This window comes from Sphingomonas sp., from assembly GCF_019746665.1.
Classification (GTDB): Bacteria; Pseudomonadota; Alphaproteobacteria; order Sphingomonadales; family Sphingomonadaceae; genus Sphingomonas.
In genome coordinates, this window is the sequence record NZ_JAIERS010000008.1 from 1 (window position 1) to 92,558 (window position 92,558).

The 92,558-nt window shown below is 68.2% G+C and carries 101 protein-coding genes and 3 tRNA genes; 55 read left to right on the forward strand and 49 right to left on the reverse strand.

Going from position 1 to position 92,558, the window contains the following annotated elements; translation table 11 throughout:
- The 11 genes from infB to K2X73_RS07160 form a co-directional block, all read left to right on the forward strand.
- The coding region (gene infB, locus K2X73_RS07110) for a translation initiation factor IF-2 (protein ID WP_294109480.1) at window positions 1-2,006 on the forward strand (2,006 nt) is incomplete at its 5' end.
- Between the two features lie 2 nt (window positions 2,007-2,008).
- Window positions 2,009-2,389: a glyoxalase superfamily protein gene (locus tag K2X73_RS07115; protein ID WP_294109624.1), complete on the forward strand. Its 381-nt coding sequence runs from the start codon at window positions 2,009-2,011 to the stop codon at window positions 2,387-2,389.
- A gap of 2 nt (window positions 2,390-2,391) precedes the next feature.
- The gene (gene rbfA, locus K2X73_RS07120) at window positions 2,392-2,772 is read left to right on the forward strand and encodes a 30S ribosome-binding factor RbfA (protein ID WP_294109481.1); all 381 of its coding nucleotides are present in this window, start codon (window positions 2,392-2,394) and stop codon (window positions 2,770-2,772) included.
- A 15-nt stretch (window positions 2,773-2,787) separates the two neighbouring features.
- Complete coding sequence (locus tag K2X73_RS07125) at window positions 2,788-3,375, forward strand: thymidine kinase (protein ID WP_294109482.1); 588 nt, start codon at window positions 2,788-2,790, stop codon at window positions 3,373-3,375.
- A 31-nt stretch (window positions 3,376-3,406) separates the two neighbouring features.
- Entirely contained in the window at window positions 3,407-3,688 is a 282-nt protein-coding gene (locus K2X73_RS07130; protein WP_294109483.1) for an AbrB/MazE/SpoVT family DNA-binding domain-containing protein, read from the forward strand.
- Window positions 3,685-4,071 (forward strand): type II toxin-antitoxin system VapC family toxin, encoded by a 387-nt coding sequence (locus K2X73_RS07135; protein ID WP_294109485.1) that lies wholly within the window; start codon window positions 3,685-3,687, stop codon window positions 4,069-4,071. The genes K2X73_RS07130 and K2X73_RS07135 overlap by 4 nt, the downstream gene beginning before the upstream one ends.
- Window positions 4,072-4,077: 6 nt before the next feature.
- Window positions 4,078-4,968 (forward strand): tRNA pseudouridine(55) synthase TruB, encoded by an 891-nt coding sequence (gene truB, locus K2X73_RS07140; RefSeq protein WP_294109486.1) that lies wholly within the window; start codon window positions 4,078-4,080, stop codon window positions 4,966-4,968.
- 16 nt (window positions 4,969-4,984) lie between these two features.
- Complete coding sequence (rpsO, locus tag K2X73_RS07145; protein ID WP_294109487.1) at window positions 4,985-5,254, forward strand: 30S ribosomal protein S15; 270 nt, start codon at window positions 4,985-4,987, stop codon at window positions 5,252-5,254.
- 229 nt (window positions 5,255-5,483) lie between these two features.
- Window positions 5,484-7,799 (forward strand): polyribonucleotide nucleotidyltransferase, encoded by a 2,316-nt coding sequence (pnp, locus tag K2X73_RS07150; RefSeq protein WP_294109488.1) that lies wholly within the window; start codon window positions 5,484-5,486, stop codon window positions 7,797-7,799.
- 230 nt (window positions 7,800-8,029) lie between these two features.
- Window positions 8,030-8,392 carry a metalloregulator ArsR/SmtB family transcription factor gene (locus K2X73_RS07155; protein WP_294109489.1) on the forward strand — a complete coding sequence of 121 codons (363 nt, stop codon included), beginning with the start codon at window positions 8,030-8,032 and terminating at the stop codon, window positions 8,390-8,392.
- A complete protein-coding gene (locus K2X73_RS07160) occupies window positions 8,370-8,858 on the forward strand; it encodes an SRPBCC domain-containing protein (RefSeq protein ID WP_294109490.1) in 489 nt (162 codons plus the stop codon). Before K2X73_RS07155 ends, K2X73_RS07160 begins: the two co-directional genes overlap by 23 nt.
- A gap of 23 nt (window positions 8,859-8,881) precedes the next feature.
- On the opposite strand, the gene K2X73_RS07165 is transcribed toward K2X73_RS07160, so the two are convergent.
- The 11 genes from K2X73_RS07165 to K2X73_RS07215 form a co-directional block, all read right to left on the reverse strand.
- Window positions 8,882-10,831: a TonB-dependent receptor gene (locus tag K2X73_RS07165; protein ID WP_294109491.1), complete on the reverse strand. Its 1,950-nt coding sequence runs from the start codon at window positions 10,829-10,831 to the stop codon at window positions 8,882-8,884.
- 36 nt (window positions 10,832-10,867) lie between these two features.
- Window positions 10,868-12,394, reverse strand: coding sequence for a peptide chain release factor 3 (locus K2X73_RS07170; RefSeq protein ID WP_294109493.1), 1,527 nt, complete (start codon window positions 12,392-12,394; stop codon window positions 10,868-10,870).
- A 157-nt stretch (window positions 12,395-12,551) separates the two neighbouring features.
- Window positions 12,552-13,424 (reverse strand): aldose 1-epimerase family protein, encoded by an 873-nt coding sequence (locus K2X73_RS07175; RefSeq protein WP_294109494.1) that lies wholly within the window; start codon window positions 13,422-13,424, stop codon window positions 12,552-12,554.
- Between the two features lie 139 nt (window positions 13,425-13,563).
- Window positions 13,564-15,933: a phenylalanine--tRNA ligase subunit beta gene (gene pheT, locus K2X73_RS07180; RefSeq protein WP_294109497.1), complete on the reverse strand. Its 2,370-nt coding sequence runs from the start codon at window positions 15,931-15,933 to the stop codon at window positions 13,564-13,566.
- Window positions 15,930-17,018, reverse strand: coding sequence for a phenylalanine--tRNA ligase subunit alpha (gene pheS / locus K2X73_RS07185; protein WP_294109499.1), 1,089 nt, complete (start codon window positions 17,016-17,018; stop codon window positions 15,930-15,932). The genes pheT and pheS overlap by 4 nt, the downstream gene beginning before the upstream one ends.
- 125 nt (window positions 17,019-17,143) lie before the next feature.
- The gene (rplT, locus tag K2X73_RS07190) at window positions 17,144-17,509 is read right to left on the reverse strand and encodes a 50S ribosomal protein L20 (RefSeq protein ID WP_294109501.1); all 366 of its coding nucleotides are present in this window, start codon (window positions 17,507-17,509) and stop codon (window positions 17,144-17,146) included.
- A 14-nt stretch (window positions 17,510-17,523) separates the two neighbouring features.
- Entirely contained in the window at window positions 17,524-17,727 is a 204-nt protein-coding gene (gene rpmI, locus K2X73_RS07195) for a 50S ribosomal protein L35 (protein WP_294109502.1), read from the reverse strand.
- A 133-nt stretch (window positions 17,728-17,860) separates the two neighbouring features.
- Complete coding sequence (gene hisN / locus K2X73_RS07200) at window positions 17,861-18,643, reverse strand: histidinol-phosphatase (RefSeq protein ID WP_294109503.1); 783 nt, start codon at window positions 18,641-18,643, stop codon at window positions 17,861-17,863.
- A gap of 54 nt (window positions 18,644-18,697) precedes the next feature.
- On the reverse strand, window positions 18,698-19,573 hold the full coding sequence (gene nudC, locus K2X73_RS07205; RefSeq protein ID WP_294109504.1) for an NAD(+) diphosphatase: 876 nt from the start codon (window positions 19,571-19,573) through the stop codon (window positions 18,698-18,700).
- Complete coding sequence (locus tag K2X73_RS07210; RefSeq protein WP_294109505.1) at window positions 19,570-20,889, reverse strand: serine hydrolase domain-containing protein; 1,320 nt, start codon at window positions 20,887-20,889, stop codon at window positions 19,570-19,572. Before K2X73_RS07210 ends, nudC begins: the two co-directional genes overlap by 4 nt.
- Complete coding sequence (locus K2X73_RS07215) at window positions 20,886-21,893, reverse strand: A/G-specific adenine glycosylase (protein ID WP_294109625.1); 1,008 nt, start codon at window positions 21,891-21,893, stop codon at window positions 20,886-20,888. The genes K2X73_RS07210 and K2X73_RS07215 overlap by 4 nt, the downstream gene beginning before the upstream one ends.
- 69 nt (window positions 21,894-21,962) lie before the next feature.
- Between K2X73_RS07215 and K2X73_RS07220 the strand changes: the two genes are divergently transcribed.
- The 7 genes from K2X73_RS07220 (at window position 21,963) to K2X73_RS07250 (ending at window position 29,647) form a co-directional block, all read left to right on the forward strand.
- On the forward strand, window positions 21,963-22,502 hold the full coding sequence (locus K2X73_RS07220) for a DciA family protein (RefSeq protein ID WP_294109506.1): 540 nt from the start codon (window positions 21,963-21,965) through the stop codon (window positions 22,500-22,502).
- Window positions 22,499-23,203, forward strand: a complete 705-nt coding sequence (locus K2X73_RS07225; RefSeq protein WP_294109507.1) for a thioredoxin domain-containing protein — start codon at window positions 22,499-22,501, stop codon at window positions 23,201-23,203. Before K2X73_RS07220 ends, K2X73_RS07225 begins: the two co-directional genes overlap by 4 nt.
- 9 nt (window positions 23,204-23,212) lie before the next feature.
- Complete coding sequence (locus K2X73_RS07230) at window positions 23,213-23,941, forward strand: thioredoxin domain-containing protein (protein WP_294109508.1); 729 nt, start codon at window positions 23,213-23,215, stop codon at window positions 23,939-23,941.
- Window positions 23,942-23,981: 40 nt separating this feature from the next.
- On the forward strand, window positions 23,982-24,740 hold the full coding sequence (locus K2X73_RS07235) for a hypothetical protein (protein WP_294109509.1): 759 nt from the start codon (window positions 23,982-23,984) through the stop codon (window positions 24,738-24,740).
- Window positions 24,741-24,857: 117 nt separating this feature from the next.
- Entirely contained in the window at window positions 24,858-28,256 is a 3,399-nt protein-coding gene (locus K2X73_RS07240; protein WP_294109510.1) for an AAA family ATPase, read from the forward strand.
- 115 nt (window positions 28,257-28,371) lie between these two features.
- A complete protein-coding gene (locus tag K2X73_RS07245) occupies window positions 28,372-28,686 on the forward strand; it encodes a hypothetical protein (RefSeq protein ID WP_294109511.1) in 315 nt (104 codons plus the stop codon).
- 28 nt (window positions 28,687-28,714) lie between these two features.
- Complete coding sequence (locus K2X73_RS07250) at window positions 28,715-29,647, forward strand: DUF808 domain-containing protein (RefSeq protein ID WP_294109512.1); 933 nt, start codon at window positions 28,715-28,717, stop codon at window positions 29,645-29,647.
- On the opposite strand, the gene K2X73_RS07255 is transcribed toward K2X73_RS07250, so the two are convergent.
- From K2X73_RS07255 to K2X73_RS07265, 3 genes are all read right to left on the reverse strand, one after another.
- Entirely contained in the window at window positions 29,624-30,349 is a 726-nt protein-coding gene (locus K2X73_RS07255; protein ID WP_294109513.1) for a Crp/Fnr family transcriptional regulator, read from the reverse strand. The genes K2X73_RS07250 and K2X73_RS07255 overlap by 24 nt on opposite strands.
- A gap of 122 nt (window positions 30,350-30,471) precedes the next feature.
- Complete coding sequence (locus K2X73_RS07260; protein ID WP_294109514.1) at window positions 30,472-31,113, reverse strand: fasciclin domain-containing protein; 642 nt, start codon at window positions 31,111-31,113, stop codon at window positions 30,472-30,474.
- A 138-nt stretch (window positions 31,114-31,251) separates the two neighbouring features.
- Window positions 31,252-32,157 carry a hydrogen peroxide-inducible genes activator gene (locus tag K2X73_RS07265; protein ID WP_294109515.1) on the reverse strand — a complete coding sequence of 302 codons (906 nt, stop codon included), beginning with the start codon at window positions 32,155-32,157 and terminating at the stop codon, window positions 31,252-31,254.
- A gap of 144 nt (window positions 32,158-32,301) precedes the next feature.
- On the opposite strand from K2X73_RS07265, the gene K2X73_RS07270 reads away from it, so the two are divergent.
- Both K2X73_RS07270 and K2X73_RS07275 read left to right on the forward strand, forming a co-directional pair.
- Complete coding sequence (locus K2X73_RS07270) at window positions 32,302-32,847, forward strand: peroxiredoxin (RefSeq protein ID WP_294109517.1); 546 nt, start codon at window positions 32,302-32,304, stop codon at window positions 32,845-32,847.
- A gap of 144 nt (window positions 32,848-32,991) precedes the next feature.
- The gene (locus K2X73_RS07275; protein ID WP_294109518.1) at window positions 32,992-33,513 is read left to right on the forward strand and encodes a carboxymuconolactone decarboxylase family protein; all 522 of its coding nucleotides are present in this window, start codon (window positions 32,992-32,994) and stop codon (window positions 33,511-33,513) included.
- A 42-nt stretch (window positions 33,514-33,555) separates the two neighbouring features.
- Here K2X73_RS07275 and msrB read toward each other — a convergent pair whose 3' ends face one another.
- The 4 genes from msrB to K2X73_RS07295 form a co-directional block, all read right to left on the reverse strand.
- Window positions 33,556-34,047 (reverse strand): peptide-methionine (R)-S-oxide reductase MsrB, encoded by a 492-nt coding sequence (gene msrB / locus K2X73_RS07280; protein WP_294109519.1) that lies wholly within the window; start codon window positions 34,045-34,047, stop codon window positions 33,556-33,558.
- A gap of 89 nt (window positions 34,048-34,136) precedes the next feature.
- Window positions 34,137-35,375, reverse strand: a complete 1,239-nt coding sequence (locus K2X73_RS07285) for a cytochrome P450 (protein ID WP_294109520.1) — start codon at window positions 35,373-35,375, stop codon at window positions 34,137-34,139.
- A 29-nt stretch (window positions 35,376-35,404) separates the two neighbouring features.
- The gene (locus K2X73_RS07290) at window positions 35,405-36,658 is read right to left on the reverse strand and encodes an ABC transporter permease (protein WP_294109521.1); all 1,254 of its coding nucleotides are present in this window, start codon (window positions 36,656-36,658) and stop codon (window positions 35,405-35,407) included.
- Window positions 36,655-37,572 carry an ATP-binding cassette domain-containing protein gene (locus K2X73_RS07295; protein ID WP_294109522.1) on the reverse strand — a complete coding sequence of 306 codons (918 nt, stop codon included), beginning with the start codon at window positions 37,570-37,572 and terminating at the stop codon, window positions 36,655-36,657. The genes K2X73_RS07290 and K2X73_RS07295 overlap by 4 nt, the downstream gene beginning before the upstream one ends.
- Before the next feature lie 41 nt (window positions 37,573-37,613).
- On the opposite strand from K2X73_RS07295, the gene queG reads away from it, so the two are divergent.
- Complete coding sequence (queG, locus tag K2X73_RS07300) at window positions 37,614-38,669, forward strand: tRNA epoxyqueuosine(34) reductase QueG (protein ID WP_294109523.1); 1,056 nt, start codon at window positions 37,614-37,616, stop codon at window positions 38,667-38,669.
- A gap of 58 nt (window positions 38,670-38,727) precedes the next feature.
- On the forward strand, window positions 38,728-39,207 hold the full coding sequence (locus K2X73_RS07305) for a DUF4142 domain-containing protein (protein WP_294109524.1): 480 nt from the start codon (window positions 38,728-38,730) through the stop codon (window positions 39,205-39,207).
- A gap of 11 nt (window positions 39,208-39,218) precedes the next feature.
- On the opposite strand, the gene K2X73_RS07310 is transcribed toward K2X73_RS07305, so the two are convergent.
- The 3 genes from K2X73_RS07310 to K2X73_RS07320 form a co-directional block, all read right to left on the reverse strand.
- Window positions 39,219-40,118, reverse strand: a complete 900-nt coding sequence (locus K2X73_RS07310; RefSeq protein WP_294109526.1) for a c-type cytochrome — start codon at window positions 40,116-40,118, stop codon at window positions 39,219-39,221.
- A 4-nt stretch (window positions 40,119-40,122) separates the two neighbouring features.
- On the reverse strand, window positions 40,123-40,836 hold the full coding sequence (locus K2X73_RS07315) for a hypothetical protein (protein ID WP_294109527.1): 714 nt from the start codon (window positions 40,834-40,836) through the stop codon (window positions 40,123-40,125).
- Between the two features lie 61 nt (window positions 40,837-40,897).
- Complete coding sequence (locus tag K2X73_RS07320; protein ID WP_294109626.1) at window positions 40,898-41,671, reverse strand: sulfite exporter TauE/SafE family protein; 774 nt, start codon at window positions 41,669-41,671, stop codon at window positions 40,898-40,900.
- Window positions 41,672-41,853: 182 nt separating this feature from the next.
- Between K2X73_RS07320 and nusB the strand changes: the two genes are divergently transcribed.
- From nusB to tatC, 14 genes are all read left to right on the forward strand, one after another.
- Window positions 41,854-42,300: a transcription antitermination factor NusB gene (nusB, locus tag K2X73_RS07325; protein WP_294109528.1), complete on the forward strand. Its 447-nt coding sequence runs from the start codon at window positions 41,854-41,856 to the stop codon at window positions 42,298-42,300.
- Window positions 42,297-43,193, forward strand: a complete 897-nt coding sequence (thiL, locus tag K2X73_RS07330) for a thiamine-phosphate kinase (protein ID WP_294109529.1) — start codon at window positions 42,297-42,299, stop codon at window positions 43,191-43,193. Before nusB ends, thiL begins: the two co-directional genes overlap by 4 nt.
- A 254-nt stretch (window positions 43,194-43,447) precedes the next feature.
- Window positions 43,448-45,592: a sodium-translocating pyrophosphatase gene (locus K2X73_RS07335; protein ID WP_294109530.1), complete on the forward strand. Its 2,145-nt coding sequence runs from the start codon at window positions 43,448-43,450 to the stop codon at window positions 45,590-45,592.
- A gap of 166 nt (window positions 45,593-45,758) precedes the next feature.
- Window positions 45,759-46,619, forward strand: a complete 861-nt coding sequence (locus tag K2X73_RS07340; protein ID WP_294109531.1) for a restriction endonuclease — start codon at window positions 45,759-45,761, stop codon at window positions 46,617-46,619.
- Window positions 46,620-46,707: 88 nt separating this feature from the next.
- Window positions 46,708-46,926, forward strand: a complete 219-nt coding sequence (infA, locus tag K2X73_RS07345) for a translation initiation factor IF-1 (RefSeq protein WP_294109533.1) — start codon at window positions 46,708-46,710, stop codon at window positions 46,924-46,926.
- Window positions 46,927-47,496 (forward strand): nucleoside triphosphate pyrophosphatase, encoded by a 570-nt coding sequence (locus tag K2X73_RS07350; protein WP_294109534.1) that lies wholly within the window; start codon window positions 46,927-46,929, stop codon window positions 47,494-47,496.
- On the forward strand, window positions 47,489-48,520 hold the full coding sequence (locus K2X73_RS07355) for a ribonuclease E/G (RefSeq protein ID WP_294109535.1): 1,032 nt from the start codon (window positions 47,489-47,491) through the stop codon (window positions 48,518-48,520). The genes K2X73_RS07350 and K2X73_RS07355 overlap by 8 nt, the downstream gene beginning before the upstream one ends.
- Window positions 48,513-48,695 carry a DNA gyrase inhibitor YacG gene (gene yacG, locus K2X73_RS07360; protein WP_294109536.1) on the forward strand — a complete coding sequence of 61 codons (183 nt, stop codon included), beginning with the start codon at window positions 48,513-48,515 and terminating at the stop codon, window positions 48,693-48,695. The genes K2X73_RS07355 and yacG overlap by 8 nt, the downstream gene beginning before the upstream one ends.
- Window positions 48,696-48,724: 29 nt before the next feature.
- Window positions 48,725-48,800, forward strand: a tRNA-Phe gene (locus K2X73_RS07365).
- Window positions 48,801-48,842: 42 nt separating this feature from the next.
- Window positions 48,843-49,565 (forward strand): ScpA family protein, encoded by a 723-nt coding sequence (locus K2X73_RS07370; protein ID WP_294109537.1) that lies wholly within the window; start codon window positions 48,843-48,845, stop codon window positions 49,563-49,565.
- The gene (gene scpB / locus K2X73_RS07375; RefSeq protein WP_294109539.1) at window positions 49,562-50,131 is read left to right on the forward strand and encodes an SMC-Scp complex subunit ScpB; all 570 of its coding nucleotides are present in this window, start codon (window positions 49,562-49,564) and stop codon (window positions 50,129-50,131) included. The genes K2X73_RS07370 and scpB overlap by 4 nt, the downstream gene beginning before the upstream one ends.
- A 32-nt stretch (window positions 50,132-50,163) precedes the next feature.
- Window positions 50,164-50,358 carry a Sec-independent protein translocase TatA gene (locus K2X73_RS07380; RefSeq protein WP_294109540.1) on the forward strand — a complete coding sequence of 65 codons (195 nt, stop codon included), beginning with the start codon at window positions 50,164-50,166 and terminating at the stop codon, window positions 50,356-50,358.
- A gap of 2 nt (window positions 50,359-50,360) precedes the next feature.
- Entirely contained in the window at window positions 50,361-50,756 is a 396-nt protein-coding gene (tatB, locus tag K2X73_RS07385; protein ID WP_294109541.1) for a Sec-independent protein translocase protein TatB, read from the forward strand.
- The gene (tatC, locus tag K2X73_RS07390) at window positions 50,753-51,526 is read left to right on the forward strand and encodes a twin-arginine translocase subunit TatC (RefSeq protein WP_294109542.1); all 774 of its coding nucleotides are present in this window, start codon (window positions 50,753-50,755) and stop codon (window positions 51,524-51,526) included. The genes tatB and tatC overlap by 4 nt, the downstream gene beginning before the upstream one ends.
- Before the next feature lie 335 nt (window positions 51,527-51,861).
- On the opposite strand, the gene K2X73_RS07395 is transcribed toward tatC, so the two are convergent.
- The 3 genes from K2X73_RS07395 to K2X73_RS07405 all read right to left on the reverse strand — a co-directional run bounded on the left by K2X73_RS07395 (window position 51,862) and on the right by K2X73_RS07405 (window position 53,993).
- Entirely contained in the window at window positions 51,862-51,996 is a 135-nt protein-coding gene (locus K2X73_RS07395; protein WP_294109543.1) for an entericidin A/B family lipoprotein, read from the reverse strand.
- Window positions 51,997-52,274: 278 nt separating this feature from the next.
- Window positions 52,275-53,852 carry a histidine kinase dimerization/phosphoacceptor domain -containing protein gene (locus K2X73_RS07400; protein WP_294109544.1) on the reverse strand — a complete coding sequence of 526 codons (1,578 nt, stop codon included), beginning with the start codon at window positions 53,850-53,852 and terminating at the stop codon, window positions 52,275-52,277.
- A gap of 9 nt (window positions 53,853-53,861) precedes the next feature.
- Complete coding sequence (locus K2X73_RS07405; protein ID WP_294109545.1) at window positions 53,862-53,993, reverse strand: NepR family anti-sigma factor; 132 nt, start codon at window positions 53,991-53,993, stop codon at window positions 53,862-53,864.
- Window positions 53,994-54,279: 286 nt separating this feature from the next.
- Here K2X73_RS07405 and K2X73_RS07410 point away from each other — a divergent pair, with 286 nt between their 5' ends.
- The 3 genes from K2X73_RS07410 to K2X73_RS07420 all read left to right on the forward strand — a co-directional run bounded on the left by K2X73_RS07410 (window position 54,280) and on the right by K2X73_RS07420 (window position 55,997).
- Entirely contained in the window at window positions 54,280-55,077 is a 798-nt protein-coding gene (locus tag K2X73_RS07410; protein ID WP_294109547.1) for a response regulator, read from the forward strand.
- A gap of 81 nt (window positions 55,078-55,158) precedes the next feature.
- Window positions 55,159-55,305 carry a hypothetical protein gene (locus tag K2X73_RS07415; protein WP_294109548.1) on the forward strand — a complete coding sequence of 49 codons (147 nt, stop codon included), beginning with the start codon at window positions 55,159-55,161 and terminating at the stop codon, window positions 55,303-55,305.
- Window positions 55,306-55,310: 5 nt separating this feature from the next.
- Window positions 55,311-55,997 carry a sigma-70 family RNA polymerase sigma factor gene (locus K2X73_RS07420; RefSeq protein WP_294109627.1) on the forward strand — a complete coding sequence of 229 codons (687 nt, stop codon included), beginning with the start codon at window positions 55,311-55,313 and terminating at the stop codon, window positions 55,995-55,997.
- 326 nt (window positions 55,998-56,323) lie between these two features.
- On the opposite strand, the gene K2X73_RS07425 is transcribed toward K2X73_RS07420, so the two are convergent.
- Window positions 56,324-56,500, reverse strand: coding sequence for a hypothetical protein (locus K2X73_RS07425; RefSeq protein WP_294109550.1), 177 nt, complete (start codon window positions 56,498-56,500; stop codon window positions 56,324-56,326).
- 92 nt (window positions 56,501-56,592) lie between these two features.
- On the opposite strand from K2X73_RS07425, the gene K2X73_RS07430 reads away from it, so the two are divergent.
- The 7 genes from K2X73_RS07430 (at window position 56,593) to K2X73_RS07460 (ending at window position 63,095) form a co-directional block, all read left to right on the forward strand.
- Entirely contained in the window at window positions 56,593-59,292 is a 2,700-nt protein-coding gene (locus K2X73_RS07430; RefSeq protein WP_294109552.1) for a glutamine-synthetase adenylyltransferase, read from the forward strand.
- Window positions 59,279-59,746, forward strand: a complete 468-nt coding sequence (locus K2X73_RS07435) for a peroxiredoxin (RefSeq protein WP_294109555.1) — start codon at window positions 59,279-59,281, stop codon at window positions 59,744-59,746. The genes K2X73_RS07430 and K2X73_RS07435 overlap by 14 nt, the downstream gene beginning before the upstream one ends.
- Before the next feature lie 236 nt (window positions 59,747-59,982).
- The gene (locus tag K2X73_RS07440) at window positions 59,983-61,161 is read left to right on the forward strand and encodes a M23 family metallopeptidase (RefSeq protein WP_294109557.1); all 1,179 of its coding nucleotides are present in this window, start codon (window positions 59,983-59,985) and stop codon (window positions 61,159-61,161) included.
- A 37-nt stretch (window positions 61,162-61,198) separates the two neighbouring features.
- Entirely contained in the window at window positions 61,199-61,525 is a 327-nt protein-coding gene (locus tag K2X73_RS07445) for an iron-sulfur cluster assembly accessory protein (RefSeq protein ID WP_294109560.1), read from the forward strand.
- Between the two features lie 7 nt (window positions 61,526-61,532).
- Entirely contained in the window at window positions 61,533-62,306 is a 774-nt protein-coding gene (gene xth / locus K2X73_RS07450) for an exodeoxyribonuclease III (protein ID WP_294109562.1), read from the forward strand.
- 169 nt (window positions 62,307-62,475) lie between these two features.
- Window positions 62,476-62,730: a hypothetical protein gene (locus K2X73_RS07455; protein WP_294109564.1), complete on the forward strand. Its 255-nt coding sequence runs from the start codon at window positions 62,476-62,478 to the stop codon at window positions 62,728-62,730.
- A 95-nt stretch (window positions 62,731-62,825) separates the two neighbouring features.
- Entirely contained in the window at window positions 62,826-63,095 is a 270-nt protein-coding gene (locus K2X73_RS07460; protein ID WP_294109566.1) for a hypothetical protein, read from the forward strand.
- Between the two features lie 37 nt (window positions 63,096-63,132).
- Here the strand turns inward: K2X73_RS07460 and K2X73_RS07465 are convergent, their stop codons facing one another.
- Window positions 63,133-64,287, reverse strand: a complete 1,155-nt coding sequence (locus K2X73_RS07465) for an N-acetyltransferase (protein WP_294109568.1) — start codon at window positions 64,285-64,287, stop codon at window positions 63,133-63,135.
- 109 nt (window positions 64,288-64,396) lie between these two features.
- On the opposite strand from K2X73_RS07465, the gene K2X73_RS07470 reads away from it, so the two are divergent.
- Window positions 64,397-65,476, forward strand: coding sequence for a fatty acid desaturase (locus tag K2X73_RS07470; protein ID WP_294109569.1), 1,080 nt, complete (start codon window positions 64,397-64,399; stop codon window positions 65,474-65,476).
- A 12-nt stretch (window positions 65,477-65,488) separates the two neighbouring features.
- Here K2X73_RS07470 and lptG read toward each other — a convergent pair whose 3' ends face one another.
- The 12 genes from lptG to hspQ all read right to left on the reverse strand — a co-directional run bounded on the left by lptG (window position 65,489) and on the right by hspQ (window position 75,028).
- Complete coding sequence (lptG, locus tag K2X73_RS07475; RefSeq protein ID WP_294109571.1) at window positions 65,489-66,583, reverse strand: LPS export ABC transporter permease LptG; 1,095 nt, start codon at window positions 66,581-66,583, stop codon at window positions 65,489-65,491.
- Entirely contained in the window at window positions 66,583-67,779 is a 1,197-nt protein-coding gene (gene lptF, locus K2X73_RS07480; protein ID WP_294109573.1) for an LPS export ABC transporter permease LptF, read from the reverse strand. Before lptF ends, lptG begins: the two co-directional genes overlap by 1 nt.
- Before the next feature lie 108 nt (window positions 67,780-67,887).
- On the reverse strand, window positions 67,888-69,117 hold the full coding sequence (locus K2X73_RS07485) for an aminotransferase class I/II-fold pyridoxal phosphate-dependent enzyme (protein ID WP_294109576.1): 1,230 nt from the start codon (window positions 69,115-69,117) through the stop codon (window positions 67,888-67,890).
- Between the two features lie 2 nt (window positions 69,118-69,119).
- Window positions 69,120-69,368: an acyl carrier protein gene (locus K2X73_RS07490; protein ID WP_294109577.1), complete on the reverse strand. Its 249-nt coding sequence runs from the start codon at window positions 69,366-69,368 to the stop codon at window positions 69,120-69,122.
- 61 nt (window positions 69,369-69,429) lie between these two features.
- Window positions 69,430-70,332, reverse strand: coding sequence for an NAD(P)H-binding protein (locus K2X73_RS07495; protein WP_294109579.1), 903 nt, complete (start codon window positions 70,330-70,332; stop codon window positions 69,430-69,432).
- Entirely contained in the window at window positions 70,329-71,426 is a 1,098-nt protein-coding gene (proB, locus tag K2X73_RS07500; protein ID WP_294109581.1) for a glutamate 5-kinase, read from the reverse strand. The genes K2X73_RS07495 and proB overlap by 4 nt, the downstream gene beginning before the upstream one ends.
- A gap of 10 nt (window positions 71,427-71,436) precedes the next feature.
- A complete protein-coding gene (obgE, locus tag K2X73_RS07505; protein WP_294109583.1) occupies window positions 71,437-72,477 on the reverse strand; it encodes a GTPase ObgE in 1,041 nt (346 codons plus the stop codon).
- A gap of 41 nt (window positions 72,478-72,518) precedes the next feature.
- On the reverse strand, window positions 72,519-73,115 hold the full coding sequence (locus tag K2X73_RS07510; RefSeq protein ID WP_294109585.1) for a TetR/AcrR family transcriptional regulator: 597 nt from the start codon (window positions 73,113-73,115) through the stop codon (window positions 72,519-72,521).
- 89 nt (window positions 73,116-73,204) lie between these two features.
- The gene (locus K2X73_RS07515; protein WP_294109587.1) at window positions 73,205-73,753 is read right to left on the reverse strand and encodes a GNAT family N-acetyltransferase; all 549 of its coding nucleotides are present in this window, start codon (window positions 73,751-73,753) and stop codon (window positions 73,205-73,207) included.
- Between the two features lie 177 nt (window positions 73,754-73,930).
- Window positions 73,931-74,203 (reverse strand): 50S ribosomal protein L27, encoded by a 273-nt coding sequence (gene rpmA / locus K2X73_RS07520; protein WP_294109589.1) that lies wholly within the window; start codon window positions 74,201-74,203, stop codon window positions 73,931-73,933.
- Window positions 74,204-74,216: 13 nt separating this feature from the next.
- Window positions 74,217-74,531: a 50S ribosomal protein L21 gene (gene rplU / locus K2X73_RS07525; protein ID WP_294109591.1), complete on the reverse strand. Its 315-nt coding sequence runs from the start codon at window positions 74,529-74,531 to the stop codon at window positions 74,217-74,219.
- Between the two features lie 119 nt (window positions 74,532-74,650).
- On the reverse strand, window positions 74,651-75,028 hold the full coding sequence (gene hspQ / locus K2X73_RS07530; protein WP_294109593.1) for a heat shock protein HspQ: 378 nt from the start codon (window positions 75,026-75,028) through the stop codon (window positions 74,651-74,653).
- 146 nt (window positions 75,029-75,174) lie between these two features.
- Here hspQ and K2X73_RS07535 point away from each other — a divergent pair.
- Window positions 75,175-75,264, forward strand: a tRNA-Ser gene (locus tag K2X73_RS07535).
- Window positions 75,265-75,322: 58 nt separating this feature from the next.
- Window positions 75,323-75,976, forward strand: a complete 654-nt coding sequence (locus tag K2X73_RS07540; RefSeq protein ID WP_294109594.1) for an HXXEE domain-containing protein — start codon at window positions 75,323-75,325, stop codon at window positions 75,974-75,976.
- Here the strand turns inward: K2X73_RS07540 and K2X73_RS07545 are convergent.
- Both K2X73_RS07545 and K2X73_RS07550 read right to left on the reverse strand, forming a co-directional pair.
- Window positions 75,960-76,907 (reverse strand): NADP-dependent oxidoreductase, encoded by a 948-nt coding sequence (locus K2X73_RS07545; protein ID WP_294109596.1) that lies wholly within the window; start codon window positions 76,905-76,907, stop codon window positions 75,960-75,962. The two genes, K2X73_RS07540 and K2X73_RS07545, sit on opposite strands and share 17 nt — an antisense overlap.
- Window positions 76,904-77,410 carry a hypothetical protein gene (locus K2X73_RS07550; protein ID WP_294109598.1) on the reverse strand — a complete coding sequence of 169 codons (507 nt, stop codon included), beginning with the start codon at window positions 77,408-77,410 and terminating at the stop codon, window positions 76,904-76,906. Before K2X73_RS07550 ends, K2X73_RS07545 begins: the two co-directional genes overlap by 4 nt.
- 98 nt (window positions 77,411-77,508) lie before the next feature.
- Here K2X73_RS07550 and K2X73_RS07555 point away from each other — a divergent pair, with 98 nt between their 5' ends.
- Window positions 77,509-78,417, forward strand: coding sequence for a LysR family transcriptional regulator (locus K2X73_RS07555; RefSeq protein WP_294109600.1), 909 nt, complete (start codon window positions 77,509-77,511; stop codon window positions 78,415-78,417).
- A gap of 37 nt (window positions 78,418-78,454) precedes the next feature.
- Here the strand turns inward: K2X73_RS07555 and K2X73_RS07560 are convergent.
- From K2X73_RS07560 to K2X73_RS07590, 7 genes are all read right to left on the reverse strand, one after another.
- A tRNA-Glu gene (locus K2X73_RS07560) sits at window positions 78,455-78,530 on the reverse strand.
- Between the two features lie 62 nt (window positions 78,531-78,592).
- Window positions 78,593-80,341 carry a single-stranded-DNA-specific exonuclease RecJ gene (gene recJ / locus K2X73_RS07565; protein WP_294109601.1) on the reverse strand — a complete coding sequence of 583 codons (1,749 nt, stop codon included), beginning with the start codon at window positions 80,339-80,341 and terminating at the stop codon, window positions 78,593-78,595.
- Window positions 80,342-80,558: 217 nt separating this feature from the next.
- A complete protein-coding gene (locus tag K2X73_RS07570) occupies window positions 80,559-81,455 on the reverse strand; it encodes a hypothetical protein (RefSeq protein ID WP_294109603.1) in 897 nt (298 codons plus the stop codon).
- 23 nt (window positions 81,456-81,478) lie between these two features.
- The gene (locus K2X73_RS07575) at window positions 81,479-82,171 is read right to left on the reverse strand and encodes a 2OG-Fe(II) oxygenase (protein ID WP_294109605.1); all 693 of its coding nucleotides are present in this window, start codon (window positions 82,169-82,171) and stop codon (window positions 81,479-81,481) included.
- Between the two features lie 176 nt (window positions 82,172-82,347).
- Window positions 82,348-83,538: an RcnB family protein gene (locus tag K2X73_RS07580; protein WP_294109607.1), complete on the reverse strand. Its 1,191-nt coding sequence runs from the start codon at window positions 83,536-83,538 to the stop codon at window positions 82,348-82,350.
- Window positions 83,539-83,634: 96 nt separating this feature from the next.
- Window positions 83,635-84,177: a (2Fe-2S)-binding protein gene (locus tag K2X73_RS07585; protein WP_294109609.1), complete on the reverse strand. Its 543-nt coding sequence runs from the start codon at window positions 84,175-84,177 to the stop codon at window positions 83,635-83,637.
- Window positions 84,174-85,283, reverse strand: coding sequence for a CaiB/BaiF CoA-transferase family protein (locus tag K2X73_RS07590; RefSeq protein WP_294109612.1), 1,110 nt, complete (start codon window positions 85,281-85,283; stop codon window positions 84,174-84,176). Before K2X73_RS07590 ends, K2X73_RS07585 begins: the two co-directional genes overlap by 4 nt.
- A 230-nt stretch (window positions 85,284-85,513) precedes the next feature.
- Here K2X73_RS07590 and K2X73_RS07595 point away from each other — a divergent pair, with 230 nt between their 5' ends.
- The gene (locus tag K2X73_RS07595) at window positions 85,514-85,882 is read left to right on the forward strand and encodes a DUF559 domain-containing protein (RefSeq protein WP_294109614.1); all 369 of its coding nucleotides are present in this window, start codon (window positions 85,514-85,516) and stop codon (window positions 85,880-85,882) included.
- Between the two features lie 76 nt (window positions 85,883-85,958).
- Here the strand turns inward: K2X73_RS07595 and K2X73_RS07600 are convergent, their stop codons facing one another.
- Window positions 85,959-87,143 (reverse strand): acyl-CoA dehydrogenase, encoded by a 1,185-nt coding sequence (locus K2X73_RS07600; protein ID WP_294109616.1) that lies wholly within the window; start codon window positions 87,141-87,143, stop codon window positions 85,959-85,961.
- A 299-nt stretch (window positions 87,144-87,442) separates the two neighbouring features.
- On the opposite strand from K2X73_RS07600, the gene K2X73_RS07605 reads away from it, so the two are divergent.
- Both K2X73_RS07605 and K2X73_RS07610 read left to right on the forward strand, forming a co-directional pair.
- On the forward strand, window positions 87,443-88,264 hold the full coding sequence (locus K2X73_RS07605; RefSeq protein ID WP_294109618.1) for a CoA ester lyase: 822 nt from the start codon (window positions 87,443-87,445) through the stop codon (window positions 88,262-88,264).
- Window positions 88,265-88,625: 361 nt separating this feature from the next.
- The gene (locus K2X73_RS07610; protein ID WP_294109620.1) at window positions 88,626-89,402 is read left to right on the forward strand and encodes a class II aldolase/adducin family protein; all 777 of its coding nucleotides are present in this window, start codon (window positions 88,626-88,628) and stop codon (window positions 89,400-89,402) included.
- A 78-nt stretch (window positions 89,403-89,480) separates the two neighbouring features.
- Here K2X73_RS07610 and K2X73_RS07615 read toward each other — a convergent pair whose 3' ends face one another.
- Complete coding sequence (locus K2X73_RS07615) at window positions 89,481-91,031, reverse strand: hypothetical protein (RefSeq protein ID WP_294109621.1); 1,551 nt, start codon at window positions 91,029-91,031, stop codon at window positions 89,481-89,483.
- Window positions 91,032-91,252: 221 nt separating this feature from the next.
- Between K2X73_RS07615 and nadC the strand changes: the two genes are divergently transcribed.
- Window positions 91,253-92,086: a carboxylating nicotinate-nucleotide diphosphorylase gene (gene nadC, locus K2X73_RS07620; protein ID WP_294109622.1), complete on the forward strand. Its 834-nt coding sequence runs from the start codon at window positions 91,253-91,255 to the stop codon at window positions 92,084-92,086.
- Between the two features lie 51 nt (window positions 92,087-92,137).
- On the forward strand, window positions 92,138-92,558 hold a 421-nt coding region (locus K2X73_RS07625), incomplete at its 3' end, for a hypothetical protein (protein ID WP_294109623.1).

The following is a 92,558-nucleotide window of genomic DNA, read 5'->3' on the forward strand; positions in this document are numbered from 1 at the left end:
CCCCGGCGGCGACGCCCAGCGCCCCCGCGCGCCCGGCTGGCGTCGGTCCCGCGCCGCGCCGCGCGCCCGAACCCGCGCGTCCGCAGCGCGACCGCAAGAGCCAGGACGATCGCCGCCAATCGGGCAAGCTCACCGTCAACCGCGCGCTCGACGACGATGGCGGCGCGCGCGCCCGCTCGCTCGCCGCGCTGAAGCGTGCGCGCGAAAAGGAAAAGCGTCACCTCGGCCCGCGCGAGGCGCAGCCCAAGCAGGTGCGCGACGTGGTGGTGCCCGAGGCGATCACCGTCCAGGAACTCGCCAACCGCATGGCCGAAAAGGGCGCCGATCTGGTGAAGGCGCTGTTCAAGATGGGCATGATGGTGACGGTCAATCAAACGATCGACCAGGACACCGCTGAACTGCTCGTCACCGATTTCGGCCATAACGTGAAGCGCGTTTCGGAGTCCGACATCGACATCCAGCTCGACGCGAGCGAGGAAGCCGACGATCTGCTCCAGCCGCGCCCCCCGGTCGTCACGATCATGGGGCATGTCGATCACGGCAAGACCAGCCTGCTCGACGCGCTGCGCGGCACCGACGTGGTGAAGGGCGAAGCCGGCGGCATCACCCAGCATATCGGCGCCTATCAGGTGACGCTGAAGGACAAGTCGCGGATCACTTTCCTCGACACGCCGGGCCACGAAGCGTTCAGCGAGATGCGCGCGCGCGGCGCCAACGTCACCGATATCGTGGTGATCGTGGTCGCGGCGAACGACGGGCTGATGCCGCAGACGATCGAGGCGATCAACCATACCAAGGCGGCGGGCGTGCCGATGATCGTGGCGATCAACAAGATCGACCTCGACAGCGCCAACCCGCAGCGCGTGCGCGAGCGCCTGCTCGAGCATGAGGTGGTCGTCGAGGAAATGGGCGGCGACGTGCAGAATGTCGAGGTTTCGGCGCTGAAGAAGATCGGGCTCGACGATCTGATCGAGAAGATTCAGCTTCAGGCCGAACTGCTCGAACTGCGCGCCAACCCCGATCGCGCCGCCGAGGGCACGGTGATCGAGGCCAAGCTCGACAAGGGCCGGGGTCCGGTCGCGACGATCCTCGTCAATCGCGGCACGCTGAAGGTGGGCGACACCTTCGTCGTCGGCGCCGAAAGCGGCAAGGTGCGCGCGCTGGTGGACGACAAGGGCCGCCAGGTGAAGGAAGCCGGCCCCGCGGTGCCGGTCGAGGTGCTCGGCCTTTCGGGCGTGCCGATGGCGGGCGATCCACTGCAGGTGGTCGAGAGCGAGGCGCGCGCGCGCGAAGTGGCGGAATATCGCAAGGGCGTGATCAACGCCAAGCGCACCGCCCAGGCGCCGGCGAGCCTGGAATCGATGTTCTCGGCGCTGAAGGAGAAGCAGGCCAAGGAATATCCGGTGGTCGTGAAGGCCGACACCCAAGGCTCGGTCGAGGCGATCGTCGGGTCGATCAACAAGATCGGCAGCGAGGATATTCGCGCCCGCGTGCTCCATTCGGGCGTCGGCGGCATTACCGAGAGCGACGTGACGCTGGCGGCGGCTTCGGGCGCGCCGATCATCGGCTTCAACGTCCGCCCCAACGCCAAGGCGCGCGAGATCGCCGAGCGGCAGAAGGTCGCGTTCAAATATTATGACGTGATCTATGATCTGATCGACGAAATCCGCGCCGGCATGGCAGGCGAGCTTGGGCCGGAAGCGTTCGAAACCGTGGTCGGCCGCGCCGAGATTCGCCAGGTGTTCCCGGCGGGCAAGCATGGCAAGGCGGCGGGTCTGCTGGTGGTGGAAGGCGTTATCCGCAAGGCGCTGAAGGCGCGCATCACCCGCGACGACGTGATCATCTACCAGGGCGAGATCGCCTCGCTGCGCCGCTTCAAGGACGACGTGGCGGAGGTGCGCGCGGGCCTCGAATGCGGTGTGACGTTCAGCCAGAACTTCACCGACATCAAGGCCGGTGATTATCTGGAGACGTTCGAGGTCGAACTGCGCGCGCGGACGCTGTAGTGATGGGGTTCGGTGCGCCGATCCCCATCCTGCGCAGCTTCGATGAGCGGCGGACCAAGGCCTTCTACCTCGATTTCCTGGGGTTCGAGGTCGGCTTCGAGCACCGCTTCGCCCCCGATATGCCGCTCTACATGGAGGTGCGTCGGGGCGGGTGCGCGCTGCATCTGTCCGAACATTATGGCGATGGCGCGCCCGGCATGGCGGTGCGGATCGCGGTGGACGATGTGTTCGCTTATGCCGCCGAGCTGCAATCGCGCGCGTTCGAGAACGCCAGGCCCGGTGCGCCGGTGACGCAAGACTGGGGAATGATCGAACTCGGCGTCCACGATCCCTCGCACAACCGGCTGGTGTTCTACACCCCGGTAGCCGCGGCGGAGGCGTGAGCATGGGCGGTGAAGCGCGCTCGCACCGCACCTTGCGCGTCGGCGAGCAGGTGCGCCACGCCCTGTCGGAAATCCTGATGCGCGGCGAGGTGCATGATCCGGTCTTGAGCGGCGCAACCGTGACCGTCACCGAGGTTCGCATGGCGCCCGATCTGCGCACCGCGACCGCGTTCGTGAAGCCGCTGCTCGGGCGCGATGAAGCGGTGGTGCTGAAGGCGCTGCGCACCAACACCGCCTATCTCCAGAGCGAGGTCGCGCGGCGGGTGCAGCTGAAATATGCCGCCAAGCTGCGCTTCCTGCTCGATGAAAGCTTCGACGAAGGCGGCAAGATCGACGCGCTGCTGCGCGCGCCGGCAGTCGCCCGCGACTTGGGCGGGGATTGAGGGCGCTAACCCGCGGTGGCCAAGCTCTATTTCTATTATGCCAGTATGAACGCCGGCAAATCGACCACGCTGCTCCAAGCCGATTTCAACTATCGCGAGCGCGGAATGCGCACGATGTTGTTCACCGCCGCGATCGATACGCGCGCGGGGCCGGGAGTGATCGGCTCGCGGATCGGCCTGAGCGCGCCGGCGATCATGTTCGACGCGGCGACCGATCTTTACGCCTGCGTTACCGCCGACGCCGCTCCGCTCGCTTGTGTGCTGGTGGACGAAGCGCAGTTCCTGAGCGCGGCGCAGGTCGATCAGCTCGCCCGGCTGGTCGATGAGCGCCGGGTGCCGGTGCTCTGCTATGGCCTGCGCACCGATTTTTTGGGCGCGCTTTTCCCCGGCTCGGCGCGGCTACTCGCGATCGCCGATGTGCTGGAGGAGATCAAATCGGTTTGCGCCTGCGGCGCCAAGGCCACGATGAACCTGCGCGTCGACGATCAGGGCCGCGCGCTGGCGAAAGGGGCGCAGACGCAGATCGGCGGGAATGAGCGCTACGTCGCGCTGTGCCGCAAGCATTTCAACGCGGCACTGGCGGGATCGGGCGGCGGCGATTGACAGCTGCCATGGTAAGACGCATCTTACCGAGATGAACGCCCGGACGACGCTTTCGGCCAAAGGACAGGTAGTCATCCCCAAGGATGTGCGAGAGCGGCTGAACCTCGCGGTCGGCGATCGGCTGGAGATTGTCGAGCGGCCCGATGGGGTGCTGCTGCGTAAGCAGGCGCGCAAATCGGGCGAAAGTTTCGAAGCGATCGCGGCGCGAATCCGGGGGCGCGTGGCCTATCAGGGGCCGGCGGTGTCGATCGAGGAGATGGACGAGGCCCTCGCCGAAATGTGGGTGCGCGGTGGACCGCGCTGGGACGGATGAAATCAGTCGATACAAACGTGCTCGCGCGCTTCGTCGTGGGCGACGATCCGGCGCAGAGCGCCCGCGCGGCGCAGCTGCTGCAGGCGTCTTGCTTTATCGCCGACACGGTCTTGCTCGAAACCGCCTGGCTGCTCGGCTCGCGCTATGCGATGGACCGGGCGAGCGTGGCCGCGACCTTACGCGATCTGATCGACCTGCCCTCGGTCAGTGTCGGCGATGCCGATGGACTGTGCTGGGCGATCGAGCGCTTCGCGGCAGGGGCTGATTTCGCCGATATGCTCCATCTCCATGGCTCGCGCAGTGCCGATGCCTTCGTAACATTCGACCAGAAGGTCGCTCGCGTGGCAGCTGCGGCCAGCCCGCTGCCGATCGAAACGCTTTAGTCCCCGATGCACGGCTGGCTGATCCTCGATAAGCCGCTCGGGCTGGGCTCGACGCAGGCCGTCTCTGCGGTGAAGCGCGCGCTGCGATCGGGCGGCTATCCCAAGCTGAAGGTCGGGCATGGCGGCACGCTCGATCCGCTTGCGTCGGGCGTGCTGCCGGTCGCGCTGGGGGAGGCGACCAAGCTTGCCGGGCGGCTGCTCGATAGCGACAAGGTCTATGATTTCACCATCGCCTTCGGGGTCGAGACCGATACCCTCGATGCCGAAGGGCGCGCGATCGCGACGAGCGACAATCGGCCGACCCGCGCCGAGGTGGAAGCGGTGTTGCCCCATTTCACCGGCACGATCGAGCAGGTGCCGCCGGCTTATTCGGCGCTGAAGGTGGATGGCGCGCGGGCCTATGATCGGGCGCGGGCGGGGGAGACGGTGGAACTGGCGCGGCGTGCGGTGACGGTACACGCCCTCAAAATCCTCCCCGTGAACGGGGAGGATTTGGGCGCGATCACCCTCACCGCCCATGTCTCCAAGGGCACCTATATCCGCAGCCTCGCGCGTGACATCGCCCGCGCGCTTGGCACGGTCGGCCATGTCAGCTATCTGCGCCGCACCCAGGCGGGGCCGTTCGACCTGTCCCACGCGATTTCGCTGGACAAGCTCGCCGAATTCGGGCAGGCGGCGCGCCTTCAAGATTCACTCCTGCCATTGGGGGCGGGGCTGGACGGTATCCCGGCTCTTTCCCTCATGCCCGATCAGGCAGGGGCGCTCCGCCAGGGGCGGGAAGTGATCGGGCTCGCCGCCGCCGATGGCCAATATCTCGCGCTGCTGGGCGATACGCCCGTCGCGCTGATCGCGGTCACCGCCCGTGCTGGGCGCGTGCTGCGCGGCTTCAACCTGTGATGCCGAAGGAAAGACGATGTCGATTACCGCTGAGCGCAAGGAAGCGCTGATCAAGGAACATGCTCGTATCGAGGGCGACACCGGCAGCCCCGAGGTGCAGATCGCGATCCTGACCGAGCGCATCCAGAACCTGACCCAGCATTTCAAGACGCACGCCAAGGACAATCACTCGCGTCGCGGCCTGCTGATGCTGGTCAACAAGCGCCGGGCGCTGCTCGATTACCTCCGCAAGAAGGACGGGCCGCGTTATACCGACATCATCGCGAAGCTCGGGCTTCGCAAGTAACCCCAAGGGGCGGCTCCGGCCGCCCCTTTTGCATTGGCCGGGCTTCAAGCCGGGCCTTGGCTGTTTTAAGGAATTGCCGTCCGCGCGACATGGTGTCGGCGGGCAGGCGTGAGGTGGCGCAATCCGGCGCCGCCCATCGGGGACATTATCCCGCAACCGCGACGGGCCGGCTAGCCCGTCACTTGAGAGGCCCCGGCCGGCATAGGGCCGCCGGGTGGAAGGAAATCAGATGTTTGATGCAAAGAAGGTATCGATCGAGTGGGGCGGCAAGACGCTGACACTCGAAACGGGGAAGGTTGCCCGTCAGGCTGACGGCGCGGTGATCGCGACGCTCGGCGAAACGGTGGTGCTCTGCGCCGTCACCGCCGCCAAGAGCGTGAAGGAAGGCCAGGACTTCTTCCCGCTGACCGTCCATTATCAGGAAAAATTCTCGGCCGCCGGGCGCATCCCGGGCGGCTTCTTCAAGCGTGAGCGCGGCGCCACCGAGCGCGAGACGCTGATCAGCCGCTTGATCGATCGCCCCGTGCGGCCGCTGTTCCCCGAAGGTTTCTACAACGAGATCAACGTCATCGCTCAGGTGCTGAGCTATGATGGCGAGAACGAGCCCGATATTCTGGCGATGATCGCCGCCTCCGCCGCGCTCACCCTGTCGGGCGTGCCCTTCATGGGACCGATCGGCGCCGCGCGCGTCGGTTATGACGGCACCGACTATCTGCTCAACCCCACCGACACGCAGGTCGCCGCCGGCCAGCTCGATCTGGTCGTCGCCGCGACGCAGGACGCGGTGATGATGGTCGAATCCGAAGCCAAGGAGCTGTCGGAAGAGGTGATGCTCGGCGCCGTCATGTTCGCGCACAAGGCGAGCCAGCAGGTGATCAACGCGATCATCGATCTCGCCGAACAGGCCGCCAAGGATCCGTGGGAGCTGAAGCTCGCCGACGATACCGCGAGCGTGAAGGCCGAATTGAACGCGCTGATCGGCGACGATATCGCCGCTGCCTACAAGACCACGCTCAAGTCCGATCGCGCCGAAATGCTCAACGCGGCCCGCGCGAAAGCCAAGGCGGCGATGGCGGACAAGACCCCGCAGGAGCAGATGGCGGCGATCAAGCTCGTCAAGAAGCTCGAGGCGGAAATCGTGCGCGGCGCGATCCTGAAGGACGGTCGCCGCATCGACGGTCGTACCACCACGCAGATCCGCCCGATCGAGTGCGAGGTGCATTTCCTGCCCCGCGCGCACGGCTCGGCGCTGTTCACCCGGGGCGAGACGCAGACCATCGCCACCACCACGCTCGGCACCAAGGACGCCGAGCAGATGATCGATGGGCTGAACGGCATCAGCTATGAACATTTCATGCTGCACTATAACTTCCCGCCCTATTCGGTCGGCGAAGTCGGCCGCTTCGGCGCGCCCTCGCGGCGTGACATCGGCCATGGCAAGCTCGCCTGGCGCGCGCTGCACGCGGTGCTGCCGTCGAAGGAAGAGTTCCCCTACACGATCCGCGTCACCAGCGACATCACCGAGTCGAACGGCTCGTCCTCGATGGCGACGGTGTGCGGTGGCTCGCTATCGCTGATGGACGCCGGCGTGCCGATCAAGCGCCCGGTATCGGGCATCGCGATGGGCCTGATCCTGGAGGGCAAGGACTTCGCCGTCCTGTCGGACATCCTGGGTGACGAGGATCACCTTGGCGACATGGACTTCAAGGTCGCCGGCACCAGCGAGGGCATCACCTCGCTCCAGATGGACATCAAGATCGCCGGCATCACCGAAGAGATCATGCGCCAGGCCCTCGCCCAGGCGAAGGACGGTCGCGCGCATATCCTTGGCGAAATGGCCAAGGCGCTGGGCGAAGTCCGCACCGAGCTGAGCGCGCACGCGCCGCGCATCGAGACGATCACCATCGACAAGTCGAAGATCCGCGACGTGATCGGCACCGGCGGCAAGGTGATCCGCGAGATCGTCGCGACCACCGGCGCCAAGGTCGATATCGACGACGAGGGCGTGATCAAGGTCTCGTCGTCCGACGCCGCGCAGATCGAGGCGGCGATCGCCTGGATCAAGGGCATCGTCGAGGAGCCCGAGGTCGGCAAGATCTACACCGGCAAGGTCGTCAACCTCGTCGATTTCGGCGCTTTCGTGAACTTCATGGGCGGGCGCGACGGGCTGGTCCACGTCTCCGAAATCCGCAACGAGCGGGTGGAGAAGGTGAGCGACGTGCTGAGCGAAGGCCAGCAGGTGAAGGTGAAGGTGCTGGAGATCGACCAGCGCGGCAAGGTGCGCCTGTCGATGCGCGTCGTCGATCAGGAGACCGGCGCCGAGCTGGAAGACTCGCGCCCGGCGCGCGCGCCGCGCGAGGGTGGCGATCGCGGTGACCGGGGCGGTCGCGGTGATCGGGGTGATCGTGGCGGTCGTGACCGTGGCGAGCGCGGCGAGGGCGGTGGCCGTCGTCGCGAGGGCCGTGGCCCCCGTCGCGAGCGTGACGGCGACGACGCGCCGGCCCCCGAATTCGCCCCCGCCTTCCTGACGGGCGACCGCGACTAGAGCGGTTTTCGATCCGATCAAATCGGATCGCCGCTCCAGGCTTTTGTTTATCCGCGATTTCCGAGCCGGCAGGTGATTCCACCTGCCTCGAAATCGCTCTAAGCGCTTCGGCTTCGGCTGAAAAAGGAGGGGGGCTCGGGCGACCGGGCCCCTTTTCTTTGGCGCCCGCTTCCCAGCCAGCCGCTCGGTGCGCTTGCATCACCGGGCAGTCGGTTTTAATAGTGAACCATATGGTTCAGTCTTTGCCCTTGCCACTGGATGCCGCCTTCGCCGCGCTGGCCGATGCCACGCGGCGGGGCGTGCTCGAGCGCCTGGCACGCGCGGACGCTTCGATCACCGCGCTCGCGGCGCAGTTCGGGCTGACGCTGACGGGGATGCGCAAGCATGTCCGCGTGCTCGAGGCGGCGGGGCTCGTCGTCAGCGAGAAGCGCGGGCGGGTGCGCACCTGCCGGGTGAGCGGGCAGGGACTCGAAGCCGCGGCCGCGTGGATCGAGGCGCAGCGCCAGATCTGGGAAGCGCGTTTCGGGCAACTCGATGCCTTGGTCGGGGAACTCAAAAAGGAGCAGGACAATGGACACAAGCGAGACGAATGAAACGCATGTCGAGCGCCAGGGGGCGCGGGAGCTGGTCGTCACGCGGCTGGTCAACGGCCCGCTGCCGCTGGTGTTCAAGGCGTGGACCACGCCCGAGCTGTTTCGGCGCTGGTGGATACCGGCGTCGTTCGGCATCACCATTCTGGGCTTCGAAATGGATATCCGCACGGGCGGCAGCTACCGGCTGGAGATGCACCATCAGGCCTCCGGCCAGACGATGACCTTTTTCGGCACCTATCAGGAGGTGGTTCCGCTCGAACGGATCGTCTGGACCAATGACGAGAGCGAGACCGGGCCGGTCACCACCGCCAGTTTCGAGGCGCGCGGCGACCAGACATTGGTCACGGTGCGTGACCTCTACCCGAGCGAGGCAGCGCTGGACGAAGCCATCGCCTCGGGCAGCACCGGCGGCTGGAGCGAACAGCTGGCGCAGCTGGAAGAGCTGTTGCCGGCAATGGCCGGGTAGGGCGGTCGCGCGCCGGGCGCGCATCAGCGCCCGACGCGCACCCCCAGCCAGAGCACGCGCGGGGTGCCCAGATCGATGCTCCCGCCCGAATTGCGGGTGACGACGCGGGCATCTGCGAGGTTCTCGCCGCGCAGCACCAGCGAAACCCCCCGCGTGATCGGCACGTGCGCCACCGCGTCGATCGTGTTCGCGGGCGGCAGCCGGTCGGATTCCAGATCGTCTTCGAACTGCGCGCCAAGATGGCGCAGCGTGGTGCTCAGCCCCCATCCGGCGCGCGCCCAGCCGAGCGTCGCGCTCGCGGCGTGGACCGGGCTTTGCGCCGGGCGGCGGCGGTCGAGCGCGGTGCCCGGCGCCTCTACCCGCGCATCGCTATAGGCATAGCTCGCGGTGAGCGACCAGGGACCGCGCACGACGCTGAAGTTTGCCTCGATCCCGCGCGTCGCGATTGCCGGCAGGTTGCGCCGCTCGCGCAAGGTGGGGGAGAGGGTGACGTTGCCGATCGCTCCCTCCAGCCGGTTATAGAAGCCGGTGAGCCCCGCGCGCAGTGGACCGGCGGTCAGCTCCAGTCCCAGCTCGCCGCCACGCAGCCGTTCTGGCGCGAGATCGGGATTGGCACGGGTCGTCACCGGGAAGACGACGAAAGGGCGGTAAAGCTCGTTGAGCGTCGGCAGGCGGAAGCCGGTATAGCCCGCCGCGCGCACGGCGAGCGGCGACGCCACGCGCCACAACAGCCCCGCGCGCCCGGTAAGCTCGGTGCCCTCGCGCGCGGGAAAACGGGTGTCGGTGATGCCTTGCTCGCGGAAATAGCCGCCGCTGATCGTCCAGCGATCGAGCCGTACCCCGCCGGTGAGCACAAGCGCGCCCAGCGTCCAATCATCCTCCGCATAGCCGCCAAGGGTGAGTGTGCCCCCGCCCGCGGTGCGCCGGGCAGTGACCGCGCCGCTCGCCGCATAGGCATCCTCGTAAAGCTGCCCCTCGGCACCGCGCAGATCGAATCCGATGCGCAGCAGATGGTCGCGTCCGACGGGAGGGCGCAGCTCCAGCTTGCCGCCATAGCCGGTTGCCGGGGTATGGCGCTGGTCGAGCGTCAGGCGAAAGCTGGTCGCGGAGATCACCCGATTGCCGAAGTCGCGCGCCTGGAGATAGGCGATCGCATCCACCTGCCACCGCCCGCGATGGAGCACGCGCACGCTCGCATCCTGCCCCTCGGCGAAACTCGTCGCGCCCTGGAAGCGGAGCGTGCGATCATCGCGAAACAGGGTGAGCCGGCCTTGCAATTCGGTTCGGGGGCCGAGCGGGGTGACGGCGCGCGCGCTCGCGCTCCAATCCTCATAAGCAGCGCGGGCGGTGGCGGGCGCGCGCTGCTCGGGCGGCGTGGTGAAGAAACCGTCCGAGCGCTCCCATCGCCCGCCCAGCACCGCGAAGCCACGCCCAAGGCCGGGGGCGGTGGTGGCGGTGAGACGCAGGCTGTTGGAACTGCCGCCCTCCGCCGCACCGCTTACGCTGTCGAGATCGGCGCGGCCGGCGCTTTCGAGTTCGATCACGCCTGCGACCGCGCCGGCCCCGAACGGTCCGGTCCCCGCGCCGCGCGTGATCCGGACTTGGGCGAGGCTGTCCGGCACCAGTGCGCTGAACGGGATGTAACCAAAGAACGGATCGGCGATCGGCACGCCGTCGAGCAGCACCAGCGCGCGGCTGGTCGCGTTGCCGCCGAGCGCGCGCAGCGTCACCCCTTGCGCGCTGGGGTTGGCCGAGCGGCTGTCGCTGCGGCGGAATTGCTGGAACCCCGCGACATCGCGCAGCGCGTTCTCGACCCGGCCCGAGGCTTCGTCGCGGAGCCGCTCGCGCGCGATGGTGACCGCGCCATAGGCCGGGCTGCCCGGTGGCGCCCGCAGCGGCGTGCCGAGCACCACGACTTCCTCCTGCGCCAGTGCGGGGGCGGGGAGGAGCAGCAGGGCGAGGGGCGCGCGCATGATGCGCTTCTAACGATCGGGGGATGCTAAAGGCGATCAGCGTTCGCGCGTCGCCGCGAACATCACCTTGGGATAGCGATCCTGCACATAGCCCACTTCCCACGCCGATTTCGCCAGGAAGACCGGATTGCCGTCGCGGTCCTTCGCCATCGCCCCGCGGTTGAGGCTCGCGAAATGCTCCAGATCGGCCGGGCTTTCGGCGGAGACCCAACGCGCGGTATCGAACGGCGCGGGCTCCAGCCCGGCGGCGACCTTATACTCCGCCTCCAGACGCGAGATCAGCACGTCCAATTGCAGCTGCCCGACCACGCCGATGATCCAGTTGGAGCCGATTTCCGGGTAGAAAACCTGCGTCACGCCTTCCTCGGCCATGTCGTCGAGCGCCTTGCGCAGCTGCTTGGTCTTGGTTGGGTCTTTCAGGGCGACGCGGCGCAGGATTTCGGGGGCGAAATTGGGAAGCCCGGTGAAGCGCACATCGGCGCGTTCGGACAAGGTATCCCCAACGCGCAATGTGCCGTGATTGGGGATGCCGATGATGTCGCCGGGATAGGCCTCGTCGGCTAGCTCGCGATTCTGCGCGAAGAACAGGATCGGCGAGTGGATCGCGATCGGCTTGCCATGGCCGGTGGGGGTTAGCTTCATCCCCCGGCGGAAGGTGCCCGAACAGAGCCGCATGAAGGCGATGCGGTCGCGGTGCTGCGGGTCCATGTTCGCCTGCACCTTGAAGACGAAGCCGGTTACCTGGGGCGACTCGGGTGCGACGGGTGCGGGTTCGGCTGGTTGCGGGCGCGGCCCTGGTGCATGGGTGGCGAGCGCCTCGATCAGTTCGGCGACGCCGAAATCCTTGAGCGCCGAGCCGAAATAAACCGGCGTCAGGTCGCCATGCCGATAAGCCTGGGCGTCGAATTCCGGATAGCCAGCCTGTGCCAGCTCGACCGCTTCGGCGACATCCTCGGGCAGCGCGGCGCCGGCCTCCACCTTGCCCTGGAAGTTGCGGCTGTCGCCCTCGGGTCGGGCGATGGCGCCGGTCGCGAAGTTGAGGATGCCCTGGAAGGTGCCGCCCATGCCCACCGGCCAGCTCATCGGGCAGACGTCGAGCGCGAGCATGTCGGCGATCTCGTCGAGCAGCGCGAAGGGATCGCGCCCTTCGCGATCGACCTTGTTGACGAAAGTGATGATCGGCACCGAGCGCAGCCGGCATACTTCGAACAGCTTGCGCGTCTGCGGCTCGATCCCTTTGGCCGCGTCGATCACCATCACGGCGGAATCGACGGCGGTGAGGGTGCGATAGGTGTCTTCGCTGAAATCCTCGTGGCCCGGCGTATCGAGCAGGTTGAAGGTGATGCCGTCACGCTCGAAGGTCATCACCGAGCTGGTGACCGAGATGCCGCGCTGTTGCTCGATCTTCATCCAATCGGAACGGGCGCGGCGGTTTTGCCCGCGCGCTTTCACCTCGCCCGCCAGATGGATCGCGCCGCCGAAATAGAGCAGCTTTTCGGTGAGCGTCGTCTTGCCGGCGTCGGGGTGGGAGATGATCGCGAAGGTGCGGCGGGGGGAGGTCATGGCGCGTTGCGATAGCGGATTTGTGGGGCCGCGCTAGGGGGAGGACGGAGGTGCCCTCACCCAACCCTCTCCCGTAAACGGGAGAGGGCTAGAAAGAAGAGCTACCTTAAGGCCCTCTCCCGCGTGCGGGAGAGGGTTGGGTGAGGGCCTTGTTCTGCTACGCGACCAACTCCACCCGCATCGCGCACCGCCAAGTCTTGCCCGTCGCCACCTCGAACACGCCCGGCTTCTCGCGAAACTCGCCGCCAAACCCTTCCGGGTCCGCGAGCCCATGCCAAGGCTCGACGCAGACGAAGCGGGCGCCCGGCTTGGTCCACACCCCCAGCCGGGGCGCATCCCAGGCGATGTCGAGCCACGGCCCTTGCGGCGGGCCATAGCGCAGGCCGCGCGATGCGACCGGGTTCCACACCAGCGCGTCGTCCTCGAACAGGGTGTCGGCAAGCGGCAGCGTGTCGCCTTCGACCGGGCTGGGGCGAACCGGCGTGGTGCTGTAGCCCTCTGGCGTGATCCGGGTGAGCAGGCCGGGCTCGTGCGCGTCGAATACCATGCTGTGCGCCTCCCGCGCAGCGCCATAGGGCAGCGGCCAGGCGAAGGCGGGGTGGAAGCCGAAGCCCGCGGGCAGCGGGCGGTCGCCGGGATTGTGCAGGCTGATCGTCGTGGTGAGCGTCGCGTCCTCGATGGCAAAGCTCGCGTCGAGCCGGAAGGCGAAGGGGTAGGCGGCGCGCGTCTCGGCGCTGTCCTCCAGCCGAAATAGCGCTCGGTCGGCGCCGTGCTCGATCAGCGCGAAGGCGCTGCGGCGAGCGAAGCCGTGTTTGGGCATCGGATAGGCCCGACCGTCTATTACGATGCGATCATCATGGCAGCGCCCGATGACCGGGAAGAGCAACGGCGCGCGGCCCGTCCAGAAGGCGGGGTCGGCGTCGGTCATCAGCTCGCGGCCGTCCGCGTCGCGAAGCGACGACAGCTCGGCACCCAGCGGGTTGATCGCGGCGGTGAGCGCGCCGGAGGTGATCGTGATCCAGTCGGTCATCATGTTCCTCGCGCCCCCGAACCTCAGTTTGCCGTCACCCCGGCCCCCGAGCCGGAGTCCTGCTGTCTCGCGACCGAAGAAGAAGCGGGACTCCGGGTCAAGCCCTGGGTGACGGGGAAGTGGGGGCACGCGGTGGCCTCTACCCCCGCAGCACCGCCCCCAGCTTCGCCGCCGCCGTCACCACCTTGTCGGCGATCGCTTTCAGCTCGGCATCGGTGAAGCTCTTCTCGCCCGGTTGCAGCGTTACTTCGACGGCGAGGCTTTTCTGCCCTTCGGGAACGCCCGCGCCGGCGAACATGTCGAACAGCCGCGCCGCGGTGATCGCTGCCTTGTCGGCGCCCTTCACCGCGCGCACCAGCGCGTCGGCGGTAAGCTCGGCGGGCACCAGGAAGGCGAAGTCGCGCGTCACCGCCTGCAAGGCGGGCGGGGCATAGGCCGGCCGCATGAAACCGCCCGCGCCACGCTTGGCGGGGATCGCATCCAGATAGAGCTCGGCCGCCGCGACCGGCCCGCTCAGGTCGAACGCCTTCAGCGTCAGCGGGTGCAGCATCCCGAAGCGCGCGAGCACGGTCTTCGGCCCCAGCCGCAAGGTGCCCGATTGCCCCGGGTGCCAGGCCTCGCCCGCCTCGCCGAACACTTGGCAGTTGTCGACCGGCGCCCCGGCCTCGCCCAGCAGCGCGAGCGCGAGCGCCTTGGCGTCGAACGCGTCGAAGCCGCGCGCCTTGCCCTGGCGCCAGCCGCGCGGCATGGCCTCGCCCGCCAGCACCAGGCCGAGCGTCGGATGCTCGCCCTCGGCCAGATAGCGCCGGCCCAGCTCGAACAGCCGCACGCCCGTCGCGCCGCGTTTCAGGTTGCGCGCGGCGGCGCTCAACAGGCCGGGGAGCAGCGAGGGGCGCATCGCCTTCAGATCCTCGCTGATCGGGTTGGCGAGTACCCAGGCGCTGCCGCCGAACACCGCCGCTTCGCGCTCGGGGAGAAAGCTCCACGTCACCGCCTCGTTCAGCCCGCGCGCGGCGGCGGCGCGGCGGACGCGACGTTCGAGCTTCTGCTCGGGCGTCGCGGTCGGCTTGGCGACGCCGGGCACGCGGGGCAGGGGAGTCGAGGGAACAAGGTCGATCCCCTGGATGCGGACCACTTCCTCGACCAGATCGGCGGGGCCGTCGACGTCGCGGCGCCAGGTCGGCACCGTCACCTGCCAATCAGGCGCCACCGAGAAGCCGAGCGACTCCAATATCTCGCGCTGGCGATCCTCCGCCACCGCCAACCCGCCCAGCTTTTCCGCGAGCGCGGGATCATAGCCGATCGTTCGCGCGAGCGCGGGCGGCTGGCCGGCATGGGTAACGCCGCTCGCCGTACCGCCGCACAGATCGAGCACCAGCCGCGTCGCGATCGCCAGCCCGTCCTCCAGAAAGGCAGGGTCGACTCCGCGCTCAAAGCGCTGGCGTGCATCGCTGGTGAGCCCGAGCTTTTGCCCCGTGCGCGCGATCGTCTCGGGGTCGAAATAGGCGCATTCGATGAGGACATCGGCGGTGCCCTCGCTCACCCCCGAATGCTCGCCGCCCATGATGCCGCCAATGTCGTGAACCGCCGCGTCGTCGGCGATCACCGTCATCGTCGTGTCGAGCGCATAGCTCTTGCCGTTCAGCGCGACGAGGCTCTCCCCCTCGCGCGCCTTGCGCGCGACGAGCGGGCCGCTGAGCTTAGCCATGTCGTACACGTGCAGCGGGCGGCCGAGATCGAGCATCACATAGTTGGTGATGTCGACCAGCGCCGATTTGGGGTTCAGCCCCACCGCCTTCAGCCGCCGCGCCATCCAATCGGGCGCCGGGCGGTTGCTGACGCCCCGCACGGCCTGCGCGAAGAAGGCGGGGCAGCCGTCTGGATCATCGGTGCGCACATCCGGCCCCGCACCGCTCCCCTCGACCGGGCTGACCGCCAGCGGCTTCAGTGTCCCGAGCCCTGCCGCCGCCAGATCGCGGGCGATGCCGCGCACGCCCATGCAATCCTGCTTGTTAGGGGTGACCGACACGTCGATCACCGGATCGGCCAAACCCGCATAATCCGCGAACGCGGTGCCGACGGGCGCATTGGCGGGAAGCTCGATGATCCCGTCATGATCCTCGCCCAGCTGCAATTCGCGCGCGCTGCACATCATGCCATTGGATTCGACCCCGCGCACGGCGGCGACCTTCAGCACCATACCGTTCGCCGGCACCACCGCGCCCGGCGTCCCCAGCACGCCGACCAGTCCGGCACGGGCATTGGGCGCGCCGCACACGACTTGCAACGGCGCCCCCTCGCCGGTCTCGACCATCAGCACTTGCAGCTTGTCCGCCTGTGGATGGCGCTCGGCGGAGAGCACGCGCGCGATCCGGAAGCCCGCGAGCGCGGCCGCCGGGTCTTCCATCCCCTCCACCTCCAGCCCGACACGGGTCAGCGCTTCCACGATCGCCGCCAGCGGCGCCGCGGTCTCCAGATGCTCCTTCAGCCAGGAAAGCGTGAACTTCATGCGCCAACCCCTCCCGAAAGCGTCGGCACGTCGAGCACGCCAAAGCCATAATGTTTCAACCAGCGCAGATCGCCGTCGAAAAAGGCGCGCAGATCGTCCATGCCATATTTCAGCATCGCCAGCCGATCGATGCCGCAGCCGAAGGCGAAACCCTGCCACTCATCGGGATCGAGCCCGCAGGCGGCGATCACCTTGGGGTGGACCATGCCGCTGCCGAGCACTTCCATGAAGCCGCCGCCATTGCCGCCGCCGCCGATCACGCGCTTGCCGTTGACCAGGCTGTAGCTCACGTCGACCTCCGCCGAGGGCTCGGTGAACGGGAAATAGCTGGGGCGCAGGCGGAGCTGCACGTCGTCGCGCTCGAAAAAGGCGCGCAGGAAGGTCTCCAGCGTCCATTTCAGATGGCCAAGGGTGATGCCCTTGTCGATCACCAGCCCCTCCACCTGATGGAACATCGGCGTGTGGGTCGCGTCCGAATCCGAACGATAGGTGCGGCCCGGCGCGATGATGCGGATGGGCGGCTTCTGGTTGAGCATGGTGCGGATCTGCACCGGGCTCGTGTGGGTGCGCAGCAGCCAACGGCGCTCGTCGCCGGCGCGATCGGGGAAATAGAAGGTGTCGTGCATCGCCCGCGCGGGGTGCGTCTCGGGGATGTTGAGCGCGGTGAAATTGTGCCAGTCGTCCTCGATCTCCGGACCGGTCGCGACCGCGAATCCCAAATCGGCGAAGATTTCGGCGAGCTCGTCCATCACCTGGCTCACCGGGTGGATGCTGCCCATCGGCTGCGGCTCGGCCGGCAGCGTCATGTCGAGCGTTTCCGCCGCGAGCCGGGCGTCGAGCGCGGCACGATCGAGCACGTCCTTCTTGGCGGCGAGCGCGGCGGTGACGCCCTCGCGCAAGGCATGGATGCGCGGGGCGACGCTCTGGCGCTCCTCGGGGGAGAGGGCGCCCAGCGTCTTGAGCAGCGCGGTGACGCTGCCCGATTTGCCGAGCGCCTCCACCCGCACCGCCTCGATCGCCTCGGGGCTTTGGGCGGCGTCGATCCGGGCGAGCAGCGCGGCGTGCAGGGCTTCGGTGTCGGTCATGCGGGTGGTCCTGTTGCTGTGCGGCTCGAACCCCAGTTCGGGGGGCGGGGTCAAGCCTTCGGCCCAAGAAAAAGGCGCCGGTGGTTGCCCACCGACGCCTCAAATCCGTGTCGCGTGGCTGTGGCTCAGGCGGCCTGAGGCAGCGCCGCCTTCGCCTGCGCGACCAGGGCGCTAAACGCCTCGCCCTCGTGCATCGCGATGTCGGCGAGCACCTTCCGGTCGAGTTCGACGCCCGCGAGCTTCAGCCCGTGCATGAACTGCGAGTAGGTGAGGCCTTCGGCGCGCACGCCGGCGTTGATGCGCTGGATCCACAGCGCCCGGAACGAGCGCTTCTTAACCTTGCGGTCGCGATAGGCATACTGCCCGGCTTTCTCCACCGCCTGGCGGGCGATGCGAATCGTGTTCTTGCGGCGGCCATAATAGCCCTTGGCCTGATCCAGGATCCGCTTGTGCTTGGCGTGGGTGGTAACACCCCGTTTCACGCGTGCCATTTACTGCGTCTCCCTCAATTCAGGCCGTAAGGCGCCCAGGCCTTCACGGTCTTGGTGTCCGCGTCCGACAGCACGCTGGTACCGCGATTCTGGCGGATATACTTGGCGTTGTGGCTGATCAGCCGGTGGCGCTTGCCGGCGACGCCGTGCTTGATCTTGCCGGTGGCAGTGATCTTGAAGCGTTTCTTCACACCGCTCTTGGTCTTGAGCTTGGGCATTTTCGTCTCCTGTACTGTCGCGACGATTACGAACGGCCACGGCAGCCCAGATTCGCCGGTCCGTTCCTCGAATATCGCGGGAAGCGTGCGCCGTTAGTCGAAACGCGCGGGAAAGGCAAGGGTAGGGGTAGCGTCAATGGCCCCGGCAGGCGAGGCTTTCGACGATTTCCTCGATCCGCGCCGGGTCACCCGCCGCGATCACCTCGCCGCGGCTATTCTCGGTCAGCGGATCGCCCGACCAGTCGCACATCCGCCCGCCCGCGCCCTCGACCACCGGGACGAGCGCCGCGAAATCATGGAGCTTCAGCCCGGCTTCGACGACGATGTCGCACCAGCCGCTGGCGACCGTGCCGTAATTATAGCAATCGCCCCCCAGGATCGTCGAATAGACCTTCGCATCAAGATGCTCGAAGGCGTGGAGCTGATCGTCGTTGAACAGGGCGGGCGAGGTGGTCGCGAGCAGCGCCTCGCCGAGCGCCGCGCAGGGCCGGGTTTCGGTGGGCTTGCCGTTGAACAGAGTCGGTCGGCCTGTCACCCCTAGCCAGCGCTCGCCGAGGATCGGCTGGTCGATCACGCCGAGCAGCGGCCAGCCTTCCACCACCAACGCGATCAACGTGCCGAAGATCGGTCGCCCGGCGATGAAGGCGCGGGTGCCGTCGATCGGATCGAGCACCCAGGCGCGCCCCGACGAGCCCGGCTTGGTGCCATATTCCTCGCCGATGATCGCGTCATCCGGGAAGCGTGCCTCGATCAGCCGGCGGATCGCGGCCTCGGCCTCGCGATCGGCGAGCGTGACGGGGGATTGATCGCCCTTTACCTCCAGCCCATGGGCGGCGCGGAAATAGGGGCGGATAACGCTGCGCGCCGCCTCGGCGCAGCGCTCGGCAAGCTCGATCTCGGCGTCGGTGATGCGCATGGCGCGGGCTTTAGGCGGCGCGCGGCGGCGAGGCAATGCAGGTGGCGATCCGGCTTAGCCGGCTTCCGCCCAGGCGGTCAGCAGCGTGTGGGCGATGGCATAAGGCGGCGGCGCCAGGAAGCGCGCGCCCGGATCGCCGGCGAGCGCCGCGCGCACTTCGTCCCGCGTCGCCCAGAAGGCATCCTCCAATTCCTGCGTGTCGAGGGTGATCGCGTCGTCCTCGGCCGCGCCGACGCACGCAATCATCAGCGAACTGGGGAACGGCCAGGGCTGGCTGGCGATGTAGCGCACGCCCGAGACACGTACGCCCGCCTCCTCGAACAGCTCACGCGCCACCGCTTCCTCGATCGACTCGCCCACTTCCAGAAACCCGGCGAGCGCCGAATAGCGCCCCTTGGGCCAGGCGGGTTGACGACCGAGCAGGCAGCGGCCCTGATGCTCGGCGAGCATGATCACCACCGGATCGACGCGCGGGAAATGCTCGGTCCCGCAGCCATCGCAGCGCCGCGCCCAGCCGGCGCGGAACATCGCGGTCGGCTGACCGCAATTGGCGCAAAAGCCGTGGCGGCCGTGCCAATCGAGCAGGCTGCGCGCGGCGGCATAGGTCGCCGCTTCGCCCGGCGCCATCGCCCCCAGCATCGCGAACAGCCGCAACGATCGACCCGGCGGCACGCGCGCGCCGGGCACCAACGCCGCGAAATGCGGCCGCTCGCGCTCGCCGAGGCCGAGCAGCACCAGCTCGGCGCCGTCGGGCGCATCGGCGAGGCTCGTCCAGCTCAGCCGGCCCTCGCCGTCGAGCACGGGATCGAACGCATCGAGCACCAGCAGCCGCGCGCGCCAATCGCTCTGCGCCGCCGCGAGCGCCTCGGCATCGTGGCGCAACCGGTCGGCACGATCGAGCGTGCCGCCGGTAAAGCCGGGCGCGATCACCGCGCGATATCGGCGTAGAACGCCTTGCTGAAATCGCTGCGCAGCGGCCAGCGCTCGCCGGGGATGTAGTTCACCATCACCGTCACCCGCAGCTGCCGCGCGCGATCGACCCAGGCGATGGTACCGGCGGCACCACCCCAGCCATAAGTGCCCTTGCTCGGGCCGCCGGGAATATCGACCAGATAGACCGAGCCGCCCGCGCCAAAGCCCTGCGACGGGCCGGGCGCGCCGCCAGTGTTGGGCACCGCGCCGGGATAAGTGACACCCGCCGGCAGCAGGTTCGATAGCGCCAGCGCGACCGTCTGCGGCTTCATTACCCGCGCGCCATCCAGTTCGCCGCCATTCTGGAGCATGTGGAGAAAGCGGTCATAATCCGCCGCCGACATCACCAGCCCTGCGCCGCCATAGGGGAAGCTCGGCGGCTGGAGATAGGCGCTCTGTGCGCCGGGATCGATCGGAATCGGGTTCTCGCCGAAGAAAGCATAGCCGGTGATCAGCCGGCTCGCGTCAGCCGCCGGCACCTGGAAATAGGTGCTGTTCATCTTCAGCGGGGTGAAGATGCGGGTTTGCAGGAAGCTGTCGAACGGCATCCCGCTCGCCTTCTCGATCACCGCGCCCAGCACGTCGAGCCCGATCGAGTAGCTCCATTTGGTGCCGGGCTCGGCGATCAGCGGCAGTGTCGCGACGCGCTCGGCGAAGGCTCGCAGACTCGGCGGGCGGACCTTGCGCGCCTGAACCTCGGCGCCGACGGTGCTGGTGAAGGGGGTGATACCGTTCTTCTCATACTCCGCCAGCAGCGGCCCCTTGGTGACGATGGTATAGCCGAGGCCCGCCGTGTGCGTCATCAGATGGCGCACCGTGATCTGGTTCTTGGCGGGCACCGACTCGAGGCTTTTGTCGGGATCGGTCAGCACGCGCATATTCTTGTAAGCAGGGAAGAAATCGCTGATCGGCTGATCGAGCTTGAGCTTGCCTTCCTCGATCAGGATCATCGCCGCCATCGCGGTGATCGGCTTGGTCATCGAATAGACGCGCCACAGCGTGTTCTCGTCGGCGGTCGGGGCGGCGCCCTCGAAGCTTAGTTTGCCGGCCTTGAGGATCGTGGTCGTCTGCCCCAGTCCGATGGCGGCGACGACGCCCGGCGCGCGGTTCTGGCGGACATAGCTGTCGACGACGCCCCGCGACTGCGTGAGCGCCGCGGGGGCGGGTACCGGCGCGCTCTGGCGCAGCGCCTGGCGCGCCTCGACCGCCACCAGGGGCAAAGCGACCAGCGGCAGGGCGAGGGCGAGCGTGCGGACGGTGAAACGGCGGGTCATTCTTGTCTCCTCAGCGCGGCGGCCTTGGCGAAGACCGTCGGCAGCCCGGCCGAGTCGAGCGCGTCGATCGGCCACCACTCGGCGGTTGATGGCAAATCGGGCGGCCTCTCCGCAAGCGTCGCGACGGCGAGCGACAGATCGAGCCGGAAATGGGTGAAGACATGGCGCGCCGGGGAGGGGCGCACCGCCCAGGTGACCGGCACCGGCGCGGCAGCAAGGCCGGGCGGCGCGGCCTCCCACGGCCCGGTCGGCAGCGCCCGCATCCCCCCGAGCAGCCCCTTGGGCGGGCGTCGTACCAGCAGCACCCGGCCGGCATGTTCCAGCCAGAAGGCGGTGCCGTAACGCTGCGGCTTGGCGGCCTTGGGCTGCTTCACCGGATAGCGCTCGGGCGCTCCTTCGGCGCGGGCGGCACAGGCGAAAGCGAGGGGGCACAGCGCGCAGGCCGGCGCGCGCGGCGTGCAGAGCATCGCGCCCAAGTCCATCATCGCCTGTGCGAAATCGCCCGCGCGCTCGTTCGGCGTGGTCCGGTCGGTGAGCGCGCGGATCGTGGGCTTGGCGGCGGGGAGCGGCTCGGCGCAAGCGAACAGGCGGGTGACGACCCGCTCGACATTGCCATCGACCACCACCGCGCGCTCGCCGAAGGCGATCGCGGCGATCGCGGCGGCGGTATAGTCACCGATCCCCGGCAACTCGCGCAGCCCTGCCTCGTCGCTTGGGAAACCGCCCCGCGCCGCCACCGCCCGCGCGCACGCCAACAGGTTTCGCGCGCGGGCATAATAGCCGAGCCCTGCCCAGGCGGACATCAGTTCGGCATCCTCCGCCCCGGCGAGCGACTCCACGCTCGGCCAGCGCGCGACGAATTCGGCGAAGCGCGGGCGGACGGTCGCCACCGTCGTTTGCTGGAGCATCACCTCGCTCAGCCAAACCCGGTACGGATCGGGCCGCGCGCCACCGCGCACCCGCCACGGCAGGTCGCGCGCATGGATATCGTACCAGGCGAGCAGGGCGGGGGCGATGCTGGCGGGATCAAGCGGCTTGGCGGGCACGGGGGCGCTATGGCATGAGGCAGGGCGATGAGCAAAAGCGGCGGCAATCTTAAGGCGATCGATCCCGCCCGGGGCGGGCCGGCGCGCGCGCTCGCCGATCTGCTGCCGCAGGTGGGGGGGGCCGCCTTCCGCAAGTTCGGCTTCGTGCAAAGCTCCGTTGTCAGTCGCTGGGGCGAGATCGTGGGGCCACGCTTCGCCGCTGTCTCGGTGCCCGAATCGATCCGCTTTCCGCGCGGGGCAAAGCAGGGTGGGACGCTGCATCTGCTGGTGCGCGGAGCGCATGCGCCGATGATGCAGCATATCGTGCCCGAGATCATGGAGCGGGTGAACCGCTTCTTCGGATACGAGGCGGTCGCCAAGGTCGCGATCCGTAGCGGGGAGCTGCCGGCCAAGCCCGCGCCGACCCCCGCGCGACAGCTCCGGCCGGTGCCGCTCGAAATGGGAAACAGTCTGCGCGCGATCGCCGACCCCGAGCTGCGCGCGGTGCTCTCGGCGCTTGCGGCGGGCGTCGCGACCAGCCAAGGCGCCCCGGTGATCGAGTCGAGCAAGCGGGAAATCCAGGAATGATCTTTCGGTTCGGGGTGCTGGCGGTGCTCGCCGGCGGGATGGCGCTCGCGGCGCCGGCGGCGAAGAAGCCGGTCGCTAAATCGGCGGCCGCCAAGTCCGCCACGACGACGGTGGCGACCACGCGCACTCCCGAGGGCTATTTCGTGCGCGGCGACCCGGCGGCGAAGCTGAAGCTGGTTGAATATGCGAGCTTCACCTGCCCGCACTGCGCCGCTTTCTCGCGCGAGGCGAAGGACGCGCTCGCGCCGCTGATCGCTTCGGGCAAGGTCAGCCTTGAGCTGCGCCCCGCGCTGCGCGATCAGCTCGATCTCGCCGCCGCGATCGTCGCGCGCTGTGTCGGACCGCGCCGTTATTTCGAGGCGGTCGACACGATCTTCGCCGAACAGTCGAGCTGGTTCGACAAGGGCGCCACCTTCGCCCAGGGCGAGGGCACGAAGCTGAAGGGCTCGCTCGGAGAGCGGCTGCAGAAGCTCGCCGATGCCGCCGGCCTCAGCGCGATCGGCGGCCGTTATGGCGCGACCCCGGCCAAGCTCACCGCCTGCTTCACCGATCGCGAGGCGAACCAGAAGCTCGCCGATCAGGCGCAGGCCGCGTGGCAGAAGATTTCGGGCACGCCGAGCTTCTTCATCGGTGACGACAAGCTGAAGGCGGGCGATTGGGCCACGCTCGAGCCGCTGCTCAAGGCAAAACTCAAGGGTTAAGGAGGCAAGATGCGCAAGGGGCTGATACTGAGCGGGGCGATCCTGCTCGCGGCATGTGGCCAGCAGGGCACCACCGGCGGCACCACCGCGACCGCTGCCGCGCCCGTTGCCGGCAAGGCGCCGCCCGCGGGCAAGCAGTGGACCGAAGTGGTGAGCGCGACCCCCGAGGGCGGCTATCGCATGGGCAACCCCGACGCGCCGCTGAAGCTGATCGAATATGGCTCGCGCGCCTGCCCCTATTGCGCGAAGTTCGACGCGGAAGGTTACCCCGCGCTCAAGGACGGGCTGATCAAGCAGGGCAAATTGTCATACGAGTTCCGCGACTATCCGATCCACGGCGCGCTCGATCTGGCGCCGACCCTGCTCGGCCACTGCGTCGACCCCGACGCCTTCTTCCCGATGCTCGACCAGATGATGAGCAACCAGCAGACACTGCTCGCCAATGCCGAGCAAGTGGCGCGCGGCCTGCAGGGCCAGCCCGCGCCGCAGACCGCGCTCGGCTTCGCGCAAGGGCTCGGCTATCTCGATTTCGTCAAGCAGCGCGGCCTGCCCGAGGCCAAGGCGCGCGCCTGCCTCGCCGACCAGAAGGCGATCCAAGCGATCGCCGATCGTTATCAGGCGGCGAACCAGCAATATAATGTAAGCGGCACCCCGACCTTCATCCTCAACGGCCGCAAGCTGGAGAATGTGGGCGATTGGGCGCAGCTGCAGCCGGCGCTGAAGGCGGCGGGAGGTTGAGGGGGGGGGCGACTTTGCGGGAGAGGTCGGAGCGCTCGCGGTGCTGACTGTCGCACTTTTCTCGGTAGCGAGCGGGTCGGTCGCTGCCACCCCTGCTAATTTCGCCGCAATCGTTCGGGAGGAGACTGCCCGTGTGGTCGTGGCTGACTTGCCGAGTGAGCCACGCCGCTTCCGCTTCAAATGCCGCACTGCCGTCTTTAAGGCGAATCCACGGTTCTACGCGCCGCCGCTCTGTGTACCCGATGCAGCCGACAAGGTTAACGACCCGGCTCAGCTAGACGCTGTCGCGGCAGCGGAGTTGGCGCGCCCGTTGGTCACTGCGGAAGACCGGCTTCGCCGAACCGCTTGGCTTCGCGTCGCCGTGTTGAATGACACGTCCGACCTTCCGACCGCCAAGGCGCGGCTGTTCACGGTAGAAGAAAGCATCAGTGTGGCGGACATTCCTGCCCGATTAGAACCGCGCGCCACGGTCAAGATGTCCGACGTGACGTTAACAGCACCGCTGCGCATCACGCTTTCGCCTCGGACGTTGCGGCATGGCGACGGGGCGCATTTTCGGTTCGCCTGCCGCGTGGGGAGCGACGTCCTCGACTGCCGATCCGTCGATCCGCTTGATCTGTCGAACCCGCAGGATGTTGACGGCGACCTCTCCAGTCGCGTGCGCGGTTTGTTCTTCACCCTGCGCGACGCGCAGGAGGGGCTTGCGGCTGCTCGGGTGGCGCCCCGCCTGACAAACGGTGAATCGGCGGAGGGCGTCGACGTGATGCTCGGCGTAAACTTAACAATTGGCGAGCAGTGACGTGGCCAAATCCTTTGCCTCGTGCAACCGCTCAGACCGCGACAATCATCCTACAGCGGGCTAAAGGACTCGACATCGGCGCTCCGCCTCAAGCAATATCCCCCAAAGGGGGCATAAGTGCAGATCAAGCGGCTGCGGCTGAGCGGCTTCAAGAGTTTCGTCGATCCGGCCGATCTGCGCATCGAGCCCGGCCTCACCGGCATCGTCGGCCCCAATGGTTGCGGCAAATCGAATCTGCTCGAAGCGCTGCGTTGGACGATGGGTGAGTCCTCCGCCAAGTCGCTGCGCGGGGCGGGGATGGAGGACGTGATCTTCGCCGGCACCACCCGCCGCCCGGCGCGCGATTTCGCCGAAGTGGCGATGCTGATCGAGGGCGCCGAGGGTGAGACCGAGGTCGTCCGCCGGATCGAGCGCGGCGCGGGCTCGGCCTATCGCATCAACGGGCGCGACGTGCGCGCGAAGGACGTGGCGCTGCTGTTCGCCGATGCCGCGACCGGCGCGCATAGCCCGGCGCTCGTCAGCCAGGGCCGGATCGGGGCGGTGATCAATGCCAAACCCGCGGAGCGCCGCGCGATGCTGGAGGAGGCGGCGGGGATCGCGGGCCTCCATGTCCGCCGGCGCGATGCCGAGCAGCGGCTGCGGGCGACCGAAGCCAATCTCACCCGGCTGGGCGAGATCATGGCCGAGCAGGAGGCGCGGATCGGCGCGCTCAAGCGCCAGGCGCGCCAGGCCGAGCGCTACCGCGCGCTCTCCGACCAGATCCGCGTCGCAGAGGCGCGGCTGATCTTCACTCGCTGGCAGGATGCCGCCGCCGCCGCCGATGCCGCCCGCGCCGAGGCGGAAGGAGCCGAGGCGCGCGTCGCCGAAGCAGCCGAGGCGCAGCGCGCGGCCGCCGCGCACCAGACCGCCGCGACCGGGGCGCTGGCGGAAGCCCGGGCAACCGCGCTCGCCGCGCGCGACCGGGCGAGCGAGCTTGGCCATCAGCTGAGCGGCCTGCGCCAGGAAAGCGAGAGTGTCGCCCGGCGGCTGGCGGAAGCACAGGAAGCCCAGGGCCGGCTCGCCGCCGATCGCGCGCGCGAGGGCGAACTCGCCGAGGATGCCGCGGCGGCGCTCGCCCGGCTGACGGCGGAAGCCAAGGAGATCGACGCGCGCCTCGCCGAAGCGGTCAAGCGCGTGCCCGAGGCCGACGCCGCGCTGGTGGACGCCGAACGCGGCGCGCGCGATGCCGAAGTCGCGCTTGCCCAGGCGATGGCGGCGCAGGCTGCGGAAGCGGCGGAGGCGCGGGTGGCGGCCGCCGCGCTCCAGGCCGCGCGGGCACGGGCGCAGCGCGCGGAAGCCGATGCCGCGCGACTGGCGACGGAGGCGCGCGCGCTCGCCGATGCCGGCCCGATCGATGCCGAGCGTGCCCGCGCCGCCGCCGAGCGCGCCCAGGCGCTCGCTCATGCCGAACAGGCGCGCGCGGCGCTGAGCGAGGCGGAAGGGGCCGAACGCACCGCGCGGGCGAGCCGCGATCACGCGCAGGCCGAACGATCGCGCGCCCATGCCGAACTCACCGCGCTCGACAGCGAAAGCGCGGCGCTCGCCAAGGCGACGCGCCCCTCTGGCAAGGCGCGGGTGCTCGATGAATTGCGCCCGGCGGCGGGCTATGAGCGTGCGCTCGCCGCCGCGCTGGGCGACGATCTGGAGGCGGGGCTCGATCGCGAGGCTGAACGCCATTGGGCGGGAGCCGCGCCGCTGCCGAGCGATCCGCCACCCCCGGCGGGGGCGGTGCCGCTCGCCGATCGGGTCGCGGCGCCGGCGGCGCTCGCGCGGCGGCTGGCGCAGGTGTTCGTGGTGGAGGCTGACGGCGGGCAGCCACTCGCGGTGGGGCAGCGGCTGGTGACGCTTGGGGGGCAGTTGCGCCGCTGGGACGGGTTCGTCGCGCGATCGGGCGGGGCGGCGGCGGCCGAGCGGCTCGAACGGCTCGGCCGGCTGCGCGCGCTGGAGGCGGCACGGCCGGCGGCGGTGCGTGCGGTCGAAGGCGCGGAGGCCGAACTGGCGCGGATCGACGCAGCGGTCACCGAGGCGCGCCAGCGCGGGATCGAGGCACGTCGGCTGATCGATGCGGCCGAGGCGCGCGCGCGCGACGCCGCCCGCGCCGAGGACCGGGCGAGCGCCGCGCTCGAACGGCTCGAGGCGCAGCGCCGCGATCTCGCCGCGCGCCAGGCGCGGGTGGCGAGCGAAGCCGGCGAGGCCGCTGCTGATCTCGCCCGTGCCGAGGCTGCGCATGCCACGCTCCCCGATGGCCGCGCGGCACAGGCGCAGGTCGGCGCGCTCCAGCAAGCCGCGGAGGCGGCGCGGGCGCGGGTCGCGGAGGCGCGCAGCGCGCGGCTCGCGCTCGACCGGGCGCTGGAGAATGACCGGGGCCTGCGCGGTCGGGCCGATGCCGAGGCCAAGAGCTGGCGCCAGCGTGCCGGCGACGCCGCCCGTCGCATCGCCGACATGGCGAAGCGCGCCGAGGCGCTCGGCGAGGAAATCGCGGTGCTCGCCGCCAAACCCGCCGGGATCGAGGCGCGGCTGGTCGCGCTCGCCGCCGAGCATGAAGCCGCGCGCGCCGCCGCCGACGTCGCGATGGCCGAGGAGCGCGCCGCCGAAGGCCGCCTGCGCGAGACCGAACGCCTCGCCGCCGCCGCCGCCGAAACGCTCGCCACCGCGCGCGAGACCCGCGCCGCCGCCGCCGCCCGCGCCGAGAATCAGGCGCTGCGCCGGGTCGAGATGGCGCGGCTGGCGGGCGAGCGCTTCGAATGCCCGCCACCCCTGCTCCCTGAGCGCGCGGGCTTCCGCGCCGACGAGGTGCGTGGCGCGACCGAGGAAAGCGCGCGCCACGACCGGCTGATAGCCGAGCGCGAACGGCTGGGCGCGGTCAACCTCGTCGCCGAAAGCGAGCTCGCCGAAATCGAGGCGGCGCTCGGCACCAGCGAGGGCGAGCGCGACGAACTGGTGCAGGCGGTCAACCGGCTGCGCGGCTCGATCGGCACGCTGAACCGCGAAGGGCGACAACGATTGCTGGCGGCGTTCGAAGCGGTGAACGGCCATTTCCAGCGACTGTTCACCACCCTGTTCAACGGCGGCCAGGCGCATTTGGCGCTGGTCGATTCGGATGATCCGCTCGAGGCTGGCCTCGAAATCATGGCGCAGCCGCCGGGCAAGAAGCTGCAGTCGCTCACCTTGCTCTCCGGCGGCGAGCAGGCGCTGACCGCGGTTGCGCTAATCTTTGGGCTATTCCTCACCAATCCCGCGCCGATCTGCGTGCTCGACGAGGTCGACGCCCCGCTCGATGACGCCAATATCGAGCGTTTCTGCGACCTGCTCGAAGTGATGACCCGCGAAACCGCGACGCGCTATCTGATCGTCACCCACAATGCGGTGACGATGAGCCGGATGCACCGGCTGTTCGGGGTGACGATGGTCGAGCAGGGGGTCAGCCGGCTCGTCTCGGTCGATCTGAGCGGGGCGGAGGCATTGCTCGCCGCCTAACCGCCGCCGCGATACTTCCTGCTTCGGCGCAGGGCGGAGCCCATTATCGCCGTGCCTATGGCGCGCTCTGCGCTCTGCCGCTACCGCACCGCGACATTCCCCACGAAAGCCCGTCATGGACCTGCCCGCGCTCTACCATCGTTTCATCGACTGGATCGGCGACGGCACCGGCTTGCCCGATACGATCCTGCACATCCACGCCGGGATGATCGTGCTGATGCTCGCCCGGTTGATAACAAGACGCTCGCTCGGGACGTTCGTACCGCTGTCGTGCGTGGTGGCGGCGGAGGCGTTCAACGAGGTGATGGACAGATTGCATTTTGGCTCGTGGCGCTGGCCCGATACGCTTTCGGATGTGGCGAACACGCTGTTCTGGCCGCTCGTCATTTGCCTCGCGGTGCGCTTGCGCCCGCTCTTGCCGCTGCGCTAACCCGCCAGCGAGAATTTGGGGGAAAGCAATGCCCGGCGGTCTGGTTGCCCTGCTCGACGACGTGGCGGCGATCGCCAAGCTCGCCGCCGCCTCGCTCGACGATGTCGCGGGCGCGGCGGGCAAGGCCGGCGCCAAGGCGGCGGGGGTGGTGATCGACGATACCGCCGTCACCCCGGGCTATGTCGTCGGGCTGGCGCCGGCGCGCGAGTTGCCGATCATCGGCAAGATCGCGCTCGGTTCGCTCCGCAACAAGCTGTTGTTCCTGCTTCCCGCCGCGCTGCTGCTGAGCGCGTTCGCGCCGTGGGGAATCATGCCGCTGCTGCTGGTGGGCGGCAGCTATCTCTGCTTCGAGGGCGCGGAGAAGCTTTGGGAGAAGATATCCGGCCACGGCCATGCCGAGGATGCGGTCGCTGAAATCACCGATCCCACCGAGCTTGAACAGCGCCAGGTTTCGGGCGCGATCCGCACCGATTTCATTCTGTCGGGCGAGATCATGGCCATCGCGCTGGAGGCGGTGGCCGGCCAAGGCATTGTCGCTCAGGCCGTCTCGCTGGTGCTGGTCGCGATCGCGATCACCGCCGGGGTTTATGGCGTCGTCGCGCTGATCGTGAAGATGGACGATATCGGTCTCGCGCTCGCCGCGCGGGGATCATCGGCGCGGCAGGCGCTGGGGCGGGGCCTGGTCAAGACGATGCCGGTGCTGCTGCGCTGGCTTGCCGGCATCGGCACCGCGGCGATGCTGTGGGTCGGCGGCGGGATCGTGATCCACGCCCTCGAAAGCTTTGGCGTGGCCGAGCCCGGACACAGCCTGCACCATTGGGCCGGACAGGCCGAGTACGCGCTGCCGCTCGGCGGCGCGGTCAACTGGGCGGTCTATGCGGCGGGATCGGCGGTGGTTGGGCTCACGATCGGCGCGGTGATCGTCGCCCTGCTTCACCTATTGCCGCGTCGCGAACATTAACGGTAACCGCACCGGCGCCATTGGCGGCGGCGCGGGGAGCGGTTCGCCCGCCGCCCAGGCGCGCAGCACCGCGCCGTCGCGCACCGTGATCCGCCCGCGCGTGCAGCGCAAGGCGCGCTCGCCCTCGAGTAAATGCAGCGCCTCGGTAACGCTCGACCGACGCAGGCAGAGCATCTCGCTCAGCTCCTGATGGGTTATGGCGAGCGTATCGCCCTCGATCCGGTCGTGCAGCATCACCAACCACCGCGCGAGCCGCTGCGCGGCGCTGTCGCGCAGGCCCGAGGCGAGCAGTGCGCCGGTCTGCGCCAGGAAGCGCTGGCTGTGCGCGATCAGGCTGGCGAACAGGCTGGGGCTGGCGAGCGTCGCTGCCTCGAGCCGCGCCGCCGAAATGCTGAGAACGCTGCCGCCGCTCAACCGCACCGTCAGCCGCACCGGCTGCTCGGCGCCGAACAACGGCCAGCCGGCGAGGCCTTCGCGCCCGATCAGCGCGGTCTCCGCCTTGCCGCCGATCGCCGCGCCGATCACCGCGCTTTCGGGAAACAGCACCCGCGCGCGGCCATCCTCGACCAGATCGAGCGGTCCCGGCGGCAGGGTGCGTCGGCGCAGATGCGGCGCGATCAGCAGCGCGTCTTGCGGGGCGAGACCGGCGAGCAGGTGGTTGGCGCGCAGCGCCTGCCAGGGTTCACCATTTCGGCCCAACATCATCGTCTCCTCGGCACTTTCGTGCCGTAGCTACGGTCGCCAGCAGGGCGTGGATGCACGCGTGAACAAAAAAAGGCGCGGGGACCATCCGCCCCCGCGCCCTCGACAATGAACCCGCGCGGTTATTGCAGCTTGGGAATGAGCACGCCGTTCACCACATGCACGACGCCGTTCGACTGCTTGACGTCGGCGAGCTGCAAATAGCTGACATTGCCGCTCGCTGCGGTCAGCTTGATGCCCGGGCCTTCCTTCTCGGCGGTGATGGGCTGGCCTTCCACCGTGGTGAGCGTCGCCTTGCCGCCGCCCGCGTCGATCTGCTTGAGCAGGTCGGCGAGCAGGATAGTGCCGCTGACCACGTGATATTTCAGCAGCTTTTCGAGCGTCGCCTTGTTCTCCGGCTTCAGCAGCGTGTCGAGCGTACCTGGGGCGAGGCGGGTGAACGCGTCGTTATCGGGCGCGAACACGGTGAACGGGCCGGGGCCGGCGAGCACCGTGTCGAGCCCTGCGGCCTTCACCGCGCTGACGAGCGTCGTCAGGTTCGAAGCGGCGGCGGCGTTCTCCACGATCGTCCGGCTCGGCAGCATCGGCGCGCCGCCGACGATCGGGGCGTTGGCGTCGGCGGCCGGCGCCTGGCCCGCCGTCGCTTGGCCCTGGCCGGCGGGGGCCGGCTGAGCGGTGCCGGCGGGGGCCGTTTGCGCGAGCAGCGCGGCCGGCATCAGCGCCGCACCCGCGACACCCAACGTCAACGACTTCAATAAATTCATCTTCCACTCCTTCGTAGCGGGCGTCCTTGTCAGCCCTTCAAGGGTAATACGAACAAACCCCAATCCCGGTTGCGGCGAAGCGTGCCGGGAGGCAAGCGCCTTTCAGGACGAAGCGTGGCGCGGTCGGGGTGACGCGGCTCATGCCGCCGCCGCCAGCACCTGCGCCAATAGCTGAAAATCGCGCTCGCGCGGCGAGGCACGGCGCCAGACCAGCGCGATCGTGCGCGTCGGGTTGTCAGCGGCGAGCGGCCGCGCCGCGACCGAGGTGTGCTGCAGGATGCCCGCCTTGATCGCCATTTCCGGCAAAATCGTTACCCCCAGCCCGTTATCGACCATCTGGACGATGGTGTGGAGCGAGGTGCCGAGCATCGTCGCCTCGGCGCGCAGTTCCGGCCGGTTGCACGCGGCGAGCGCATGTTCCTTCAGGCAATGCCCGTCCTCCAGCAGCAGCAGCCGGTTCTCGTCGATGTCGCTCGCGGCGACCATCTCGCCCGGTGGCGCGGGATCGCTTTGAGGATAGGCGACGAACATCGCATCCTCGAACAACGGCGCGCTCGCCACTTCACCGCAAGCATAGGGCAGGGCAAGCAGCACGCAGTCGCTGCGGCCATTGTGCAGCCCTTCGCACGCCGCGCCACTCGGTTCCTCGCGCAGATAGAGCTTCAGGTCGGGATAATCGGCGCGCAGCCGGGGCAGGATGCGCGGCAGCATGAATGGCGCGATCGTTGGGATCACGCTCATCCGCATCTCGCCCGACAAGGGCCGGCCGGCGGCGCGGGCGAGATCGCCCAGTTCATCGGCCTCGCGCAGCACGCGGCGCGCCTTGTCGGCGATGCGTTCGCCAAGCGGGGTGAAGCGCACGACGCGGCGGGTGCGCTCGACGAGCGTCACGCCGATCAGCGTCTCCAGCTCGCGCAGCCCGGCGGAAAGCGTTGATTGGGTGACGAAGCACGCCTCTGCCGCGCGGCCGAAATGGCCGTGATCGCGCAGGGCGACAAGATATTGCAGCTGCTTCAGCGTAGGGAGGTAAATGCTCACTTTCATTGAGATATTCGATCAATCCGCGACAGACAAACGATTTGTTCGCAGGCGCAGCAGTCCCTATGTGCACTGCAGCAACGGGGTGTGATGGCACACGCTCCGCGCGGGGAGAGGAGCCGCAGGGCTCGATTTTTATAGGAGGCACAGATGCTGACCGTTGGCGACAAGTTTCCCGATATCACCGTTCCCGTCCAGCAGGGCACCAACGCGCTGCCTGCCGGCGAGACGCTGAACCTGACCACCGCTTTCCCCGGCAAGTGGAAGGTGCTGTTCTACTGGCCCAAGGATTTCACCTTCGTCTGCCCGACCGAGATCGTCGGCTACAGCCAGCTGAAGGGCGATTTCGAGGACCGCGATGCGGTGCTGATCGGCGCCTCGACCGATACCGCCCATGTCCATCTGGCGTGGCGCAAGTCGGACCCCGATCTGGCGGCCGCTGATTTCCCCTGGCTCGCCGACAATGGCGCGATCCTCGCCTCGGCGCTCGGTATTCTCGATAAGAACGAGCATGTCGCCTATCGCGCTACCTTCACGATCGATCCCGATGGCGTGATCCAGGCGGTGCAGGTGAACGGCCTGAACGTTGGCCGCAACCCGCAAGAAACGCTGCGCGTGCTCGACGCGCTGCAGACCGACGAGCTCTGCCCGTGCAACTGGAACAAGGGCGACGAGGTGCTGCAGGTCGCGGCCTGAATACGTCAATGTAGCCCCTCCCCCTGCGGGGGAGGGGTTGGGGTGGGGGCTTCCGGGGCGGAACGTCGCGCCAGGACCGACCCCACCCCTATCCCCTCCCCGGAAGGGGAGGGGTTTTTGTTGTTGAAGAAACAGGAGCTTCCCATGTCGCTCAAGGATTTCGCGGCGGCCCTGCCCGATTTCGCCAAGGACATTCGCCTGAATGTCGGCTCGATGCTCACCGAGCCGTCGCTCACCGATCAGCGCAAATACGGCCTGATCCTCGCCTGCGCGCACGGCACCGGCCACAAGCCGCTGGTCGCGGCGGCCGAGGCGGAGTGCGCGCCGAAACTGAGTCCCGAGGCAGCCAATGCGGCGCGCGCGGCGGCGGCGGTGATGGCGATGAACAACGTCTATTACCGCTTCACCCACCTCGCCTCGAACCCCGAATATGGCAAGATGCCCGCCAAGCTGCGGATGAATGTGATCGGCGCGCCGGGGATCGACAAGGCCGATTTCGAGCTGTTCAGCCTTGCCGTCTCGGCGATGAATGGCTGCGGCATGTGCATTGACAGCCATGAGAAAGTGCTGAAGGCCGCTGGCGTCACCGCCGAGGTGATCCAGCACGGTGCGCGGTTCGCCGCGATCCTGAAGGCGGTCGCGACGATCCACGCCGCCACCGCTTGAGGGGCGAGCGGCCGCGCCCAGGCGCCGCCGCTCGACCTGTCCCTACGCCTTGCCGGGCGCGAAGTGCAGCGCGACGCCGTTCATGCAGTAACGCTTGCCAGTCGGCGGCGGGCCGTCATCGAACACATGGCCGAGATGCCCGCCGCAGCGGCGGCAATGGACCTCGGTGCGCGGCACGCCGATCGCCCAATCGGTCTTGCTACCGACCGCGTTGGCGAGCGGCTGATAGAAGCTTGGCCAGCCGGTGCCGCTGTCGAACTTGGTCTTGGACGAGAAGAGCGGCAGCGCACAGCCCGCGCAGCTGAAGGTTCCGGTGCGATGTTCGGCGTTGAGCGGGCTCGAATAGGGATATTCGGTCGCCTCGTGCCGCAGCGTGCTATAGGCAGCCGGCGACAGCTTCTTGCGCCACTGCGCGTCGCTCAGCTGATATTCGAATTGTTCCTTGGCCTCGGCGGGCTGGCTGCGCCAGCCGAGAAATGCCGCCACGCCAGCGCCCAGCGCGGCGAGCGACAGAAATTGACGTCGATCGGTCATGCTCCACTCCTTTGCCCTAAGATACGGAGCAAAGGCGGCAAAGGGTTACGCGGGGAGGCAAAAAATCCTCCCCGTGAACGCGACGGACCTTAATATTTGCTCAGTTGCACCGGCAGCGCCCGGTAGCCGTGGACGAAGCAGGCGGCGACGCGAGTCGGCTCGCCCACCACATTCACGCGCATCCGCCGCTTGGCCATTTCTTCGAGCAGCACGCCGATCTGCAATTCGGCGAGCCGCGCGCCGACGCAGCGGTGGATACCATGGCCAAACGCCAGATGGCGGCGGGCATTAGGCCGATCGACCACGATCTGGTCGGCGTCCGGCCCGAATACGCTCTCGTCGCGATTGGCCGAGATGTACCACATCACCAGCTTGTCGCCGGCCTTGATCTGGTGACCCTCCAGCACCGTGTCCTGGGTCGCGGTGCGGCGCATATGCGCAAGTGGCGTCTGCCAGCGGATGATTTCCTGCACCGCGTTCGGGATCAGGCTCGGGTCCGCCTCAAGCTTGGCGCGCTGTTCGGGGAACAGGTCCAGGCCATAGGCCGCGGCGGTCATCGAATTGCGCGTCGTGTCGTTGCCGCCGACGATCAGCAGGATCAGATTGCCCAGGAACTCCATGTCGTCCATATGTGCCATCGCTTCCGAATGGATCATCATGGAGATCAGATCGGGGGTCGGCTCCTTGCCGATCTTCGAGTCCCACAGGGTTTTGAAATAGGCGGCGCATTCGAACATGATGTTCTGGCGCTGCATCCGCAGTTCATCACTTTTCGACGGTTCGATGTCACCCGCCCAGTCGGACCAATAGGTCAGCTTGCGGCGGTCTTCCCAGGGGAAGTCGAACAGGATGGCGAGCATCTGCGTCGTCAGTTCGATCGACACCTTGTCGACCCAATCGAACGTTTCGCCCCAGGGCAGGCCATCGAGCACCTCGATCGTGCGGCGGCGCACGTCGACGCCCATGCGCTCGATCTCGCTGGGCGTGAAGGCGGGGGCGACGGTGCGGCGCTGCCCGGTATGCTTGGGGCGGTCCATCGAGATGAACATCGGCGCCTTGATGTCGCCGCGCTCGGGTTTCAGATCGGCGACGACGATGCCGCCCATCTCGCTCGAATAAAGATCGGGCAGCGACTCTACCTCGACGATCGGCTTGTAGATGGAAATCGACCAATAGGGTCCGAAATCGCTGTTCTCGCAGCGATACACCGGCGCCTTGGCGCGTAGCTCACGGAATGGCGCCTGCCACAGATCGTCACGATAAAGTTCCGGGCGGGTGACATCGAGCGGGTCCACCTGCGCGGACATTTCGGGGGCCAGAGTCGCCATGTTCCTCTCCTTATGCGGAGAGAACAACGCTAATTTACATTGTTGTCAATAGCGGACGTGGCGGCGCCGATGCCGAGCAGGGCGAGCAGCCCTTTGCGCCCGCTGCCCGTTTTCAGCACGCCGCGCCGGAACGCGCTCGCGCCCAGCCAGATGGTGAGCGAAACCCAAAGGGCCTGCCAGGCAAGCGCGGCCAGATGCGGCCAGATTTCGGGCCTGTTGGCCGCCCGCGCCGCCATCGCGAAGGGCGAGGAGAGCGGGAAAATCTCGGCGATGGTCGCGGTCGTCGAACCCGGATCGGCGGCGGCGGCGGAGGCGAGGCCGAACATCAGCATCTGGGTGATGGTGATCGGTAGCGACAGCATCTGGATCTCGCGCATCGTCTGCGCCTGCGCACCGACCGAGAGGAACACCGCGCCCAGCAGCATATAGGCCATCGCGAAATAGCCCGCGAACAGCAGCGCGAAGGCTGGCGTGCCGACGGCGGGGGCGAGATCGGTGAACAGTCGGCCCGGGCCGGTCGGCGGCACGAAATGCCCGGCCTGGCTCGCCAATGTCCCCCAAAAGGCGACGAACAGCACCGCGACACCGAACATGCCGAGCAGCTTGCCGAGGAACACCGATTCGAGCGGCACCGCAGCGGCGAGGATCTCGATCACCTTGTTGCTGCGCTCCTCGGCCATCGTGCCGACCGCCTGGCCCGACAAGAACAGCGTCAGGAAGAAGATGCCGAGCACGGCGAGGAACGCCGATTGGTTGCGTCCGGCAACGCTCGGCGCCTTGCGGGTGACGGGGATTCGCACCGGCGAAGAGGCGACCGGCGCGTTCATGTCGCTGAGCGCCGTCTCCGCCAGTTGGGTGAGATAATCGGCGGTGCGCGTACCGGCCGGGGTGAACAGGATGTGCGGCGCCTCGAGCGGGCCGGTGAGCACCGTCGCGACCTCCTTGTCGGCGCGATCGAACGCGGCCTGTGCCTGCGCGCCGCCATCGCCGCGGGGCGCCTCGATCATCAGGGGCGGCGGGGCATCGCCCCGGCGGAAGATGCGGCGCAATTTGGCGTCGGCGGCACTCAGTGCCTGGCCTTCGGCGGCGGGGACGATCGCGATCAGCACTGCCTTATTCTCGCCGGCGCGCGCAAGGTTCGCGCCGCCTAGCCCGCCAAGCACGCCGAACAGTACCATGATCAGGGGCGAGAGCAGGAACAGCAGGAACAATGGCGTGAACACCGTCGCGGTGAAATCGCGGCGGGCGATGGTGAGCGTCTGGCGGATCAGGCGGCGGTTCATTGTGCGGCCTCCAGCGCCTTGCGGCCGACAATTTCCACGAAGGCATCGTGCAAGCTCGGCCGTTCGATCGACAGCCCCGAAATGCCGTGTCCGGCCTCGATCAGTTTCACCAGCAACGCTTCGATCCCCTGTTGCGGCATGGTGAAGACATAGCCGCCATTTTCATGCCGCGCGTCCGCCGGCAGCAGCGCGTCGATCGCCGGGTCCAGCCGGGTGGGGGCATAACGGACCTGCGCGGGCAGCGTGCCGCGCGCTTCCGTCACCGTGCCCTCGAACCGGCGCTTGCCGCCGGCGATGATCGCCAGCCGATCGCACAGCCGCTCGGCATGGCTCATGATGTGGGTGGAGAACAGGATCGTTGCTCCGCGATCGCGCTCGGCCTTGATCAGCGCCTCCAGCTTCTCCTGGTTAACCGGATCAAGCCCCGAAAAGGGCTCGTCGAGCACCAGCAGGCGCGGCTGATGCACCACCGAGCCAAGCAGTTGCACCAGCTGCGCCATGCCCTTGGAGAGCTTGCGAATCTTCTCGTCCGCCGCATAGCCGAGCCCGGCTTGCTCCAGCAGCGCGTCGGCGCGCTTGCGCCCGACATGCCAGGGCAGGCCGCGCAGGGCGCCCATGAAGGCGATCGCCTCGCGCGCTTTCATCGCCGGATAGAGCCCACGCTCCTCGGGTAGATAGCCGACCTCGTCGCTCGCCTCGCGCGGGATGGCGCGGCCGAGCAGGGTGCGGTTCCCCGCATCTGGCTCGATGATGCCGAGCAGCATCCGCAAGGTCGTGGTCTTGCCCGCGCCATTGGGGCCGAGCACACCGTAGATAAGGCCGGGCGGCACCGCGATGTCGACGCCGTCGACCACCCGCCGCTCGCCGAAACGCTTGACCAGGCCGTGCGCGCTGATCGCGAGATTACTTTCCAAGCGCTCCCCCTTATGTGCTGGGCCATGGGTAGCGGCCAAGGATGAACGAAGACAAGCCTTTCGCGGTGCGATTGAAGGCGAAGGCGGCCGAATTTGGCTTCGTCGCCTGCGGCATCGCGCGTGCCGACGCCGCGCCGCGCGCCAGCGAGCGGCTGCGCCAGTGGCTCGCGCAAGGGATGCACGGCGAGATGCTGTGGATGGAAGCGCGCGCCGACCAGCGCGCCGCCCCGCGCGGGCTTTGGCCGGAGGTCGAAAGCGTGATCGCGCTTGGCATGAGCTACGCGCCGGGGCGCGATCCGCTCGCGCTCGCCGCGCATCCCGATCGCGGGCGGGTGTCGGTCTATGCGCAAGGCGGCGATTATCACGATGTGGTGAAGCGCGCGCTGAAGGCGCTCGCGCGCTGGATGGTCGAGACCGAGGGCGGGGCGCTGAAAGTTTTCGTCGATACCGCCCCGGTGATGGAAAAGCCGCTCGCCGAGGCCGCCGGGCTCGGCTGGCAGGGCAAGCACAGCAATCTCGTCAGCCGCGATCATGGCAGCTGGCTGTTCCTGGGGGCGATCTACACGACGCTCGCGCTGCCGTCCGACGCGCCGGGGCGCGACCGTTGCGGCCGCTGCGACGCCTGCCAGCGCGCCTGCCCGACCGACGCCTTCCCCGCGCCCTACTGGCTCGATGCCCGGCGCTGCGTCTCGTATCTGACGATCGAGCATAAGGGGCCGATCCCGCCCGATTTGCGCGAAGCGATCGGTAATCGTGTCTATGGCTGCGACGATTGCCTGGCGGTGTGCCCGTGGAACAAGTTCGCCGCGCAGGCCGCCGCCCACCGCGCTTTTCTGCCGCGCGCGGAACTGACCGCGCCCGCGCTCGCCGATCTGCTCGCGCTCGATGACGCGGCCTTTCGCGCGGTGTTTGCGGGCTCGCCGATCAAGCGCATCGGCCGCAACCGGCTGGTGCGGAACGCGGCGATCGCAGCGGGAAACAGTGGGGACCGCGCGCTGGTGCCGCCGCTGCGGGCGCTGCTTGGGGACGAGGATGCTGTCGTGCGCGAGGCGGCGGGGTGGGCGCTGGCGCGGCTGGACGGGGAGGGCGCATCCTGATCCGCCGGAACCTTCGGCCGCCGCATGCGCTTGCCTTGAGCGCTTCACGGAGACCGATATGCGGATCAGTTGGAGCCTGCTCGCTTTGTCGCTTGGCATGGCGGGCGTGTCGCCGGCGCTCGCGGCGCCCGGCGCTTTCCTTGCCAAGGCGATCAAGGGTGATAACGCGGAGATGCGCCTCGGCAAGCTCGCCCAGACGCATGGCCAAAGCACGGCGGTGCGGCGCTTTGGCGCGACGCTCGCGCGCGATCACGGCACCGCCCGGCGCGCGGCGCTGCCGGTGGCGCGGCGGCACGGCGTCGCCATTCCAGACGGTATGACCGACGAGGCGCAGGCGGAATATGCGAAGCTCGATCAGCTGCGCGGCCCGTCATTCGACCGCGAATTCGCGCGCTACATGGTCGAGGATCACCGCAAGGACATCGCCGCCTTCAGCCGTGAGGCGGCGATCCGCGATCCGGGCGATGTCCGCGCGCTTGCCCGGCAGACGCTGCCGGCACTGCGTCGCCATCTGCGCATGGCGCGCGCGCTGGGCTGAGGGAACGGCTGCTATTCGGTGCCGCCGCCCAAAAGGTGCCCGGCGATCGTCTGCCCGTAATAGTCGCCGCTTTCGTGGAACTGCGCCCGCGCGTTCTCGATGCTGCCCGTCTGGCGCGGATCGCGCGGACGTTGGTGGCTGTCGATGAAAGCGGCGACGTCCCAGGCTTCCTGGTCGGTCAAACTATTGCCGGCGCCAAACGGCATGTTGACCTTGATGAAACCCGCTGCGGTCGCGACGCGCGCCATCCCTGCGCCCCAGTTGAACGATTTCGACCCCCAAAGTGGCGGCGCGACGTAGCCGCCCGCGCCATCGGGCGTGCCGTGTCCGTCGGCGCCGTGGCATGCCGCGCATTTGTTGGCGAACACCGCGCTCCCGCGCGCCGGATCATGGCCGAGCGTGGTCTTGGCGAGCGCGATATAGCCGCGCCCCGGCGGCGGCTTGCCCACCGCCACCCCTTGCGCGAGCCAGGCGAAATAGCTCTGCAGATCGCGGTAGATCGGGTCGTCGAGCGGCGGCGGCCCCTTCGCCGGCGCGGCCGGCGCGTTCATCGAGTAAAGGAAGCAATCGTGAATCCGGTCGGCCATGGTGTTGATCCGGCCGTTCTTCTTGCGGAAGGCGGGGTAGCTCACCCAGGCCGCCCACATCGGCGCGGCATCGGCCTTGCGCCCTGCGTCCAAATGGCAATTGCCGCAGGCAAGGGCGTTGCCGACATAGCGTGGCGCGTGGCGGGCGGTCGCGAGGAACAGGTCGCGGCCGCGCCGGATCGCGTCGCCATCGGGGCCTGATGGGATGGCCGACTCGTCGGGCGGGCTGAAGGCGGCTGGTTTGGCCGGTGGTGCCGCCGCACGCGGCTGGCACGCGCCGAGCACCACCGCGCCGAACGCCAGCAGCACCGTTCGATACCGCATCGCCTCAGTCGACGATGTTGATGAAGCTATAGCCACGCTCCTGCGCGCGGTTCACCGCGACGATGCCGGCGGGCACGATCACCGCACCGGGGATCATGTTGGCGCGCAGCTCGGCGTTGATCGCCTTCGCATCGCCGCCGCTCGCCCGGGCGAGTTGCGCCGCCATGCCCTCCGTCGCGATGCCGCACACCGCGAAGCGCGCGCCGCGCTCGGCGAGCACCGCCAGCGTCACCGGCGGCTCGTCATCCCCCTTCTTGGCGGCGGGCGTGGGCTTGGCGGGGGCGGGCGCCGAGAGGTTCGGATTGCCCTTGATCGCGCGGATCGCCTGTTCGCCCTGCATCTTCATCTTGTCGGCGATGGTCGCGCCATATTTGGCCCACATGGCGTCGTTGAAGCCGAACGGGGTGGAGAAGTGGCGGAAGACGATGATCATCCCGAGCGCTTCGGGGCCGATGCCGTACCCCGCCTTGTTCTGAGCGTAGAAATTGTCGGCGTAGAACATCGCCGCCGTGCCCGAATCGATCGTGGTGGTATCAAGCACCAGGCGGTGGCGGGTGCCGGGGCGGTCCATCCAGGCGTCCTGCTCTTCCATCGCCGGGCGCCAGGGCGTGGCACCGGCGGCGGCCGGCGTCTGAGCGAGCGCGGGCATAGCCCCCGCCGCGCCCATCAGCCCGCCCACGCCGATCATCGCGCGCCGATCGATCATCTTGTCGCCCATCGTTGGTCCCCCCGAATTTGGCACCGAGCCTAGCCGCAGCCGGGGCGAGCGCACAAGCGCGCTACAGCACCGGTCCGCTCTTCCACAGCATATAGCCCGCCACCGCGAAGATCAGCGCGGCGAACACCGGGGTGAGCGCGCCGCGCCGGGACAGCCGCTGGGCTAGTCTGGTGCCGGTCACGCCCCCGGCGATGCCGCCCAGAATGAAGATCGCGGCGAGCGACCAATCGATCATGCCCGATGCTGCATAGTTGAGCGCGGTGGTCAGCCCGAACGCGGTCACCGCGACCAGGCTGGTGCCGACCGCGTTGATCATCGGCATCCGCGTCGCCGCGATCAGTCCAGGAACGATCAGGAAGCCGCCCCCGATCCCGAAGAAGCCGGAAAGCAGCCCCGTCGCCCCGCCAAGCACGATCAGGCGTGGCGCGGTCGCGCGGGTGAGGCCGCCGCCGACGACTCCGGCTTGCTCGCGCCGGCGCAGCATCAGTACGCCCACCACGATCATCAGCAGCGCGAACAGGAACAGCAGGCGGTGCCCGTCGACCGCCTTGCCCAGGGTCGATCCCGCCAGCGCGCCGAGCACGCCCGCCGCCGCGAACGCGATCCCCGCGCCCCAGCGCACGTTGCGCGCGCGGGCATGTTGGGCAAGGCCGCTCGCGGCATTGGCGGCGACAGCGAGTGCCGAGCTGCCGATCGCGACATGCGGGTTCGCCACCCCCACCAGATAGACCATCAGCGGCATTGCCAGGATCGATCCGCCACCCCCCACCAGCCCGAGCGTGAAGCCGACCAGCCCGCCCGAGGCGGCGCCGAGCAGATATTGGAGCGGGGTCAGCCCCGCCTCCGTGGGCTAAAGGGTCGACAGGGCAACGGCTTCATCGCCCAAACGCCGATGCTGGCTCTTCCCATCGCACCCCCCCTGGCGCGAGTGTGTCACAGCCCGCCGCGATTGGCCACGGGCGCGTACCTGCGCGCGGCGGGCTAGCAATCTCGCCCTCAGCCGCTACATCGCGCGCCATGACTCGTTCCAAGGCCCGCGCCGCCGCCCGGCTCGCCGCCGTTCAGGCGCTGTATCAACATGCGATGGAAGCCACCCCGGTGCCGGCGCTGCTGCACGAATTCCATCAGCATCGCCTGGGCGCGACGATCGAGGAGGCCGAATATGCCGAGGCCGACGTCGATTTCTTCAACGATCTCGTCCGCGGCACGCTCGCGCGCGGGGGCGAGGTCGATGCCTTGATCACCGCCAAGCTCGCCAAGGGCTGGACCCTGGAGCGGCTCGATAAGCCGATGCGCGAAATCTTGCGTGCGGGCACCTATGAACTGCTCGCCCGGCCCGATGTGCCGATGGGGGCGGTGATCACTGAATATGTCGATGTCGCCCACGCCTTTTACGAAAAGCGCGAGGCAGGTTTCGTGAACGGTTTGCTCGACGCGATCGCGAAGGACGTGCGGGGCGGTTGACCGAGGCCGAGTTCCTCGCCGCCCTGCGCGCCCTGCCGCTGCACCGGGGGGCAGGCGATCTGCGCGACGATGCCGCCCGGCTCGGTGAACTGGTGCTGACGACCGATACCCTCGTCGAAGGCGTCCATTTCCTGCCCGCCGACCCGCCGCAAGACGTCGCGTGGAAGCTGCTCGCGGTGAACCTGTCCGATCTGGCGGCGAAAGCGGCGGCGCCCGAGGGAGTGTTGCTCAACTATCCCTTGAGCGGTGGCGATTGGGACGCCGCGTTCCTCGCCGGGCTCGACGCGGCGCTCCGCGCGCTCGGCACGCTGCTGCTGGGGGGCGACACGGTTTCGCTGCCGGCGGGCGCGCCCCGGGTGCTGAGCCTTACCGCGATCGGCCGCACGGCGGCGCCCCCGGCGCGGAGCGGCGCGCGGGCGGGGGAGGCGCTCTACGTTACCGGCACGATCGGCGATGCCGGCGCCGGCTTGCGGATCGCGCGCGGCGAGGTTGGGCCAGAGGCGTTGCTCGCCGCTTATCGCCGGCCGCAGCCCCGGCTGGCCGAGGGGCGGGCGCTCGGCGGGATCGCGAGCGCGATGATGGACGTGTCCGATGGGCTGCTGATCGACGCCGCCCGGCTGGCGGCGGCGAGCGGGCTCGGCGTCGAGATCGCGCTCGACGCCGTGCCGCTCTCGCCGGCCTACCGCGCGTTCGCGGGCGATGACCGCGCCGCCCGGCTCGCGGCGGCGACAGCGGGGGACGATTATCAGCTGCTGTTCGCCGCGCCCGCCGATGCGGTGCTGCCAGTGCCGGCGACGCGCATCGGTGCGCTGCGAGCGGGGGCAGGTCTCATCCTCACCGAGCACGGCGAGCCGGTGCCGCTGCCCGAGCGGCTGGGGTTCGAGCATGGTTAGGACAACCCTGCAGCGAAAATATACCCTCGTCGCCCCGGCCGAAGAGCCGGGGCTGGGCTTTTATTCAGCGGTCGCAAGGCAGCCAAGCCCCGGCTCTTCGGCCGGGGCGACGGGTATAGCGGGGTCGGGAAGCCGATCATCCCAAGCTATTGTCCCACCCGCCCGCCAACCCGCTTGCGCTGGCGCGCGAAGCGGTTAGGCTCCCCTTCACAACCACAAAAGCCCGGCCAACCCGGCGAAAAGGGGATTAGGGGATGCAGATAGTTTATGCGGCCATCGTCTGTGGCCTCATCGCGGTGCTCTATGGCTTCATCACCGCGCGGCAGGTGATCGCGGCGCCGGCGGGCAATGAGAAGATGCAGGACATCGCCGCCGCGGTGCAGGAAGGCGCACAGGCCTATCTCGGGCGGCAGTATCGCACGATCGCGATCGTCGGCGCGGTGGTCGCGGCGATCCTGGTATTCACGCTCGGCTGGATCTCCACCGTCGGGTTCCTGATCGGCGCGGTGCTCTCGGGCGTGGCGGGTTATGTCGGCATGAACATCTCGGTGCGCGCGAACGTCCGCACCGCGGAGGCGGCGCGGACCTCGCTGCAGGCGGGGCTGACGCTCGCTTTCCGCTCGGGGGCGATCACGGGGATGCTGGTCGCGGGGCTCGGCCTGCTCGCGATCGCGGGCTTCTATTGGTATCTCGTCGCGGTCGCCGGGCACCGGATCGACAATCCCGCCGACCGCACGATCGTCGAGGCGCTCACCGCGCTTGCGTTCGGCGCCTCGCTGATCTCGATCTTCGCGCGGCTCGGTGGCGGCATCTTCACCAAGGCGGCGGATGTCGGCGCCGATCTTGTCGGCAAGGTTGAGGCCGGTATCCCCGAGGACGATCCCCGCAACCCCGCCGTGATCGCCGATAACGTGGGCGACAATGTCGGCGACTGCGCGGGTATGGCGGCCGATCTGTTCGAGACTTACGTCGTGACGCTCGGCGTCACCATGATTTCGGTCGCGCTGCTGCTGCCCAAGGCGGACAAGCTGCCGCAGTTGATGGCGCTGCCGCTGATCGTCGGCGGCGCGTGCATCCTCACCTCGATCATCGGCACCTATTTCGTGCGGCTCGGCAAGGGCAGCATCATGGGCGCGCTCTACAAGGGCTTCTGGACCTCGGCGATCCTGTCGGTGCCGCTCATCTATGCCGCGACTGCGTACGCGCTGGGGGACATGAGCGCGCCGGTCGGCGGCAACGCCTTCCTCTCGGGCGGCACGCCCGAGCTGGTGGAGGGGCAGCGGATCGGCAATTTCACCGGCAACGCGCTGTTCCTGTGCATGTTGATCGGCCTCGCGGTGACGGGCGCGATGGTGTGGATAACCGAATATTACACCGGCACCAATTTCCGCCCGGTGCGCTCGATCGCCAAGGCTTCGGTGACGGGGCACGGCACTAATGTGATCCAAGGCCTCGCGATCAGCCTGGAGGCGACCGCGCTGCCGACTTTGGTAATCGTGATCGCGGTGATCGCCGCTTTCCAGCTGGCGGGGGTGATCGGCGTCGCCTTCGCCGCGACCGCGATGCTGGCGCAGGCCGGCATGGTGGTGGCGCTCGACGCTTACGGCCCGGTGACCGATAACGCCGGCGGTATTGCCGAAATGGCCGGCCTGCCCGACGAGGTGCGCCAGAAGACCGACGCGCTCGACGCGGTGGGCAACACCACCAAGGCGGTGACCAAGGGCTATGCGATCGGCTCGGCCGCGCTCGCCGCGCTGGTGCTGTTCGGCGCGTACACGACCGACCTGCGGACCTACTTCAGCGGCCTCACGGTCGATTTCTCGCTCTCCAACCCGTACGTGATCGTCGGCCTGCTGCTCGGCGCCTTGCTCCCCTATCTGTTCGGGGCGATGGGGATGACGGCGGTGGGCCGCGCGGCGGGCGCGGTGGTGGAGGAAGTCCGCGACCAGTTCCGCAACAATCCCGGGATCATGGCAGGCACCAGCCGCCCCGATTATGCCCGCACCGTCGACCTGGTGACCAAGGCGGCGATCGCCGAGATGATCGTGCCCTCGCTGCTGCCGGTGCTCTCACCGATCGCGGTCTATTTCATCATCACTTTGGTGGCGGGCCAGGCCGAGGGCTTCGCGGCGCTCGGCGCGATGCTGCTGGGGGTGATCGTCTCGGGCCTGTTCGTCGCCATCTCGATGACCTCGGGCGGCGGCGCGTGGGACAATGCCAAGAAGTACATCGAGGACGGCAATCACGGCGGCAAGGGCAGCGACGCCCACAAGGCCGCGGTGACCGGCGACACGGTGGGCGATCCCTACAAGGACACCGCCGGCCCGGCGGTGAACCCGATGATCAAGATCACCAATATCGTCGCGCTGCTGCTACTGGCGGCGCTGGCGGCGGGGTGAGGGGGGCGGGTTAACCGTATGAACATCAAGCGGCGGTGGGGCACCAACGGGTGTCTCACCGCCCTTTTCTTGCGCCTGGTAGAGCAGCAGGATGGCTTGCCCTCGTGCCAGAGCGGCCCAATACCGCACGGCTTGTCCGCGAAAGTTCTTGATCCGGAGCATTGATGTGAGCGTCACGTTGCCCAGGCATGAAGATTTGATGCTACCCACGTTAAAAGTGCTCGACGAACTGGGCGGCTCCGGCTCGAATGACGAGATCAACGATGCAGTGATTGCCGGGCAAGGTTTCAGTCAAGCTCAGCTCGACGTTGTTTACGAGAAGAGCGGGGCACCGGTCCTTGTGGACCGCCTCTCCTGGGCGCGAAGCTATCTGAAGATGCCCGGCTTCCTCGCAAGCGCTGGGCGGGGCGTCTGGGTGTTGACCGATGCGGGCCGCGAAGCGCTGTCCCTGAACGCGGATCAGCTCCGCAAGAAAGTGAACGAGGCTTATCGGCGCTTGAATGCCGAGCGGCAGAAAAAGTCCGCGATCGACAATGCCGAAGCACACAAGGCCGAGGATGAAGCCGACTGGTCCGACCGGCTGCTCGCCAAGCTCAAATCAATCGAACCCGCTGCGTTCGAGCGGCTCGCGCAGCGGCTGTTGCGTGAGAGCGGCTTTGTGAAGGTGGAGGTGACCGGCAAGGCCGGTGATGGCGGCATCGATGGAGTGGGCGTGCTGCGGATGAACCTCATCTCGTTCCAGGTACTGTTCCAGTGCAAGCGCTATGCTGGCTCAGTCTCGGCGGGCACGGTGCGGGATTTTCGCGGCGCGATGCAGGGCCGGGCGGACAAGGGGCTGATCATCACCACGGGCACTTTCACGACCGACGCCAAGCGCGAGGCGACACGCGACGGGGCGCCGGCGATCGATTTGGTCGACGGCGAACTGCTCTGCCAGCTGCTTAAGGAACGCGGCTTGGGCGTTACCGTGCGGCAGGTCGTCGTCGAGGAGGTCGACATCGACGCCGGGTTCTTCGACGGGCTGTAGCACGGGACAACTGCCACCCCCGCTTTCCTTTTCCCCCCGCCTGGGCTATGGCCGCGCCCAATTTTCCTGACATTGTAAAGAGGGTTGTTTGGCCAAGGAAGAATTGCTCGAAATGCGCGGCACGGTGGTGGAACTGCTGCCCAATGCCATGTTCCGCGTCCGCCTCGAAAATGATCACGAAATCCTCGGCCATACCGCCGGCAAGATGCGCAAGAACCGCATCCGCGTGCTGGTGGGCGACGATGTGCTCGTGGAACTCACGCCCTATGATCTCACCAAGGGGCGCATCACCTATCGCTTCAAGTAAGTGGCGCTGATCCTCGCTTCCACCTCGCCGCGGCGGCGTGACTTGCTCGCGCGGCTGGGGGTGGTGCCCGATCGGATCGCCGCGCCCGATATCGACGAGAGCCCCGCGCGCGGCGAGCTACCCCGCGCCTATGCGCTGCGCCTCGCCGAGGCCAAGGCTCGCGCGGTGGCGTGCGATCCCGGTGACGTGGTGATCGCGGGCGACACGACGATCGCGCTGGGCCGCCGCATCCTGCCGCCCGCCGAAACCGAAGCGGTGCAGCGCGAGCTGCTGGGTCTCCTCTCCGGCCGGCGCCACCACTGCCTCGCGGCGGTGTGCGTGATCGATGGCGTGGGCACGGCGCGGCTGCGGCTCGCTGATACCGTCGTCACCTTCAAGCGGCTGTCAGCCGACGAGATCGACGCCTATGTCGCCTGCGGCGAAGGGCTGGGCAAGGCGGGCGGCTATGCCATCCAGGGGCGCGCGGAAGCGCTGGTGAAGCGTCTCGCCGGCAGCCATTCGGGCGTGATCGGCCTGCCGCTTTACGAAACCCGCGCGCTGCTTCGCACCGCCGGCGTGCCGCTTGGCTAAGTGGCTCTATGAAGACGGCATCGGCGAGGCGCGCGCGGCGCTGATCGATGAGGGCCGCATCCTGAAGGCGCGGATCGAGCGGCCGGGGCTCGGCCCGCGCGCCGGAGCTGTGGTCGCGGCGCGCTATGCCGCGCAGTGGAGCGGGGGCGGCAGCTTCATGCTGGCGGACGGGCTGGAAGCCTATGTCGAGGGCGTGCCCCGCGCGCTCAGTCCGGGCAGCACGGCGCGGCTCGAAATCCTGCGCCAGCACAGCCCGCGCGGTGGGCGGGCGAAGCGGATCAAGGCGCGGATCGTGCACCCCGACATCCCCTTGAGCGACGGGCCGAGCCTCGCCGAGGCGATCGCCGCCACCCCCTGGCCGGTGCGGATGCTGCGCGCGGTCGATGCCGATGCGCTCGAGGAAGCCGGCTGGAGCGAACTGCTCGAAGAGGCGCGCACCGGCCTGGTCGACATCCCCGGCGGACGGCTCACCATCGAGCTCACCGAGGCGATGACGGTGATCGATGTCGATGGGGGCGGGGATGCCGAGAAGCTCGCGGTGGCGGGCGCGCGCGCGGCGGCCGAGGCGATCGAGCGGCTGAACCTCGCCGGCTCGATCGCGATCGACCTGCCGACCGCGAATAGCAAGGCGGCGCGGCTCGCGGCGGCCGAGGCGTTCGACGCGGCGATGCTGAGCAAGGTCGAGCGGACGGCGGTGAACGGCTTCGGCTTGCTCCATGTCGTGATGAGGAAGCGCCGCCCCTCGCTGATCGAGCTGATCCAGGGTGAACCCGCGCGTAGCGAGGCGCTCGCGCTCTATCGCCGGGCGGAGCGCGAGCCGCTGCCGGGGTCGATCGTCTTCACCGCCAACCCCGCGACCGCCGCCGGACGCGCGGCGGAAGACGCCGAGCTCGCCCGGCGGCGCGGAACGCCGGTGCGCTGGCACGCCGACGCGACGCCCATTGGTCACGGCAGCGTGAACCGGGTGATCGAGACGGGCGTTGCCGCGATGCCCGCGCGACCTATGGAAGACAATGATGGCTGATCCCCGCTGCCCGATCTGCGAGCGCCCGACCGATCCCGCCTTCCGCCCCTTTTGCAGCAGGGGCTGCAAGGATCGCGATCTGTTGCAATGGCTTGGCGAGGGGTATCGCTTGCCCGGCCGCCCGACTCCGCCAGGCATGAATCCCGGGCTGGACAGCGCGGAGGAAGGCGACTAAGAGGCCCGCTCTTGCCGCGACCCGGCAGCGCCCAAGTAGCTCAGTTGGTAGAGCATGCGACTGAAAATCGCAGTGTCGGTGGTTCGATCCCGCCCTTGGGCACCATCCCCTTCCCGCTGACCCAAGCCCCGCTTATGCTGGGCGGCGATGGCCGATACGCTGACGATCGATATTGATGGCTGGGAAGGGCCGCTCGACCTGCTGCTCGCGCTTGCCCGCACGCAGAAGGTCGATCTGCGCGCGATTTCGATTCTTCAGCTGGTCGAGCAATATCTGGATTTCATCGAGCGCGCCCGCGCGCTGCAGCTTGAGGTCGCGGCCGATTATCTGGTGATGGCGGCCTGGCTCGCTTACCTGAAATCGGCGCTGCTGCTGCCGCGCGACCCCGAGCAGGAGCCGAGCCCGGATGAGCTCGCGCTGCGGCTGCAATTGCGGCTCGAACGGTTGGAGGCGATGCGCGAGGCGGGCGGGCGGCTGATGGCGGGCGACCGGCTGGGCCGCGACGTGTTCCGCCGGGGCGCGCCCGAAGGCTTGCGGGTACGGCGCAAGGCGGCGTGGCAGGCCGAGCTTTACGAGCTGATCGCGGCCTATGGCCAGGTCTCGGCGCGGACCCGGCCGGTGATGCACGTCGTCGCCAACCGCCCGGTGATGACGCTGGAAACCGCGCTCGATCGGCTGCGCGACATGATCGGCCTCACTCCCGATTGGCGCGCGCTCCAGGCGTTCCTGCCCGCGGGCGTGAGCGAGCCGTTCCGCCGATCGGCGCTTGCCTCGTCGTTCGTCGCCGCGCTCGAACTCGCGCGGCAGGGCAAGGTCGAGCTGCGCCAGCATGAGCCGTTCGCGCCGCTTTATCTGCGGGGTCCGGCATGACCGATTCCTTCGTCCGCGCTGTTGAAGCAGTGCTGTTCGCCGCCGACGCGCCGCTCACCGTCGAGGCGATCCGCGCCCATGCCGGGGAGGGGGATGTGCGCGCCGCGCTCGACGCGATCGCCGCGCACCATGCCGGGCGCGGCTTCGAGCTCGTGCGGCGGGGCGAGCGCTGGCATTTCCAGACCGCGGGCGATCTCGCGCATCTGCTCCGCCGCGATCGCGAGGAAGTGAAGAAGCTCAGTCGCGCGGCGATCGAGACGCTGGCGATCATCGCCTATCACGAGCCCGTCACCCGCGCCGAGATCGAGGCGATTCGCGGCGTCGCCATCTCCAAGGGCACGCTCGACGTGCTGATGGAGGCGCTATGGGTGCGCCCCGCTGGGCGGCGCGAGAGCCCGGGGCGACCGCTGACTTACGCCACCACTCCGGAATTCCTCGCCCATTTCGGCCTTGCCAGCCGGCGCGATCTGCCTGGGATCGACGATCTGCGCGCCGCTGGCCTGCTCGACCCGATTGATCTCGCGCTTGAACGGATCGAGGTGGCAAAGGACGGTGAAGACGACTAGATAGGCGCCACTTCGGCTTTTGGAGACAAGCGATGGGTGGTTTCAGCCTGATGCACTGGCTGCTGTTTGGCGGCGTCGCGATTCTGGTGCTCGGTGGCGGTCGTTTCTCGGCGATGATGGGCGATGTCGCCAAGGGCGTGAAGCAGTTCAAGAAGGGCCTTGCCGAGGAAGATGAGGCCAAGCCCGCGCAGATCGACGCCAAGGAAGCGCCCGCGCCCAAGGATTGACCTTGTTCGGTATCGATTCCTCCGAACTGCTGCTGGTCGCGATCGTCGCGCTGGTGGTGATCGGCCCCAAGGATTTGCCCCGGGTAATGCGGCTCGTCGGCCAATGGGTCGCCCGGGCGCGCGGTGCCGTGCGCCAGTTTCGCGAGGGGTTCGACCAGATGCTGCGCGAGGCCGAGCTGAAGGAGCTCGAGGCCAAATGGGCAGCCGAGAATGAGCGGATCATGCAGCAATTCCCGGCGGGCCAGCCGGCGATGCTCGCCGGAGCCGATCCCGCCGATGCGCCGCCGGTGATGACGCCGCAACCCGTTGTCTGGACGCCGCCCGCACCCGCTTACGACGCGCCGAGCGACGACGATATCGCCGTCGCCGAAGGCATCCCCAGCGAGCCGAAGCCATGAACGCTGAGCCGCTCGACGAGATCGAGGCCAGCCGCGCGCCACTGATCGAGCATCTGGTCGAGCTGCGCCGGCGGCTGATTTATTGCCTGCTCGCGGTGGCGATCGCCTTCGCCGGCTGTTTCGCCTTCGCGCGCGAGATTCTGGCGCTGCTTGTCCATCCGCTCGCGGTCGCGGGGCAGAAGGAGATCATCAACACCGATGTGTTCGGCGGCTTCTTCGTCCAGCTGAAAGTCGCGTTCTTCGCGGCGGTGATGATCGGATCGCCGGTGATCGCGAACCAGGTGTGGCAGTTCGTCGCCCCCGGTCTTTATCGCCAGGAGCGGCGCGCGCTGCTGCCGTTCCTGCTGGCGACCCCGGTGCTGTTCACGACCGGCGCGGCAATGGCTTATTATGTCGCGGTGCCGATCGCGCTTAAATTCCTGCTCGGCTTTCAGGGGGAATTGGGCGGGGTGGAGCAGCGCGCGCTGCCGGATGTGAACAGCTATCTGGGCTTCATCATGCAGTTCATGTTCGGCTTTGGCATTTCGTTCCTGCTGCCGGTGCTGCTGATGCTGTTGGAGCGCGCGGGGATTGTTACCCGGCGCCAGCTGATCCAGTTCCGTCGCTACGCGATCGTGCTCGCGGTTGGGATCGCGGCGGTCCTGACTCCGCCCGACATCGGATCGCAGCTGCTGCTCGCGGTGCCGCTGATTCTGCTCTACGAACTCGCGATCATCGGCATCTGGATCAGCGAGCGCGGGCGCGGGAAAGCCAAGGCCGAGGCGGCATAAGCGCAATTCGCCTGGTTATCGAAACTTGATGCCTGCCCTGGTCCGACCACCTCTTTCGAGCCATGCCGCCCCGCGGTGCCCGTCAGCCCGGCCGTGAGCCGGGGCCTCGTTGCTTTCTTCCGTCCAGAGAAAAGCGGGGCACCGGATCAAGACCGGGGTGACGCCGAAAGTGATGTGGGGCTTAGAGCAGATTGCCGCTACATCGATCCGCGTCGCCCCGGCGAAAGCCGTGGCTTGGCTGCCTTGCGCCAGAAAAACAGCAAGGCCCCGTGTCGAGCACGGGGCGACCCGTAATTTCTGCGGGCGACTCTAAAGGCCGACAAGCTGCTCCAGCCCTATTTCGCGCCGTCCGCCGTCTTGGCGACGGTGTCGCCCGCCGATTTAACGTCCTTGCCGACGCCTTCCACGGTGTTGCACGCGCCCAGCAACAGGCCGCTGGCCAGCAGGATGCCGCCGATGAATTTACGCATGATGTTTCTCCTTTGCCGCATTTTCCGCACCGACAATGCCGGGCGGGGGCAAAGCGTTCCCAGCGAGGCGAGCACGTCATCCATACCCCGCGAACGAAGCGCGGACGCAATAAGGCCCGGATGCGCAACCGGGGGGGAGGGGGTAAGCGCATCCGGGCCCATTTGGTGGATAGCGAGAGCGGGGGGGCAAAAATTCACTATCCGAAGCTGAAAACGGGCAGGCGCGAAGCTAGTTCCAAGCATCCGCCAAAAAATTCGCCCACCGCCGATTTTTCGTGTCAGCCGCGTCCGGTTACCGACACCAGGATTTCATAGGCCCCGCTTAGCGGTTCGTAATGGAGCTTGGAGTGTAGCTGGCGCGCCAGCCCCTCGATCACCCGGCCATAGCGTTCGGCGAGCAGATCGCGCAGCCGGTCGCCGTCCACCAGCGCCGGACTGCTGACGCGCAACAGCGCGCGGCCTTCCGTGCCGTCGGGGGCGGGGCGCAGCGATACGCGCAGCGCGGCGTCGGCCTGCACCATCATCGCCAGCTCGATCATTTCGGTCAGCAGGAACGCCATCGCGATCGCCATGTCCTGATTGGCGAGATAGCCGTCTATATCGAGAGTGATGGTGAGATGCGTATCCTCGGGCGCGGTCGCGCGGATGTTCGAGGCGAGGTCGCTCACCATCGTCCGCAGCTGCAGCCCGCGCGTTTCCTCCAGCTCGGCGAAGTGATTGCGGTGGACGACCGATAGCGCATCCACCCGCCGCTGGATCGAGGCATAGGCGCCGCGCGCCTCGCCGCTATGCGCGCCGCGCGCGTGCAGGTTGATCAGGCTGGAGATCACCTGAAGGTTGTTCTTCACCCGGTGGTGGACTTCGCGCGTCAGCTTGGTCTGGCGCACCAGCCCCTCGGCGAGCCCGGCCTCGTGCGCGACCACCGTCTGGCTGATCGCGCGGAAAGTGTCGCCCAGCTCGCGGATTTCCTGCGCGGCGGCGTCGGCGGGGGGCGTGATCACCTCGCCCGGGCGATAGGCCGCGACCTCGCGGCGGAGCGTGCGCAATGGGCGGATGAGCAGCGCATCGACCACGAACCAGCCAATCACCGCGGCCGCCACCCACATCAGCACCGGCAGCAGCATCGCGACGATCAACGGCGAGGTGATCGGCGCGCTGCGCACCGTCATCTCGAAGCTCAGATTATCGACGCCGACCGGCACGCTGAGCGATTCGGTGCGATCGAGCGGGCCAAGCCCCGCCAAGCCCTCCAGCGGCAGGCGATCATTGCCACGCGTCAGCACGGAGGAATAGGCGGGCAGGAAACCGCTTGGCCGGGCGATCTGGGCGAGCGCGTCGCCGCCGAACTGGGCGACCGCGTGCAGCCGCCCCGAAGGCGCGGTGAGGCCCAGCGCCAATCCGCGCGCGGGATCGATCGCGGCGCTGATCGGCCCGTCGCTTGGCGGGTAGACGATGCGCAGATCGGGGCGCCGCATCGAACTGCACAGCGGCTGGCCGTTGCCACCGACGATCGCGAAGCGCGCGCCGCTCGCCAACTGATCGGCGAATACACCCTGGACGCGGGCACAGCTCGGCGCGTCCTCAGGGTCCTGGTCGAGCGCGTTGAGCGCGACGCGGATCGCGGTCATGTCGCCCACCAGCTCGATCCCGAGCGCGCGCGCGCTTTCGCTCGCCGCCACGCGCAGCCGGGCGCGGGTCTCTGCGTCGGCGATACGGTTGCTCTGCATCGCCGCCAGCAGCGCGATCAGCGCGAGCGGCATCAGCGCCGCGGTAAGGATCAGGAACAGCTTGGCGCCCGTTGGCAGGGATGCGAAACGCCACCGCCGGGGATGCTGCGGCTCGGGCTCCGCGGCCATGGTCGAGCCTTAGTCGAGCTTGCCGAGCAGATCGAGCATTTCCGGCGGCACGGGCTCGTTCACGGCCTCCTGATAGGCCGCGCGCAGCGAATCGCCCACATCCTTGTGATCGCCGCGCGCCTTGGGCTTGCGCGGTGGCATTGGCGGCTGATTCGATCCGTGCTGATCGGCGTTCAAGAACCTCGTCCCCCAAGCGAGCCATGCCCCTGGAACGTATCGCTGGGGCGGGTGGCAACAAACGTCAAACTGGCCGGATACGCAACAAATGAAACACCGGCTTAGAGTGGTGAAACCAAAACCGGGCTCGATAGTTCCACCCCCAGTGCAAATTCTGCTGAGCGGCAGGGGGCGCACACAACCATTGCAATGGCCGGGCGGGGGGTGCAGTGTCGACTCGCTTCGTCGCGGCAGGGAGATACCCAGGATCATGTCGCTAGGACAACAACTTGCCCCGCATCTTCCGTTCCTGCGTCGCTATGGCCGCGCGCTGACCGGCAGCCAGTCGCAGGGGGACCGCTATGTCCGCGCCGCGCTGGAGGCGATCGTCGCCGCGCCCGATCAGTTCCCCCGCGATGTCGATCCCCGGCTGGGACTGTACCGCACCTTCCAGGCGATCTGGACATCCGCCAATCCCGACAACGCATCGGACGGCCCGGAGGTTCAAGACGCCGAGGCGATCGCGCGCGCCCGGCTTGCGCGGATGACGCCGCTCTCGCGCCAGGCGCTGCTGCTTACCGCGATGGAAGGCTTCACCCCCGAGGACGCCGGCTATCTGATCGGCGTCGCCCCCGACGAGGTGGAGGATCTGGTCGCGGAGGCGCTGTCGGAGATCGAGAAGCAGACCCGCGCGCGCGTGCTGATCATCGAGGACGAGCCGATCATCGCGATGGACATCGAAACCATCGTCCGCGACCTGGGCCATGACGTGACCGGGGTCGCGATAACGCGCGACGAGGCGGTCGCGCTCGCGATGGAGGACCGCCCGGGGCTCGTACTCGCCGACATTCAGCTCGCCGACGACAGTTCGGGGATCGACGCGGTGAAGGACATATTGGCGGAGTTTCAGGTGCCGGTGATCTTCATCACCGCTTTCCCGGAGCGGCTGCTGACGGGCGAGCGGCCCGAACCGACCTTCCTGATCACCAAGCCGTTCCAGCGATCGACGGTGAAGGCGGCGATCAGCCAGGCGCTGTTCTTCGACGAGGCCACGCTGCCGGCGGTGTGATCCAAGCCACCGAAAAAGCGGGGGAAACGCAAAGTTCCCACGCTTACGGAGCCAAAACGGCAATGGCGCGTTGGGGTGGGCATGGCTGATCCCCGTGACGAAACCCGGCTCAACGCCACCCGCGCCCGCGCCGGCGCGACGCCGCACATGACGCGCTACATCTTGGCGATTTCGCTCGTGTTGATCGTGGTCGCGTTTGGCGCCTTGTTCTGGGCGGGCAGCCGCTGATGGTGCTGCTTGCCGATGCGACGCCGGACCGCCGATCGGTCGATGACGGAGACTGCGTGACCGAAACTTCCTCGCCCCCTGCCGAAACCCCGCCCGACGGCGAGCGCATCGCGCTGTCCGATGTCGAGTTCAAGGCGCAGCTCGCACAGGTGATCCCGCATCTGCGCGCGTTCGGCCGTTCGGTTTCGGGCAGCCGCGATCTCGCCGACGACCTGGTGCAGGAAACGCTGATGAAGGCGTGGGCGGCGCGCAAGCGCTTCCAGGCCGGCACCAACATGCGCGCCTGGACCTTCATCATCCTGCGCAACCTGTATCTCTCGCAAATGCGACGCTCGCGCTTTCGCGGCGAGTGGGATGATCTGGTCGCCGACCGCATCCTCGCCGCGCCGGCGGGGCAAGACAAGCAGGTGGAACTCGGCGACATGCAACGCGCGCTGATGCACCTGCCGCAGCCACAGCGCGAAGCGCTGATCCTGGTAGGCGCGGGCGGCTTTGCCTATGAGGAAGCCGCCGAGATTTGCGGCGTCGCGGTGGGCACGATCAAGAGTCGCGTCGCGCGTGGACGGGTCGCGCTGGAGGCATTGCTGTCGGGCGGGATGCTGTCGTCGCGCCGCAGCCATCAAAACCCCAACGGCCGCTCGGCGCTCGACACGATCATGAACGATGTCGATGAGTTGAGCCGGGATCGGTGAGCGATCGGTTTTCACCTCCCGCGCGGCAAGTGTTGGATGGGATGCGCTTTGTGTCCGCTCCTTATCTTCCTGCCTTCCCCGGCGAAGGCCGGGGTCCAGCAGGGCGGCGATTGATGCGGCGCGCTCCCCCTGCGATCGGAGAATACTGGACCCCGGCCTTCGCCGGGGAAGAAGGGTTTGATCGTATGTGCAAGCACTTGCCAATCAAGGGGTGCACGCCAGCATCAGCGACTTAGACTTTAGCAGGTTGGCTGATCCGGCCTGCGTCGCTAGGGCCGGGGTCTGCTACAGGCTCCCGTGACGACCCATCTTAAGTGGCGCCGCGCTCAGGCGTTCGGTCCGCTGTGTTTGTCGAGTTCGCGGAGCATCGCCGCGAAATCTTCGGGCATCTCCTGGTTCACGTCATAAGCCGCGTTGAGCGCGAAAGCGACGCTGTCGCCGGCGCGCGGGGCGCGCAGCGTCACCGCGGCCGGCTGGCGCTGCTCGTTCAACTTATATCGCATGGTCGACATGATGCGCATAACGGCCTAATGACGGTTTTGTTGCCGCCGCAAGCGCTTGGCTTAAGCTGCTAATACGCGATTTATCGTGGGGAGTGTTCCAGTCGCCGCAGGATAGGCAAAAACTTGCCGCCGCGCTAGACCGAGCCGAGCGGTATTCGCCCTTCCTTGCGCAACTCATCGCGCGCGAGCGGGCGTTGGTCGCAAAGCTGGCAGAGGGCGCGCTTCCTTCCCCCGCCGCGCTGCGCGACACCGACGACTCGTTACCCATTGCCACCCGGTTGCGGATCGAGCGCCGCCGCCAGGCATTGAGCGTCGCGATTGGCGATCTGGCGGGCGTGCTGGACCTGAGCGCCGTCACCCGGCAGCTCACGGACTTCGCCGATTACGCGCTCGACGCCGCGATCCGCGCCGCGCTGATCGAGCGCGCGCCGGGCGACGAGCCGCGCGGGCTGGTCGGCATCGCGCTCGGCAAGCAGGGCAGCCGCGAGCTGAACTATTCGTCGGACATCGATCCGCTGCTGCTGTTCGATCCCGCCACGCTCCCGCGCCGCCCGCGCGAGGCGCCTGAAGAGGCGGCGGTGCGGATCGGGCGGCGGGTGATCGAGCTGCTCCAGGCGCGCGACGCTGATGGCTATGTGCTGCGCGTCGATCTACGGCTGCGGCCAAGCCCCGAGGTGACGCCGATCGTGCTGCCGGTGGAAGCGGCGATCTCGCACTATGAGTCCGCCGCGCTGCCCTGGGAACGCGCCGCCTTCATCCGCGCGCGCGTGGCGGCGGGCGACCAGCCGCTCGGCGACTATTTTCTTGCCGCGATCCGATCGTTCGTGTGGCGGCGCAGCCTCGATTTCGGCGCGGTGCGCGAGATCCGCTCGATCTCGCAGCGCATTCGCGATCACCATGCCCAGGGGCAGGCGTTCGGCCCGGGCTATGACCTGAAGCGCGGGCGCGGCGGCATCCGCGAGTGCGAGTTCTTCGCGCAGATCCACCAGCTGATCCATGGCGGCCGCGAGCCGGCGGTACGCGCGCCGGCGACCCGCGACGCGCTGGCGGCGCTCTCCCAACGTGGCTTCATCGATGCGGGCGACGCCGCCGCGCTGAGTGATGCCTATACGCTGCTCCGCACCATCGAGCACCGTGTGCAGATGATCGACGACCGCCAGACGCATACCCTGCCCGCAGGCGAAGCGCTCGATAATGTCGCAAGGTTGCACGGGCTTGAGGACGGCGCGGCGTTGCTCGCGCAGCTCGCGCCGCCCGTCGAGCGCACGGCGGCGATCTATGCGAGCCTCGAGCCCGAGGCGCCCGCCGGCCTGCCGATCGACCGCGACCAGCTCGCCGGGGCGATGGCCGAGCTGGGGTTCGGCGATCATGCCGCGCTCGCCGCCGATCGCGTCGCGCGCTGGCGCGGCGGCACTTATCCGGCGCTGCGCAGCGCCGCCGCGCAAGCCGCGCTCGAAGCCGCGCTCCCCGCGCTCGCCAAGGCATTGGGGGCGGCGCCTGATCCGGCGGGGGCGGTGCTGCGGCTCGACGACATGCTCGCCGGGCTGCCGAGCGCGCTCAACCTGTTCCGCCTGCTGGAGGCCCAACCGGGGCTCGCGCAATTGCTGGGGACGATCCTGAGCCATGCGCCGCCGCTTGCCGAGGCGCTGGGGCGCCGCCCGGCGCTGCTCGACGGGCTGATCGACGCGACCGCGCTCGATCCGCTGGGGAGCGTGGCCGATCTCGTCGCGCAACTCCGTCCCGCCGAGCCGCTCGCCTATGAGGCGTTGCTCGATCACCTCCGCGCTGGGGTCAACGAACGGCGCTTCGCGCTTGGCGCGCAACTGGTCGCGGCGAGCAGCGATCCGCTCGAAATCGCCGGCGGCTATGCCCGGCTCGCCGAGGCGGCGATCGAGGTGGCGGCGGCGGCGAGCGTCGCCGAATTCGCCAAGCGCCACGGCCAGGTGCCGGGCAGCGAACTGGTGATCCTGGCGCTGGGGCGGCTCGGCGGCGGGCTGCTGACTCATGCGTCGGACCTCGACCTGGTCTATCTCTTTACCGGCGATCACCTGGCGGAATCGGATGGCGAGAAGCCGCTCGGCGCGGTGCTCTATTACAACCGGCTGGCGCAGCGGGTGAGCGCCGCGCTCTCGGTCCCGACCCCGGCGGGGGCGCTGTATGAGATCGACACCCGCTTGCGTCCCTCGGGCGCCCAGGGGCCGCTGGTGGTGTCGCTCGCCGGCTTCGCCGCCTATCAGCGCGGCGAGGCGTGGACGTGGGAACATATGGCGCTGGCGCGGGCGCGGGCGGTGTTCGGATCGCCCGGCGCGCGCGCGGCGGTGGCTGGGGAGATCGCGGCGGTGCTCGGCGGTGCCCGGCCAGGGCGCGACATTGCCGCGGATGCGCGCGCGATGCGCGCCGAGATTGCTCGCCACAAGCCCCCCGCCGGCCCGCTCGACGTGAAGCTGCTCCCCGGCGGCCTGGTCGATCTCGAGTTCGCGGTGCATGTGACGCAGCTCGTCCACCGCACTGGCTTCGACCCTGATTTACGCAACGCGATCAAGCATTTGGCGGGCGAGGGGCTGCTGCCGCCGACGCTGGGGGCGGCGCATGATTTCTTCACCCGGCTGCTCGTCGCGATGCGCCTGATCGCCCCGGGCGGGCATTTGCCCGGCCCGGCGAGCTGCGCGCTGCTCGCGCAAGTGCTCCAGATGTCGGGCTGCGACCAGGTGGTTGCGCGGGTCGAGGCGCTGCGGCAGGAGATCGCAACGCTCTGGCATGCAATCGGAAAGGTGGAAGATGGCGCTCACTGAAGGCGAGATGATCCCCGACCTCACATTGGTCGACAGCGGCGGTAACACGATCAAGTTGCGCGATTTCGTCGGGCGGAAGCTGGTGCTGTACTTCTATCCCAAGGACGATACCTCGGGCTGTACCAAGGAAGCGCAGGATTTCAGCCAGCACCGCGCGGCGTTCGACGCGGCCGGCGTGCGGCTGCTTGGCGTGTCGAAGGACTCGCCGGATAAGCACCGGAAATTCATCGACAAATACGCGCTCACCGTGCCGCTCGCGAGCGACGAGCCGGGCACCGTGCTGGAGGCGTTCGGCGCCTGGGTCGAAAAATCGATGTACGGCAAGAAATATATGGGGATCGAGCGCTCCACCTTCCTGTTCGGCGCCGATGGCCGGCTGGCGCGCGCCTGGCCCAAGGTAAAGGTGCCGGGCCATGCCGCGGCGGTGCTGGAGGCGGCGACCGCGCTCGGCTGAGCGGCGAATCGCTGCCCCGGAGTCCTACGGGCGTAACGGTCTCGCCCGGTTGCGAATTTGCGACGCTTGAACGACTCATCGCGCGACGGGAGCAGCCCGCCCTGCTATTGTGGCGGCGCTATTGCCGAAATACGCCCAGTTGGCCCAAGACCCGATCGCCGGACCGGAGGGAGGGGCTGACGGACCGGCAGTAACGAACGTGGGCAGCGTTCGTTCATCGCAGGCATTGGGGTTTCATGATCGCTATTGATACGGCTCGGCTGAAGCAGGTCGCGGCGCATGTCGCGCAGAACTTCAAGACCCGCGATTTCATCTTCCATGATGGCCGCGCGCTGCGCCGCTTCAGCATCGCGGGCCGTACCCAGGCGGCGCTCGCGGGGGTCGCGACTTTGAGCCTGTGCTTCACTGCTTATGGGGTCGCCCATGCCGGCGCTGCGGCGGCGTCGATCGTCGGGCTTACCCCGCAAGCGGCGCCCGAAAGCGCCGAGGCCAAGCTGGCTCGCTTGCAGACCAAGGTCGCGGCGATGCAGGCGCAGGTCGCGACGATCAAGCAGGCGGCGCAGATCCAGGCGCAGCGGGTCGAGGAGCGTCAGGCGCTGATCGCCGCGGTGCTGGCGGGCGATGGCAGCGCCAAGCTCGCGCTCAACGCGCCGGCGCTCGATGCCCATGCGGCGCGCGTCGCCGGCGATGTCGTCGCGCCGCTCACCAAGGTTGAAGCGCATCAGCGCCAGCTCGCCGCCAAGGCGCGGGAGCTTGCCGAGCGTCGCTACGCGCTGGCGACGGCGCATTTCCGCAAGCTCGGCCTTTCGCCCGAACGCTTCGTGCGCGGCGGGCAGGGCGGCCCCTATGAGCCGGTCGCGACCACCGGCACCACCGACGCCAATGCCGATGCGCAGTTCCGTTCGCTGTTCCTCACCTGGAAAAAGCTGGAAACGCTGGAAAAGGCGGTGATCGCGATCCCCGCGAGCCAGCCGGTGCCGAAGGTGAATTTCAGCAGCTATTATGGCGTGCGCAGCGATCCGTTTCGCGGCACCGCCGCGATGCACGCCGGGGTCGACATTCCGGGCTCGGTCGGCACGCCGATCTACGCGACCGCCGATGGCATCGTCAGCCGCGCCGAGCGTTCGGGTGGCTATGGCAATCTGATCGAGGTCAATCACGGCCGCGGTATCGCGACGCGCTATGGCCATTTGTCGAAGATCATCGTCGCGCCCAACACCCGCGTCACGCGCGGCCAGCTGATCGGGCTGATGGGCTCGACCGGCCGCTCGACCGGCAGTCATCTGCACTATGAAGTGCGGATCGACGGCCAGGCGGTGAACCCGATGCCATTCCTGCAGACGGTCGATTATCTGAAGGGCCGCACCCCGGTCGAGCATCCGCTGGTCGAGGGCGGGACCGACGCCGCCAACTGAGTTGCGCGCGCGGCCCCGGCGTCCTATTTTCGCAGGCATGACCGACGTTACCTTCACCGAGGCCGCCGCTGCTCGTGTCGCCTGGATCGCCGAGCGCCAGGGCAAGCCCGCGATTCTGCGCCTGTCGGTGGAAGGCGGGGGCTGTTCGGGCTTTCAATATCGCTTCGGTCTGGCCGATGCGCCCGAGGCGGACGACGTGATCGTCGAGGCGGGGCCGGCGCGGCTGGTGGTCGATAGCATGAGCCTAGATCTGGTGCGCGGCGCCGAGGTGGATTTCGTCGACAATCTGGGCGGCGCGCACTTCAAGGTCGCGAACCCGATGGCGGCCGCCGGGTGCGGTTGCGGCAGTAGCTTCGCGATCTGATCCGCGCTTGAAGATCGTCAGCTATAATCTGAACGGCATCAAGGCGCGGCTGCCGCGCCTGATCGAGTATCTTACCGAGCAGCAGCCCGATATTGTCTGCCTGCAAGAGCTGAAATCGGCGGACGAGGGCCTGCCGATCGCCGAGGTCGAAGCCGCCGGCTATCACGGCGTGTGGCACGGGCAGAAGGGGTTCAACGGCGTCGCGATCCTCGCGCGCGGGGCGGCGCCGGTCGAGCGCCAGCGGGGTCTCGCGGGCGAGAGCGAGGACGATCATAGCCGCTATATCGAGGCCGAGGTGAGCGGGGTGATCGTCGCTTCGATTTATCTGCCCAATGGCAATCCGGTGCCGGGGCCGAAATTCGATTATAAGCTGCGCTGGATCGACCGCCTCCGCGCCCGCGCGCGCGACCTGCTCGCCGAGGAGCGGCCGGTGGTGCTGGCGGGTGATTACAATGTGATCCCCAATGACGATGATACCTTTTCGGTGCGCGCGATGGCGGACGACGCGCTGATGCAGCCTGAAAGCCGTGCCGGGTTCCGTGCGCTCGTCGCGCAAGGCTGGACCGATGCGCTGCGCACCCGCCACCCGCGCGGCGGGGTATGGACTTTCTGGGACTATCAGGCCGGCGCCTGGCAGCGCGACGCGGGCTTCCGCATCGATCATCTGCTGCTCAGCCCGCAAGCCGCCGACCGGCTGGTCGATGCCGGCGTCGACAAGGAGTATCGCGGTCGCGAGAAGGCGAGCGACCATGCCCCCACCTGGGTGCGCCTGCGCGGTTAGGCTCTCTGCCGTATTATTGGCGTAATACGCTAGCTATTGGCCGTTACCGCCAAGATAACTCGTGCTCAAGTTAAAGAAAACATAGATATATCAATCATCTAAGTGATTGGCACGGGTAATGCACTACTCCCGATATGGCCGATACCGGTCATTGGTTTGGGAGGTTTTTATGATCGCCAAATTTGTGATCGTCGGGGCGGTCGGCGCGCTCGCGCTGGCGGTGCCGGCGTCCGCACGCAGTCCGCATCCGCTCGCCCCGCCCGATCCCGGCGCCGAGCGGCTCGCCGTCGCGCTGAAGCACGATGCGCGTGGTCAGCCCCTCTACTGCTATCGCTTCACGCCCCCGGCCAAGCTCGTCGCGCGCGAGCTGTGCCGCACCCGCCAGGGCTGGTCGGCCTGGGGCGTCGATGTCGATCGCCAATAAGCGGGCCTAACCGCACCCGATCCCTGACCCTTCGCGGTCGGGCAAGGCCGCACCCCAAGTGACCCACAATGTCTTGAGTAAGCAGGAGAAGCCAAATGCGTATTCATCGTGTGATCGGTAGCGCGAGCGCCGCGCTCGTCTCGGGCCTGCTCGTCGCCAGCATCAACCCCGCCGCCGCCAAGCCCCGTCCGGAGCCGGCCCCCGCCGCGCAATCGACCGACGAGGCGAAGCCGGCGACCACCGACCGCCGTCGCTATTGCCTGATGGCGGAGCGGACGGGCAGCCGCATCCTCGAAAAAGTCTGCAAGACCCGCGCCGAATGGGACCTCGAAGAAGGCGCCCACATCAACTATCCGAAGGAATAAGCGCCCGCGCCCGCTCCCGAACCGGCGGGGGCGGGCGCTACAGCGGCTTGGCGTAGATCTGGTAGACGCGGTTGACCTTGCTATCGATCGCATCGGCGATCGCGTTCATCCCCTGATTGTCGTCGAGCACCCAGCCGATCTCGCCGCGCGTCGCGCCGTAATGGGTGACCGATGCGCGGCGGATATATTCGATCATCATGAAAGCGAGCTGGCTCGCCAGGCGCGATGCCTGCAGCTTCTTCACCACGCCCATCAGCGGCACGCGCATCGTCCGCACCTTTGGCCGACGCAGCCACAGCAGCAGCTTGGCCCAGCCGAACGGGAGGAGATTGCCTTTCAGGGGTTTGATCACCTCGTTCAGGTCGGGCAGCGTGATCATGAAGGCGACCGGCTCGCCGTCCAGCTCTGCGATGCGGATCAGGTCGTTGAACACGATGGGTTTGAGCTTCTTGCCGACATCGGCGATCTCGGGCGGGGTGAGGGGGACGAAGCCCCAGTTATCCGACCAGGCATCGTTCAAGATCGAAAGGATGATCGCCGCTTCCTCGTCGAACTTGTTCTTAGTCACCTCGCGGATGCGGATGCGTGCGTTCTTTTCGCCCGCCGCGACGATGCGCTGAACGATCGGGGGGAACTCTTTGCTGATGTCCAGCTCATAGGTCATCAGCTTCTTGGCCGGGGCATATCCCGCCGCCTCGATCCAACCCTGATAGCGCGGCAGATGGTGCCCCATCATGATCGTTGGTGGATGGTCATGCCCCTGGACCAGCAGCCCCGGTTCCTCCCAGATCGACATGCTCACCGGGCCGAGCGCGCGCGTCATGCCCTGGCCGCGCAGCCAATCCTCGGCGGCGGCGATCAACTGATGCGCGGTCGCTTCATCCTCGGCGTCGAGATGCCCCCAAAGGCCGGTGCCCGGCCCAAACCCGCCCTCGGCCGGCATTTCCAGCGCGAGCGTATCGATATGCGCCGAGATCCGCCCCACGTCGCGGCCATCGCGGCGGGCCAGGAACAATTGCGCCTTGGCATGGCTGAACCAGCCGTTCTTCTCGGGCGTCACCAGTTCCAGCGCCTCGCTCTTCAGCGGCGGCACCCAGTTGGGATCGCCGCCGTTCAGGCGATACGCCAGCGCGACGAACGCCTTGCGATCGGCGGCGCTGGTAACAAGGTGCAGCACGGCGGGGCTGGACAAGGCATTGGCTCCTATCGGTTATCCGCGCGTTCCTAGCCAGTGGTACGCCTGATGGCGAGGGGGCATGGCTGCCACGCTGCGGCCACGATTTTCAGCAAGAGCGTTCACCATGGCAACCAGTTTCACCTTCGCCCGCCAACAGGCCTATGCCCGCGTCGCGCGCGCGCCGATCGCCGACGACATGGCGATGCTGCGCACCGCCGCCGAGCTTTCGCGCGATCTCCACACGCCGAGCCCGCGCCATTATTGGACCGATCTGCTGCTGTCCGCGGGGCTCGGCTGGGGCGCGCTCGTCGCCGCGATTCTGGCACCGAGCGTCGGTCTGGCGCTGGTGGCGGGGGTGGTCGCCGCGCTCGCCCTATACCGCGCGGAAATGTTCATCCACGAGGTGAGCCACATCAAGCACAGCGCGTTGCCGGGTTTCCGCGCGGGTTATAACCTGCTGGTCGGCGTGCCGCTGATGACGCCGAGCTTCATGTACGAAGGCGTCCATAACCAGCACCACGCCAAGACCCGCTATGGCACGGTCGACGATCCGGAATATCTGCCGCTCGCCTCGATGAAGCCGTGGACGCTGCCGCTGTTCCTGGGCGCGGCGATGCTCGCGCCGATCGCGTTCCTGTTCCGCTCGGCGGTGCTGGTGCCGCTGTCGCTGGTCGTGCCGGGCTTGCGCGTGCTGCTGGAGGAGCGCTGGTCGAGTCTGGCGATCAATCCGCAATTCCGCCGCCGCATCCCGGAAGGGGAGGCGCGCGCGCTGTGGCTGCGGCTGGAAGCGGTGACCTCGCTCTGGGCGCTGACGCTGATCGCGCTGGTCGCGAGCGGGGTGGTGCCGCTGAAGGCGTTCCTGATCTTCCTCGCGGTGGTTTCGGTGATCGCGGTCGTCAACCAGGTGCGTACCCTGGTCGCGCATCTGTGGGAGAATGAGGACGGCGCGGCGATGAGCGTGACGGCGCAATATCTCGACAGCGTCAACGTGCCGCCGCCGGCGCTGCTGCCGGTGCTGTGGGCGCCGGTCGGCCTGCGCTACCACGCGCTCCACCATCTGCTGCCCGGCGTGCCCTATCACGCGCTCGGCGAGGCGCATCGCCGCCTTTCGGCGGTGCTGGAGCCCGCCTCGCCCTATCACAAGGCGAGCTACAAGGGATTGCCGGGGCTGGTCGAGCGGCTGGTGAAGCGTACGATGCGCTGAGCCCGGCGACCCCTATTCCTCGGTCCGTACCAGCACCACCTCGCCGATCAGCAGGAACAGCAGGAACGGCGCCCAGGCCGCGAGCAGCGGCGGGTAGACGTTGAGGTTGCCCATCGCCAGCGCGAAATTGTCGGCGACGAAATAGAGGAAGCCGAGCATCATCCCGATCACCGCGCGCATGAACAGCCTGCCCGAGCGCGCGAGGCCGAACGCCGCGACCGCACCGAGCAGGGGCATCAGCACCGAAGACAGCGGCTTCGAAATCTTGTGCCACAAATCGCCTTCCAGCGCCTTTGTCGGCCGGCCGGCGGCCTTCAACGTCTCGATCGCGTCGTAAAGCTGCATGAACGACAGCCCGTCGGCATCGACCCGGGCGAGCATGAACTGATCCGGCCCAACGCCACGCGCGGCGATGATCGTGCCGAGCGATTGTTGCGCACCCGATTGCACATCGAACCGTGTCGCGCGCTCCAGCCGCCAGCCATCCTCCGCGCGCGTGCCGCTGGGCGCGCGGATCACGGCGATCAGCGCGCCGCCCTGCCGATCATAGATGGTGACATCGGTTAGTCGCACCGCGTCGCCACGGCCGTTGACCGCGCGAACGTGGATCAAGTCGTCCGATGTGCGCGCCCACACGTTGTTGCGGTCACCACGGTCGACCGGCAGCGGGCCATAGTCCACCCGCTTCCACTCGGCGAGCGTCGCCGACGCGCGGCTAACGACGCGGTCGTTGAACGCGAACGAAATCCCCGCGACCGCCAGCGCCGTGAGCAGCAGCGGCGCGAGCACCTGATGCGCCGACAGCCCCGACGCCTTCAACGCGATCACCTCGCTATTGGCGTTGAGCGTGCTGAGCGTGAAGATCGTGCCGAGCAGCACCGAGAAGGGCAGGAACTGGGCGATGATCTCCGGCACGCGCAGCGAAAGATAGCGCCACACCTCGGCGTCGCCATTGCCGGCATGGGCAAGGATGCGGCCCGATTCGCCCAGCAGGTCGAGCGTCTGCAGCACCAGCACCAGCCCCGCCAGGATCGAGAAGGTGCGGATCAGGAACATCCGCGCCATGTAGAGCGCGACGGTGCGCGACGGGAAAAAGCGCGGACCCATCAGGCGCGTGCCTCCCGCGTCGGCCGCCGCAGCAGTTGCCCAACGAGCTTCCCGGCCTTGCCCGACAGGCGATCGAGCACGCCGATCGGCTGGCCGCCGGGCACATAGGCGATGGTGTAATACATCCGCAGCACCAGCGCCGCGAACAACAGGAACGGCCCCCACAAGGCGATGGCTGGATCAACGATGCCAAGGGCGCCGATCGATTGCCCATATTCGTTGATCTTGTGATAGGTCACGATCATCACGATCGCGAGGAACACGCCCAGCGCCGAGCCCGAACGTTTCGCCGGTACGCCGAGCGCGACCGCCAGCATCGGCAGCAGGAACATCGTCGCCACCTCGACGAGGCGGAAGTGAAAGGCGGCCCGCGTCTCCAGCCGGCGCTTGGGCGTTTCGCGCGGATCGCGGCCGATCCTCACCAATTGCGGCAGGCGCAGCTCCAGATTGCCCTCGCCCTGCGCGCGGAACGCTTCGGAACGCGGCAGCGGGATCGGCAGATCGTGCGATTCGAAACGCAGCACGCGCGGGGCGGTGAAGCTTGGCTCCGAATTGATCAGCGTGCCCTTGGAAAGGCGGAAGATCACTTCGTCGGGGTTGTCGGTCGCCAGGAAACGGCCGCTGTCTGCGGTCACTGCGGTCCAGCCGCCATTGTCGCTCGCGCGGTGGACGAAAATACCCTCCAGCCGGCGCCCCTCGTCATGGCTGCGCTCGACCCGGACGGTCGCGCCGTTGGGGAAGCTGGTGAACTCGCCGACCTTGATCGACGCGCCGAGCGCGCCGGTGCGCAATTCATAGCGCAGCCGTTCATAGGCATAACGCGCATCGGGCTGGATGAAGCCGACGATCGCCAGGTTCACCGCCGCCAGCGCGACCGCGTAGCCATAAGGCACCAGCAGCATCCGATTATAGCTGATGCCGACGCCGCGCATCACGTCGAGCTCGGAGGAGGTCGCGAGCCGGCGGAAGGCGAGCAGCACCCCCAGCATCAGCCCCACCGGAATGCCAAGCCCCAGATATTCGGGTAGCAGGTTGGCGAGCATCCGCCACACCACGCTCATCGGCCCGCCTTCGTTCGCGACGAACTCGAGCAGCCGCAACATGCGATCGAGCACCAGCAGCATCGCGAACAGGATCAGCGTTGCGATCAGGGGTATCGCGATCAGCCGGGCGAGGTAGCGATCGAGCGAGGTCAAGCGAGGCCCTCAAGCATAGGAAATGCCAGCCTATAGGGGCTGGCCAAGCGGGCGTCAGTAGAGAAATGGTCGCAAAATCTTCCCTGAAGCGCAGCTTCGGGGAAGATTTTAGATGGCGCCCACGGCCTTGCCCGCCGCCTCGAACCGGGCGAGCACCGCCTTGATCTGCTCGGGCGTATGCTCGGCGCAGAGCGAGCAGCGCAGCAAATAGGTGCCGGCGGGCGTCGCCGGCGGGCGCGCCATGTTCACATAGACGCCGCTTTCCAGCAGCGCCTGCCACATCGCCACCGCCTGGTTCTGATCGCCCAGAATGACGGCGACGATCGCCGATTCGGGCGTTTCGGTGCCGAGCTTGAAGCCCAAGGCGGTCAACCCGCCATGCAGCGCGCGGGCATTCTCCCAAAGATGCTGGCGCTTATTGTGTGCGTGCATCAGCTTGCGGATCGAGGCGGCGGCGGTCGCCACCACCGATGGCGGCAGGCTGGCGGTGAAGATATAGGGCCGGCAAGCAAGGCGGATCGCCTCGAACTTGGGATGGTTCGACACGCAGAAGCCGCCGACCGTGCCGACCGACTTGCTGAAGGTGCCGACGACGAAATCGACCTCGCCCTCCAGCCCCTGCGCTTCGTAAACACCGCGGCCATGCTCGCCGAAAAAGCCCATCGAATGGGCTTCGTCGACCAGCACCATCGCGCCATGCCGCTTGGCGACCGCGACCATCTCCTTCAGCGGCGCGACATCGCCGAGCATCGAATAGACGCCCTCCAGCACCACCAGCTTGGCGGGTTCGGCGGGCAGGCGCGCGAGGCGCTTGGCGAGATCCTCGACCGAATTGTGGCGGAAGCGCACGATCTCGGCGGTGCCCATCGAGCAGCCATCGTAGATCGAGGCATGGCTGTCGGCGTCGAGGATCACATAATCGCCGCGCCCGGCGAGCGTCGCGATCATGCCGAGATTGGCCTGATAGCCGGTGGAGAAGACGATCGCGCCGCTGGTGCCGTAGAAGTCGCGCAAAGCGGCCTCGGCCTCCATGTGATCGCGGAAGGTGCCGTTGAGCATCCGGCTGCCGTTGGTGCCCGAGCCGAACGCGTCGAGCGCGGCATGGCCGGCGGCGAGCACGTCGGGATCGAACGTCATCCCCATGTAATTATAGGTGCCGAGCAGAATCGTCTCGCGCCCCTTGATCACCGCTTCGGTGGGCGAGCGCACCTCGTCCATCACGATCGCGAACGGATCGGTGACGCCGGCGGCGAGCAGCGCGGCGCGTTCGGCGATCAGGCCGTCGAACTTCGCCATCAGATCGGCGGTTTGGGGTTCGGCAAGCGCGGTCTGGGTCATCATCATGCCTTTGCGGTCAGCTTCATCACCGCATCGACCAGCTGGCCGACCGTTTCGATCTCGGCCTGCATGTTCATGGTGATGATGATGTCGAACTCGTCCTCGATATTCGCGACGAAATCGAGCACCGTCAGGCTGTCCCACTCCAGGTCGGACTGGAAGCTGGTCGCCTCGGTGAGCGCCACGCCCTTCTTGTTGAAGGGGGCGATCAGCCGGGCGACGGTCTCGAAGGTCTGCGCGCGATCGGTCACGAATTGGTCCTTTGTTGTGAAGCCAGCCCTGCCAAGCAAATGAGGCGGCTTTCGGGCGTGGCTATAGCAGGCCTTGGGCGCGATACCATGCGGCGGTCGCGGCGAGACCGTCGGGCGTCGCGATCGCCGGGCGCCACAGCGCGGGCGGCGGGCGTTTGGCCGGGTCGATCGTCCAATCCGGATGCGCCATGTAGCGCGCGCGATCGGGGGTGAGCTTGGCCTTGCCGCCGCGCGTGAGGCGATCGAGCCGGGCGGCGAGGAGCAGCGCCGGGGCGGGGAGCGAGACCGGGTGTACCCGCCGGCCGAGCGCGGTGCCGATCGCGCGGGCATAGTCGGCATGGCTCCAGCCGCCGGGCGTGCCGTCATCGGCTTCGTAGAGCGCGGGCGCGCCAGGGGCGGCGGCGAGCGCGAGCAGCAATTGCGTCAGATCGTCGGCGGCGATCAGCGAGAGCCGCCCGGGCGGGGGCAGCAGCGCCCAGCCGCGTTTCGCCAGCCGATAGACGTCGATCATCTCCAGATCGCCCGGGCCATAGATCGCCGGCGGGCGGACGATCCGCCAGTCGAGCGCGCTCGCCATCACCCGCGCCTCGGCCTCGGCCTTCGACCAGCCGTAAAGCGACAGCTCGGGCGCGCGCGCGGCGAGCGAGGAGACATGAACGAAGCGGCTGACCCCAGCAGCCTGCGCCGCCGCGAGCATCGCCTCGGTGCCCGCGATGTTGCCTGCCGCGAACCCCGCGCGATCGGGGGCGTTCACCACCCCGGCGACGTGGATCACCGCATCTGCGGCGGCGCAGAGCCGGGCGAGCGCGTCGGGCGTATCGAGCGCGCCAGCCACCCAATCGAGCCCCGGCTGCGGCGGCTGCGACCGGCGGGCGAGCGCCTGCACCTGGTGGCCGGCGACGAGCGCCGCCGCGATCAGCCGCGCGCCGACAAAGCCGGTGCCGCCGGTGATCGCGAGCCTCATAGCAGCGCCATATGGTTGCGGTGGACGAGCGCCGCGCGCGGGGCGTGGCCAAGGATCGCCGCCACGCTTTCGCTGCGCTCGCCGGCGATGCGCGCCGCTTCCTCGGCGTCATATTCGCTCAGCCCCCGCGCGATCGGCGTGCCGCGATCATCGAGGATCACGACCAGATCACCCCGCAGGAACTTGCCGCGCACGCCGATGACGCCGGCGGGGAGCAGGCTCTTGCCCTGGCGCAGCGCCACGACCGCGCCCGCGTCGGCAACCAGCTGGCCCTTGGCGGTGAGCCCGGCGGCGAGCCAGGCCTTGCGCGCCGGTGCGGCGTCGGCGGCGGGCGTGAACAGCGTACCGCGCCGGGTCTCGGTGAAGCGGGCGAGGGGGTGTTCCTCCCGCCCCGAGGCGATGGCGAGCGCCACCCCGGCCCCGGTTGCGAGCCGGGCGGCGGCGAGCTTGGCCGCCATCCCGCCCGTGCCCATCGCGCCCACTGCGCCGATCCGCGCCGCGAGCGTGTCGAGCGCCGTGACTTCGGGGATCAGCACGGCACCGGCCTCCTCTGGCGGGCGGTCATAGAGGCCATCCACGTCGGAGAGCAGCAGCACCGCCTGCGCGCCGCCGGCAAGCGCGACGCGCGCGGCGAGGCGATCATTGTCGCCGAAGCGAATTTCCTCGGTCGCGACCGAATCATTCTCGTTGATCACCGGCACCACGCCGAGCGACAGCAGCCGCGCGAGCGTGGTCGCGGCGTTCAGATAGCGCCGCCGATCCTCGAGATCGTCGAGCGTGAGCAGCAACTGCGCGGCGGTGAGGCCTTCCGCGCCCAGCGCCTCCGCCCAGGCGCGGGCGAGCGCGATCTGCCCGGTCGCGGCAGCGGCCTGCGCATCCTCCAGCGTCGCCCGCCCGCCCTTGGCGAGCTTCAGCCGCCGCGCGCCGAGCGCGATCGCGCCCGAGGAAACGATGACCACCTGTTGCCCCTGGCCCGCGAGCGCCGCGACATCGGCGGCGACGGTCGCGAGCCAATCGCGCCGCACCCCGCCACGCTCGCCGATCAGCAGCGACGAGCCGATCTTCACGACCAGGCGCGGGGCATTCAGGAGCATGGCGTGCGGTTCACACCGGCGACCAGGGCGCATCCTCCGCCATGTCAGGCGTCCCTGCTGGTTCGGGCGGGGCGATCAGCGCCGTCAGCCGGTCGAGCACCGTCTCGATCCCGTCGCCGCCCGCGCCCGAGAGCAGCAGCACTTCCGCCTTCGACGCGCGCTTGAGCTTGGTCGCGAGCTTCTTCGCCTCGGCGGGCTCGACCGCGTCGACCTTGTTGAGCGCGATCACCTCGGGCTTGTCCTCCAGCCCCGCGCCATAGGCTTCAAGTTCTCCACGGACGATCCGGTAGTTATCCACAGGCTTGTCCGCGGTCGCGTCCACAAGATGGAGCAACACCTTGCACCGCTCGATATGCCCCAGGAAGCGGTCGCCAATGCCGGCGCCATCGGCCGCGCCCTCGATCAGGCCGGGGATGTCCGCCAGCACGAACTCGCGGCCCTGGTGGCGCACCACGCCCAGTTGCGGGCGCACGGTGGTGAAGGGATAATCGCCGACCTTCGCCTTGGCGTTGGTCACCGCGTTGATGAACGTCGATTTGCCGGCATTGGGCAGCCCGACCAGCCCCGCGTCCGCGAGCAGCTTCAGCCGCAGCCACACCCACATTTCCTGACCCGGCCAGCCGGTGCCGTGCTGACGCGGGGCGCGGTTGGTGGAGCTTTTGTAGCTCGCATTGCCGCGCCCGCCATCGCCGCCGCGCAGGAACACGGTGCGCACGCCCGGCTCGGTGAAATCGGCGAGCACTTCCTCCTTGTCTTCGGACAGGATTTGCGTGCCGACCGGCACCTTGATGATCAGATCGTCGCCACCCGCGCCCGTGCGATTGGATCCGGCCCCGCCCTTGCCGCGCGGGGCGCGGAAATGCTGGGTGTAGCGAAAGTCGATCAGCGTGTTCAGCCCGGGCACCGCCTCGAACACGATGTCGCCGCCCTTGCCGCCATCGCCGCCATCGGGGCCACCATATTCGAGGAATTTTTCGCGCCGAAAGCTCACCGCGCCGGGGCCACCATGGCCCGAACGCAGGAAGATCTTGGCTTGGTCGAGGAAATGCATGGGGGTCTCTAGAACGAAGGGCGGCGGAAGGCGAGGGGCGGCTAGGCGCCGGCCTTTTCCAGCTCGTCGCGCGCGGCGGCGAGCAGGCGGGTGGCGATCGCGCGGGCCATGCCGCGCTCCAGCCCCAGCGCGTTCGCCATCGGCGCGCCGAGCAGCGAATCACCCAGCGCCATCAGCACCAGCATCAGCGTTTCCTCATGCAGCTTGGCCGAATCGAACTGATGCGCGGCGATCAGTTGATCGACCAGCCGCTGGATCGCCTCCAGGATCGGGTCGAGCGCATCGCGATTGCCGGAGAGGATCATCCAGCTCGCGAGCGCTCCAGCACCGCCGCGATCGAACGCGTCGAAGGTCAGCTCCACCACTTCGCGCGGATCATGGTCGCTCGCATGGGCGCGCGCGACGGCGGCGCCGATCGTGCCGACGATGTCGTCCGCCAGATGCGCCATCAGCGCGCGTTGCAGCCCCTCGGCCGAGCCGAAATGGTGGAGCAGATTGGCGTGCGTCCGCCCGATCTGGGTGGCGACGGCCTTCAGCGTCACCGCCTGCGGGCCATGCTCCAGCAACAGCGCGCGCGCCGCCTCGATCGCCATATCGCGCGAGGCTTCGGGGGAAAGGCGGCGGCGGGCGAGCGACATGCTGAAGTTGGTTCCTGGGATTAAAGTCGCGATCTTTCCACGCAAAACCGCCCGGGTGCAATGGTACACCGGGCGGTTAAGGGCTGGGTTCAGGCCGCGATCAGCATCGGGGCTGGATCGCTCTCCGCGAGATCGAGCGCGGAGAGCGCGCACGGCTTGTCCTGCCCCAGCGCGAGGCAGTGGCGCGACACCACGCGGCCGAGCGGGCGGAAGCCGAGCTTCGCCTGCACTCGGCCCGAGGCGGGGTTGTCGATGAAATGCCCCGATTCGAGCCGCCGCAGCCCCAGCGCGTGGCGCGCCATGCCGATCACCGCGCGTCCCGCCTCGGTCGCATAGCCGCGCCCCCAGGCGTCGGGCGTGAGCCAATAGCCGAGCTCGGGCGCGCTCTCGCCGGCATGGATGCCGATCCCGCCGACCAGACGCGGCCGCGCGCCGCCCTCATGCGCCAGGATTAGCAGGCGCAACTCGCGCGGGGGCGTCGGCATGGCGAGGAACGCCGCCGCCTCGGCCTCGCCATAGGGCCAGGGCAGGCGCGCCAGGCAGAACGCGACCTCGGGAAAGGCGATCGCCTTGGCGAGCGCGGGGGCGTCTTCCGCCCAGCCGGGCCGTAACGTCAACCGGGGTGTCCGAGCGAACATGGCTACTCTCCTCTCTCGGTCGCGGCGCCGTGGCACGGTGAAATGACGGCGCGGAGACAGTTTCGGGTCGAGGGAGCATGAAAAAAGGGAGCCGGGGCGATCCGGCTCCCTTTGGTTCGAGTTTCCTGCTGGAAAACCCCGGATCGCCCTGGTGGGCAACCCGGCCGGTTGCCCGTGTTATTCGGCCGCGAGCGGCATAATCGCGTCTACCGAACAGAAGGTTCGGCCAAGTTTACCGGCATGGAAGGTCACGCGGCCGTCGACCAGCGCGAACAGGGTATGATCCTTGCCGATGCCGACATTGCGGCCGGGATAGAATTTGGTGCCGCGCTGACGCACGAGGATGTTGCCCGCGAGCACTTCCTGCCCGCCAAAGCGCTTCACGCCCAGGCGACGACCGGCCGAATCACGACCGTTGCGCGACGAACCACCAGCCTTCTTATGTGCCATTGTCTAAACTCCCTCAGGCCGCCGCGCCGCTCTCACCGATGCCGGTGATGCGCAGGATGGTGTGCTGCTGGCGGTGGCCGTTGCGGCGGCGATAGTTGTGGCGCCGGCGCTTCTTGAACACGATAACCTTCTCGCCCTTGGCCTGGGCGATGATTTCGGCCGAGACGGTGAGGCCGTCGACCGGCTTCAGCTCGGCGCCTTCGCCCGCGAGCAGCACATCGGTGAGCGCGATCGTCTCACCGGCTTCACCGGCGAGCTTTTCGACGACGATCTTGTCTCCGGCGGCGACGCGATATTGCTTGCCGCCCGTGCGCACGACTGCGAACATGGCCTTTAGTCTCTTCCCAAAAAATCGGTTGGCGCCGGGCGAACCCGTCGCGGAAAGGCTGCGCGCATAGCGTGGGAGCGGGGGCGCGTCAATCGGTTCCGCGCCGGAAACGCGCTTGATTAGTGGCGGTGCTCGCGCCGCAGCCGATAGCGGCCCGACTCATAGCCGGTGAACAGCCCCGCGATCGCCGGATGGTGGATCGGCTCCTCGCTATCGTCGAGCACCAGATTCTGCTGGCTGACATAAGCGACATAGCTGCTTTCGCCATTTTCGACGAGCAGATGGTAGAAGGGCTGGTCCTTGCGCGGGCGGATATCGGCGGGAATGGCGGTGTACCATTCCTCGCTATTGTCGAACACCGGATCGACGTCGAAGATCACGCCGCGAAAGTCGAACACGCGGTGGCGCACGACATCCCCGATCGAAAAGCTGGCGTGGGAAACGGGCGGCATCGGCACGCCGGATTTGGGAGAAGCCTGATTTGAAGGGAGCGCCATGGCGAGCAATCTAGTGCGCTTTGCGCGCGGCACAAGCGCCCGCTTGCGCCCGCGATGCGAAAGCGCTATCGGCGCGCGCTCTGATCGACACAGGCGGCGCTGATCGGCGCGCCCAACCTCGGCCCCGAAGTGATCGGGGCACCAGCGGAGAGGTGCCAGAGTGGTCGATTGGGACGGTCTCGAAAACCGTTGTGCCTTCACGGGTACCGTGGGTTCGAATCCCACCCTCTCCGCCATTTCACCCCGTCATTTCGCCCTTGCGCGCGATGCCGGCTGACGGTGATGTCGGGGCCGATGGGGCGATCGCTCTACCGTTGGCTGGCAAGCCACTGGGTGTCGGGCGCGGCGATGATGGCGACTGCGTTGTTGCTGCTGCTCCCGCTGCTCATCCCCGGCTGGCCGCTGCCGCTGCTCCTGATTTTCCTCCATGGGCCGGGCTATATGCTCCATCAGGTGGAGGAACATGCCGGCGACCGATTCCGGCGATACATCAACCAGGTGGTGCTGGGCGGGCGCGAGGGGCTGACGACGCTCGACGTGCTGTGGATCAATCTCGCGGGCGTTTGGGGCGTGAATCTGCTCGCGCTATATGTCGCCGCGTGGGTCGGCCCGGGCTGGGGATTGATCGCCCCTTATCTGATGCTGGTGAACGCGCTCAGCCATCTTGGGGCGGCGGCGCGACACCGCGCCTATAATCCCGGGGTTGGCACCAGCGCGGCCCTTTTCCTGCCGCTCGCGCTGGCGAGTCTCATGCTGATCCCCGCAACCCCCGCGCAGCACGCGCTCGGCCTGGCGGTCGCGGTCGCCGCGCATGGTCTGATCATCGCCAACCTGCTCCGCCGCCTGCGCGCGCTGCGCGTGGCGGAAGTTCAGGCCGCCACCGGGAGCGACGCCATATCGATCACCAAGCGCCAGCGCCCGTCCGCGCCGATCAATCGCCAGCGGTGACGACGATCTTGCCCACCACATGCCCGTCGCGCAGCGCGAGGCAGGCGTCGCGGCCCTGATCGAAGCCAAAGCGCGCGCCGACATTGGCGCGGAGCGTGCCCGCAAGGTACGCTTCCACCACCCGCTGCAGATCGCCGGGCTCGGCCTTCATCCGGCTGAAGATCACCTTGATTCGGTCGCCGAACCGCGAGGGGTCCGGGCCGAACAGGGTGGAGAGCAGCACGCCGCCCTCGGCGACGATCGCGGCGCTCGCGAGCAGCGCGTCGAACATCGAGACCAGATCGACCAATATGTCCACGCCGTCCGGATGGAGCCGCGCGACCGTCGCCGCGAACGGTTCGCTGCTATAGTCGATCGCCTCGGCGGCGCCGTTCAGCGTCACCACCGCCGCGTCGCTCCCCCGCGCCGAGGCGATCACCCGGGCGCCCGCGACCGAGGCGAGCTGGATCAGCGCCAGCCCAACCCCGCCGGTCGCGCCCAGGATCGCGAGCCGCTTGCCCGAAACATCGCCCAGTTGCCGCAGGATGTGGAGCGCGGTGAGGCCCGCCATCGGCAGCGCCGCCAATTCGGTCGCGTCCGCCCAGCTCGGCGCTGCGACGACATGGGCGCTCGCCGGGAGCAGCGCGCGCTTGGCGAGCGCGCCATTCCAGGTGCTCGCGATGATCCGCTGGCCGGGCGCCAGATCGCCCACGCCATCGCCCACCGCCACCACGGTGCCGACGACATCGCTGCCGGGCACGAACGGCATCGGCGCGGGCATCATCTCGCGCATCGCGCCGCTGATGATCTTCAGGTCGAGCGGGTTGAGCGCCATCGCCTCGACATCGATCACGATTTCGCCCGGCCCCGGATCGGCGACGGGATAATCGATCAGCGCGAGATCCTCGACCGCGCCATAATCCTGTACGCCCCAGCCTTTGGTGATGCTCATGCGGTGGTCCTTGCCGGTTTGGAGAGGAGCACGGCGAAGATCGCCGCGTGGCTGACGAGCCAGGCGGGCAGCATCACCGTCAGGATGATCCAGCCGAACGGCCCCAGGATATTGGCGTCATGGATGCTCGGCGTCACTCGCGCGGCGGCGTTCAGATAATCGAGCGTGCCGACCAGGTTGAACAGCCACGCGAAGCCGATCCTGAGCGGCGAGCCCAGCTGGAACAGCGCGAAGCTTACCAGCGCGAGCGCGGCGACCAGCACGTCGCCCGCCATGATCTGGAACAGATAGCCTTCCGAAAATCCCGCCGGCGCCAGATTGAACACCCCCGGCAGCATCGCGGTGAGGCCGAAGAAGCGGAAGAAATGGATCGGCAGCAGCGCCTTCAGATGCGCGTCGCGGCCCCGCGCGACGAGCGACGCGCGCACGCCCCAATAGAGCATCGCGAAGGCGGCGAAGCCAAACCCATAGCCGACGAGGTGGAAATAGGACGACGGCGCCATGGTGATCCCCTGCGGTTGCGTCGCGGCGACGATAGGGGGATTGTGCGAACCGGTTCAACGCCGCAAAACCGCCCTGGATTGTGCCGGAATCGCGAACGATGATCCAATTGGGCGACGCGCGGGTGTTTTTGGAAGTCGCGAGCAGCGGCAGCTTCAGCGAAGCCGCGCGGCGGCTGAAAATGCCCAAATCCTCGGTCACGCGCCAGATCGAGCGGCTCGAAACCACGATTGGCGGCCAGTTGCTCCGCCGCACGACACGAACGGTCGCGCTCACCCCGGCAGGCCATGAGTTCCTGCCCCATGCGCGACGTCTGGTCGACGATGGTATCGAAGCGCAGAACCTGCTGCGCGCGAAGACGATGGGCGCCAGCGGGCTGCTGACGGTATCGGCAACCGCGACCATCGGTCGGCGCTTCCTGGTGCCGCATCTGCCCGCCTTCCGGGCGCGTCATCCTAATGTCCAGCTCGCGATATGGCTCACCCCGGCGCGGATCGAGGTGGGATCGGGGGAAGGGCAGGTCGATGTCGCCGTTCGGCTGCGGGCCTCGGGCGGCCCCGATCTGGTCACCCGCAAGCTTGGCGAGGTCGGCTTCTGGGTGGTCGCGTCCCCTGGCTATGTCGCCGAGCATGGCACGCCCTCCACGCCCGATGCGCTTGGCGACCATGCGATGATCGAACTGGGGCCGCCCAGCAAGGCGCATCAGGTCGAGCTGCGCCGGGGCAAGGAGACGGTGCCGGTCCGCTATCGGCCCATCGTTCAGATCGACGATCCCGACGCGGTGGCGCTCGCCGCCGAAGCGGGGGTGGGGGTGGCGGTGATCCCCAGCTTCATCGCGGCGCCCGCGGCGGCCGCCGGGCGGCTGGTGCGGTTGCTGCCCGACTGGGCGCCCGCGCCGAGCCCGATCAACCTGCTCTACCGCGCCGACATCGCCCCGCAGACGCGGGTCCGGGCCTATGTCGATTATCTGGTGGAGACGATCGGCCAAAGCCAGCCCTGGGCGGTATGACCGGGCGAGGCATCGGTGCTTGTCTGATGAACGCCGATGGTGACCCCTACGGGACTCGAACCCGTGTTTCAGCCGTGAAAGGGCCGCGTCCTAGACCGCTAGACGAAGGGGCCATGCGAATGGCGTGGGCGGGCGGTTAGGGAAAAGCGACGGCGCCGTCAAGCACCCTGCTGCCTCATCCCGCCCAGGCCGCGTCCTCGACGTGAAGCTCGGCGCTGGCGCGGCCCGACCAGTCGTCGATCCGGGCGCGGCCCGCGACCCACAGCCGCCGGTCGCGCGGCGCGCCGAGCAGCGCCTGGCCGAGCGCGCTATCGGCCTGGCGGAAGGCGACGCCCTTCACGCTCGCGCCGTCATCGCCCGCCAATATCGCGCGGACATGGCCCTGGCCCACCACGTCGGCCTTCACCACCCGCACCGGCCCGGCGGCGACGCGCGGCGCGGGCCAGCCCATGCCATAGGGACCGCCGGCCTCCAGTGCCTCGACCAGCGCCGGCGTCACCCCGCGCGGCGCGACGAGCGTATCGACCAGCAGCGCGCGCTCGGCGGTGGCGCGGGCGACGCCCTCGGCGAGGCGTTCCTCGAGAAAGGCTGACAGCGCCGCGATCTGGTCGGCGGCGACGGTGAGCCCCGCCGCCATCGCATGGCCGCCCCCCGCCACCAGCAGCCCCGCCTGCTTCGCCGCGAGCACCGCCGCGCCGAGATCGACCCCCGGCACCGATCGCCCCGATCCCTTGCCGATGCCCGCCTCATCGACCGCGATGACGATTGCGGGCCGCCCAAGTTTTTCCTTCAGCCGCCCGGCGACGATGCCGATCACGCCGGGGTGCCAGCCTTCGCCCGCGACCAGCGCCACCGCGCCGCTCGTCAGCCGCGCCTCGGCCTCGGCCTGGACCGCCGCCTCGATCGCCCGGCGTTCCTCGTTCAGCCGGTCGAGCTCGGCCGCGATCGCGCGCGCTTCGGCGGGATCATCGGTGGTGAGCAGCCGCACCCCGAGATCGGCTTGGCCAACCCGCCCGCCGGCGTTGATCCGGGGACCGAGCGCGAAGCCGAGATCGGTGCAGCTCGGGTCGCGCGTCAGCCGCGCCGCCTCGATCAGCGCGGCGAGCCCGATATTGCGCCGCGCCGCCATCACCTTCAGCCCCTGCGCCACGAACGCGCGGTTGAGCCCGCGCAAGGCCGCCACATCGGCGACGGTGCCGAGCGCGACGATATCGAGCAGCTCGATCAGCCGGGGTTCGGCGCGGTCCACGAAAAAGCCGCGCGCGCGCAGCGTCCGCAGCAGCGCCGCGCCCAGCAGGAACGCGACGCCCACCGCCGCCAGATGCCCATGCGCCGCGCCTTCGGCCTCGTCGAGCCGGTTGGGGTTTACCAGCGCATAGGCCGCCGGCAGCGCCGGGGCGCATTGATGGTGATCGACCACCACCACGTCCACGCCTTCGCCGCGCGCCATCTCCAACGCATCGAACGCCTGCGCGCCGCAATCGACGGTGACGATCAGGCTCGCCCCCTCGCGCGCGAGCCGAACCAGCGCCGCGCCCGAGGGGCCATAGCCCTCCATCAGCCGATCGGGGATATAGGCGACCGGCCGCAACCCGAGCGCGCGGAGCAGCCGGATCATCAGCGCGGCCGAGGTGGCGCCATCGACATCATAATCGCCGAACACCGCGACCTGCTCGCCCGCGATCACCGCGGCGGCAAGGCGCTCGGCGGCGCGGTCCATGTCGCGAAAGATCGACGGATCGGGCATGAACGCGCGGATGCTCGGCGCGCGGTGGTCGGCGAGCGCGTCGCGCGGGGCGCCGCGCGCGAGCAGGAGCTGGGTGACGAGATCGTCGCCGCTTACCCCCGCGCGCGCGTCCACCTCCAGCGCGCGCCAGCGCCATGCCTGGCCGAGCAGCGATTGGGTGATGTTGAGGACGTGCATCGTCGTCCGAGCTTAGCGCGGGCGCGGCGGATGAGCGAGGGGCGGGGCGGGGGTTATCCCCAGGAATCGGGCTTGACGGGCAAGCATCAAGGCGCCGTCAAGCCCCTCCCCCTTGGGGGAGGGGTTGGGGTGAGGGCGATCAGCGCGGTGCCCTGGTTGCTTTGACCCACCCCAACCCCTCCCTTTCAGGGAGGGGGTTTTCCTATGGTCCAACGCCCTACCGCACCGCCGTTCGCCCGGCCTTGTCGTCTTCCGCGCGGGCGATCAGGCGCTGGGCGCGGTCGATGCCGGTGTTGAAGTCCACCGCGTCGCGCGGGCGCAGATCGCGGGCGCGTTGATAGGCGGCCAGCGCCCCGCGATAATCGCCCGCCGCCTCGGCGCAGAGCCCGGTGTCGTAAGCCACCGCGAAGTGCGGCACCTCGCGGTCCAGCGCGGCGAGCGCGGCGCAGGCGCCGGGCATGTCGCGCTTGGTTTGGGAAATCGCCTCCTTGAAGCGCTGCCCCACCTCCTTCGCCAGCCCGTCGCGGCTTTCGTAGAAGCGCAGGCTGTACGTTTGGGTATAGGGGGTGATGTCGTGCGCGACCTCGCCGGCGATATCGTCCACCATGCCGCGCACCACGCCCTCGATCGGGCCGGGGCGGCTGTCGCCCGGGCAATAGATCACCTCGTCATGCCGGGTCTTGCGCGCCGAATAGAGCACGTCGCCGCGGCGCGTGTCGGCGATGCGCAGATCGGCGATCAGATCGACCGCGCGGCGGTTGCAGATCAGCTTCACCTGCTCGCGCTTGGTGCATTGGTCACCGTTCTTCTGAGTGCATTGCTCGCGCTGCTGTTCGACCCGGCCCTCGTTGATCTCGGTCGCGACATCGCCGCTGATGCCGGCATCGGCGGGCGCGCCGCCCAGCACCACCTCGCGCCCCGCGCTCCCCAGCGCGCGTTCGAGCGCGAAGGCGAGCGCGCGGCCGTCGGTACCCGTCACCCGATCGACCGAGATGCGCCGGATATAGCCCGCCTCGCGATTAGGCGCGGGAAAGCGGCCGGTGATCGAAATCGTCTCGGCGGCGGCTGGTACGGCGATTCCCAGCGCGATCAACGCGATCCGATATTGGCGCATTTCGTCCCCCCTTCATGCTTGGTTCAATAAGGTAGCCACCGCCCCTCGCGGAACCATTTGGTCACGACATATTTCACCCCCGCGACGACCGGCATCCCTTCATGCAGCGTCAGGCCGTTGGGGCTGCCATCGGCGGCCATGTTGTTCCAAATCAGCAGCAGGCCCGCCTTGGGCGCGACGCGGATGCCGGCCTGGGGGAACCAGGTGGCGCCGCCTTCCTCGACATCGTTGAGATAGATCATCGCGGTCCAGGTGCGCTGGCCGCCATCCTGCTTCACCCGCTCCCAATAGCCTTCGCTTTCGAAGAAATAATCATGGTGCGCGCGGAATTGCTGGCCCGGCGCATAGCGCTGGCCCTGGATCGTCTCCCCGCTCGCCAGATCGATGCCGAGCAGGTGCGAGATTGCCTCGTCGATCGGCTGGACGAGCGGCGAATAGCGATCGAGGTCGCAGCTTTCGGAGGTGCGGAAGCCATATTGCGGATTGTCGCTGAGCACGGTCGAGGGGCGGCGGCCGGCGTCGATCAGCGCGATCAGCTGCGCGCAGCCGACCGGATCGAGCCAGTTCTCGGCATAATAGGCCTGCACCCCCGGCACCTCGATCCGGGTGACGCGGGGATCGGCGTCGAGCCGGGCGCCGACCTGCGCGCCGATATGCGCGCGCAAGGGGGAGGTTTGGGGGGCGGCTTTGGCGCGTGGTTTGAACGGGTTGAGCATCGCCCCCGATTTTCGCCACGCCCGGCCAAAATGCAAGCTTGGCCGGGGGGCGTCTTTGGTTGGCGGTACCGGCCCGCTCCCTCACCCGGCCACCTATATAATACTGCCGTTGGGTGGCCGGGCGGGGGAGCGGGCCGGGGCCGAGAATGTGCCAGCGGCGCATTCCCGCCCAGCGCTCACCAGAAGATATCGTAGATCACGTCGATCACTTCGCCCGTATCCACGTCCACCAGCAGTGCGTCGTTATAATAGCGCACCCATTGATAGGGGTAATAAGCCGGCGGGAGGTGGTAGTAATAGGGGTCGCCGATCCAGTATTGCTGATCGAAGAAGAAGGGTTGCAGCGTGATGCCGACGCTGAACCGGCGATAGCCATAGCCCCAGCCATAGGGCGCGCGATAGGGCGGCTGGCGGAAGATGAAGCGGTTGTCGCTCCGCCACCCGCGCCAGTCATAGCGGTTGTCGCGCCGCCAATCGCGGTTCCAGTCGCGATAGCCGTTGTTGAAGCCGCGATCATAACCATTGCCGAAGCCGCGATCGTAGAAGCGGCGGTTGTTGTCGAACTGGCCAAAGCCCTGGCCGCGCCCACGATTGTTGAAATCGCGGTTGTTCCAGTCGCGATTGTTGAAGTCGCGATTGTTCCAATCACGATTGCGGTTCCAGTCGCCGCGATCCCGGTTCCAGTCGGGCCGGCCGTTATTGCCGTTCCAGTCGGGGCGCGGGTTGCGGTTCCAATCCGGGCGGTTCCAGTCGGGGCGGTTGCCGTTCCACTGTGGCCGGCCGGCATTGCCATCGGGGCCGCGATCCCCGCGCCAGCCGTCGCGCTGGCCGAAATTGGCGGGCGGCGTCGATTGGCCGGCCCCTGGCCGGGTCACTGGCGGGGTGAAACCGCCCCGGTCGCGCCAGCGTTGGCCGAAATCGCGTTGCCCGAGGCTGGGCGGGGTGGAGGGGGCAAAGCCGCCACCCCCCGCCGGCGGCGTGGGTGGGGTCGCGCCGGCGAAACCGCCGCCGCCCGCGCCGCGATCCCGCCAGCCGCCGCCCCGGTTGAAGCCACCGCCATTGAAGCCACCGCCCTCGCCCGGATTGGGGCGGAAAGCGGGGCCGCGCTCGGCTGGCTCGGGCGCGCGCGGGGCTTGCTGGAAGGCAACTGGCGGCTGCGGCGCGACCGGCTGCGGGCGCGGCGCATCGAAGCGCGGCTGGAAGCTCGGCCGGCCACCGCCCTCGAAAGTGCCGCGCGGCACCTCGGTGCGCGGCAGCCCGCGCCGGGCGCCGTCGCTGTCCGACATCTGAATGTCCTCGATCCCTTGCGCGAGCGCGGCGCTGGGAAGCGCCAGGCCCAACATCAACGCCACGATCCGCTTACGCATCGTCTTTCTCCAAGGCCCAGGCTCGGGCCATGACCACGGCAATGCGCCCGCCGCGATGAGCCGTGGCTGAATTGCGGTGTCAGCTTTGCGACAGAATCACTTTTTGGGCGGGGTGAGCGCGGGCACCAGCTTCGCCGCATCCTCGGGCGAGATATTGGGGCGGGGCGGCCCCTGCACGGTTTCGTCCCCCCGCTGGATGCGCGCGGCGAGCTGCACCGCCTCGATCACACGGGGATAGACGCCGCAGCGGCAGATATTGGTGATCGCGGCTTCGATCTCCTCCTCGCTCGGGTCGCGGTTCTTCTTGAGCAGCACCGCCGCCGCCATGATCATGCCGGGCGTGCAGAAGCCGCATTGCACCGCGTTCTTCTCGATCCACGCCTGCTGCACCGGATGATCGCGCTCGCGCGACAGCGCCTCGATCGTGGTGACGAAGCTGCCTTCGATCGCGCCGATCGGGGTGACGCAGGCACGCACCGCTTCGCCATCGAGCTCGACCGTGCAGGCGCCGCAATCGCCGGTGCCGCAGCCATATTTGGTGCCGGTGAGGTTGGAGGCGTCGCGCAGCGCCCAGAGGAGCGGCGTGCGCGGATCGAGCTTATATTCGACCGGCTGATTGTTGACGGTGAACTTGGTCATGGCCGCCTCGGGCTGGGGAGGTCGCTCACCATCCGCGCGCCGTCGATCACGATCGGGCTGGCGACGCCGGGCAGGCCGTCGCGGGTGATGGCGAGGCCGCGCGCGCGAACTTGCGGGTCGGCGAAGACTTCGGCGACATTGTTGATCGGCCCGGCGGGAACGCCGACTTGCTCCAGCGCCTCATAAAGATCGGCCTTGCGCCAGGTGACGATCACGGCGGTGAGCGCGGCGATCAGCGCGGCGCGGTTTTCGACGCGCGCGGGGTTGGTCGCGAAGCGCGGATCGGCGGCGAGCGGCAGGCCGAGCACGCCGCACAGCTTGGCGAACTGCCCGTCATTCCCCACCGCCACGATCAGCTCGCCATCCGCGCAGGCAAAGGCCTGATAGGGGACGAGGTTCGCGTGGCCATTGCCCATCCGGTGCGGCACCTGGCCGCTCGCCATCCAGTTGAGCGCCTGGTTGGCGAGCACCGCCACCTGCGTGTCGAGCAGCGCCATGTCGATATGCGCGCCCTGGCCGGTCGCATCGCGCTGGCGCAACGCGGCGAGGATCGCGACGGCCGAGTAAACGCCGGTGAAGATGTCGGCATAGGCGATGCCCGACTTTTGCGGCGCGCCATCGGGCTCGCCGGTCAGCGACATGATGCCGCCCATGCCCTGGATGATGAAGTCATAGCCCGCGCGGTGGGCATAAGGGCCGCTCTGCCCGAAGCCGGTGATCGAACAGGTGATGAGGCGCGGGTTGATCGCGCTGAGGCTCGCATGATCGAGCCCATATTTGGCGAGCCCGCCGACCTTGTAATTCTCGATCACGACATCGGCGTCTTTGACCAGGTCGCGGATCTGTTGCTGCCCCTCGGGCGAGGTGATGTCGATCGCGAGCGCGCGTTTGCCGCGATTGGCCGCGTGGTAATAGGCGGCGTCGAGGTTCTCGCCTTGGGGGCCGGTGAGGAAAGGCGGCCCCCAATGCCGGGTATCGTCCCCCGCGCCGGGGCGCTCGACCTTGATCACCTCGGCGCCCAGATCGGCGAGCAGCTGCCCGCACCACGGCCCGGCGAGAATGCGCGCGAGTTCGATGATTTTCAGGCCGGATAGGGGGCGGGGCATGGGGGCTTGGTCGTCTTGAGGGGCGGCGGGGTCAAGAAGAAAGAGCCCTCACCCAACCCTCTCCCGCAAGCGGGAGAGGGCTAACGGGTAGACACCTCGCGCTTAAAAAGCCCTCTCCCGCTGGCGGGAGTTCCAGGTAAACCGTGCCCCGCACGGTTTAGGATCGTCCGGGGGACGATCCGACCTGGAACTGGTTGGGTGAGGGCCTTCTCCTTGTTAACTCCTCACCCATGCCCATCGGCCGCACCAACCCCAACGCACGCCGGCTCCGGCGCGACGCCACGGACGTCGAGCAGCGCTTCTGGCTCGCGGTGCGCGATCGGCGGCTGGGTGGGTTCAAGTTCCGCCGGCAGGTGACGATCGGGCCGTTCGTCGCGGACTTCGCCTGCATCGAGCGCCGCCTGGTCGTGGAACTCGATGGCGGGCAGCATGACCAGGAAGCGGACGCGGCGCGAACCGCCTATCTCGAAGGACTGGGTTGGCGCGTGATGCGGTTCTGGAACAATGACGTGGTGGAGAACTGGGAAGGGGTGCTGCAGGTGGTGTTGGCGGAATTGAACAAGTCACCCCACCCTCTTCCGCACGCGGGAGAGGGCTAAGAAGTAGCGAGGTATCGCTGCAAAAGCCCTCTCCCGTTTACGGGAGAGGGTTTGGGTGAGGGCCTTTCTTCTCCCTCTAAAACGCCCCGATCCCCGTAATCGCCCGCCCGAGGATCAGCGCATGAACATCATGCGCGCCCTCATAGGTATTCACCGTCTCGAGATTCATCAGGTGGCGCATCACCTGATATTCGGCCGAAATCCCGTTGCCGCCGTGCATGTCGCGGGCTTGCCGCGCGATGTCGAGCGCCTTGCCGACATTGTTGCGTTTGACGATCGAGATCATCTCGGGCGCGAATTTGTGCGCGTCCATCAGCCGGCCGACCCGCAGGCTCGCCTGCAGGCCCAAGGCGATCTCGCTCGCCATGTCGGCGAGCTTCTTCTGATAGAGCTGGTTGGCCGCCAGCGGGCGCCCGAACTGCTTGCGATCAAGGCCATATTGGCGCGCGGCGTGGTAGCAGAACTCCGCCGCCCCCATCGCGCCCCACGAAATCCCGTAGCGCGCGCGGTTGAGGCAGCCGAACGGACCTTTTAGCCCCTGCACATTGGGCAGCAGCGCGTCCTCGCCGACCTCGACGCCCTCCATCACGATCATGCCGGTGATCGAGGCGCGCAAGCTCAGCTTGCCCTCGATCTTGGGCGTCGACAGGCCCTTCATGCCCTTTTCCAGCACGAAGCCGCGAATGCCGCCGCCATGCGCGTCTGACTTCGCCCACACCACGAACACGTCGGCGATCGGCGCGTTCGAGATCCATGTCTTGGTGCCCGACAGGCGATAGCCGCCGTCGATCTTTTCGGCGCGGGTCAGCATTCCGCCGGGGTCGGAGCCGGCATCGGGCTCGGTGAGGCCGAAGGCGCCGATCTTCTCGCCGCTCGCCAGGCCGGGCAGGTGGCGGCGGCGCTGCTCGTCCGAGCCGTATTCATGGATCGGGAACATCACGAGGCTCGACTGCACGCTCATCATCGAGCGGTAGCCCGAGTCGATGCGCTCGATCTCGCGCGCGATCAGGCCGTAGGACACATAGCTCGCGCCGACGCCGCCAAATTCGGCCGGGATGGTCGGGCCGAGCAGGCCGACGCGGCCCATGTCGCGGAAGATGTCGGGGTCGGTCGTCTCATGGTTGAACGCGTCGATGATGCGCGGGGCGAGCGCGTCCTGGGCGAAGGCCTGCGCGGTGTCGCGGATCGCGCGCTCCTCGTCGCTCAGCTGATCGTCGAGGAAGAAGGGGTCGGCCCAATCGAACCTGCTCATCGCGGTCATCTCGTCTCTCCTTGATGGGTGCGATGCCGTGTGGGGCGGAGCGTGTCTAGGGGGAGAAGCGCACGGAGCGCCGGGAGGGCGCAGGGGCGCGCTGGCGGCTGGGCTCCGGCCTTCGCCCCGGCGGGCATGGGGAGCGCGAGCGGTTCCTTCCCGCCTTCCCCGGCGAAGGCCGGGGGCCAGTCGCGGCGGCCGATGCCCGGTTCAAGCAACATGGCTGCCCGCGCTGATACTGGGCCCCGGCCTTCGCCGGGGAAGGGGGTGGGTTGCATCCACGCGGCACTTCCCGCCACTGTTCGCGCATGACTCGTCCCTGCCGCTCGGCCCTGTTCCTGCCCGCGTCCAACCCGCGCGCGATCGAGAAGGCGCGGGGGCTGGCGTGTGACGCGGTGATCCTCGACCTGGAGGACGCGGTCGCCCCCGAGGCCAAGGCGGACGCGCGGACGGCGGCGGTGGCGGCGTGCCGCGCGGGGTTTGGCGCGCGGCGCACGGTGCTGCGGATCAACGCGCTCGACACGCCCTGGGGTGCCGACGACCTCGCCGCGGCGTTCGATCTGCCGGTGGACGCGGTGCTCGTGCCCAAGGTGCGCGATGGGGCGGAGGCCTCGCGGTATCGCGGCGCGCTCGCCGGGCCGGCGCTGTGGGTGATGATCGAGACCGCGCGGGCGCTGAGCCAGCTCCAGCCGATCGCCGATGCGGTGGGGGCGGGCGGGGGCCTGGTGGTCGGCACCAATGACCTCGCGCTCGAGCTGCGCTGCGCCGGGCGTGCGGCACTGGCGCCGGTGCTGCCGCTGGTGGTCGCGGCGGGCCGCGCGGCGGGGGCGTTGGTGCTCGACGGGGTGCGCAATGATTTCAGCGATTTGGCAGCCTTCGCCGCCGAGGCGCGCGAGGGCGCGGCGCTGGGCTTTGACGGCAAGACGCTTATCCACCCGGCGCAGATCGACCCGTGCAACGCGGCTTTCTCCCCGAGTGCCGAAGCGGTCGCGCGGGCGCGGAGCGTGGTCGCGGCGTTCGCGTTGCCCGAGAATGCGGGCAAGGGCGCGATCCGGCTCGACGGGCGGATGGTCGAGCGGCTGCATCTGGCCGACGCGGAGCGCGTGCTGGCTTTGGCCGGCTTGGGTTAGGTTTTCGGTTCACGCGGAGGCGCGGAGGCGCGGAGGGTTTTTTGGTTCACGCGGAGGCGCAAAGGACGCAGCGGGAGGGCGCGGAGGGAGGCGTGGCACTTTGGCCCGCGCCGCAGGCGCTTCAAGGAACGAGGATTGAAGGCGCTTCGCGCGCGCATCGTCCCCCGCGTCCTCTCTGCGTTCTCTGCGCCTCTGCGCCTCTGCACAAACCATTCTTCTCCTCCGCGTCTCCGCGCCTCCGCGTGAACCCCTAAAGCGCCGCCCCAGGCGCGCCCGCCCCCGCTTGTCCCCACCCGCCCGCGCGCTTAATCTGCCGCCATTGGCGCGCCCCCGCCGGCGCCGCCCGATAGGAGAACAGCCCGTGGCCACCTTGCTCAAGCCCGCCAGCGTCCGCGACCAGGTCAGCCCCGAGGAGTGGCAGTTGCGCATCGATCTCGCCGCCGCGTACCGGCTGGTGGCGCTTTACGGGTGGGACGATCTGATCTTCACCCATCTTTCCGCGCGCGTGCCGGGGCCGGAGCATCATTTCCTCATCAACCCCTATAACCTGATGTTCGAGGAGATGACCGCCTCGGCGCTCGTCAAGATCGATGTCGAGGGCAATCAGGTGTTCGGCGAGCCGGCGCCGGTGAACCGCGCGGGGTTCGTGATCCACTCGGCGATCCACATGGCGCGCGAGGATGCGCAGGCGGTGATGCACCTCCACACGCCCTATGGCCAGGCGGTGTCGGCGATGGCGGACGGGCTGCTGCCGCACACCCAGACCGCGATGATCGCCGCGCACGACATCGCCTATCACGACTATGAAGGCATCGCGACCGACCTGGGCGAGCGCGAGCGGCTCGTCGCCGATCTGGGCGAAAAGAACGCGATGATCCTGCGCAACCACGGCACGCTCGCGGTGGGGGCGAGCGTCGCCCAGACGTTCATCCGGTTATACTTCCTGGAGCGCGCCTGCGAGGCACAGGTCCACATGCTGAGCGCCGGGCGCGACGGCCTGAACAACCCGCCGCAAGGGGTGGAGCATAAGGTGAAGGAACAATCGAGCGGCGCGGGGATGGCGATGCTCGCCCAGGGGCTGGCCTGGCCGGCGCTGCTGCGCAAGCTGGACCGGGTTAATCCGGGATATGGGGGGTGAGGACGGATTCTGGGCCGGGAGGGGACTGCCTGATCGCGGATGGCAAAGCTTGAAAAGCTGCCATTCAGCGCATGATTGTCAGCTGGCCCCAGTTCGCCGATGCGCCGGCATATCTGCGATGATAATCTGCTGCGTTTGCTCATCCCAGCCATAGTAAATTCTCAGGCAATGCTCCGGTGCCCGAGTGTTCCCACCGGTCTTCACATGCCAATCGGCGTTCAGTCGTTGCCCTTGCCACTCGAATGCGAATGTGTCGTGGCCGCAAGGAGCGTTGCGGATGCCATCCTCGACAGGCTCGTCACGGAGCGAACCGCCGCCTTCCAAAAAGCGCTGGCGACATTTTCCGGCCAGCCACAGCAGGCAACGTGCCGCCTGTTCCACATCCGCGTATAGAGCCTTCTTGCAGGTGCGTCGGGCCGCTCCGGTGAGCGCCACTCGTCCCACCAGTGCCGAGTCAGTCCAGTCCTCGAAGTCGGCCCATTGTTGTGGCAAGCCTTGCAACTCCCCGTCGGCGGGACTCGCATCGGCGAGTTTTGCTAACAGGCTTTGAACACGTATGATCGCATTTCGTTCGCGTCGCTCGGCCTCTTCGGCCCGCAACAGGGCGGCTTCTGCTTCATCGGTCCAGCCTTTAGCCTCCTGTTTAGCCTCGTCCCGCTCAGCCTCAAGGGCTTGAATCCGGGAGGCTGCTGCCTTCAGTTGCTGCTCATCGCTGGCGCCGCTGCTCGCCAGCCGGTCCTGCTCCGCCTTCCGCGCAAAGCTGCGCAGTTGCGCGAATGGCAAGATATCCTCTCCGAGGCGGACCGCACGCGTGCTGAACTGCGCTATGCGCGCTCTGATTTGGCGATCGACAAGGGCCGCATCTTCAATGCTCGCCAGCCTTGCGCCAAGCCAGAGCGGGTGCGCAAAGGGGTCTGCGTCGACATCAAATCTTGGCATGTAGATGCGCACCCCGCGATCGAACACCGACAGGCGCTTGCCGAACCGGTCGGTAAGCGCCCAAGATGTTTCCGGCAGGATCGCGACAATATCGGCCAGCCCGCAAAGGCCTGATGCCAGCTTGTCTAGATCAATCGTTAGCGCCGGATTAGCTCTGTCTGTTACCGAGAAGACAACTACCGGCAGTCGGCGTGATGGGGCGGCCAACAGGCGTAGAAGCTCGTCCTGCGCCTCCTCATCCCCGATGTACCATGGAGCTGACGACAGGGCCCGGCCGCCGCTAGTCAGACCAACGGTATTGGTCAATTGCAGGACATATCCGGGTGCGGCGGGAGAAACTTCAAGTTCAGCCTCCCCGCTACCCACTGTCAGGCGTGCAGCGAAGCGCGGCGACTTGTTTGGCGCGCGCCATAGGATTGCCTCTGAGGTCCAGATGCGACCTGCTACCGTTTTGTCAGGGTCTTCCTGACGAAGAGCCCAAGCGTGAATTTCGGGCAGATCAACCTCGACCGCACTGCTGTTGCGACCAGCCGCAAGCAATTCAAAGCTCCGTCCTGCCATGGCGTCGTGGGAAAGCTGGCCACCGCTGCGCTTTTGCGCCCACCTAAGAATTTCGGTACGCGCTCTACCGAATGCGCCATCTTCGCTTGGCAGGTCGGCGGCGATATGGAGAACCTGATGCTCGCGCACCGTTCGGGCGGAAAGTGGTGCAAGAGCTTCTCGAAACGTGTCCACCGGCAGATACCTCCCAGACAATCTCCACGAGGATCAGTGTTAGCCTTCTCGCGTTTCTAGGCAACGGCAGCGATTCCGCTGCCCGCGCTAGATGACTAACGACCGCATGGGGCGCGCGAACCTTCCATCCCCTCCACCCTTCCCCCAACACCCCACCTCATGCCAATAGCCCCCGCATGATCCCCGGCTTCGACCTCCCCGCCTTCATCGCCGCCACCCTCGCCGAAGACCTCGGCGCGGGCGATGTCACCGCCGCCGCCGTCATCCCGCCCGACGCGCGCTTCTCCGCGCTGATGAACAGCCGGGAGGCGATCACCGTCGCCGGGCTGCCGCTCGCGGAAGGGTTTTTCCGGGCACTCGATCCGGGCGTCCAGGTCGAGCGGCTGGTGGCGGAGGGCGCGCAGGTTGCCCCCGGCGCGGCGCTGATGCGGCTGAAGGGCCAGGCGCGCGCGCTGCTCAGTGCCGAGCGGTCGGCGCTCAACACGGTGCAGCATCTGTCGGGCATCGCCACGCTCACGCGACGCTATGTCGATGCCATCGCGGGCACCGGCGCGACGCTCCTCGATACGCGCAAGACGCTGCCGGGTCTGCGGCTGCTGGAGAAATACGCCACGCGGATGGGGGGGGCGACCAACCACCGCATGGGGCTGTGGGACGCGGCGATGATCAAGGATAATCACGTCGCGGTCGCGGGATCGGTGGAGGAAGCGGTCGCGCGCGCGGTGGCCGCCGGGATCGCGCGGATCATCGTCGAGGTCGACCGGCTCGATCAGATCGAACCCGCGCTCGCCGCCGGCGCCACCCATCTGCTGCTCGATAATATGCCGCCCCCGGTGCTGCGCGAGGGCGTGGCGATCGTCGGCGGGCGGGTGCCGACCGAAGCCTCGGGCGGGGTGCGGCTCGAGACGATCCGCGCGATCGCCGAGACGGGGGTGACCTATATCAGCGTCGGCCGCCTGACCCAATCAGCACCCGCGGCCGATATCGGGCTCGATTTCACACTCGATTAAGCCGCCGGGCTCGTTTAGCCTGACGATCGGCAACGGGCCTGGAGGGCGGTAATGCAGCGACCGGCATCGATCCGGCGGTTCGAACGCTTTTATTGGGCGCACATGCTGCTGGGGCTGGTGAACAGCGTGATCGCGCTGTGGATATTCCCCAGCGCCGCGTTGAGCGGGATCATGGCCGGGTCGGACGGCATAGTGGGGCGGCTGAGCGGGGCGGCGGTCGCGCTGCCGTTCATCACGCAGGTGCTGCTGTGGTACCTGATCGCGCGGCGCGGCAATCTGCTCGCCAAATATGTGCTGGCGGGCCTCACCGGGCTCAACCTGCTGGGGGCGGCGTATGGCATGGTGGGGCTGATCACCGGCAAGGCAGGGGTGCTGCTAATCGCGCTGGTCGCGTCGCTGAGCTGCCCCCTTCTGAGTGGTCCATCGACTATGAGAGTCTGGATCAAGGAAGGGACGACGAATGCCTGCCAAG

Bases quoted from the DNA above. Each gene is read 5' to 3' on its own strand.
- K2X73_RS07115 (WP_294109624.1), top strand. From the start codon at position 2,009: ATGGGGTTCGGTGCGCCGATCCCCATCCTGCGCAGCTTCGATGAGCGG.
- rbfA (WP_294109481.1), top strand. From the start codon at position 2,392: ATGGGCGGTGAAGCGCGCTCGCACCGCACCTTGCGCGTCGGCGAGCAG.
- K2X73_RS07130 (WP_294109483.1), top strand. From the start codon at position 3,407: ATGAACGCCCGGACGACGCTTTCGGCCAAAGGACAGGTAGTCATCCCC.
- K2X73_RS07135 (WP_294109485.1), top strand. From the start codon at position 3,685: ATGAAATCAGTCGATACAAACGTGCTCGCGCGCTTCGTCGTGGGCGAC.
- truB (WP_294109486.1), top strand. From the start codon at position 4,078: ATGCACGGCTGGCTGATCCTCGATAAGCCGCTCGGGCTGGGCTCGACG.
- rpsO (WP_294109487.1), top strand. From the start codon at position 4,985: ATGTCGATTACCGCTGAGCGCAAGGAAGCGCTGATCAAGGAACATGCT.
- pnp (WP_294109488.1), top strand. From the start codon at position 5,484: ATGTTTGATGCAAAGAAGGTATCGATCGAGTGGGGCGGCAAGACGCTG.
- K2X73_RS07155 (WP_294109489.1), top strand. From the start codon at position 8,030: ATGGTTCAGTCTTTGCCCTTGCCACTGGATGCCGCCTTCGCCGCGCTG.
- K2X73_RS07160 (WP_294109490.1), top strand. From the start codon at position 8,370: ATGGACACAAGCGAGACGAATGAAACGCATGTCGAGCGCCAGGGGGCG.
- K2X73_RS07165 (WP_294109491.1), bottom strand. From the start codon at position 10,831: ATGCGCGCGCCCCTCGCCCTGCTGCTCCTCCCCGCCCCCGCACTGGCG.
- K2X73_RS07170 (WP_294109493.1), bottom strand. From the start codon at position 12,394: ATGACCTCCCCCCGCCGCACCTTCGCGATCATCTCCCACCCCGACGCC.
- K2X73_RS07175 (WP_294109494.1), bottom strand. From the start codon at position 13,424: ATGACCGACTGGATCACGATCACCTCCGGCGCGCTCACCGCCGCGATC.
- pheT (WP_294109497.1), bottom strand. From the start codon at position 15,933: ATGAAGTTCACGCTTTCCTGGCTGAAGGAGCATCTGGAGACCGCGGCG.
- pheS (WP_294109499.1), bottom strand. From the start codon at position 17,018: ATGACCGACACCGAAGCCCTGCACGCCGCGCTGCTCGCCCGGATCGAC.
- rplT (WP_294109501.1), bottom strand. From the start codon at position 17,509: ATGGCACGCGTGAAACGGGGTGTTACCACCCACGCCAAGCACAAGCGG.
- rpmI (WP_294109502.1), bottom strand. From the start codon at position 17,727: ATGCCCAAGCTCAAGACCAAGAGCGGTGTGAAGAAACGCTTCAAGATC.
- hisN (WP_294109503.1), bottom strand. From the start codon at position 18,643: ATGCGCATCACCGACGCCGAGATCGAGCTTGCCGAGCGCTGCGCCGAG.
- K2X73_RS07210 (WP_294109505.1), bottom strand. From the start codon at position 20,889: ATGACCCGCCGTTTCACCGTCCGCACGCTCGCCCTCGCCCTGCCGCTG.
- K2X73_RS07220 (WP_294109506.1), top strand. From the start codon at position 21,963: ATGAGCAAAAGCGGCGGCAATCTTAAGGCGATCGATCCCGCCCGGGGC.
- K2X73_RS07225 (WP_294109507.1), top strand. From the start codon at position 22,499: ATGATCTTTCGGTTCGGGGTGCTGGCGGTGCTCGCCGGCGGGATGGCG.
- K2X73_RS07230 (WP_294109508.1), top strand. From the start codon at position 23,213: ATGCGCAAGGGGCTGATACTGAGCGGGGCGATCCTGCTCGCGGCATGT.
- K2X73_RS07245 (WP_294109511.1), top strand. From the start codon at position 28,372: ATGGACCTGCCCGCGCTCTACCATCGTTTCATCGACTGGATCGGCGAC.
- K2X73_RS07250 (WP_294109512.1), top strand. From the start codon at position 28,715: ATGCCCGGCGGTCTGGTTGCCCTGCTCGACGACGTGGCGGCGATCGCC.
- K2X73_RS07255 (WP_294109513.1), bottom strand. From the start codon at position 30,349: ATGTTGGGCCGAAATGGTGAACCCTGGCAGGCGCTGCGCGCCAACCAC.
- K2X73_RS07260 (WP_294109514.1), bottom strand. From the start codon at position 31,113: ATGAATTTATTGAAGTCGTTGACGTTGGGTGTCGCGGGTGCGGCGCTG.
- K2X73_RS07265 (WP_294109515.1), bottom strand. From the start codon at position 32,157: ATGAAAGTGAGCATTTACCTCCCTACGCTGAAGCAGCTGCAATATCTT.
- K2X73_RS07270 (WP_294109517.1), top strand. From the start codon at position 32,302: ATGCTGACCGTTGGCGACAAGTTTCCCGATATCACCGTTCCCGTCCAG.
- K2X73_RS07275 (WP_294109518.1), top strand. From the start codon at position 32,992: ATGTCGCTCAAGGATTTCGCGGCGGCCCTGCCCGATTTCGCCAAGGAC.
- msrB (WP_294109519.1), bottom strand. From the start codon at position 34,047: ATGACCGATCGACGTCAATTTCTGTCGCTCGCCGCGCTGGGCGCTGGC.
- K2X73_RS07285 (WP_294109520.1), bottom strand. From the start codon at position 35,375: ATGGCGACTCTGGCCCCCGAAATGTCCGCGCAGGTGGACCCGCTCGAT.
- K2X73_RS07290 (WP_294109521.1), bottom strand. From the start codon at position 36,658: ATGAACCGCCGCCTGATCCGCCAGACGCTCACCATCGCCCGCCGCGAT.
- queG (WP_294109523.1), top strand. From the start codon at position 37,614: ATGAACGAAGACAAGCCTTTCGCGGTGCGATTGAAGGCGAAGGCGGCC.
- K2X73_RS07305 (WP_294109524.1), top strand. From the start codon at position 38,728: ATGCGGATCAGTTGGAGCCTGCTCGCTTTGTCGCTTGGCATGGCGGGC.
- K2X73_RS07310 (WP_294109526.1), bottom strand. From the start codon at position 40,118: ATGCGGTATCGAACGGTGCTGCTGGCGTTCGGCGCGGTGGTGCTCGGC.
- K2X73_RS07315 (WP_294109527.1), bottom strand. From the start codon at position 40,836: ATGGGCGACAAGATGATCGATCGGCGCGCGATGATCGGCGTGGGCGGG.
- nusB (WP_294109528.1), top strand. From the start codon at position 41,854: ATGACTCGTTCCAAGGCCCGCGCCGCCGCCCGGCTCGCCGCCGTTCAG.
- K2X73_RS07335 (WP_294109530.1), top strand. From the start codon at position 43,448: ATGCAGATAGTTTATGCGGCCATCGTCTGTGGCCTCATCGCGGTGCTC.
- yacG (WP_294109536.1), top strand. From the start codon at position 48,513: ATGGCTGATCCCCGCTGCCCGATCTGCGAGCGCCCGACCGATCCCGCC.
- K2X73_RS07370 (WP_294109537.1), top strand. From the start codon at position 48,843: ATGGCCGATACGCTGACGATCGATATTGATGGCTGGGAAGGGCCGCTC.
- scpB (WP_294109539.1), top strand. From the start codon at position 49,562: ATGACCGATTCCTTCGTCCGCGCTGTTGAAGCAGTGCTGTTCGCCGCC.
- K2X73_RS07380 (WP_294109540.1), top strand. From the start codon at position 50,164: ATGGGTGGTTTCAGCCTGATGCACTGGCTGCTGTTTGGCGGCGTCGCG.
- tatC (WP_294109542.1), top strand. From the start codon at position 50,753: ATGAACGCTGAGCCGCTCGACGAGATCGAGGCCAGCCGCGCGCCACTG.
- K2X73_RS07395 (WP_294109543.1), bottom strand. From the start codon at position 51,996: ATGCGTAAATTCATCGGCGGCATCCTGCTGGCCAGCGGCCTGTTGCTG.
- K2X73_RS07400 (WP_294109544.1), bottom strand. From the start codon at position 53,852: ATGGCCGCGGAGCCCGAGCCGCAGCATCCCCGGCGGTGGCGTTTCGCA.
- K2X73_RS07405 (WP_294109545.1), bottom strand. From the start codon at position 53,993: ATGCCACCGCGCAAGCCCAAGGCGCGCGGCGATCACAAGGATGTGGGC.
- K2X73_RS07410 (WP_294109547.1), top strand. From the start codon at position 54,280: ATGTCGCTAGGACAACAACTTGCCCCGCATCTTCCGTTCCTGCGTCGC.
- K2X73_RS07415 (WP_294109548.1), top strand. From the start codon at position 55,159: ATGGCTGATCCCCGTGACGAAACCCGGCTCAACGCCACCCGCGCCCGC.
- K2X73_RS07425 (WP_294109550.1), bottom strand. From the start codon at position 56,500: ATGCGATATAAGTTGAACGAGCAGCGCCAGCCGGCCGCGGTGACGCTG.
- K2X73_RS07435 (WP_294109555.1), top strand. From the start codon at position 59,279: ATGGCGCTCACTGAAGGCGAGATGATCCCCGACCTCACATTGGTCGAC.
- K2X73_RS07440 (WP_294109557.1), top strand. From the start codon at position 59,983: ATGATCGCTATTGATACGGCTCGGCTGAAGCAGGTCGCGGCGCATGTC.
- K2X73_RS07445 (WP_294109560.1), top strand. From the start codon at position 61,199: ATGACCGACGTTACCTTCACCGAGGCCGCCGCTGCTCGTGTCGCCTGG.
- K2X73_RS07455 (WP_294109564.1), top strand. From the start codon at position 62,476: ATGATCGCCAAATTTGTGATCGTCGGGGCGGTCGGCGCGCTCGCGCTG.
- K2X73_RS07460 (WP_294109566.1), top strand. From the start codon at position 62,826: ATGCGTATTCATCGTGTGATCGGTAGCGCGAGCGCCGCGCTCGTCTCG.
- K2X73_RS07470 (WP_294109569.1), top strand. From the start codon at position 64,397: ATGGCAACCAGTTTCACCTTCGCCCGCCAACAGGCCTATGCCCGCGTC.
- lptG (WP_294109571.1), bottom strand. From the start codon at position 66,583: ATGGGTCCGCGCTTTTTCCCGTCGCGCACCGTCGCGCTCTACATGGCG.
- K2X73_RS07485 (WP_294109576.1), bottom strand. From the start codon at position 69,117: ATGACCCAGACCGCGCTTGCCGAACCCCAAACCGCCGATCTGATGGCG.
- K2X73_RS07495 (WP_294109579.1), bottom strand. From the start codon at position 70,332: ATGAGGCTCGCGATCACCGGCGGCACCGGCTTTGTCGGCGCGCGGCTG.
- proB (WP_294109581.1), bottom strand. From the start codon at position 71,426: ATGCTCCTGAATGCCCCGCGCCTGGTCGTGAAGATCGGCTCGTCGCTG.
- obgE (WP_294109583.1), bottom strand. From the start codon at position 72,477: ATGCATTTCCTCGACCAAGCCAAGATCTTCCTGCGTTCGGGCCATGGT.
- K2X73_RS07510 (WP_294109585.1), bottom strand. From the start codon at position 73,115: ATGTCGCTCGCCCGCCGCCGCCTTTCCCCCGAAGCCTCGCGCGATATG.
- K2X73_RS07515 (WP_294109587.1), bottom strand. From the start codon at position 73,753: ATGTTCGCTCGGACACCCCGGTTGACGTTACGGCCCGGCTGGGCGGAA.
- rpmA (WP_294109589.1), bottom strand. From the start codon at position 74,203: ATGGCACATAAGAAGGCTGGTGGTTCGTCGCGCAACGGTCGTGATTCG.
- rplU (WP_294109591.1), bottom strand. From the start codon at position 74,531: ATGTTCGCAGTCGTGCGCACGGGCGGCAAGCAATATCGCGTCGCCGCC.
- hspQ (WP_294109593.1), bottom strand. From the start codon at position 75,028: ATGGCGCTCCCTTCAAATCAGGCTTCTCCCAAATCCGGCGTGCCGATG.
- K2X73_RS07540 (WP_294109594.1), top strand. From the start codon at position 75,323: ATGGGGCGATCGCTCTACCGTTGGCTGGCAAGCCACTGGGTGTCGGGC.
- K2X73_RS07545 (WP_294109596.1), bottom strand. From the start codon at position 76,907: ATGAGCATCACCAAAGGCTGGGGCGTACAGGATTATGGCGCGGTCGAG.
- K2X73_RS07550 (WP_294109598.1), bottom strand. From the start codon at position 77,410: ATGGCGCCGTCGTCCTATTTCCACCTCGTCGGCTATGGGTTTGGCTTC.
- K2X73_RS07555 (WP_294109600.1), top strand. From the start codon at position 77,509: ATGATCCAATTGGGCGACGCGCGGGTGTTTTTGGAAGTCGCGAGCAGC.
- recJ (WP_294109601.1), bottom strand. From the start codon at position 80,341: ATGCACGTCCTCAACATCACCCAATCGCTGCTCGGCCAGGCATGGCGC.
- K2X73_RS07570 (WP_294109603.1), bottom strand. From the start codon at position 81,455: ATGCGCCAATATCGGATCGCGTTGATCGCGCTGGGAATCGCCGTACCA.
- K2X73_RS07575 (WP_294109605.1), bottom strand. From the start codon at position 82,171: ATGCTCAACCCGTTCAAACCACGCGCCAAAGCCGCCCCCCAAACCTCC.
- K2X73_RS07580 (WP_294109607.1), bottom strand. From the start codon at position 83,538: ATGCGTAAGCGGATCGTGGCGTTGATGTTGGGCCTGGCGCTTCCCAGC.
- K2X73_RS07585 (WP_294109609.1), bottom strand. From the start codon at position 84,177: ATGACCAAGTTCACCGTCAACAATCAGCCGGTCGAATATAAGCTCGAT.
- K2X73_RS07590 (WP_294109612.1), bottom strand. From the start codon at position 85,283: ATGCCCCGCCCCCTATCCGGCCTGAAAATCATCGAACTCGCGCGCATT.
- K2X73_RS07595 (WP_294109614.1), top strand. From the start codon at position 85,514: ATGCCCATCGGCCGCACCAACCCCAACGCACGCCGGCTCCGGCGCGAC.
- K2X73_RS07600 (WP_294109616.1), bottom strand. From the start codon at position 87,143: ATGACCGCGATGAGCAGGTTCGATTGGGCCGACCCCTTCTTCCTCGAC.
- K2X73_RS07605 (WP_294109618.1), top strand. From the start codon at position 87,443: ATGACTCGTCCCTGCCGCTCGGCCCTGTTCCTGCCCGCGTCCAACCCG.
- nadC (WP_294109622.1), top strand. From the start codon at position 91,253: ATGATCCCCGGCTTCGACCTCCCCGCCTTCATCGCCGCCACCCTCGCC.